Origin of the sequence: Chryseobacterium culicis (genome assembly GCF_002979755.1) — a bacterium.
Taxonomy (GTDB): Bacteria; Bacteroidota; Bacteroidia; order Flavobacteriales; family Weeksellaceae; genus Chryseobacterium; species Chryseobacterium culicis_A.
Genome location: NZ_PCPP01000001.1, coordinates 1 through 115,343, shown reverse-complemented (window position 1 = coordinate 115,343; position 115,343 = coordinate 1). Strand labels below are relative to the sequence as shown.

Annotated in this window: 114 protein-coding genes and 1 tRNA gene (1 of these 115 running past the window's edge); 77 read left to right on the top strand and 38 right to left on the bottom strand. The window is 35.7% G+C overall.

The window, feature by feature from the left end; all coding sequences use genetic code 11:
- From CQ022_RS00560 to CQ022_RS00550, 3 genes are all read right to left on the bottom strand, one after another.
- Positions 1-1,290, bottom strand: partial view of an SDR family NAD(P)-dependent oxidoreductase gene (locus CQ022_RS00560; protein ID WP_105684315.1) — the 5' portion only. 75 nt of this gene lie to the left of the window's left edge; the window shows 1,290 of its 1,365 coding nt (coding positions 1-1,290); it begins with the start codon at positions 1,288-1,290; its stop codon lies off the left edge, out of view.
- A gap of 191 nt (positions 1,291-1,481) precedes the next feature.
- Positions 1,482-2,132, bottom strand: a complete 651-nt coding sequence (locus tag CQ022_RS00555) for a hypothetical protein (protein ID WP_105684316.1) — start codon at positions 2,130-2,132, stop codon at positions 1,482-1,484.
- A 2-nt stretch (positions 2,133-2,134) separates the two neighbouring features.
- The gene (locus CQ022_RS00550; protein ID WP_165791710.1) at positions 2,135-2,848 is read right to left on the bottom strand and encodes a DUF434 domain-containing protein; all 714 of its coding nucleotides are present in this window, start codon (positions 2,846-2,848) and stop codon (positions 2,135-2,137) included.
- 275 nt (positions 2,849-3,123) lie between these two features.
- On the opposite strand from CQ022_RS00550, the gene CQ022_RS23115 reads away from it, so the two are divergent.
- Positions 3,124-3,963, top strand: a complete 840-nt coding sequence (locus CQ022_RS23115) for a DUF4822 domain-containing protein (RefSeq protein WP_228421833.1) — start codon at positions 3,124-3,126, stop codon at positions 3,961-3,963.
- Positions 3,964-4,044: 81 nt separating this feature from the next.
- Here the strand turns inward: CQ022_RS23115 and CQ022_RS00540 are convergent, their stop codons facing one another.
- The 4 genes from CQ022_RS00540 to CQ022_RS00525 form a co-directional block, all read right to left on the bottom strand.
- Complete coding sequence (locus CQ022_RS00540; RefSeq protein ID WP_105684318.1) at positions 4,045-5,094, bottom strand: MBL fold metallo-hydrolase; 1,050 nt, start codon at positions 5,092-5,094, stop codon at positions 4,045-4,047.
- A gap of 165 nt (positions 5,095-5,259) precedes the next feature.
- Positions 5,260-5,955: a hypothetical protein gene (locus CQ022_RS00535; RefSeq protein WP_105684319.1), complete on the bottom strand. Its 696-nt coding sequence runs from the start codon at positions 5,953-5,955 to the stop codon at positions 5,260-5,262.
- 97 nt (positions 5,956-6,052) lie between these two features.
- Complete coding sequence (locus CQ022_RS00530; RefSeq protein ID WP_105684320.1) at positions 6,053-7,804, bottom strand: alkaline phosphatase D family protein; 1,752 nt, start codon at positions 7,802-7,804, stop codon at positions 6,053-6,055.
- A gap of 175 nt (positions 7,805-7,979) precedes the next feature.
- Entirely contained in the window at positions 7,980-9,695 is a 1,716-nt protein-coding gene (locus CQ022_RS00525) for a helix-turn-helix domain-containing protein (RefSeq protein WP_105684321.1), read from the bottom strand.
- A 196-nt stretch (positions 9,696-9,891) separates the two neighbouring features.
- On the opposite strand from CQ022_RS00525, the gene CQ022_RS22800 reads away from it, so the two are divergent.
- From CQ022_RS22800 to CQ022_RS00470, 12 genes are all read left to right on the top strand, one after another.
- Positions 9,892-10,059 carry a hypothetical protein gene (locus tag CQ022_RS22800; RefSeq protein WP_165791711.1) on the top strand — a complete coding sequence of 56 codons (168 nt, stop codon included), beginning with the start codon at positions 9,892-9,894 and terminating at the stop codon, positions 10,057-10,059.
- Between the two features lie 6 nt (positions 10,060-10,065).
- Positions 10,066-12,246 carry a prolyl oligopeptidase family serine peptidase gene (locus tag CQ022_RS00520; protein ID WP_105684322.1) on the top strand — a complete coding sequence of 727 codons (2,181 nt, stop codon included), beginning with the start codon at positions 10,066-10,068 and terminating at the stop codon, positions 12,244-12,246.
- Positions 12,247-14,475 (top strand): lantibiotic dehydratase family protein, encoded by a 2,229-nt coding sequence (locus CQ022_RS00515; protein WP_105684323.1) that lies wholly within the window; start codon positions 12,247-12,249, stop codon positions 14,473-14,475.
- A gap of 9 nt (positions 14,476-14,484) precedes the next feature.
- Positions 14,485-15,330, top strand: a complete 846-nt coding sequence (locus CQ022_RS00510) for a thiopeptide-type bacteriocin biosynthesis protein (RefSeq protein WP_105684324.1) — start codon at positions 14,485-14,487, stop codon at positions 15,328-15,330.
- A 458-nt stretch (positions 15,331-15,788) separates the two neighbouring features.
- Positions 15,789-15,992: a hypothetical protein gene (locus CQ022_RS00505; RefSeq protein WP_123864365.1), complete on the top strand. Its 204-nt coding sequence runs from the start codon at positions 15,789-15,791 to the stop codon at positions 15,990-15,992.
- A gap of 51 nt (positions 15,993-16,043) precedes the next feature.
- Positions 16,044-16,682: a hypothetical protein gene (locus CQ022_RS00500; protein WP_123864364.1), complete on the top strand. Its 639-nt coding sequence runs from the start codon at positions 16,044-16,046 to the stop codon at positions 16,680-16,682.
- Between the two features lie 145 nt (positions 16,683-16,827).
- A complete protein-coding gene (locus CQ022_RS00495; RefSeq protein WP_123864363.1) occupies positions 16,828-17,577 on the top strand; it encodes a hypothetical protein in 750 nt (249 codons plus the stop codon).
- Positions 17,570-18,469, top strand: coding sequence for a hypothetical protein (locus CQ022_RS00490; protein WP_105684328.1), 900 nt, complete (start codon positions 17,570-17,572; stop codon positions 18,467-18,469). The genes CQ022_RS00495 and CQ022_RS00490 overlap by 8 nt, the downstream gene beginning before the upstream one ends.
- Positions 18,462-19,139, top strand: a complete 678-nt coding sequence (locus CQ022_RS00485) for an ATP-binding cassette domain-containing protein (RefSeq protein ID WP_105684329.1) — start codon at positions 18,462-18,464, stop codon at positions 19,137-19,139. The genes CQ022_RS00490 and CQ022_RS00485 overlap by 8 nt, the downstream gene beginning before the upstream one ends.
- Positions 19,140-19,157: 18 nt before the next feature.
- Complete coding sequence (locus tag CQ022_RS00480) at positions 19,158-19,694, top strand: hypothetical protein (RefSeq protein WP_105684330.1); 537 nt, start codon at positions 19,158-19,160, stop codon at positions 19,692-19,694.
- An 11-nt stretch (positions 19,695-19,705) separates the two neighbouring features.
- Positions 19,706-20,032: a thiol-disulfide oxidoreductase DCC family protein gene (locus CQ022_RS00475; protein ID WP_105684331.1), complete on the top strand. Its 327-nt coding sequence runs from the start codon at positions 19,706-19,708 to the stop codon at positions 20,030-20,032.
- 10 nt (positions 20,033-20,042) lie between these two features.
- A complete protein-coding gene (locus CQ022_RS00470) occupies positions 20,043-20,900 on the top strand; it encodes a GLPGLI family protein (protein WP_123864362.1) in 858 nt (285 codons plus the stop codon).
- A 269-nt stretch (positions 20,901-21,169) separates the two neighbouring features.
- Here the strand turns inward: CQ022_RS00470 and CQ022_RS00465 are convergent.
- Positions 21,170-21,243, bottom strand: a tRNA-Ile gene (locus CQ022_RS00465).
- A gap of 62 nt (positions 21,244-21,305) precedes the next feature.
- Positions 21,306-21,704, bottom strand: coding sequence for a methylmalonyl-CoA epimerase (gene mce / locus CQ022_RS00460; protein ID WP_105684333.1), 399 nt, complete (start codon positions 21,702-21,704; stop codon positions 21,306-21,308).
- 93 nt (positions 21,705-21,797) lie between these two features.
- Between mce and rbfA the strand changes: the two genes are divergently transcribed.
- From rbfA to CQ022_RS00420, 9 genes are all read left to right on the top strand, one after another.
- On the top strand, positions 21,798-22,157 hold the full coding sequence (gene rbfA, locus CQ022_RS00455) for a 30S ribosome-binding factor RbfA (RefSeq protein WP_027373534.1): 360 nt from the start codon (positions 21,798-21,800) through the stop codon (positions 22,155-22,157).
- A 3-nt stretch (positions 22,158-22,160) separates the two neighbouring features.
- The gene (locus tag CQ022_RS00450; RefSeq protein ID WP_105684334.1) at positions 22,161-23,366 is read left to right on the top strand and encodes an ABC transporter permease; all 1,206 of its coding nucleotides are present in this window, start codon (positions 22,161-22,163) and stop codon (positions 23,364-23,366) included.
- A gap of 80 nt (positions 23,367-23,446) precedes the next feature.
- On the top strand, positions 23,447-25,237 hold the full coding sequence (locus tag CQ022_RS00445; protein WP_105684335.1) for an endonuclease: 1,791 nt from the start codon (positions 23,447-23,449) through the stop codon (positions 25,235-25,237).
- A 63-nt stretch (positions 25,238-25,300) separates the two neighbouring features.
- Positions 25,301-26,038, top strand: coding sequence for a shikimate dehydrogenase family protein (locus tag CQ022_RS00440; RefSeq protein ID WP_105684336.1), 738 nt, complete (start codon positions 25,301-25,303; stop codon positions 26,036-26,038).
- 74 nt (positions 26,039-26,112) lie between these two features.
- The gene (locus CQ022_RS00435) at positions 26,113-27,915 is read left to right on the top strand and encodes a DUF349 domain-containing protein (RefSeq protein WP_105684337.1); all 1,803 of its coding nucleotides are present in this window, start codon (positions 26,113-26,115) and stop codon (positions 27,913-27,915) included.
- A 62-nt stretch (positions 27,916-27,977) separates the two neighbouring features.
- Positions 27,978-29,003: a bifunctional diaminohydroxyphosphoribosylaminopyrimidine deaminase/5-amino-6-(5-phosphoribosylamino)uracil reductase RibD gene (ribD, locus tag CQ022_RS00430; RefSeq protein WP_105684338.1), complete on the top strand. Its 1,026-nt coding sequence runs from the start codon at positions 27,978-27,980 to the stop codon at positions 29,001-29,003.
- A 61-nt stretch (positions 29,004-29,064) separates the two neighbouring features.
- Positions 29,065-29,229, top strand: a complete 165-nt coding sequence (locus tag CQ022_RS22795; protein ID WP_165791713.1) for a bacteriocin-like protein — start codon at positions 29,065-29,067, stop codon at positions 29,227-29,229.
- Positions 29,230-29,259: 30 nt separating this feature from the next.
- Positions 29,260-29,433, top strand: coding sequence for a hypothetical protein (locus tag CQ022_RS22790; RefSeq protein ID WP_165791714.1), 174 nt, complete (start codon positions 29,260-29,262; stop codon positions 29,431-29,433).
- A 120-nt stretch (positions 29,434-29,553) separates the two neighbouring features.
- Positions 29,554-30,159: an IMPACT family protein gene (locus tag CQ022_RS00420; protein WP_105684339.1), complete on the top strand. Its 606-nt coding sequence runs from the start codon at positions 29,554-29,556 to the stop codon at positions 30,157-30,159.
- On the opposite strand, the gene CQ022_RS00415 is transcribed toward CQ022_RS00420, so the two are convergent.
- Positions 30,156-30,866 (bottom strand): zinc metallopeptidase, encoded by a 711-nt coding sequence (locus tag CQ022_RS00415; protein ID WP_185126835.1) that lies wholly within the window; start codon positions 30,864-30,866, stop codon positions 30,156-30,158. The two genes, CQ022_RS00420 and CQ022_RS00415, sit on opposite strands and share 4 nt — an antisense overlap.
- Positions 30,867-30,970: 104 nt before the next feature.
- Between CQ022_RS00415 and CQ022_RS00410 the strand changes: the two genes are divergently transcribed.
- From CQ022_RS00410 to CQ022_RS00330, 18 genes are all read left to right on the top strand, one after another.
- A complete protein-coding gene (locus CQ022_RS00410; protein WP_105684340.1) occupies positions 30,971-32,101 on the top strand; it encodes a GTP cyclohydrolase in 1,131 nt (376 codons plus the stop codon).
- Positions 32,102-32,160: 59 nt separating this feature from the next.
- A complete protein-coding gene (locus CQ022_RS22785) occupies positions 32,161-32,337 on the top strand; it encodes a hypothetical protein (RefSeq protein WP_002983535.1) in 177 nt (58 codons plus the stop codon).
- A gap of 273 nt (positions 32,338-32,610) precedes the next feature.
- Entirely contained in the window at positions 32,611-32,982 is a 372-nt protein-coding gene (locus CQ022_RS00405; RefSeq protein ID WP_047096005.1) for an NADH-quinone oxidoreductase subunit A, read from the top strand.
- Between the two features lie 100 nt (positions 32,983-33,082).
- The gene (locus CQ022_RS00400) at positions 33,083-33,643 is read left to right on the top strand and encodes an NADH-quinone oxidoreductase subunit B (protein ID WP_002983540.1); all 561 of its coding nucleotides are present in this window, start codon (positions 33,083-33,085) and stop codon (positions 33,641-33,643) included.
- 6 nt (positions 33,644-33,649) lie between these two features.
- Entirely contained in the window at positions 33,650-34,144 is a 495-nt protein-coding gene (locus tag CQ022_RS00395; RefSeq protein WP_034693433.1) for an NADH-quinone oxidoreductase subunit C, read from the top strand.
- A gap of 77 nt (positions 34,145-34,221) precedes the next feature.
- Positions 34,222-35,445, top strand: a complete 1,224-nt coding sequence (nuoD, locus tag CQ022_RS00390; protein ID WP_105684341.1) for an NADH dehydrogenase (quinone) subunit D — start codon at positions 34,222-34,224, stop codon at positions 35,443-35,445.
- A 91-nt stretch (positions 35,446-35,536) separates the two neighbouring features.
- Positions 35,537-36,046 carry a complex I 24 kDa subunit family protein gene (nuoE, locus tag CQ022_RS00385; RefSeq protein ID WP_034693429.1) on the top strand — a complete coding sequence of 170 codons (510 nt, stop codon included), beginning with the start codon at positions 35,537-35,539 and terminating at the stop codon, positions 36,044-36,046.
- Positions 36,047-36,148: 102 nt separating this feature from the next.
- Positions 36,149-37,507, top strand: a complete 1,359-nt coding sequence (gene nuoF, locus CQ022_RS00380) for an NADH-quinone oxidoreductase subunit NuoF (protein ID WP_105684342.1) — start codon at positions 36,149-36,151, stop codon at positions 37,505-37,507.
- 5 nt (positions 37,508-37,512) lie between these two features.
- Entirely contained in the window at positions 37,513-38,424 is a 912-nt protein-coding gene (locus CQ022_RS00375) for a hypothetical protein (RefSeq protein ID WP_105684343.1), read from the top strand.
- 41 nt (positions 38,425-38,465) lie between these two features.
- Positions 38,466-39,464 (top strand): 2Fe-2S iron-sulfur cluster-binding protein, encoded by a 999-nt coding sequence (locus CQ022_RS00370; protein WP_105684344.1) that lies wholly within the window; start codon positions 38,466-38,468, stop codon positions 39,462-39,464.
- Positions 39,465-39,640: 176 nt separating this feature from the next.
- Positions 39,641-40,705, top strand: coding sequence for an NADH-quinone oxidoreductase subunit NuoH (nuoH, locus tag CQ022_RS00365; RefSeq protein ID WP_105684411.1), 1,065 nt, complete (start codon positions 39,641-39,643; stop codon positions 40,703-40,705).
- Between the two features lie 153 nt (positions 40,706-40,858).
- Positions 40,859-41,416, top strand: a complete 558-nt coding sequence (locus CQ022_RS00360) for a NuoI/complex I 23 kDa subunit family protein (RefSeq protein ID WP_034693420.1) — start codon at positions 40,859-40,861, stop codon at positions 41,414-41,416.
- Positions 41,416-41,913 (top strand): NADH-quinone oxidoreductase subunit J, encoded by a 498-nt coding sequence (locus CQ022_RS00355; protein WP_047382162.1) that lies wholly within the window; start codon positions 41,416-41,418, stop codon positions 41,911-41,913. The genes CQ022_RS00360 and CQ022_RS00355 overlap by 1 nt, the downstream gene beginning before the upstream one ends.
- 4 nt (positions 41,914-41,917) lie before the next feature.
- Positions 41,918-42,247 (top strand): NADH-quinone oxidoreductase subunit NuoK, encoded by a 330-nt coding sequence (gene nuoK / locus CQ022_RS00350; protein ID WP_002983557.1) that lies wholly within the window; start codon positions 41,918-41,920, stop codon positions 42,245-42,247.
- Between the two features lie 2 nt (positions 42,248-42,249).
- Positions 42,250-44,163, top strand: coding sequence for an NADH-quinone oxidoreductase subunit L (gene nuoL, locus CQ022_RS00345; protein WP_105684345.1), 1,914 nt, complete (start codon positions 42,250-42,252; stop codon positions 44,161-44,163).
- Between the two features lie 2 nt (positions 44,164-44,165).
- Positions 44,166-45,659 carry a NuoM family protein gene (locus CQ022_RS00340; RefSeq protein ID WP_105684346.1) on the top strand — a complete coding sequence of 498 codons (1,494 nt, stop codon included), beginning with the start codon at positions 44,166-44,168 and terminating at the stop codon, positions 45,657-45,659.
- A gap of 16 nt (positions 45,660-45,675) precedes the next feature.
- A complete protein-coding gene (locus CQ022_RS00335; protein WP_105684347.1) occupies positions 45,676-47,055 on the top strand; it encodes an NADH-quinone oxidoreductase subunit N in 1,380 nt (459 codons plus the stop codon).
- Positions 47,056-47,334: 279 nt separating this feature from the next.
- A complete protein-coding gene (locus tag CQ022_RS00330; protein ID WP_105684348.1) occupies positions 47,335-49,647 on the top strand; it encodes a GAF domain-containing protein in 2,313 nt (770 codons plus the stop codon).
- Between the two features lie 8 nt (positions 49,648-49,655).
- On the opposite strand, the gene CQ022_RS00325 is transcribed toward CQ022_RS00330, so the two are convergent.
- The gene (locus tag CQ022_RS00325; RefSeq protein ID WP_105684349.1) at positions 49,656-50,579 is read right to left on the bottom strand and encodes a bestrophin family protein; all 924 of its coding nucleotides are present in this window, start codon (positions 50,577-50,579) and stop codon (positions 49,656-49,658) included.
- Positions 50,580-50,596: 17 nt separating this feature from the next.
- Complete coding sequence (locus CQ022_RS00320) at positions 50,597-51,772, bottom strand: Pycsar system effector family protein (RefSeq protein WP_105684350.1); 1,176 nt, start codon at positions 51,770-51,772, stop codon at positions 50,597-50,599.
- Positions 51,773-51,798: 26 nt separating this feature from the next.
- On the opposite strand from CQ022_RS00320, the gene CQ022_RS00315 reads away from it, so the two are divergent.
- Both CQ022_RS00315 and CQ022_RS00310 read left to right on the top strand, forming a co-directional pair.
- The gene (locus CQ022_RS00315) at positions 51,799-55,515 is read left to right on the top strand and encodes a metallophosphoesterase (protein WP_105684351.1); all 3,717 of its coding nucleotides are present in this window, start codon (positions 51,799-51,801) and stop codon (positions 55,513-55,515) included.
- Positions 55,516-55,832: 317 nt separating this feature from the next.
- The gene (locus CQ022_RS00310) at positions 55,833-56,555 is read left to right on the top strand and encodes a hypothetical protein (protein ID WP_105720502.1); all 723 of its coding nucleotides are present in this window, start codon (positions 55,833-55,835) and stop codon (positions 56,553-56,555) included.
- An 81-nt stretch (positions 56,556-56,636) separates the two neighbouring features.
- Here the strand turns inward: CQ022_RS00310 and CQ022_RS00305 are convergent, their stop codons facing one another.
- From CQ022_RS00305 to ruvX, 6 genes are all read right to left on the bottom strand, one after another.
- Positions 56,637-57,452 carry a hypothetical protein gene (locus CQ022_RS00305; RefSeq protein WP_123864361.1) on the bottom strand — a complete coding sequence of 272 codons (816 nt, stop codon included), beginning with the start codon at positions 57,450-57,452 and terminating at the stop codon, positions 56,637-56,639.
- 52 nt (positions 57,453-57,504) lie between these two features.
- Positions 57,505-58,380: an SdiA-regulated domain-containing protein gene (locus tag CQ022_RS00300; RefSeq protein ID WP_105684354.1), complete on the bottom strand. Its 876-nt coding sequence runs from the start codon at positions 58,378-58,380 to the stop codon at positions 57,505-57,507.
- Between the two features lie 58 nt (positions 58,381-58,438).
- A complete protein-coding gene (gene mazG, locus CQ022_RS00295; protein WP_105684355.1) occupies positions 58,439-59,206 on the bottom strand; it encodes a nucleoside triphosphate pyrophosphohydrolase in 768 nt (255 codons plus the stop codon).
- 302 nt (positions 59,207-59,508) lie between these two features.
- Positions 59,509-60,066 carry a DUF5606 domain-containing protein gene (locus CQ022_RS00290; protein ID WP_105684356.1) on the bottom strand — a complete coding sequence of 186 codons (558 nt, stop codon included), beginning with the start codon at positions 60,064-60,066 and terminating at the stop codon, positions 59,509-59,511.
- A 75-nt stretch (positions 60,067-60,141) separates the two neighbouring features.
- A complete protein-coding gene (gene def / locus CQ022_RS00285) occupies positions 60,142-60,714 on the bottom strand; it encodes a peptide deformylase (protein ID WP_105684357.1) in 573 nt (190 codons plus the stop codon).
- Entirely contained in the window at positions 60,711-61,127 is a 417-nt protein-coding gene (ruvX, locus tag CQ022_RS00280; protein WP_105684358.1) for a Holliday junction resolvase RuvX, read from the bottom strand. Before ruvX ends, def begins: the two co-directional genes overlap by 4 nt.
- Positions 61,128-61,242: 115 nt before the next feature.
- Between ruvX and CQ022_RS00275 the strand changes: the two genes are divergently transcribed.
- Complete coding sequence (locus CQ022_RS00275; RefSeq protein ID WP_062675602.1) at positions 61,243-61,719, top strand: SixA phosphatase family protein; 477 nt, start codon at positions 61,243-61,245, stop codon at positions 61,717-61,719.
- A gap of 156 nt (positions 61,720-61,875) precedes the next feature.
- Here CQ022_RS00275 and CQ022_RS00265 read toward each other — a convergent pair whose 3' ends face one another.
- On the bottom strand, positions 61,876-63,420 hold the full coding sequence (locus CQ022_RS00265; protein WP_105684359.1) for a serine hydrolase: 1,545 nt from the start codon (positions 63,418-63,420) through the stop codon (positions 61,876-61,878).
- 88 nt (positions 63,421-63,508) lie between these two features.
- On the opposite strand from CQ022_RS00265, the gene CQ022_RS00260 reads away from it, so the two are divergent.
- The 6 genes from CQ022_RS00260 to rsmD all read left to right on the top strand — a co-directional run bounded on the left by CQ022_RS00260 (position 63,509) and on the right by rsmD (position 66,967).
- On the top strand, positions 63,509-63,973 hold the full coding sequence (locus CQ022_RS00260; RefSeq protein ID WP_105684360.1) for a hypothetical protein: 465 nt from the start codon (positions 63,509-63,511) through the stop codon (positions 63,971-63,973).
- 58 nt (positions 63,974-64,031) lie between these two features.
- Positions 64,032-64,481, top strand: a complete 450-nt coding sequence (locus CQ022_RS00255; RefSeq protein WP_105684361.1) for a hypothetical protein — start codon at positions 64,032-64,034, stop codon at positions 64,479-64,481.
- Positions 64,481-64,978 carry a metallophosphoesterase family protein gene (locus CQ022_RS00250; protein WP_105684362.1) on the top strand — a complete coding sequence of 166 codons (498 nt, stop codon included), beginning with the start codon at positions 64,481-64,483 and terminating at the stop codon, positions 64,976-64,978. The genes CQ022_RS00255 and CQ022_RS00250 overlap by 1 nt, the downstream gene beginning before the upstream one ends.
- Positions 64,979-65,080: 102 nt before the next feature.
- Complete coding sequence (locus CQ022_RS00245) at positions 65,081-65,575, top strand: Smr/MutS family protein (protein WP_105684363.1); 495 nt, start codon at positions 65,081-65,083, stop codon at positions 65,573-65,575.
- Between the two features lie 18 nt (positions 65,576-65,593).
- Positions 65,594-66,310 (top strand): DUF3822 family protein, encoded by a 717-nt coding sequence (locus CQ022_RS00240; RefSeq protein WP_105684364.1) that lies wholly within the window; start codon positions 65,594-65,596, stop codon positions 66,308-66,310.
- Between the two features lie 84 nt (positions 66,311-66,394).
- Positions 66,395-66,967 carry a 16S rRNA (guanine(966)-N(2))-methyltransferase RsmD gene (gene rsmD, locus CQ022_RS00235; protein ID WP_105684365.1) on the top strand — a complete coding sequence of 191 codons (573 nt, stop codon included), beginning with the start codon at positions 66,395-66,397 and terminating at the stop codon, positions 66,965-66,967.
- Here rsmD and CQ022_RS00230 read toward each other — a convergent pair.
- The gene (locus CQ022_RS00230) at positions 66,964-67,311 is read right to left on the bottom strand and encodes a winged helix-turn-helix transcriptional regulator (RefSeq protein WP_105684366.1); all 348 of its coding nucleotides are present in this window, start codon (positions 67,309-67,311) and stop codon (positions 66,964-66,966) included. The genes rsmD and CQ022_RS00230 overlap by 4 nt on opposite strands.
- 84 nt (positions 67,312-67,395) lie before the next feature.
- On the opposite strand from CQ022_RS00230, the gene CQ022_RS00225 reads away from it, so the two are divergent.
- Positions 67,396-67,995 carry a nitroreductase family protein gene (locus tag CQ022_RS00225; protein ID WP_105684367.1) on the top strand — a complete coding sequence of 200 codons (600 nt, stop codon included), beginning with the start codon at positions 67,396-67,398 and terminating at the stop codon, positions 67,993-67,995.
- A 268-nt stretch (positions 67,996-68,263) separates the two neighbouring features.
- Here the strand turns inward: CQ022_RS00225 and murI are convergent, their stop codons facing one another.
- The 5 genes from murI to CQ022_RS00200 form a co-directional block, all read right to left on the bottom strand.
- Positions 68,264-69,094, bottom strand: a complete 831-nt coding sequence (murI, locus tag CQ022_RS00220) for a glutamate racemase (protein ID WP_079240419.1) — start codon at positions 69,092-69,094, stop codon at positions 68,264-68,266.
- 61 nt (positions 69,095-69,155) lie between these two features.
- Positions 69,156-70,280 (bottom strand): radical SAM family heme chaperone HemW, encoded by a 1,125-nt coding sequence (gene hemW, locus CQ022_RS00215; RefSeq protein WP_105684368.1) that lies wholly within the window; start codon positions 70,278-70,280, stop codon positions 69,156-69,158.
- A 51-nt stretch (positions 70,281-70,331) separates the two neighbouring features.
- Positions 70,332-71,282 (bottom strand): PorP/SprF family type IX secretion system membrane protein, encoded by a 951-nt coding sequence (locus CQ022_RS00210; RefSeq protein WP_105684369.1) that lies wholly within the window; start codon positions 71,280-71,282, stop codon positions 70,332-70,334.
- Between the two features lie 51 nt (positions 71,283-71,333).
- Entirely contained in the window at positions 71,334-72,407 is a 1,074-nt protein-coding gene (locus tag CQ022_RS00205) for an RluA family pseudouridine synthase (protein ID WP_185126836.1), read from the bottom strand.
- A 73-nt stretch (positions 72,408-72,480) separates the two neighbouring features.
- The gene (locus CQ022_RS00200; RefSeq protein ID WP_079240417.1) at positions 72,481-73,572 is read right to left on the bottom strand and encodes a PASTA domain-containing protein; all 1,092 of its coding nucleotides are present in this window, start codon (positions 73,570-73,572) and stop codon (positions 72,481-72,483) included.
- A 156-nt stretch (positions 73,573-73,728) separates the two neighbouring features.
- On the opposite strand from CQ022_RS00200, the gene CQ022_RS00195 reads away from it, so the two are divergent.
- The 5 genes from CQ022_RS00195 (at position 73,729) to CQ022_RS00175 (ending at position 76,900) form a co-directional block, all read left to right on the top strand.
- Positions 73,729-74,712: a D-alanine--D-alanine ligase gene (locus tag CQ022_RS00195; protein ID WP_105684413.1), complete on the top strand. Its 984-nt coding sequence runs from the start codon at positions 73,729-73,731 to the stop codon at positions 74,710-74,712.
- Between the two features lie 96 nt (positions 74,713-74,808).
- On the top strand, positions 74,809-75,273 hold the full coding sequence (coaD, locus tag CQ022_RS00190; RefSeq protein WP_047098871.1) for a pantetheine-phosphate adenylyltransferase: 465 nt from the start codon (positions 74,809-74,811) through the stop codon (positions 75,271-75,273).
- A 23-nt stretch (positions 75,274-75,296) separates the two neighbouring features.
- Positions 75,297-75,668, top strand: a complete 372-nt coding sequence (locus tag CQ022_RS00185; RefSeq protein ID WP_185126837.1) for a four helix bundle protein — start codon at positions 75,297-75,299, stop codon at positions 75,666-75,668.
- A gap of 55 nt (positions 75,669-75,723) precedes the next feature.
- Positions 75,724-76,356 carry a trimeric intracellular cation channel family protein gene (locus CQ022_RS00180; protein WP_105684370.1) on the top strand — a complete coding sequence of 211 codons (633 nt, stop codon included), beginning with the start codon at positions 75,724-75,726 and terminating at the stop codon, positions 76,354-76,356.
- 4 nt (positions 76,357-76,360) lie between these two features.
- The gene (locus CQ022_RS00175; protein ID WP_123864360.1) at positions 76,361-76,900 is read left to right on the top strand and encodes a hypothetical protein; all 540 of its coding nucleotides are present in this window, start codon (positions 76,361-76,363) and stop codon (positions 76,898-76,900) included.
- Between the two features lie 35 nt (positions 76,901-76,935).
- Here the strand turns inward: CQ022_RS00175 and CQ022_RS00170 are convergent, their stop codons facing one another.
- Together CQ022_RS00170 and CQ022_RS00165 are read right to left on the bottom strand one after the other, a co-directional pair.
- Positions 76,936-77,505, bottom strand: coding sequence for a hypothetical protein (locus CQ022_RS00170; RefSeq protein WP_105684372.1), 570 nt, complete (start codon positions 77,503-77,505; stop codon positions 76,936-76,938).
- 147 nt (positions 77,506-77,652) lie between these two features.
- Positions 77,653-78,150 (bottom strand): dihydrofolate reductase, encoded by a 498-nt coding sequence (locus CQ022_RS00165; RefSeq protein WP_105684373.1) that lies wholly within the window; start codon positions 78,148-78,150, stop codon positions 77,653-77,655.
- A gap of 73 nt (positions 78,151-78,223) precedes the next feature.
- Here CQ022_RS00165 and CQ022_RS00160 point away from each other — a divergent pair, with 73 nt between their 5' ends.
- The 5 genes from CQ022_RS00160 (at position 78,224) to CQ022_RS00140 (ending at position 82,669) form a co-directional block, all read left to right on the top strand.
- Entirely contained in the window at positions 78,224-78,829 is a 606-nt protein-coding gene (locus CQ022_RS00160) for a LemA family protein (protein WP_034693337.1), read from the top strand.
- A gap of 2 nt (positions 78,830-78,831) precedes the next feature.
- Positions 78,832-79,260, top strand: a complete 429-nt coding sequence (locus tag CQ022_RS00155; protein ID WP_185126838.1) for a TPM domain-containing protein — start codon at positions 78,832-78,834, stop codon at positions 79,258-79,260.
- The gene (locus CQ022_RS00150; RefSeq protein ID WP_105684375.1) at positions 79,241-80,056 is read left to right on the top strand and encodes a TPM domain-containing protein; all 816 of its coding nucleotides are present in this window, start codon (positions 79,241-79,243) and stop codon (positions 80,054-80,056) included. Before CQ022_RS00155 ends, CQ022_RS00150 begins: the two co-directional genes overlap by 20 nt.
- Before the next feature lie 198 nt (positions 80,057-80,254).
- Complete coding sequence (locus tag CQ022_RS00145) at positions 80,255-80,776, top strand: NAD(P)H-dependent oxidoreductase (RefSeq protein WP_105684376.1); 522 nt, start codon at positions 80,255-80,257, stop codon at positions 80,774-80,776.
- Between the two features lie 3 nt (positions 80,777-80,779).
- Positions 80,780-82,669, top strand: a complete 1,890-nt coding sequence (locus CQ022_RS00140; protein ID WP_105684377.1) for a monovalent cation:proton antiporter-2 (CPA2) family protein — start codon at positions 80,780-80,782, stop codon at positions 82,667-82,669.
- A 1-nt stretch (position 82,670) separates the two neighbouring features.
- On the opposite strand, the gene CQ022_RS00135 is transcribed toward CQ022_RS00140, so the two are convergent.
- The gene (locus CQ022_RS00135) at positions 82,671-83,498 is read right to left on the bottom strand and encodes a GIN domain-containing protein (RefSeq protein ID WP_105684378.1); all 828 of its coding nucleotides are present in this window, start codon (positions 83,496-83,498) and stop codon (positions 82,671-82,673) included.
- A 255-nt stretch (positions 83,499-83,753) separates the two neighbouring features.
- Between CQ022_RS00135 and CQ022_RS00130 the strand changes: the two genes are divergently transcribed.
- Positions 83,754-85,895, top strand: a complete 2,142-nt coding sequence (locus CQ022_RS00130) for a M3 family metallopeptidase (RefSeq protein WP_105684379.1) — start codon at positions 83,754-83,756, stop codon at positions 85,893-85,895.
- Between the two features lie 148 nt (positions 85,896-86,043).
- Entirely contained in the window at positions 86,044-86,421 is a 378-nt protein-coding gene (locus CQ022_RS00125; RefSeq protein WP_105684380.1) for a YchJ family protein, read from the top strand.
- 120 nt (positions 86,422-86,541) lie between these two features.
- On the opposite strand, the gene CQ022_RS00120 is transcribed toward CQ022_RS00125, so the two are convergent.
- Together CQ022_RS00120 and CQ022_RS00115 are read right to left on the bottom strand one after the other, a co-directional pair.
- On the bottom strand, positions 86,542-87,042 hold the full coding sequence (locus CQ022_RS00120; protein WP_105684381.1) for a peptidylprolyl isomerase: 501 nt from the start codon (positions 87,040-87,042) through the stop codon (positions 86,542-86,544).
- 146 nt (positions 87,043-87,188) lie between these two features.
- Positions 87,189-87,437 (bottom strand): VF530 family DNA-binding protein, encoded by a 249-nt coding sequence (locus CQ022_RS00115; protein ID WP_105684382.1) that lies wholly within the window; start codon positions 87,435-87,437, stop codon positions 87,189-87,191.
- A 120-nt stretch (positions 87,438-87,557) separates the two neighbouring features.
- Here CQ022_RS00115 and CQ022_RS22780 point away from each other — a divergent pair, with 120 nt between their 5' ends.
- The 8 genes from CQ022_RS22780 to CQ022_RS00080 all read left to right on the top strand — a co-directional run bounded on the left by CQ022_RS22780 (position 87,558) and on the right by CQ022_RS00080 (position 96,415).
- Positions 87,558-87,710 carry a hypothetical protein gene (locus CQ022_RS22780; RefSeq protein ID WP_165791715.1) on the top strand — a complete coding sequence of 51 codons (153 nt, stop codon included), beginning with the start codon at positions 87,558-87,560 and terminating at the stop codon, positions 87,708-87,710.
- Between the two features lie 210 nt (positions 87,711-87,920).
- Positions 87,921-89,126 carry an exonuclease SbcCD subunit D gene (locus CQ022_RS00110; RefSeq protein ID WP_105684383.1) on the top strand — a complete coding sequence of 402 codons (1,206 nt, stop codon included), beginning with the start codon at positions 87,921-87,923 and terminating at the stop codon, positions 89,124-89,126.
- A 3-nt stretch (positions 89,127-89,129) separates the two neighbouring features.
- Positions 89,130-92,165, top strand: a complete 3,036-nt coding sequence (locus CQ022_RS00105; protein ID WP_105684384.1) for an AAA family ATPase — start codon at positions 89,130-89,132, stop codon at positions 92,163-92,165.
- 157 nt (positions 92,166-92,322) lie between these two features.
- The gene (locus CQ022_RS00100) at positions 92,323-93,411 is read left to right on the top strand and encodes a sensor histidine kinase (protein WP_105684385.1); all 1,089 of its coding nucleotides are present in this window, start codon (positions 92,323-92,325) and stop codon (positions 93,409-93,411) included.
- Between the two features lie 4 nt (positions 93,412-93,415).
- Positions 93,416-94,090, top strand: a complete 675-nt coding sequence (locus CQ022_RS00095; protein WP_105684386.1) for a LytR/AlgR family response regulator transcription factor — start codon at positions 93,416-93,418, stop codon at positions 94,088-94,090.
- Positions 94,091-94,374: 284 nt separating this feature from the next.
- The gene (locus CQ022_RS00090) at positions 94,375-95,109 is read left to right on the top strand and encodes an intradiol ring-cleavage dioxygenase (protein WP_228421837.1); all 735 of its coding nucleotides are present in this window, start codon (positions 94,375-94,377) and stop codon (positions 95,107-95,109) included.
- A 140-nt stretch (positions 95,110-95,249) separates the two neighbouring features.
- Entirely contained in the window at positions 95,250-95,897 is a 648-nt protein-coding gene (locus CQ022_RS00085; protein WP_105684387.1) for a hypothetical protein, read from the top strand.
- A gap of 20 nt (positions 95,898-95,917) precedes the next feature.
- Complete coding sequence (locus CQ022_RS00080) at positions 95,918-96,415, top strand: hypothetical protein (RefSeq protein ID WP_123864358.1); 498 nt, start codon at positions 95,918-95,920, stop codon at positions 96,413-96,415.
- Positions 96,416-96,466: 51 nt separating this feature from the next.
- On the opposite strand, the gene CQ022_RS00075 is transcribed toward CQ022_RS00080, so the two are convergent.
- On the bottom strand, positions 96,467-97,492 hold the full coding sequence (locus CQ022_RS00075) for an LLM class flavin-dependent oxidoreductase (RefSeq protein ID WP_105684389.1): 1,026 nt from the start codon (positions 97,490-97,492) through the stop codon (positions 96,467-96,469).
- A gap of 293 nt (positions 97,493-97,785) precedes the next feature.
- Between CQ022_RS00075 and CQ022_RS00070 the strand changes: the two genes are divergently transcribed.
- Positions 97,786-98,163: a hypothetical protein gene (locus tag CQ022_RS00070; RefSeq protein ID WP_105684390.1), complete on the top strand. Its 378-nt coding sequence runs from the start codon at positions 97,786-97,788 to the stop codon at positions 98,161-98,163.
- A 38-nt stretch (positions 98,164-98,201) separates the two neighbouring features.
- Here the strand turns inward: CQ022_RS00070 and CQ022_RS00065 are convergent, their stop codons facing one another.
- The gene (locus CQ022_RS00065) at positions 98,202-100,340 is read right to left on the bottom strand and encodes a S9 family peptidase (RefSeq protein ID WP_105684391.1); all 2,139 of its coding nucleotides are present in this window, start codon (positions 100,338-100,340) and stop codon (positions 98,202-98,204) included.
- Between the two features lie 725 nt (positions 100,341-101,065).
- Between CQ022_RS00065 and CQ022_RS00060 the strand changes: the two genes are divergently transcribed.
- Both CQ022_RS00060 and ygiD read left to right on the top strand, forming a co-directional pair.
- On the top strand, positions 101,066-101,578 hold the full coding sequence (locus CQ022_RS00060; RefSeq protein ID WP_034693303.1) for a YceI family protein: 513 nt from the start codon (positions 101,066-101,068) through the stop codon (positions 101,576-101,578).
- Between the two features lie 79 nt (positions 101,579-101,657).
- Complete coding sequence (gene ygiD / locus CQ022_RS00055) at positions 101,658-102,485, top strand: 4,5-DOPA dioxygenase extradiol (RefSeq protein WP_105684392.1); 828 nt, start codon at positions 101,658-101,660, stop codon at positions 102,483-102,485.
- A gap of 76 nt (positions 102,486-102,561) precedes the next feature.
- Here ygiD and CQ022_RS00050 read toward each other — a convergent pair whose 3' ends face one another.
- The 3 genes from CQ022_RS00050 to hutH form a co-directional block, all read right to left on the bottom strand.
- On the bottom strand, positions 102,562-104,043 hold the full coding sequence (locus CQ022_RS00050) for a S8 family peptidase (RefSeq protein ID WP_105684393.1): 1,482 nt from the start codon (positions 104,041-104,043) through the stop codon (positions 102,562-102,564).
- Positions 104,044-104,134: 91 nt separating this feature from the next.
- Positions 104,135-104,581 carry a GNAT family N-acetyltransferase gene (locus CQ022_RS00045; RefSeq protein WP_105684394.1) on the bottom strand — a complete coding sequence of 149 codons (447 nt, stop codon included), beginning with the start codon at positions 104,579-104,581 and terminating at the stop codon, positions 104,135-104,137.
- Between the two features lie 87 nt (positions 104,582-104,668).
- Positions 104,669-106,156 carry a histidine ammonia-lyase gene (hutH, locus tag CQ022_RS00040; protein WP_105684395.1) on the bottom strand — a complete coding sequence of 496 codons (1,488 nt, stop codon included), beginning with the start codon at positions 106,154-106,156 and terminating at the stop codon, positions 104,669-104,671.
- Between the two features lie 130 nt (positions 106,157-106,286).
- Between hutH and CQ022_RS00035 the strand changes: the two genes are divergently transcribed.
- Both CQ022_RS00035 and uvrC read left to right on the top strand, forming a co-directional pair.
- Positions 106,287-107,048: a hypothetical protein gene (locus CQ022_RS00035; protein ID WP_105684396.1), complete on the top strand. Its 762-nt coding sequence runs from the start codon at positions 106,287-106,289 to the stop codon at positions 107,046-107,048.
- Between the two features lie 86 nt (positions 107,049-107,134).
- Positions 107,135-108,928, top strand: a complete 1,794-nt coding sequence (gene uvrC, locus CQ022_RS00030; protein ID WP_105684397.1) for an excinuclease ABC subunit UvrC — start codon at positions 107,135-107,137, stop codon at positions 108,926-108,928.
- Between the two features lie 415 nt (positions 108,929-109,343).
- Here uvrC and CQ022_RS00025 read toward each other — a convergent pair whose 3' ends face one another.
- The 3 genes from CQ022_RS00025 to CQ022_RS00015 are packed head-to-tail and all read right to left on the bottom strand — an operon-like array spanning position 109,344 to position 112,072.
- On the bottom strand, positions 109,344-110,087 hold the full coding sequence (locus CQ022_RS00025; protein WP_105684398.1) for a hypothetical protein: 744 nt from the start codon (positions 110,085-110,087) through the stop codon (positions 109,344-109,346).
- A 10-nt stretch (positions 110,088-110,097) separates the two neighbouring features.
- Complete coding sequence (locus tag CQ022_RS00020) at positions 110,098-111,180, bottom strand: PorV/PorQ family protein (RefSeq protein WP_105684399.1); 1,083 nt, start codon at positions 111,178-111,180, stop codon at positions 110,098-110,100.
- A 13-nt stretch (positions 111,181-111,193) separates the two neighbouring features.
- Positions 111,194-112,072, bottom strand: coding sequence for a DMT family transporter (locus tag CQ022_RS00015; RefSeq protein WP_105684400.1), 879 nt, complete (start codon positions 112,070-112,072; stop codon positions 111,194-111,196).
- 170 nt (positions 112,073-112,242) lie between these two features.
- Between CQ022_RS00015 and CQ022_RS00010 the strand changes: the two genes are divergently transcribed.
- Together CQ022_RS00010 and CQ022_RS00005 are read left to right on the top strand one after the other, a co-directional pair.
- Entirely contained in the window at positions 112,243-112,764 is a 522-nt protein-coding gene (locus CQ022_RS00010) for a GNAT family N-acetyltransferase (RefSeq protein ID WP_105684401.1), read from the top strand.
- A 283-nt stretch (positions 112,765-113,047) separates the two neighbouring features.
- A complete protein-coding gene (locus tag CQ022_RS00005; protein ID WP_105684402.1) occupies positions 113,048-114,676 on the top strand; it encodes an acyl-CoA carboxylase subunit beta in 1,629 nt (542 codons plus the stop codon).
- Positions 114,677-115,343 lie beyond the last annotated feature (667 nt).

Here is a 115,343-nt window from a genome sequence, read left to right as displayed (position 1 = left end):
GTGCAGAATTCTGGCCGCTCCATCCACAGAATCTAGTGGCGGAATATATCCCATCTCAAACTGTTTCTTTCTAAGGCTTTCTTTGGCTCCTGTAGAAATCCATCCCACATCTACGGCACTCATATAAATCTGATCATTTTCAAATTCTCTTGCAGACGTCAGAGTCATCATATTCAAAGCCGCTTTTGTCATATTCGTATGCGGGTGAAAAACTGTTTTATTCTCGTAACTGAATATTCCTTCTGATGAAGTGACATTAATGATAAATTTCTCTTTAAATTCTGAGCTTTTCATCAATGGCTTCAGTTCTTTGATCAGGAAATATGGTGCTATATGATTGATGAGGTTTACCTCTACCAGTTCATACATAGAAACTTCTTCCAGCGTAGAATTCCAGCTTGTTTTTTCTCTATCATCTACCGGCTGACCAAAACGGGTAAGTGCAACCTGCGTTTCCTCATTTTGAGCATATTCCACTTTTGCTATTTCATTTGAGATTTCCGTCTGGTTCGGGATCAGAGTATGGACATCTTTAAATTCTATCAGTTTTTCTTTTTCACGTTTTATAATCGGAAGATAATATGCATCAGGATATTTTATCGTCTGTGCTGCATTGTTGATCAGAATATCCAGCGTATCAAAATTCAATTTATAAAAGTCTATAAAATCCTGGATCGCCTTCAGATTTCTAAGATCCAATCCATAGATCCAAAGTCTGTCTTTCCAGTTTTCATAATCTGCCTCCTGCTGCATAAGCTCCATCGCCAGTGCCGGAAAACGGGTTGTCAAAACCAAATTGGCCCCGTTTCTCAACACCTTCAATGCAGTAGCAAAACCTACCTTCACTCTTCCTCCTGTCAGGATTATATTTCTTCCTGTAAGATCAGCTGTTTCAAAACGTTTTTCATAGTTTTCTCCGGCACATACAGAACATAATCTGGAATAGAAAGAATGAGCATACTGATAACTTTGGTTACAGCAGTAGCAGTTTTTGGGAATCTGAAGTTTTGTAAGTTTTACTTCTTCTTTTTCATCATCATAAAAAGCAGAAACACCGGCCAATGCTTTCTGCATCAGTACCGCATTGGAATTTACCACCAGATCATGAGACTTCATTTCAGAGTAACTTTCATGACGACTTTGTTTTTTGGCGTTCTTATGAATCTTCGTAATCAGTCCTGAAAATATTTTGTTATCAGGGTTCAGGAAAGGGTCTTCCTTCAGGGCATTCAAAACCTTGAGACATATTTCCCATTCTTCGGTTGAAAATTTTTGTGCTGATTGATTCATAGCTTCTGTTTTATATCTGCAAAACTAGAAGTATGGTACGCAATGTTTTTACGCAGTTAAAAAGAAGGTAAAAAAAGACGAAAAACGAAAAGAGAAAATAGTTTTAAGGTTAAAAAATCTGATTAATCTATCTAATTTGCGGGCTTATGTATTTTCCCACAGATTTCACAAATGACACAGATCTTTGCATTTTATTCATTGATAAATCTTTCCAGAAAGCCAATCAGTTTTGTTCCTCCATGGCTCCATCGGATACCGTGGCCTTCTTTTTCCCGGACTTCAAAAACCAGTTCATGTTTGTAGTGGAAGAAAACATTCCACCAGGTTTTATTATCAAGAATATCATGGATTTTCGCCATTACTTTCTCCTGTTTCTGCTGATTATTTCCTTTGATCTCACCCCAGAAATCGTCATCCATTCTCCCGATGTGCTTCTCCCAGGCTCTCTGTGCAATGGTAATTTCATTATTAAATGGCTCCTGACAGGCATTGATCAACATTGTTTTCAAGGGAGGAATTCCATTTTCATCACGAATACTTGCAGAGGTTAATCTTTGACCTAAGATATTCAGCCAATGTTCAAATGGAATGGCTTCCAGAAATTTTGCTTTCACCTCATCGGAATGGTTACTTTCAAGAATGGTAATAAATTGTTCAAAACTTTCCTGTCTGTTGATCTTTATTTCTTCGTTAAAATAAGGGAAGTTCCATTCCAAGGCATTTTCCTTAAATCTGTATATATTTTTTTCCAGGTTTTCCAGATGTTCTTTTACTAAAACGGATTGATATTGATCTTTCCAGGCTTCGGAAAATAAGGAAATATAAGGTTCAAACAAATTCATACTTATTTTGTTTTGATGAGGTTAACAGCAATATTTTCTTCTGTAATCAAATATCCAATCAGATTAAACCATTCTTTACAGTGATCCAGAATCCAGGCATCCGAGGAAATGATGAGCTCCGAACTCTCCGCCAAAAATTTATCGGGATTGTATTGCAGGTCCGCTTCCCAATTGAGCTGGTGCTGCTCAGCAAACTCAAGAATACTCTGTTTGATTCTTCCGCTGTTGGAAACCGGTTTATCAAAGATCCATACCAATTTCTGAATCTGGTTTTTTTGATGAAAAGCAGCAACCAATTCCATTGCTTTCAAGGTCTGATTAACTCTTTTATAGGTACCATGAACTCCGGAAAGATCACGGATACAGCCATCCAATCCTTCAAAAATATAGGCTTCCGAAAGCAGACTTTCCAGCAAGATCAGAACATTAAAACCATCAAGATAAATTGTTTTTCCATTTAAATCAGATGCTTCTAAGTGCTTCAATTCTCTATTGTGAAGCTGTACAGCAGATGCGGATGCTCCACGCAGAGCCTGTATCTGGCGGGTTTTCAATCGATATCTGTTTCCCACAAGATCAGAAGCCGCTTTTTCCGGGTACTCTCTGGTCAGCAGATACTTCATATCTTCAACAGCCAGTTTCAGTTTATTGACCTGTTTCTCCGAACCGAAAAGGGTATCATCGCCGGTATTTTTTCCACGGTTTCTGTTATTCATACTCAAAAATAGAATTTTTGGTGAGTTTTATGGCAGAAAATTTATTTTATTGATGAAAGTCAGCAACCATAACCACCCCGTCACAAATTCTTTGAATTTTTGCCACCCCTCCAGAGGAGGGGAATTAAGTACCGCTTTTAGTGGCATTTGTTAACAATATCATTTTTCTCATGCTGAATCGGAATCTGTTATATTTTCTACAACAAAAGAGATATTTTATACAACGCATTGATATTTATTAGGAATAAGTTTGCAAAGACTTAAAAAATACCCTTATGAATACCCTGAAAAAATTATGTTATCTGTCTGCAGCCGTTTTGTTGTCAGCATCTTTCGTTTCATGCTCAAATGATGACGATGAAATTATTATTGAACAGCAGACTCCCTCACAGACATTGTCTTCTACTCCATGGGAAACAACAGGAGCTAAAGATAAAAATGGAAATAGTGTAGCCCTTACTGATGCCAGTGTTGCCGGATATGTAGGTTTTGCTTATTTCAAATCAGATGGGAAGTTTGCCATTTATAATCTTACGGATGTGCTGAGATCTATGGGAACATGGTCTGTAGATGCACAGGGAAAAACCAGAACTATTGCAGCATTGAATCCGGATGGAACTACTATTTTCACCCGTGATGTTGAAATCCTTGTTTTAAATAAAAATGAATTTACCTATAGAATTCGTCCCAACTCCAGTGATCCATCTGTTTATTATGATATCATCCATACGAAAACTGCTCACGCAGAACCAACCAACGGACAGCTTACTCTGGCTTCCACTCCATGGGAAACAACAGGGGCGAAAGATAAAAGTGGAAATAATGTAGCGTTAACTGATGCCAGTGTATCCGGATTTGTAGGCTATTCTTATTTCAAAGCTAATGGAACTTTTAAAATTTTTGGATTGAATGATGTGTTGAGATCTGAAGGAACGTGGTCTATTTCTCCGGACGGAAAAAAAAGAACCCTTACCACTCCTACATTTACGCGTGTTGTAGATATTCTGGTTCTGAACGAAACTACGTTTACTTATAGAATTACCCCTGATGCAGCCAACCCAGCAGTATTTTACGATATTATACATACTAAGGTAAACCATAAGGAACCTTTGTAGTGATTATTTTTTTGATAAGAAGGAAAAACCTGCTCAGTAATGGGCAGGTTTTTTTTATTTTAAAGTTGATTAAATCGTTCATTATACATATTCCTCCCACCACTTTTTCCAGATGATTGTTCCCAACTGGTCTAAGTTTACTTTTTCTCCGATCACAGGAAGTGTTATTGGAATATTGTTTTCTTCTGCATGTTTCGACGAAAGCTCCAAAGGTTCATACCAGGTATGCTGTGCCAGCTTGAATTTGGAGTTGTGTACCGGAATAAAGTTTTTGGCTTTCAGTTCTTTTATTTCCGGCATCAGCTGCTCCGGCAAAGTATGAATATAAGGCCATTTTTCATTGTATTGTCCGGTTTCCATGATGGCTAAATCAAATGGTCCATATTGTTCTCCAATTTGTGCAAAATGATTTCCATAACCGCTATCACCACCTAAAAACAGATTTTTCGTTGGAGTTTTTAAAACAAAGGAAGTCCAGAGTGAAATATTACGGTTCAGTAATCTTCCGGAAAAATGTCTTGCCGGAGTGAGCGTAACTCTGAAACCTTCTGCAATGTCTATACTTTCCCACCAGTTTTTTTCGATGATTCTGTCAAAATTCCAGCCCCAGTATTCAAAGTGCTGCCCGGTTCCCAAGCCGCAAATAACTTTACCTACCTTATCTTTTAATTCCTGAACGGTTTTATAATCCAGATGATCCCAATGGTCATGTGAAATAAGCAGGAAGTCTATATCCGGCATATGTTCCGGTTTATAATAATCGGCTCCCTGAAAAGCCTTTATAGAACCTGGCATAGGGGAAGCATTTCCACTGAAAACAGGATCTATCAGAAATTTCATTCCATCCACTTGTATGAAATAGGAACTATGCCCAAACCACACCAGTATATTTTCATCAGGCTGAAGATTGTTGAGATCAGTCACTACAAAAGGAAGAGCTTTCTTTGGTAATGTATTTTCTACCTTGCAAAGGCTTTGCAGAAGCAGTTTGGTCATACTTTCGCCTTCTAATAATGCAGGTGTTGTCAATATATTCTGAAATCTTCCGTTGAGATAATTGGGAAGTGTACTGAAATATTCTTTTCTTTTTTCATCGGGAAACTGTCCGAGCTGTTTTTTCAAATTCTTCATTCACTTAATTTTAAATCCGGCATTAGTTTCTAAAGAAATACTCTCTATCTTATTGGCTGGCAAACCTCAATATAAAATAAATATAAGCATAAGATTTTGAGATGAGAAAATAAAATTGAAAGGAGGTGGAAATTTTAATCCTCCATCATCTGATGAGATCTATTCTTAAAAAAGCCATTTAGCCAGTCCCAACATAATAATTCCTAATACTGTACAGCATACGATCAATATTGCAAAAGTTTGTACAAATGCTGTCCAATACTTTTTCTTATCAAATGTAAAATCAACAGGATTGATATAGTAGACCTCATAAACCATGGGATCAATGTGTAAGTCCGGTCTGAAGTACACAATTCCCTGAATATATTTTCTTCGTAAGGCTTTTAAATTTCCAATATAAGAACTGTAGCCTGCTTCTATTCCATCAAAATCAACTTCGGCTACTGAGCCACCATCATTTACCCACAATACATAGATTTTGTTTCTTGGGGTAATGCTTACATCATATTCATCTGAAAAGCTATATTTTTTCAGATTCTGATAAAGAATTTGATCTGTTGTTCCATCTGCTCTTTTATAATGAATTCCCTGATCATCAATCCTTATCTTTCTAACCACTCTTTTTCTGATTTTCTTCTGATAAATAAAGAAACGATATAAACCGAATGCAAGAGCCGGATAATATAGTATTGCTATGACAACAAATAGTACCACTTTATCGCTAATCACAACAGGCAATCCCAATATCAGCAGAAAGGCGGCCAACAATAAAAGCATCCCAAAAATCCTGGTAAGCCAGGTCATGAACCACCATGTTTTAGAAACTAATGGTAAAAAATCTTTTCTTATATCCTCTTGCATCTGTTCAAGATACGAAAAAAGGGAATAATATAAAAGAGTCACAGTGGCACACCATGACTCTTTCTACTTAATTGAAAATAAAATATGTTTATTGAAACTATGAAATTGTATAAGTTTTTTCCGTCGTCGTATTGTAAGTATCGGAGATCACATTATCTACAAATCTCCATTCTGCCACAGAACTGCCAGCAGTAAATTTCACATGCAGATATCCTCTTTTGTAGAGATTGGCATATTCCAGATCATCAATCAGCAATGAAAATGCCTGAGCCAGTTCTATTGCTTTTGTAGGATCTGAGCTGATTCCCAGATATCCTTCAAGACCAGGAGAAGAAACGGAACTGCAGGCTAATTCTGTTCCTATGAATTTACCCTGCGCATCAGTCAGTTTTCCTAACCATGCATTGTGAGTATCTCCAGCCAGTACCACTACATTTTTTCCGGCAAGAAGAGAATAAAGCTGTTCTCTTTCCATGAAATATCCGTCCCATGCATCTAAATTATAAGGCAGAGTTGTTGTAATTCTGGCAATTTCCTGGGGCGTTAATGTAGGATCCTGCTGTTTGTACCTTGTTTTAAGAATAATCAGTTGTGTGATGGTATTCTGAAGTGCCTGCATCGTAGCCGGCTGTGCACTTCCATGTTGTTTTATTTCTGCTAAAATCTGATTCAAAAGCATCAATAATTCAGCTGGAACCATCATTTTAGTCATTAAAATCTGCTGTCCAAGCACTTTCCACTTTGCCGTATCACCATTAATCTGCGAGCTCAGCCATGACATCTGCTCATTTCCGATCAGTTTTCTGCTTGTGCTTAAGAGATCGGTTTTAAACTGTAGCTGATTAAAATTTCCCGTGTTATCAAGATAATCTGAATATTCCATCTGTTTATCTCTTGCAATCACTCTCGTATCCATCATGTAAAGGGAAACGATATTTCCGAAGTTGAAACTTCTGTAAATTCTCATGTCCTTTCCTGTTTTAAGAGGAATATATTCACTGTATGCCTGAAAAGCAGCCATTTTTCTTGCCTGAAAATCCCCTTCATTAGGCTGATGGTTTTCTGCTCCGGATTTATAGGTATCATTGGCAAATTCATGGTCATCCCAAACACAGATGAATGGTTTTTTCTGGTGAAGAAGCTGAAGGTTTTTATCGCCTCTGTACTGTCTGTATCGTTCTCTGTAATCGCTGAGGTTAAGAATTTCTTTTGCTGGCTGATGGGCTCTTCCTAATGGGTTGGTGTAAGGATTCGTACCATATTGTCCCGGTGCATATTCATAGATATAATCCCCAAGATGTACGACAACATCAGCTTCCGATTTTGCAATCGCTCCATATACATTAAAAAGTCCTGCAGGAAAATTAGAACAAGACACTACCGCCATCTTCACTTCACTTACGGCATCTGATTTTGAAGGTAAAGTAAGAGTTTCCCCTGTTACACTCACTTCTTTGGTTTTGGTATTATAGAATCTGTAGTAATATTTTGTGTTGGAGGAGATATTCTGTACATCAACGGCTATTGTAAAATCATTCACTACAGTAGCATTGGTCTGCCCTCTTCTTACTACTTCTGAAAAGTTGCTGTTTTTACTTATTTCCCATGTAATCTCTGCATCAGTTCCTTTGGAATATCTGGTCCATATGATGATTCCTGTAGCGCTGGGATCAAAACTCGCTACACCGGATTCAAAACCTCCGTTTTTAAGATCATCGGGAGCATTCCCATTTTCGGTAAAATCATCGCTGCAGCTTTCAATTAAAGGAGCAATAAAAATTCCTCCGGCAGCCAATAATGAATTTTTAAGAAATCTTCTTCTGTTGAATTGGTTGTTGTTTTCCATCATTACTTTTTTTGCAAAGCAACGGTATCTCAGGAAGAAGGCTGTTAACTGAGTTTTAAATATCTTTTATGGTTTTTTAAACAAATGTTTAATGTTATACATAGGAAATTCAGCGGTATAAAATGTCTCTTTTAAAGAAAATAAGAATGGAAATTTGTGTAATTGATTTTCAATTGTTTTAACCCGAAATTGATTTTTCAATCTCTTTAATATAAATAGAAGGGGTAGTTCCCGTCCTTTTCTTAAATGCAATAGAAAATGCCTGTACATTATTATAGCCAATTTCTTCTGCAATAACAGGTAATTTATAAGAACGAAATTTTTTATCTTTTACAAGCTGATCTAAAACATAATCAATCCGTAAATCATTAAGGTAAGTTGTGAAATTTTTATCCTTGTGGGTATTAATAATTTCAGACAGATACGCAGTATTGGTTTTTATATTTTTTGCAAGACTTGTTAATGTAATACCATTTTTTAAAAAGTGGCGTTTGTTTTCGAAAGTGTCCAGATCCTTTAGGATAGATTGAGCCACATCTTCAGGAACAGTTTTAATGGTTTTACTTTCGCTTTCAGCTTTTACTGGCTCTTCAGCCTCTATCTGTTGATCATTTTTATTCTCAATGGTTTCAAGGTTTCTTTTTTCAATCAAATGAATGAGATCCTGAGCAATTTTTCGATGTCTTTTCTCAGCTTTCTTCGTTTTGAAATAAAAATATATAAACATCAATAGTATTAATATTAAAATACTAACAGAAGCATATAAAAATGTCTTCTTATTTTTTAATTCATTTATTATATCTTCTTTTTCTTGTAGAAGATTGGGGGTATCATACTTTTTGTGTAGTTCTGTTGATAAGTACCGAAACTGATCATCAAGCTTTTTGTCAACTTTTAGAAAACGGTCAATATAATAGAGCTGTTTTTCTTTATCTCCACTTTCCCTATAATAATCTATTAGAACAGTATATACGTCTCCTAATTCTGGAAAAGTAACCTCTGTTTCTTTTACGTGAGCATCTATTTGGGTAAAATATTTTATCGTCTCTTGTTTATTATGTAATTCTTCATAACATTTTCCCAGGCTATATAAGACAAAGTTTTGATTGTTATCATTAATGCTTGAAAAATAATTATATGCCTTGGTGAGCTCAGCAATAGCGGTTTGATAATTCTTGGTTTTAAGATTCAGTTGACCCGATAAATATAAATATTGATTCATATTATATTTATTCTTTTTTACGAAAGGAGAATTTAATCCTTCCTGAATGAAAAATCTGGCAGAATCAATTTTATTTATTTTAATATAGCAGTAAGCAAGACTTACCCGCATTTGATCATGCTGATATTCATCTGTTATATTTTGGGAGTTTAATAAATAATACCGAAATGTTTTTGCCGCTTCTTTATTGTTTCCCATATAACTATTTAAATAGGCAATATTCATATTGGCATAAGCGATCTGCTTTACGTTTTTTTGCCTTTTAGAATATTCTAAACCTAAAATATAATTATCAAGGGCCGCTTTTAAGTTGTCATATTTATAGTATAAATTTCCTTTTATGATAAATGTTCTGGCCGGATATATATCTCCTTTCACATTTTTTGTAATCATGGCCATACTATCAACATACTTTAAAGCCAATGGGAAATCTTCAGTTAAATGTATAAGGTTATAGCCTTCTGCAGTTTCAAGGATATTTTTTTCTTTTTTTGCTTTTGATAAATAATATTGAGAAATAGCTTTTGCTTCTAACTTTTTATTGGATTCATCATAAACATTAAACTTATTTTTTAGCTCCTCATAATTCAATAATCTTAAACTATCAATTTTGCTTTGAGTAAAAAAGAGACTACAAAAGAAGGTAAATAAAAGTAGGAATATCTGTTTCATTAATTTTTCTATACTGTACAAAAATATTCTTTTTTTCAAGAAAATACATTATCTGCATTTTGATTTTAACTGATTGACCATTATTATTTTATTAACATTTTATAAACGTGTATTTATAAATCTATAAATGTTTTATTGGTTAGGTCAAAGAAATATTACTTTCTTTGTGAACTAATAATTTTTAACAAGAACAATCATGAAAAAAGAAAACAAAGGGCAAAAGAAATTGTCTTTAAAAAAAGTACAGATTATGAGGATTAATGATTTAAGAACAATTAAGGGAGGTCTTGGTTATCAACTGGGTCTTGATGACAATGGTGATGTTGATCCAAATACTCCCATTAGACAGACAATCAAGCCTTAAATAAATATGAAAAAATTAATATTTGTCATTATTGCAATCTTATTTGTACTTCCTTTATATGCTCAAAAAAACAATGTAGCACCTTCAAAACCTATTACAGAAAATTATTTTGGAACTAAAATAATAGATGAATATAGAAATCTAGAGGATCTTCAAAACTCCTCGACTACAAATTGGATGCAATCCCAAACAAATTATACAAATTCTATATTAAATCAAATTCCCAAAAAAAACTATTATCTGGAAAAAAGGCTGGAATTTGACAGAAGGCAGGGCTATTCTATATCGGATTTGAAAATTACCAATAATGACAAATATTTTTATTTAAAGAAAAATGGCGATGAAAAAATCGCTAAACTATACTATCGGGAGGGGTTTTTAGGTAAAGAAATATTACTATATGATCCTGCCATATATAAAGAGAAAGAAGGAAATCATTCTTTTGTTATCAATTACATCAGTCCAAGTTGGGACGCTAGTAAAATAGCAGTTTCAATGTCTGAAAAGGGAAAAGAAGTATCAGAAGTAATCATTATGGATGTAAAAACCCAATACGTTCATCCTGAAATCATTACCAACTCCGCACCTGCCACTTTCGATGGAATAAAATGGACAGATGATAATACCGGATTTATCTATGTGGAATTTTCTACAACCGACCCAACATCTCAGAATTTTTATAAAAATACGAAAACGGTCTTCTATAAAATCGGAACTGATCCCAATACATCAATAGACGTTTTTTCAGCTAAGAATAATCCAGATTTACATATTACCGAAGATCAGTTTCCCATAATTTTAGACTATAACATCGAGGATCAATATTATATCGGGATGTTAGTTGATTTCCAATCTTACAGAAAAACATTTATCATCAGTAAACAGGATCTGTTATCAGGTAAAAAAAATTGGAAATTATTTTCCAGTCCGGACGATAAAGTAAAGAGTTTAGATTTTCAAAAAGATAAAATATTTTTTATATCAGGTTATAATACATCTCTTAATAAGTTATGTAAAACCAGTATTATCAATCCAGACTTTAAGAATGGTGAAGTTTTGATTCCTGAAAAAAAGGATGAAATTATTAAAAGTTACAGAATTACAAAAGATGGCATTTACTATACCACTACAAAAAACGGAGTGGAAGCTAAGCTATATTTATATAAAAACGGGCAAAATCATGCTATTGAGATTCCCTATCCTTCCGGAGACATTAATTTAAGATCTAAAAGTGAAAGTTATTCTGATATTTGGATCACTTGCTCTGGTTGGGCAAATGAGGAACAAACATTTAGATATGATCTAAAAACCAATACTTTTACACCAGAAAATCTTGCACCCGTTGCCAATTATCCTGAGTTCAAGGATATTGTTGTGAGTGAAATTGTTGTAAAATCAAGAGATGGGAAAGAAATCCCTGTATCCTTACTCTATAATAAAAATATAAAAAAAGATAGTAAGAATATGACCCTCATTGATAGTTACGGTTCTTATGGAATTTCTAACAATCCTTATTTTTCAAAGACTTATTTATTATGGGTTCTTCAGGGTGGAATGGTTGCCATAGCTCACGTCAGAGGCGGAGGAGAAAAAGGAGAAGAGTGGCGTTTAGGAGGATATAAAGAGACCAAACCTAATACATGGAGGGATTTGATAGACTGTACAGAATATCTGATAAAAGAAAAATACACTTCAAAGGAAAAAGTAGCGATTTGGGGTGCCAGTGCAGGAGGAATTACTGTAGGAAGAGCCATGACAGAGAGACCAGACCTTTTTAAAGTAGTTATTGCTGAAGTAGGAGTAATGAATCCGCTAAGAGATGAAATAACTCCTAATGGCCAGCCTAAAGAATTTGGAACGGTTAAGGATCCAAAAGAGTTTAAAAATTTACTGGAAATGGATGCTTATCATCATATTAAAAAAGGAGAAAAATATCCTGCTACCTTTATAACCGGAGGAATAAACGATCAACGAGTTATTGTCTGGGAGCCCGTAAAATATGCTGCTAAATTAATGTTTAATAATATTTCTTCAAATCCTCAATTATTAAAAATAGATTTTGAAGGAGGTCATGGAAATAATGTTGCAGTGGATCAACGATATACCAATATTGATGATATATTCACTTTTGCATTCTGGCAATTAGGACATCCTGACTACCAACCCAAAGAACATACAAGAAAATAAATGTCACGTTTCCCTTATGATTTTTTTAATGAGTATGTAGTACGTACCCCTTTATTCTCACGAAAGAGCTTTCAGGAACAGCTCAATCAAGATGAAATTTCAGATGCGAAATTAAAAGAGATTGTTAATAATCCTGTTTTTAAGGAGTCTATTTATCTTGCTTCCTCCAATTTATATGAGGAGTTTGATAAATGGCTGAACTCAGAAAAACAATTTTCACCTAAAGAACATCACAAGCTAAAAAATACCCTACTAAAATATTATAGCCGAATGAGTACACGTTGTACCCCATTCGGCTTATTTTCTGGAATAGGGTTAGGTAAATTTTCGGTAGAAACACCCCTCTTTTCCAACCACAAAACAGGATGTCAGCTACCAGCAGACCAATTATTACGGGATACCAAATTGGATATGCATTTACTTGTTTCTCTGGCACAATATTTTACACAGCTACCAATTGTAAAAAACAAGCTTTTATTTTCGCCTAATAACACGATCTATACAATAGGCCACAAAATCCGTTATATAGAATATCAGTATACAGGAGGAAAAAGAGAATACATTATTTCCTCTGCCCCAATATCCGCAGAATTACAGCAAATAATAAATTTTTCAAAACAAGGGAAAACCATAAGCGAGATTTCGCATATCCTTATTAATGAAGAGATAACAGAAAATGATGCAAGAGAATTTGTAGAAGAATTAATTGAAAATCAGGTTCTTGTAAGTGAACTGGAACCCAATGTATCAGGAACCGATTTTTTAAACGCTATCATTACTGTTCTCAACAGATTAGGAATAAAAAACGAAACTGAAATGTTGGTTTCCTTAAAAAATAAGCTGGAGAAACTGGATTTAAATATTGGGAATCCAACTCGATTATATGATGAAATCAGAGAGATAGTACAATCCCTTACAATGGATTATGAACAAAAATATCTCTTTCAAACGGATCTCTATAATAAATCTTGTTTTTACTTATCAACAAGTTGGAAAAAGGAAATAAAAAAAGGAATAAGTTTTCTGAATAAGATTACTTTAGCACAAAAAGAAAATCAATTTTCAAAATTTAAAAAAGCTTTTACCGAAAAGTTTGATACTCAGGAAATGCCCCTACTCTATGTCTTAGATACTGAAATAGGTATTGGATATAAGCAAAATGTATCTTCAAAGGGTATCCATCCTTATATAGAAGATTTGGCACTTCCTACCCTGCAGGAAAAACAAAACAAAAAAATTGAGTTTACTCCGGTTCAGATCATACTTAATAAGAAATTACAGGAAGCTTTATTAGACGGTCAATACAGTATCAAACTAACAGATGCGGATTTTGAAGGTTTTGAAGAAAACTGGGATAATATGCCTGATACAACATCTATCATGGCTGAAATCATTTCTGAAAATCATCAGGAAAAAATATTTTTAAATGCAAGTACAGGAAGTAGTGCAGGTACGCTGTTAGGACGATTTTGTTCCGAAAAATCGGAAGTACAGAATCTTCTCAAAAATATTGCTAAAAAAGAAGAAGAGCTCAGACCTGATGAAATCTTAGCCGAAATCATCCATTTACCAGAAGCAAGAATAGGAAATATAATACGGAGACCTACTTTGAGAGCGTATGAGATTCCTTATTTAGCTCAATCTCTATTGCCTGCAGAAAATCAGATTTCAACAGAAGATCTTTATATTTCTTTAAAGAATGATGAGATTATTTTACGTTCAAAAAAACTAAACAAGAGGGTTATCCCTTATCTGACAAACGCTCATAATTATTATACAAATACATTACCTGTTTATCATTTCCTATCCGACTTGCATGCACAGCATATCAGACCTGGGCTTTATTTTAACTGGGGTGATTTAGAATATATTTATACATTTTTGCCAAGGATAGAATACCATAATATCATTCTTTCAAAAGCACGATGGAAGATTACAGAAAAAGATATTTTTTTGTTAGATCAGGTAAAGGATAACAAAAAAGATTTTTTAGAAGAACTAAAAAGCTGGAGAAATAAAAGAAAAATTCCAAACTGGATTCAGTGGTCTAAATTCGATAATACTTTAACCATGACTCTCGAAAATTATGACATGGCAAAGCTTTTTATTCAAACCGTTAAAAGTGAAAAATCAATCATTATAGAAGAATTTTTATACGATGAAAATGATCATTTCAGACGAGAGTTTATTTTTCCAATGTATAAAGCGATTAAAGATAAAAATAAGTAAGATTTAACAATGCAACGAACTTTTATCCCTGGAAGCGATTGGTTATACCTGAAAATATACACAGGTATAAAAACTTCTGATAGTATCCTTGAAGAAGTGATACAGCCTTTAATAGAATTTTTTCAGACGAACGGCTATATCTCCGGGTGGTTTTTCATACGGTATTATGATCCCAGATCCCATTTGAGGATAAGATTAAAATTAAATGATCCCCAATATTACAATGAAATTCTTACTGCAGCCCACAGACTTTTTCAGCCTTATATAGACAGTGGAGAGATCTTTACCATTATGACCGATACCTATAACCGGGAAATGGAAAGGTACGGAAAAAATACAATGGAAGAAGTGGAAACACTCTTTCACAAAAACAGTGAGTTTACGCTGAAATGTCTGCATTACAGTGATGAAGAAAAGATCATGGTGAGCTTGTTTTACATTGATGAGATGTTGAATAAACTGAATCTTTCCATTCAAAAAAAACTGGAATGGATCAAACATTATAATACTACTTTTAAACAAGAATTTAATGCAGATAAAAGACTCAATAGCCAGCTAGACAAAAAATACCGAGAGTTCAAACCTACATTTGTAGACTTCATTAATTCCAAAGAGTTTTTGGAAGAAAGAAATGCTATTATTTATAATATTGAAGAAAAACATTCAGCGCTGCAGAGTATTCTTCATAAACAGAACAACCACTCTTTAGAAATACCTCTGCAAATTTTATTTCAGAGCATTTTTCATATGAATATCAATAGATTATTTGTTTCTCAACAGAGATTATTTGAAATGGTGATTTACGATTACCTATTGAGATATTATAAAACGATGGCCTATCAATCATTTTTATAAAAAATTTCTCAAAATCACCGCTTCCACTTCTGTTTTCTGATATTATTTCCCTTCCCCAAAGAAACTTTACATTAGTTTCTCATAAGTTTTTATACAGGATATTTTATTCAATATAAAAAACTAATAAACAACTACTTAAATTTTAAAAATTCCTTATCTAAATTTATAAATTCATAAGGATATTCACCCAAAATTTATAAATCCCGCTATCCTTTTCTTGTGTCCCCAAAAAAACACACGCATCTTTGCCTTGGTTAGAACAACAAATAATCTTAACCTTTTTATTTTAATATCTGCGCAATATAAAAATGAAATAATGCTGATCAGCAAAACACCCATGCCAGGGATTATATGGCAAAATTAATTATCAAAAAAAAACAAAATTTATCATGAACAAAAAAATCAGAAACTCAGTTTTCGCAGGTGGAATGGCATTCGTATTTGCATTAAATTTCTTAGTGCCTAATGTAGTTAAAGCACAAGGTATCGCTTATGGTGACCAAGTACAGTCTTCTAACACATCACGCCAGGCACTTCCTCCAGGTTCAAGTGTATCTGCTGTTGCCGGTACCGTTCTTCTTGCAGTAATGGTTGTTTCAGCTATAGTAGATGGTCTACATGCAACAGATGAGGTTTCAGCAAGCACTCAGAACTTAGACTAATAATGATTTAATGGCTCATTAGTATAATGGGCCATTTTTTTCCCAATAATTATGAAAAAAGCAATTAAAATACTTATAGTCACTTGTGTATCAATTTATTGGCTTTTTACATTTTTATATAATTCACCCAATAATTTTATAAAAATTGAGTATCAAAAAGAGATGAAAATATTTTCTACCTTTTTTGCTCAAAAGTGGAGTTTTTTTGCTCCTCCACCGCAATTTAACTACAAGCTTTATTTTACTTATCTGGATGAAAATAAAAATGCAATCGCCGCTTTCGAAGTTTATTCTTCAATTATAGAATCAAAACGAAATACAAGACCATTTAATGGTAGAGCCGAAATGGTAGATTATACAATTTATGGATCTATTGAAGGTATTGTGAATACAATCGTGAAAGAAAGAACTGAAATAAACACCGAACAGCCCGGATTAGATCTTCACAATGCAAATCTTCTTGCAGTAGAAAGACTCAACAAAGTCCCTGAACAGGTTCAAGGTTTTCTTTTATTGAAAGACTATGCAAAGATTGTTGGAAAAGATAAAATGTCCGTAGAGAAATTAAAGTCAGTAAAATATGTAACTATAAACATAAATTCTGAAGAAATTAAAAAGTTTGCCAATAGAGAAAGTAAAAAGCCCAATGTAGAATCTAAAGTAATTGCATTCAATCCATATCCTTTTTAAAATGAAAAAACTATTCCATTCAAATCACTATATATACCTTTCTGTTTTCAGGATATTGATATCAATACATGTGTTTAAAAAATACTTACAACTATTTTTTAATAAGGATTTAATCACTGATGCTACATTTTTGAAAGCAGCTCCGGTGAATCAGATATTTCAGCTATTTGGTATTCATCAGTCTACTATTTTTCAAAACATTAATATCATTCTTAGTGTCATATTGTTGCTAAGTATTTTATTTGCCTTTGGAATTTTCAGGTATATCACTCCATTATTGTTATATATCTCTGTGGAAATCGTTCAAAGAGCCTATCCTTTTATATTAAATGGTGGTGATAACTTGCTGAAGTTTCTTTTACTATACATGATTTTTACAGATTGTTACCGATATTTTACCTTGAATAACAGTACCGAGCAAAAAAAAGACAGTATCAGCTATTTTGTCAATCAAATATCAGTTTTATCTATAAAAATTCATTTATCTTTGATTTATTTCGTTTCTGCCATATTCAAATTCAATGCTAAAGTGTGGTTCAGTGGTGTGGCCACTTATTATACTTTGCAATTAGAAAGATTTAAAGGAACAGAAATGAATAATATCTTAGCAAAAAATGGAATTTTTGTAACGCTTTCCACCTATATTACTTTAATTTGGGAGTTAGCATTTCCTTTTCTTGCCTGGCATAAAACCGGGAAATACGTTGTATTCGCACTTGGAATACTGATCCATCTGGGAATTTATATTTTTATGATGATTCATGATTTTGAGATTCTATTTATGATGTGTTACGGTTTTTTCATAAGTGATGAGGAATGGAAAAAAGCGGGAGTCTATTTTCAAAAAATTGCATTGCTGTTCAAAAGAAAAATATTTAGTAAAGAATATGCTTAAAAGATATCTGAAACTGAGATTAAAATTATTACTTAAAGCTTCAAACCAAAGTATGGATATTGGTCTTTTAGTAAGTATAATACTTTTGTTTCTGGTCTTTTTTAAAACACATAACAATAGCTATTATGCATTAATTTCATCCACTGTTTTATTTATCATTCATTTTACGCGAAAGGATATTAATTTTTTAAAGAATATTTTAGGAAAGCAATTCTATATAAGCCTTGCATTAGAATATTGCATAATTTGGACATTCATAAATTTATTTTTCATTTTTAAAGAAAACAACTTTGTCTTTTTAGGAAATGTTTTTTTATGCTTCATTTTACCCTTATTAAAGTTTAAAAAATATGTTGCAAATCCAAAATTTATCAATAAAATCCCTAATGCCTTATTAGAATGGAAAGCTTACATCCGAAAGAATATTGTAATTTTCTTTTCTTTTGGATTATTATCTGCTTTCTTAGGATATCATCCGGCAACTTTAATAATATTAGGATTGTGTTGGCTACACATTCTCCTGCATGTATATTCATTTCAGGAAAATAAAGAAATTCTCATTCTGCAGTTTTCAAAATTGAGATTAGAAAAAAAAATCATGTCTTCTTTTTTGATTTGCTGGATGATTTCAATTCCGGCACTCATCACCTTTGCATTTTTAAATCCTTTACAAAGAGAATATATAATTTATTTCAGCCTCTATCTTTTACTTTCAAATTATATCATTGTTATTCATAAGTATATAAATTATAATGAAAAAATAAAGACGACCCATGTCAATGATGCAGACTTTTTCAAATTTGCCCTTATTATTGGGTTGATAATTCCAGCAATAATTTATATAATAAATAATAGAAAATCAGCCTTAAAGAAAATTGCTCAATATGTTTAGGATACAAAATATTACAGTGAAGTATAACGCCAAAGAAGTTATAGATAACCTTAATTTAGAAATAAATGAGGGGCGCATATTTGGTGTTCTGGGAAGCAATGGTGCAGGAAAAACAACTTTATTTGAATCTATTTTTCAAAATACAAAATACAATGGGCAGATATTACTACAAAATCAACCTATAAGTAAAAGAGATATTTCTTATCTGGAATCTGAAAATTATTTTTACCCTTACCTATCAGTTAGTGATATTTTAAGTCTGTTTATCAATGAAAACGAGGATGAAAAGATGAAGAAACTGACAAATTTCTTTAATATTCCAACAGATGCTATTGTTGAAAAGCTTTCATTAGGAACAAAAAAGAAACTTGCAATCCTTTGTAATATTTTAATTGACAGACCTGTATATTTATTTGACGAACCATTTAACGGCCTTGATTTTGACAGTGTCGAAAAATTCTATTTTATTATTGATGAATTAAAAAAAAGGAATAAAATCGTTTTAATAAGTTCTCACATCATGGAAACTCTTACCCATTGCTGTGATTATATCGGTCATTTACAAAATGGAAAATTCATTAAAATTTATCTTTCAGAAGAATACCATTTAATAAGGACGCATCTTACAGAAGATATTCAGAAAGATTGGGTCTCTTACACAAACATTTAGCATTTAAAACTAATTTCTATGGACAATAATCTTATTTCATTGGAGTATATTTTTATTACTTCAATAGTGATCGCTTTATCCTTTACAGGATGCATTTATGGCCTTGCATACGCTCTTTCTTATGATAATTTCAGTATGACGGCAGTTGCCTTTTTCCCTGTTTTTTCATTGCTTATTGCTTTTATAATAGCCGCCATTATTTTGTTTCTATCCTTAAAGAAATATAAGAGTGTAGAAGAAATAAATCATATCGCAAATTTTTATTATATCATTTGTACGTTTATCCTAAGCAGCATTATGATTTTTTTAATTGATGTTTTTGTCTATGCTTTGGTTGATAAAACGCTGTCTTTAAAATATGCGGAAACATTGCAGATTATATCCAGACAATATGCGGTAACCTCAAAAAATATTGATTACATGAAAAGAATTCCATTTATTCTCCAAAGTGGCGTGATGATATTTACAGGTCTGTTAGCAGGATCATTCTCTTCGTTATTCATTTTATCACAATATAAAAAGATAAAAAATCATTCGGACTTACAAACGACTTAAAATTTCACAAAATGAAAGTTATTATTTATGATTCTGAATGTAAGTTTTGCACCCGGTTTTCAAAATGGAGCCAATCAAACATTGAAACACTGGAAATCATATCCGTAAGAAGCAAAGAGGCCAGAAAAATTCTTCGTGATAAAGGAATAAAATTTATAGATCTTCAAACCATATATTATGTCAATAACAATGAAGTTTGGGTAAGATCAAAGGCTATATTTGAAATATTGGCCAACTTTACTTCTCCCTGGAGGTTTATTTCTTTTTTCTCTTTTTTGCCTACTTTTTTTACAGATTTTTGCTATAAAATTTTTGCAAAATACAGATACTATTTTTAAAAATTACCCTATGAAATACTTATTAATAATACCATTACTTTTCTTAATAACGATCAAAACCAAAGCCCAGGAAATAAATCGCTTTTTTTATGAAGTACAATATAAACCTAAAAAAGATTCTTTAAGAAATGAAACAGCAATGATGGTTTTGGATATTAAAAAAGATCAATCAATCTTTAAAGATTATCAGTTAATCGTTTCAGATTCGATCTCCAACGAAGTATTTAAAAAAATGCAAAAAACAGGTATCTATGAAAATCAAACAGCTCTTCCCAATGTTAGGTTTACCTATTCTGTAACCAAAAAACAGCCTGATATGGAAGTTCAATATACTGAAGATATTATGAACGGATTGACTCCTATTACATTTGGCTATCAGGAAAAATTAAATTTTGATTGGAAAATTCAGAAAGAAACACAAAAAATCGGCGAATATAATGCTCAAAAAGCAACATTAAATTTTGGCGGAAGAAAATGGATTGCCTGGTTTTGTCAGGATCTTCCCTTTAATGACGGCCCCTATAAATTTAATGGTTTACCCGGATTAATTGTAAAAATAGAAGACGATCAACAACATTATTCATTTACCTTAAAAGGAAATAGAAAAGCTAAGGATAACAGTGAAGATTCACTGGTTAAAAAATTTACCAGTGGTAATGTGAAGATCGTAGAAAAAGGAAGATTCACAAAAACATTCGAAAATTACAAACAAGACCCTTTAGCTGCCATGAGAAATGAGCTAACCCCTCAATTATTAGGTATGACAATGCCTGGAACAGACATGAAGGTAAAAGACTTTATTGAGAAACAAGGAAAAGAAATAAAAGAATCTTATAAGCTTAACAATAATCCTATTGAAAGAGAATAAAGTATTTAATTAAAAGTATAGGCAGGGCAGTATTGTCCTGTTTTTTTGTCTTATTATGTCGGAAACTATAAATTCAGAAAACACAATTACCATCTGTTTATCAGAAAGTTACAATCACACACACTATCAATGATTTACTTCTCTTTTCCAATAAGATTTTACCTTAATTAATCATTAAAGATTGCCCTGTTTACCCCAATTGTTCTACAAATTTCAAACTTGGAAAATAAAAAAAGCACTCACATTTCTGTAAGTGCTTGATTTTATTGTGGTCCCACCTGGGCTCGAACCAGGGACCACCTGATTATGAGTCAGGTGCTCTAACCAACTGAGCTATAGGACCTCAAAATTTGGTTAAATTTTGTGTTTGCAAAAATAGTAAAATTTCTTTCACTACAAAATTTTTTATTGCTTTTCTTGGCAAAGTTCTACCAGTACTCCGTTGGTAGACTTTGGATGAAGGAATACAACTAATTTGTTATCAGCACCTTCTTTCGGTTCTTCGGAGATAAACTGAAACCCTTCTTTTTTCAATCTTTTTACTTCTTCCAGTATATTTTCAACCCCAAATGCCAGATGATGGATGCCTTCCCCCTTTTTATCGATGAATTTTGAGATCGGACTTTCAGGATTGCTGGCTTCCAGCAATTCGATTTTGCTCTCCCCGGTTTCATAAAAAGAAGTCACCACACCTTCTCTCTCTACAGTTTCTTTTTTGTAGGATTCTTTTCCTAAGAGTTTCGTAAAAAGTTCATCAGAAATGCCTAAAGACTTTACAGCAATACCAATATGTTCTAGCTTCATAACTATTAATAAATATAATTAAATCGTAAATTTGATACTGCAGTTGAATTTCAAAGTATCAATTCAAACAAAAGTACTAAATTTGCAGAAATTATGGAAAGTAACAGACAAAGAAAAGTAGCACAGATCATTCAGGAAGACTTCGCAGAGCTTTTCCGCAAACAGGCTTCAGAAAGCAAACAGAGCATATTGGTATCTGTTTCAGATGTAAAAGTAACTGCCGACTTAGGAATTGCTAAGATTTATTTAAGCATTTTCCCGCAGGAATTCCGTACCGCTGTCATGAAGGAGATTGAAGAAAACAAACCTCAATACAGAAATTTCATTGGCCAAAAGATGGCAAAACAGGTACGTATCATTCCACAACTGAACTTTTACCTGGATACCGCTCTTGATGATGTTGAAAAACTGGAAAGAGAATTAAGAGGCGAAGGCGACAATCCTGTTTTATAGATCTTGAAGAATATTGCATTTTACATAGCATCCAGATACCTTTTAGCTAAAAAAGGAAGTACTGCCGTTACGTTCATTACGTGGCTGGCTGTAGGTGCCATGACGGTTGCTGTGACTGCAATGTTCGTCATCATTTCTGTTTTTTCAGGCCTCGAAGACCTGAACAAAGACCTTATTTCCAATCTTCATGCTGATCTTACTTTAAAAAGTACTTCCGGAAAAACCATCAAAAATCTGGATAACGTCAGTAAAGTTTTGGGTAACAATAAAGAAATCAAAAGCTTCTCCCGTGTTATTGAAGAGAAAGTGTACATCAGTTTCAATGGCAAGGGTGACATTGCTTATTTAAGAGGTGTTGATTCTGCTTATATCAAAGTAAACCCTATTAATAAAGAGGTGTTCTATGGAACTTACCCAAGTTTCAGATATTCGAATGAAGTATTGATGGAAAACAGTCTGGATAACAGACTTTCAATCCCTGTGGATTCTTCCAATCATTATGCGACCATCTTTATGCCCAAACCGGGAACAGGGATTATCAGTAAGGAAGAAGATATCTACAACAAAAGAGATATTTTGGTAACAGGCGTTTTCCCTGGAAAAGATCAACTGGATAACTATATCATCTCTCCTATTGAGCTTACAGAGGAATTACTTAGTCTTCCAAAAAAATCGGCTTACCAGATTGTTATTAAACTGAAAAATCCGGAAAATGCAGATGCAGTAAAACAAAGCCTGCTTTCTTCGCTTGGGAAAAATATTGAGATTAAAACCAAGGAAGAAGAAAATGCTGCTTTCTGGAAAATGATCAACACGGAAAAACTTTTTATTTACCTGATTTTTGCCCTTGTCATTTTTATTACCACTTTTAATCTTGCCGGAGCTATTATCATCCTTCAGCTTGATAAAAAAGAGCAGGCAAAATCATTGATATCACTTGGATTCCCTTTAAGCCATTTAAGAATGACTTATTTCTACACCGGAATCCTGATTGTTATTTCCGGAGTGATTACCGGCTTGATTCTTGGAACAGCACTTTGCTACTTCCAGCTCTACACAGAGTTTTTCAGAGCTAATGAAGTTCTTCCATTCCCTGTGAAAATTGTGGGCAAAAATTACCTTATCGTAGCACTTACAGCATCCTTATTTGGAATCACAATTTCATGGTTCTTTTCAAAAATCAGTAAAGAATATATTACTAAAAACTAATATTCTAAGTTTATATATTACATTAAGTTAATATACTTCGGTTTCATTTTTTCGTACCTTTACGCCCCAATTTTAAAGAAATGAAACGAATTTTATCTTTTTTTCTATTAAGTCTGACATTTATCAGCGCTTTAGCACAGGCTCCGGCTGGATATTACAATCAACCGGCTGGATTAACAGGTGCAGCTCTTAAAACAGCTCTTAAGAACATTATCACCAATGGACATATAGATAATGGCTATGGTGGCTTATGGACAGGTTATGCGACCACTGACCGCGACTATTTTTATGAGAATGACGGAACTATTCTGGATATTTATTCTGAAAATCCAAATGGACCGGACCAATATAATTTCACCCTGGGAACCAACCAATGTGGATCTAATGGCTACTCTAATGAAGGTGACTGCTACAACAGAGAACACGTTATTCCTCAGAGTTTATTCAACAGCGCTTCTCCCATGGTAGCTGATATTCATTTTATCCGTGCTACAGATGGAAAAGTAAACGGAATGAGATCCAACTACCCTTTCGGAATCGTTGGTAACACTTCTTTTACTTCGAAAAACGGATCAAAATTAGGCACCTCCGTATCAGCAGGATACTCTGGTACTGTATTTGAACCCATTGATGCTTTTAAAGGAGATATTGCCAGGATGTTCCTTTATTTTGTAACAAGATACGAAGACAAACTTTCCAATTTCACTTCCGGTGATATGCTTGGCAATACACCATTCCCGGGACTACAGCCTTGGGCACTCAATCAGTATTTAATATGGAATGCAATGGATCCTGTATCTGCGGAAGAGATTGCAAGAAACAATGCTTCTTATACTTATCAGGGAAACAGAAACCCTTTCATTGATCACCCTGAATATGTTTCCCAAATCTGGGGATCTCCGGTAATTGACAACCAGGCTCCTACAGCAGCAACCAACCTTGTAGCCAACAACCCTACTTCAAACTCTATCGCTGTAAGCTGGACAGCTGCTACGGATAATGTGGGAGTAACTACTTACCAGGTTTATGCAAACGGTACATTAAAAGCTACGGTTTCCGGTACAACAACATCTACGATTGTATCAGGATTAGCTCCACTTACTCAATATACGTTCTATGTAATTGCTAAAGATGCTTTCGGAAACTCTTCTCCACAAAGTACAACTGCTACAGCAACGACTCTTGACGTTCCTGCCGGAGGCGGAAGCTGTGGAACGGAGGATTTTGAAATGATCACCGGAGCAGCAAACACTTACATGACAGCAACCTGGACGAACAACGGAATTTCTTGGACCGCAACTGATGCAAGAGTTGACCAGACCATCAACAACAAAGCCATTACCATCAGAAATGGTAACTTAACAAGCTCAACCCTTTCAAGCGGAATTCAGAGTTTAACTTTAACCACACAGTTGAAATTCTCCGGAAGCGCTGGTAATATCAATGTTTTTGTAAACGATGTTAATGTAGGAACTATTCCTTACAGTAATGTGGCAACAACAACTACCCTTAACAATATAAACGTAAGTGGAAACGTTGTCATTAAGCTGACAAACTCTTCTACGACCAACAGAGTTGCTTTGGATGACCTTATCTGGACATGTTTCGGTACGTTAGCTACTGTTGAAAACCAAAAAGCTCAATCAGCATTTACTATCTACCCTAACCCGGTAAGAAATAATGAATTATTTGTAAAAGGTGACAACCTTGACAAAATTTCAAAAGCTGGTATCTATGATCTTTCAGGAAAATTAATTGAAACAATTGTTAATCCTTTCAGACATTCAAACAAAATCAGTCTTAAAGGCTTGGTAAAAGGAACTTACATTCTGAAAGCAGACCAATTCTCTACTAAATTTATCGTAGATTAATTATTAAAAAATATTTCAAATCAAAGGCCGGATTTATCCGGTCTTTTTTTTTATTTTTGATGTATGGATTCCAATAAAAAATTAGGATTGATAGGAAGAAATATTTCCTATTCTTTTTCTAAAAAATTCTTCGAAAACAAGTTCCAAAAGCTCATGCTGCAGAATTTCTCCTACGATATTTTTGATCTGAATGAAATCAATGAAGTGGAAAATCTTTTTGCGTCTCCGGAGCTGTTAGGATTTAATGTTACCATTCCTTACAAAGAAAAAATAATCGATTATCTTGATGAATTAAGTGATGAAGCTGAGAAAATAGGCGCTGTCAACTGTGTTCTTATTCAGGATGGTAAAAAGACAGGCTATAATACAGATGCTTTTGGGTTTGAAAAGACTCTTCTTTTACACAGAAAACCTTCCCAGGACAAAGCTTTGATCTTAGGCAACGGAGGTGCTGCAAAGGCTGTCAAATATGCATTAGACAAACATAATATTCCTTCTGTGACCATTTCCAGAAGTACGGAAATCAATTTTGAAAATCTTGATCAGGAAACTGTTGCAGAGCATAAAATTATCATTCAGTGTACACCGGTAGGTACTTTCCCGAATGTTAAAGACTGTCTGAACTTTCCTTTTGACGGGCTTTCTTCAGACCACCTGGTTATTGATCTGATTTACAACCCCAACTACACTCAATTCATCATCAATGCCTCTGAAAAAGGAGCAAAGACCGTGAATGGATATTATATGCTTGAACAGCAAGCAGAAAAAGCTTGGGAAATTTGGAATTTTCAAAAAAAATAACATAAATTAGTGCTTTAATTGGCCTTTCAGCTATATTTAAAGGATATTAACGCCACTCACATAAAAGATTTGCTATGACTACAGAAAACAATCTTTCTGAAAACGAAGAAAAGAAAAATCCTAACGAAGTATCTCAGGACACATCAGAAAACGCAGTTTCTCATGATGCAAACCAACATGAAGATGATGCAGCAGAACACCTGGAAGAACATGAAGAAGAAATTTCCCTTGCTGATGCTTTAAAGGAAATGGAAAAAATCATCAACACTCCCAATGCTGGTGAGAATTTCAAAAGATTCAACCAACTGAAGGAAAAAGCAAGTCATTACATCCATGATGAAGTGGAGGATAAAAAACATGAATATGTAGAAGCCGGAAATCCTGCTGAAAATTTCAGCTATGAACACCCTTCTCAGACTAAGTATTCTGCATTGGTCAATATCTTCAGAGAAAAACATGAAGACTTCCAGAAAGGACAGGAAGAAGAGCAAAAGAAAAATCTTGACCACCGCCAAAGTATTATCGAAAGACTTAAAAATCTTTATACCAACTCTGAACCCGGAATCAATCTTTTCAAATCCATCCGTGAGATTAAAGAAGACTGGTCAAAAGCCGGACAGGTTGCAAAATCTGAATTCAAAATTCTTAACAATAACTATTTCCACCACCTGAATCAGTTTTATCAGATGCTGGATTTGAACAAAGAGTTTTTGGAACAGGAATACAGCCACAACCTGGAAAAAAGAGAGCATATTATAGCCAGAGCTAAAGAACTGGAAAACGAACCGGTAATTCAAAAAGCTTTAAATGAGCTTCAGTACCTTCATAAATTATGGAAAGAAGAAGCTGAACCCGTAGCAGAGGAATTCCGTGAAAAAACATGGGAAGAATTCAAAGAAATTTCCAACAAAATTCACGAAAGAAAATCTGAACTTTCTGCTTCTATCGAAAAAGAACAGGCCGTTAACCTTGAAAGGAAGAACGAGATCATTGCTGAAATCAAGAAACTTTCTGAACCTTCAGAAACGCCTAACCACAACTACTGGCAGAATTCCATCAAAAGAGTGGAAGATCTTCGCTCTGACTTTTTAAAAACAGGAAGTGTTCCAAGAAAACTTTCCAACCAAAACTGGAATGATTTCAAAACGACTCTAAGAGGTTTTAACACAACGAAAAACAACTACTACAAATCGTTGAAAGGTTCTCAGCAAGCTAATCTTGAAGAAAAATTAAAACTGATCCAGACTGCACAGGATAATATGAATAATGAGGAATGGGATATTGCTGTTCCGTTATTCAAAAAGCTTCAGGAAGACTGGAAAAAAATAGGTCACGTTCCTAAGAGTATGACCAATAAAATCTGGGATGAGTTCCGTGATGCCTGTAATGCGTTCTTCAACAACTATAGAGAGAAAAGCAATACCTCTACTGACAACTGGAAGGAGAACTACAAGAACAAAAAAGCTCTTCTGGATGAACTTAAAGAAGTTTCCAATGAAGAAGGCAGCATCGAAAAAATTGAACAGATCAAAACTTCATGGAATAATATTGGAAAAGTTCCTAGAGATAAAATTTCAATCAACTCTGAATTCAACAAAACATTAAGAGAGAAATTGAAAATAAACAAAATCAACGAACTTGAACTGAAAGAAGAAGGCTTATCTGAAAATCAGCTTACCGACAAAGCAAGAAAGATCAAAAATCAAATCTCTGATCTTGAGGCAGAAATTGTAAAACTGGAAAACAACCTTTCTTTCTTCAACAAACCGTCAAGAGAAAATCCTCTATTAAAAGATACGTACAACACCATTGATGAGAAAAAAGCTCATCTTGAAACGTTAAAACAAAATCTCCACAGCATCATCAGCGGAGAATAACAGATAACAAAATAAATAAAGGCGGAGCAAAGCAATTTGTCTTCGCTTTTTCTTTTTATACTATGAACAACGACGAATTTTATATCAAAAGATGCATCGAGCTGGCTCAGAAGGCACTTGGCAACACGTATCCTAATCCACTTGTGGGAAGTGTGATTGTACATAACGGGGAAATCATTGGCGAGGGTTACCATCATAAAGCCGGAGAAAACCATGCTGAAATCAATGCTATCAATTCGGTCAGAAATAAAGATCTTATTCCGGAATCAACGATCTATGTATCTCTGGAGCCTTGTGCTCATTATGGAAAAACGCCTCCTTGTGCTTTAAAGATTAAAGAATTAGGATTTAAAAAGGTAGTCATTGGAGCAATGGATTCCCATGATAAAGTGAATGGTAAAGGAAAAAAAATCATTCAGGATGCAGGAATTGAAGCCGTTTCCGGAATCCTGGAAAAAGAGTGCATTGAACTTAACAAAAGATTTTTCACTTATCACGAAAAGGAAAGACCTTATATCATTCTAAAATGGGCAGAATCCGGTGATGGATTTTTGGATAAAGATTTTAAACCAACTGCTGTTTCCAATACGTTGGTGAATCAGTTTGTTCATCAGTTGAGAGCTGACGAGCATGCCATTCTGGTAGGAACTCAAACCGCTTTGCATGACAACCCAAGTCTCACTGTAAGAAATACAGAAGGCGTAAATCCTGTCAGAATTCTGATTGATTTTGATTTAAAAGTTCCGGCCAATTTCAATATTTACAGCAATGAAGCAAGAACATTGGTTTTAAATTCTACAAAAGAATCTACTGAAGGACATATTCAATTCATAAAAATCAATAAGGATAATTTTCTTCCGGAATTGATGGAAGCCTTATACAAAGAACAGATACAATCTGTCATTATTGAAGGCGGCCGTTTTACGCTGCAGCAGTTTATTAATGCTGATCTTTGGGACGAAGCCATTGTTATTAAGAATGAAAATCTGAAACTGGAAAACGGAACAAAAGCCCCGGAATTCAATCATTCAAACGCTAAAACTGAAAGCTTCAGAGACAATACAATCTCTTTTTTCAAAGCAAAATAAAACTTTTTTATCACCGTGAAATGAAATAATTTATTTACATTAGTTACACAAAAAAATTACTATGAAAAATGTAAAGAAAGTTTCACGACAGAATCTAAAAAAAGTAAACGGTGGAAATGCTCCTGAATGCTGTTCATTTTATCCACCTTCATTGCAGCATTGCTGTGCTACTCCATCCAGTATGAGTTGCCCACCCCCTTGGGCAGACGGAACATTCTCATGCTAATCCCAATAGTATTCAATAAAAAATGATACTATGAAAGATTTGAAAAAAATATCAAGATCCGGCTTAAAAGTAATCCAGGGAGGAGTTTTTGTAAACTGTACTCTACCTGATGGACAGCCTACGAGATGCAGAGATAAATGCCCTACGGATTTTTGTGGTCCTACAAGCTATTTATGCTTGATTCCTGAGGATTTATGTACTTAAAAAGTTTAAAAATCTTAGATAACAAAAATATAAGCCGTCAAAATTGACGGCTTAATTTATGATAATGATGGAAGTTACTACAGCATTTAATACTTTTGCATAAACAAAGCAGGAACTCTAATGACGTTTGAATACAAAACCATAGAAAAACCCATAGAAAATACTCTTTTAAAAGAAAAAGGAAGCAAATTTATCGGATTTGCTTATCCGGTGACCAATGAAAAGGAATTAAAAGGTGCACTGGAAAAAATAAGGGAAGAACATCCGAAAGCTACCCATCACTGTTATGCTTTCAGAATGGGATTAAACGGTGAGAACTATCGTGCCAATGATGATGGTGAACCTTCCGGAAGTGCCGGGTTACCTATTTACAACCAGCTATTAGCGAATGAAATCACCAACATACTGGTGATTGTAGTCCGTTATTACGGAGGAACCAAGCTGGGAGTTTCAGGACTGGTAAAAGCCTATAAAGAATCTGCGAAGATTACGTTGGAAGAAGCTCATATCATTACCAGAGAACTGGAAACAGAAGTTGAAATCCAGTTTAATTTCAATCAGCAGAATACAATTTTCACGTTGCTTTCTAGATTTGATGCTAAAGTTTTGAATTTCGATGCTAATGAAAACTGTATTCTTACCGCATCATTAAAACTGGCACAAAAAGAAAGCATCTCTGAAAAACTTTCCGAGATGCAATATGTTTCATTTGAATTTAATGATTAATCCCTTCTTCCACCAAGAAGCAAAGATGCCCAGTAAAGAAGCTGTGCCAGAGAACCTAAGGCAGCTACCACGTAAGTTCTTGCAGCCCATTTCAAACTGTCCTGTACCCCGACAAATTCTTCTGCAGTTACAGTGCCTGTATCTTTAAGCCATTTCATAGCTCTGTTACTTGCGTCATATTCCACTGGAAGTGTTACAAAAGCAAAAAGCGTTGTCATTGCAAACATAGCGACTCCAATCGCAAGAACAGTTGTATTTCCATTCGGATTTTCAATCGTTCTTGATGCAGCCATTACTGCGATACCCGCAATAAGAACAAACTGCATAAGATTGGAACTTATATTCACAATAGGAACCAGTTTTGAACGTAAATTCAACATAGAATATCCTACTGCATGTTGTACTGCATGTCCGCATTCGTGGGCTGCGACTGCCGCCGATGCTGCGTTTCTCTGCATATAAACTCCTTCTGAAAGGTTAACTGTTTTATCTGCCGGATTATAGTGGTCCGTCAACTGCCCGGGTACTGATATGACCTGAACATCATTTATTCCGTTATCTCTCAACATTTTTTCCGCTACTTCTTTCCCCGAAAGTCCATTTCGAAGGTGTACATTGGAATAATATTCAAATTTCGATTTCAATCTGGACGAAACCCACCAGCTCACCAACATTGAAATACCAATAATGATATAATAACCCACCATTTTATATAAATTTTGTGTTTAATTTTACCCATAATCATATAAAAACTGTGCCAAAGTATAAGATATTATTATTTATATTTGTTCTCTAATTCATCTCCAAAAACATGTCTACAATTTCAATTATTGAAGTAAAAACAGCTGACCAGCTCAAACAATTCGTAAGGTTTCCTATGGATCTGTACAAAAATAATCCGTACTATGTTCCATCCTTTATTAAAGACGAAATGAAAATCTGGGATACAAAAGAGAATCCAGCCCTACAATATTCAGAATCCAGACAATTTTTGGCCTTAAAAGATAACAAAGTTGTAGGAAGAATTGCCGTGATTATTAATCATAAAGAGGAAAAGGAATTAGGTATTAAAAAGGTACGATTCGGATGGATAGATTTTATTGATGATGCTGAAGTTTCAAAAGCTTTGATACAAACCGCTACCGACTACGCCAGGGAAAATAATATCAACATGATAGAAGGTCCAATGGGATTTACCAATCTTGACAAAGCAGGGATGCTAACCATGGGATTTGATAAACTGGCGACAATGATTGGAATTTATAATCATGCATACTATCCAAAACACCTGGAAAATCTTGGATTAACCAAAGAAAAAGAATGGGTGGAGTATGAAATGAATTTCCCAAAAGTACTTCCCGAAAAAGTAGAAAAATTCAGTGGATTAATTGCTCAGAAATATAAACTGAAGGTTCTTAATTTCAAGTCAAAGGAAGAAATTCTTCCTTATGTAGAGCCTATGTTTAAGCTTTTAGATGAGACTTATAAACATCTTTCCACTTACACTCCTATTTCGGATGAACAAATTAAAACATACAGAGAAAAATATTTCCCTTTCATCAATAAAAATTATGTAATCTGCGTGGTAGATGAAAATCAGCAGCTGGTTTCATTTGCTATCACAATGCCTTCATATTCCAAGGCACTGCAAAAATCAAAAGGAAAATTATTTCCCTTCGGATGGTGGCATTTTTTACAAGCCGGAAAAAAGAATGATCGTGCCAATTTCTATCTTATCGGAATTCATCCGGAATACCAGAGACGTGGGGTAACTGCTATTATTTTCAAGGAAATTTTTGTACGATTTACAAGCATGGGAATTGATTTTGCTGAAACCAATCCTGAATTGGAAGAAAATAAAAGTGTGCAGGTTCTTTGGCAGGATTACAACCCTGTCAACCATAAACGAAGAAGAACCTATTCCATGGAAGTGAATAAGTAGTGTACATTTCTACAATGTAGAAGCAGTCTCACAACCTTAAACTTTAAACTCTGAGCTTTATGAAACCACAACTCATTATTTTCGCTATTTTAATTGTAGGATTTATCAGTTACAACTTCTTTTTCCAATCACCGGATGATAAAACAAATACGGTGATTAATATTCTTTTTGCCAGTATTCTTTTTGGATACATCTCCTTTATGGCCTATACTCTTTTGAAAAAAATGAAAAAATAAGATCTAGAATCAACATCAATAAGTCCTTTACCACCTTATTTTCATCCTGAATTACATACATTCAAAATATCCAAACTGCATATGGTGAATGCAATTTTTCCAGAGTCAGTACAAAAAAAGGGGAAAAACACAACAAAAAAATAATCCCAAAAAGCTAATTTTTATTGATTCTAAATTACCGATTTAACTCATTTTCATCCGACTTTTAAGCTGATAAATTTCATGCTTTCTTGTTTATTCGCTAAATTTGCAAATTGAGATAATAATGCAAAAATGAATTTACCTGAAAGTTATATTCCAATCCTTATCCAGGCTGGTGTAGCAGTAGGATTTGTAGCTGTTTCTTTGCTTGGGGCACATTTCTTGGGCCCACAGCAGAAAAAAGGAGACTCTGTAAAAAACCAAAGCTGGGAATGTGGAGTTCCTGTAGAAGGAAATGCGAGAACGCCGTTTTCTATCAAGTACTTCCTGACCGCGGTATTGTTCGTACTATTCGATATCGAAATCGTATTCTTTTATCCTTACGCTGTAAACTTCAGAGAATTCGGTATGGAAGGATTCCTTGCTGTACTTACATTCGTTGCCATCTTCTTCATGGCGTTTTTCTATGTTTGGAAACGCGGTGCACTGGATTGGGATAAATAAATTTTAACATTAAAAGATTGATTTTATTTAAGTAATTTAAAGATTGTAAAGGTCTTGTTTTTAATCTTTAAATATTTTAATCTTTAAATATTTACTAAAAATGTCAGATAAAAAACCAGTAATAAGAACAGATGCACCTGCTCCCGAAGGATATGAAGGAGAAGGGTTTTTCGCAACAAAACTGAGCAGTGTAATCGGGATGGCAAGAAAGTTTTCACTTTGGCCGTTACCATTTGCTACCTCTTGTTGTGGTATTGAGTTTATGGCTACCCTGAACCCCACATATGATGCTTCAAGATTTGGTATGGAAAGAAACTCTTTCTCTCCAAGACAAGCAGATATGCTGATGGTTTGCGGAACTATATCAAAGAAATTAGGACCAGTCCTGAAAGAAGTTTACACTCAGATGGCTGAGCCGAAATGGGTGGTAGCAGTGGGAGCTTGTGCTTCCAGCGGTGGTATTTTTGATACCTATTCTGTACTTCAGGGAATTGATAAAATTATTCCGGTAGACGTATACGTTCCTGGATGTCCTCCAAGACCTGAGCAGATCATTGAAGGAGTAATGCAGGTACAGGCTCTTGCGGAAAGCGAAAGCATCAGAAGAAGGGACATGCCTGAATATCAGAAATTATTAGATTCTTACAACATAAGCAACTAAACGGAAATGACAAACGAATTTGTATTAGAAGCAATCACAAGAGAATTTCCGGAATCTGTTATTTCAAGCTCAGAACCTTACGGAATGCTGACGATTGAAGTGAAGAAAGAAGATATCAAGAAGATCATTCACTATCTTAAAGATTCATCATTGGAATTTAATTTCCTAACGGATATTTGTGGTATTCATTATCCTGAATTCCCTGAGAAGGAAATTGGTGTTGTATACCATTTGCATAATATGATGGCCAATTTCAGATTACGTCTGAAAATCTTTATGTCCAGAGAAAATATTGAAGTAGACTCTCTTGTAGAGTTGTATGCAGGAGCCAACTGGATGGAAAGAGAAACGTATGATTTCTATGGGATTAAATTTAAAGGACATCCGGATCTGAGACCTATTTTGAATATGGAAGATCTTGGATATCACCCAATGTTGAAAGAATATCGCCTTGAAGACGGTACAAGAACCGACAAGAACGATAGCATGTTCGGAAGATAAAAATAAAATATAAATGATAAATGATGATAGATAAATGATTATCGATTATCAACTATCAATTATCAATTATAATACTTATGAAAGATAACTCATTATCTAATATACTAAACCAGTACGAAAGTAAGGAACAGATTGACGGACAATTATACACCCTGAATCTAGGACCTACCCACCCTGCTACTCACGGGATTTTCCAGAATATCTTAACGATGGACGGAGAAAGAATCCTTCACGCAGAGCAAACCGTAGGATACATCCACAGAGCATTTGAGAAAATTTCTGAAAGAAGAAACTATTCTCAGATCACTACCCTTACAGACCGTATGAATTACTGTTCTGCACCTATCAATAACTTAGGTTGGCACATGACAGTAGAAAAACTGATTGGCGTTAAAGTTCCAAAACGTGTAGACTATATGCGTGTTATCTTGATGGAGCTTGCTAGAATCGGTGATCACCTGATCTGTAACGGGGTAACCGGAATGGACTCAGGAGCTATTACAGGTCTTACGTATATGTTCATCGAAAGAGAACGTATTTATGATATGTATGAGCAGATCTGCGGAGCCAGAATGACAACCAATATGGGAAGAATCGGAGGATTTGAAAGAGATTTCACCCCTAAATTTCATGAGTTACTGAAAGATTTCTTAAAAACCTTCCCGGCAAGATTCAAAGAATTCGGTACTTTATTAGAAAGAAACAGAATTTTCATGGATAGAACCATTGGTACAGGAGCTATTTCTGCTGAAAGAGCATTAAGCTATGGTTTCACAGGTCCCAACTTACGTGCAGCAGGAGTAGATTATGATGTAAGAGTTGCACAGCCTTATTCTTCCTACGAAGATTTCGACTTCATTATTCCAGTAGGAACTTCTGGTGACACTTACGACCGTTTCATGGTTCGTCAACAGGAAATCTGGGAATCTCTAAAAATTATCAATCAAGCATACGACAATCTTCCGGAAGGACCATTCCACGCGGATGTTCCTGATTTCTATCTTCCAGAAAAGGCAGATGTTTATCAGAAAATGGAAGCATTAATTTACCATTTCAAAATCGTAATGGGAGAAACGGATGTTCCTAAAGGAGAAGTTTATCATGCTGTAGAAGGTGGAAACGGAGAATTAGGATTCTATCTTGTGAGTGACGGAGGAAGAAGCCCTTACAGACTTCACTTCAGAAGACCATGCTTCATCTACTATCAGGCATACCCTGAAATGATTACAGGTTCTGTAATTTCAGATGCCATTGTAACGATGTGTAGTATGAATATTATTGCGGGAGAATTAGACGCATAACTGGAATTATAAATTTTGAATTATAAATTATAAATTGATTTTAGACCGTTATTCATTTAGAATTTAAAATCTAAAATCTAAAATTTCAAAAATGAGCGAAACAATAGCTTTTAAACCGGAAAGTTTAGCACAGGTACACAAAATTATCGCAAGATACCCTGAAGGAAGACAGAAATCTGCTCTTCTTCCTGTACTTCACCTGGCACAGAAAGAATTCGGAGGATGGTTAGATGTTCCTGTGATGGATTATGTTGCCGGACTATTAAGTATCCAACCGATCGAAGTATATGAAGTGGCTACTTTCTATACCATGTTTAATATGAAGCCGGTTGGTAAATATGTTTTGGAAGTTTGCAGAACAGGACCTTGTATGGTTTGTGGAAGCGAAAAAATCCTTGACCATATCAGAACCAAACTGAACATTAAGGATGGAGAAACTACTGAAGACGGTATGTTCACATTAAAGCCAGCTGAATGTCTTGGAGCATGTGGATATGCACCAATGCTACAGTTAGGAAAATTCTTTCATGAAAATTTAACGATAGAAAAAGTAGATGAAATCCTTGATCTTTGCAGACAGGGACAAGTTGCTTTAGACTAATAGAAATTTTAAATTCTAAATTTTAGATTTTAAATTATTCACTTAACGTTTAATCATAATTAATGCAAGAAGCCAAAAGCCTATTGCAATAAGCAAATAACAATGAGTAAAAAACTTTTACTTAAAGACGCACATATAGAAGGTATTCGCTACTTTGAAACATACCGTAAACAGGGAGGTTACACAGCAGCTGAAAAAGCCTTGAAGATGACTCCTGACGAAATTCTTGAAGAAGTAAAAGCTTCAGGACTAAGAGGTCGTGGTGGAGCTGGATTCCCAACAGGAATGAAATGGAGCTTTTTGGCAAAGCCGGAAGGCGTTCCAAGACACCTTGTTGTGAATGCGGATGAATCTGAACCTGGAACATTCAAGGACAGATATCTGATGGAGTTCCTTCCTCATTTATTGATTGAAGGAATGCTAATTTCTTCTTACTGTTTAGGTTCCAATACTTCTTATATCTACATCCGTGGAGAATATTCATGGATTCCGGATATCCTTGAAGAAGCTATTGAAGAAGCCAAAGCAGCAGGATTTTTAGGTAAAAATATTTTAGGAACAGGTTTCGACTGTGAAATCTATGTACAGAGAGGTGGTGGAGCATACATCTGCGGTGAAGAAACTGCATTGCTTGAATCCCTTGAAGGAAAAAGAGGTAACCCAAGATTAAAACCGCCATTCCCGGCAGTAAAAGGTCTTTGGGAAAGACCAACGGTAGTAAACAACGTTGAGTCTATTGCTGCAATTGTTCCGATCATTGATATTACAGGTGCTGAGTATGCTAAAATAGGAGTTGGAAGATCTACAGGAACGAAGTTGATTTCTGCTTGTGGAAATATCAACAAACCGGGAGTATACGAAATCGATATGACCATCACGGTAGAAGAATTCATCTACTCTGATGAATATTGCGGTGGTATTAAAGACGGTAAAAAATTAAAGGCTTGTATTCCCGGAGGAAGTTCTGTTCCGATTGTTCCCGCTAACTTATTGCTGAGAACAGTGAACGGAGAGCCAAGATATATGAACTATGAATCATTGGCAGATGGTGGTTTTGCTACCGGTACCATGATGGGTTCAGGAGGTTTCATCGTTTTGGATGAAGACCAGTGTATTGTAGATCACACGATGACTTTAGCGAGATTCTACAATCACGAAAGCTGTGGACAATGTACTCCTTGCCGTGAAGGAACGGGATGGATGTACAAGATTTTAAAGAAAATCGAGAAAGGAGAAGGGAAAATGGAAGATATCGATCTGCTTTGGGATATCCAGAGAAAAATCGAAGGAAACACGATTTGTCCGTTGGGTGATGCAGCAGCTTGGCCGGTTGCAGCAGCGATCCGTCACTTCAGAGATGAATTTGAGTGGCACGTGAAAAACCCTGAATTGTCTCAGACACAAAACTATGGATTGGCACATTATGCAGATCCTATCCCGGCTGTTGAAAAGAATGCGTAGGTAAGATGAAAAAATTATTGGTTGTCGGCTTAATGATGTCGAATCTTGTATTTGCACAGAACAAGAAGAGTGATACTGCAAATTATAACAGATCCGTTGAAGAGGATTTGTCATATGTAGTGAGTGAGAAAGAGCAGATTAAAGCTGAGAAAAAGGAAAAACCTTTACCATTAAGCAAAAAAGGTCAGGTTTTCGTATTTTATGGATGGAACAGAGCCGCTTATAGCAATTCTGATATCCATTTTACCGGAAACGGATACGATTTTCAATTGAATAACGTAACCGCACAAGACAGACCTACGAAATTCGGAATTGTTTATTTTGATCCAAGCTGGTTTACTGTAACACAGTATAATTTCAGAATAGGATATTTCATTAAAGACAATTTAGCATTGGTATTAGGGATAGACCATATGAAATATGTAATGGATCAGAACCAGACTGTTGGTTTCAAAGGACATATTTCAGATCCTGAATATGCAGCGATGGTTCAAAACGGACAAGTGAATCTTGCAGATGAGAAGTTCCTTACTTTCGAACATACTGATGGACTTAATTATGAAAACTTAGGTCTTGAGAAATACAAAAATCTTGTTCATAAGAAAAATATAGATTTAGTATGGTCTTATGGAGCCGGAATCGGATTTATGTTTCCGAAAAGTAATGTAAAGCTTTTTGGTAATGAAAGAAGTGACCGTTTTCACGTGGCAGGTATGGGAACTGATATCAGATCTAGTCTTAACTTGGTATTCTGGAAAAACTGGATGCTGAGATTAGAAGGAAAAGCCGGTTATATTAATATGTGGGATATTAAAACTACATTGAATAATAAACCAGACAAAGCACGTCAGGATTTTGTTTTCGGACAAATTCTGGGAGGAATTGGATATACATTTAATACAAAGAAATATAAATAACAAAGCCTATTGCTTAACGCATAAAGCTTAAAGCATATCATATGAGCGAAGAAGTTAAAAAATTCAAAATAACTATAGACGGACAAACTACCGAAGTGATGCCTGGTACTTCTATTCTGGAAGCTGCAAGACAAATCGGTGGTAAATCTGTACCTCCTGCAATGTGCTACTACAGCAAGTTGGAAACCAGTGGAGGAAGATGTAGAACTTGTCTGGTAGAAGTTTCTAAAGGATCTGAAGCAGACCCACGCCCTATGCCAAAATTAGTAGCAAGCTGCAGAACTAATGTAATGGACGGTATGGAAGTAAAAAATCTTACTTCTGAGAAAGCTCAGGAAGGAAGAAAAGCGGTTACCGAATTCCTATTGGTAAACCACCCGCTGGACTGCCCTATCTGCGACCAGGCAGGAGAATGTCATCTTCAGGACTTAGGATATGAGCATGGTGTGGAAAACACAAGAACAGAATTCGAAAGAAATACTTACGAAGCTGATGATCTTGGTCCGAACATCAAATTGAATATGAACCGTTGTATTCTTTGTGCAAGATGCGTATTAACAGCCAATCAGCTTACAGAAACAAGAGAACACGGTATTCTTTTCAGAGGAGATCACGCTGAAATTTCAACCTATTTAAATAAAGCGTTAGACAATGACTTCATCGGAAACGTTATCGACGTTTGCCCGGTAGGAGCATTAACAGACAGAACAGCTCGTTTTGCCAGCAGAGTATGGTTCACAAAACCTATGAATGCTACTTGTAAATGTGATAAATGTTCTGGAAAAGCTTTAGTATGGTTTAAAGGTGACGAAATTGTAAGAGTAACTGCAAGAAAAGACCAGTGGGGTGAAGTTGAAGAATTCATCTGTGATACATGTCGTTTCGAAAGAAAAGCATTATCAGACTGGAACATTGAAGGTCCTAGACATATCGACAGACATTCTGTAATTTCATTGAACCACTACGAAAAGCCTAAAGATGAGCTAAGAGTTTTAGACAATCCGATGGCTAAAGAAATCAGTGAAAAAGACGAAAAATAGAATAGTTCGAAGTTAGGAAGCTGGAAGCTGGGAGTTTAATAAATACCCTAAATTTCAGTTTTAACTTTAGCTGTTTTAAAATATATAAAAAAATTTGGTAATGTGATGAAGAGTTGATGCCAAGACGTGATACACTTCCAGCTTCCAGCTCCCATCTTCAAACATTTAAAATAAAAATGGATTTACTTACATTTAAACTTATACTTGTACTAGCACTTTTCCTGCTATCATTAACGATTGCAGCCTACTCTACCTGGGCAGAAAGAAAAGTAGCCTCTATCATGCAGGATAGAATTGGTCCCAACAGAGCCGGACCTTTCGGATTGCTGCAGCCTCTTGCTGATGGTGGAAAATTCTTCTTTAAAGAGGACTTTACACCAGCCAATGCAGAAAGATTCCTTTTTGTATTAGGCCCAGCTTTGGTAATGTTTATTTCATTGATTACAGGAGCTGTTATTCCTTGGGGTAAAAGTTTAAATATTGCAGGTACTTCTTTTGATCTTCAGGTAGCGAACATTGATGTTGGTGTACTTTTCATCATAGGAATGGCTTCCATCGGGGTTTACGGAATTATGATCGGAGGTTGGGCTTCGAACAACAAATATTCATTACTAGGTGCTATCCGTGCTTCTTCTCAGATGATTTCTTACGAATTGGCAATGGGACTAGCCCTTCTTTCTATCATTATGATGACGGGAAGTTTAGATTTAAAAGAAATTACTGAAAGTCAGACTACCGGAAAATTATGGGGTGTTATTCCTTGGGGTTCCGGAATGAACTGGAATATTTTCTACCAGCCGATTGCTTTCCTTGTTTTCTTTGTAGCTGCATTGGCAGAAACCAACAGACACCCTTTCGATTTACCTGAGTGTGAATCTGAATTGGTAACTGGATACTCTACAGAATACTCTTCCATGAAGTTAGGTTTATATATGTTCGGAGAATATGTGAACATGTTTATTTCCAATGCTTTCATGGTAGTTCTTTTCTTCGGAGGATACAACTATCCTGGTATTGAATGGGTAACTCAGAACTGGGGTGAGAATACTGCAGGAATCTTAAGTATCGTAGCATTCTTAACGAAGACTGTAATCGGAATTTTAATCTTTATGTGGATCAGATGGACGCTTCCAAGATTCAGATACGACCAGTTAATGCACTTAGGATGGAAAACATTAATCCCAATGGCATTGGTAAACCTATTAATTACAGGAGCTGTAATTTTAGCATTTGCAAACTAAGAAAATTTGAAAATGAGCTGATTTGAAAATTTGATAATGAAATCAAAGTTTTATCTTTAGCATGTCATATTTCAATCGTCAATATTAAATAATTAAGATAGCAGACAAGATTAGTCTAAAATCTGGTGTCTAACATCTAATATCTATAATTAAATGAAACTTACAAACAGATCAAAAGTTGTTTCCAATAAAGAAATGACCCTTGCTGAAAAAATCTACCTTCCTGCCATCTTTACAGGAATGGGGATTACATTTAAGCATGCTGTAAGAACCGTGATAAAGGGTGCTCCCGCAGTATATTCGTATCCGGAAGTACAGAAACCAAGAACTACCATCTGGAGAGGTCAGCACGTCTTGAAAAGAGACGAGGAAGGCAGAGAAAGATGTACTGCTTGCGGACTTTGTGCGGTAGCTTGTCCTGCAGAAGCCATTACAATGACGGCTGCTGAAAGAACTAAAGAGGAAAGAGGTCTTTACAGAGAAGAAAAATATGCTTCAGTATATGAAATCAATATGCTAAGATGTATTTTCTGTGGTATGTGTGAAGAAGCTTGTCCTAAATCTGCCATCTATCTTACGGATAGATTAGTAGATGTAGAAACGAATAGAGGTTCTTTCATTTACGGAAAAGATAAACTAGTTGAAAAAATAAATGAAAGGATTGATATCACGACAAGACAATCCGAGAAACAAAAAAATGCGGTAAAATAATGGATCAGTTTTTATTTTTCTTGGTGGCGTTTTTAGCAGTGGCAAGTGCAGTTTACTTTGTATTTGCAAGAAATCCTCTCTATGCTATTTTGTCATTAATTGTTACGATGTTTTCAATTGCAGGAATGTACATTCTTTTAAATGCACAGTTCCTGGCAATTATCCAGATTATAGTGTACGCAGGTGCTATTATGGTACTTTTCCTTTACATCCTGATGATGCTTAACCTTAATAAAGGAGACGAAAGTAAGAAGAACAATACTTTAAAGTTTGTTGGAGTTTTTACAGCAGGTATTCTTTTAGTAGGCGTACTTGGAGTTTTCAGAGGAGTACAAGACAAACACATTGTTGTTGAAAATGTAGACAGAGGTATTGGTCTTACGAAAAATCTGGGTAGACTTTTGTTTAATGAATATGTTTTACCGTTTGAGCTTGCTTCCATCCTAATTCTGGCAGGTATTGTAGGCGCGGTATTAATCGGTAAAAAAGATTTATAAAATTATGGGAGAAGTAAATACATTTATACAAAGCATCCCTTTGGACTACTTTATCATTCTTTCATCAGTATTGTTCTGTTTGGGAGTAATGGGAGTATTGCTTAGAAAAAATGCTATTGTGATTCTGGGCTGTGTAGAGCTTATGCTGAATTCTGTAAACCTTTTATTGGCAGCTTTTTCAGCATATAAAGGCAACGGCGACGGACAACTTTTAGTTTTCTTTATTATGGTGGTAGCTGCTGCTGAAGTAGCAGTAGGTTTGGCAATTATTGCTATGCTATATAGAAACACCCGTTCTGTAGATGTGAGTATATTTAATAAATTAAGAGGATAAGAATGGAGAATCTAGTATATGCAATAGTACTTTTACCACTTTTAGGGTTTCTTATTAACGGGTTATTCGGAAAAAATCTTCCAAAAATATTGGTAGGATCTTTGGCTACTTTGATGGTTTTTGGATCTTTCTGTATTGCGGTAAGTATTTTCATGAATTTCAATTCTGAAAGCCAGCCTGTTATTGTAAAAGCTTTTGAATGGTTTAGAGTAAATGGAGTTCAAATCAATTTTGGATTCCAGATTGATCAGCTTTCTTTAATGATGGTAATGATCATTACGGGTATCGGTTCACTGATCCACTTATACTCTATCGGATATATGAGTCATGATAAAGGGTTCTACAAGTTCTTTACTTATCTGAATCTTTTCATCTTCTCCATGTTACTTTTGGTAATGGGAAGCAACTACCTGATCCTATTCATCGGATGGGAAGGTGTAGGTCTTTGTTCTTACCTGTTGATCGGATTCTGGTACACTAACGAAGAATACGGTAAAGCAGCAAGAAAAGCTTTCATCATGAACAGAATTGGTGACCTTGCGTTATTGATCGGTATCTTCATGATTGCTTCTCAGACCAATGCTGTAGATTATCTTTCTGTAGCAGAAAACGCTTCAAAATTTGAATTAGACGGAACAGTGATTATCTTTATCACAGCGAGTTTATTTATTGGTGCTACCGGTAAATCTGCTCAGGTTCCATTATATACATGGTTACCGGATGCGATGGCCGGACCTACTCCTGTATCAGCGTTGATCCACGCGGCAACGATGGTAACAGCAGGGATCTATTTGGTAGTAAGATCAAACTTCTTATTTACTTTGGCACCTACTGTACAGGGAGGAATTTTATTCATCGGATTCTTAACAGCTGCTTTGGCAGGATTCTATGCACTACGTCAGAACGACATCAAAAAAGTATTGGCATACTCTACCGTTTCACAGCTTGGATTTATGTTCATCGCTTTAGGTCTTGGAGCCTATACAACAGCAATGTTCCACGTAATGACGCACGCTTTCTTTAAGGCTTTATTATTCTTAGGTGCAGGTTCTGTAATCCACGCAATGAGCAACGAACAGGATATGCGTTTCATGGGAGGTCTTAAAAAATATATTCCTCTTACGCACGCTACATTCCTGATCGGAACATTAGCCATCTCAGGTTTCCCTTTATTATCAGGGATGATCTCTAAAGACGAAATTTTAGTAGCCGCTTTCGCTAAAAATCCAATCTATTGGGTAATCTTATTTGTTTTAGCGGCAATGACTGCAACCTATATGTTCAGACTGTACTATTTGACATTCCACGGAGAATTCAGAGGTACTGAAGAACAAAAACACCACTTACATGAAAGCCCGTCAAATATGACATTACCATTGATCGTATTGGCTATTCTTTCTGTAATCGGAGGTTTCATCAACCTGCCACACTTCATCGGTCACGGGCACTATGCTAAACTGATGGAATGGTTAAAGCCAGTTCTTACAGAACAAAGCTACAGCCAGATGGAAGCTACTCTTTCAGGAGTACCTTTCAATACTGAAATGATCTTATTAGCAGCTACAGTGCTTATGTTCTTCTCTGTATGGTTCATCGTTAGAAATACTTATGTAAGTAAGAAAAAGATGGCTGTTGCAGAAGAAAACTACACCGGATGGGAAAAGCTTTCTGCTAAGAAATTATACGTTGACGAACTTTACAACGCATTGATTGTAAAAACTGTTGAAGGATTAGGACGCGGAGGAAAAATGTTTGATAAGGGTATCTTAGACCGTTTTGTAAACTTTGTAGGTGATGGTGCTGAAGACAGCGGAAAAGCTATGAAGCGCGTACAGAACGGAAATGTAGAGACATATATCCTTATCATGTCTTTAGCTGTGGGAATTATATTAATTGTTAACTTTTTATTACAATAATAATGTCTTGTTTATTATTAACATTATTACTTTTACCTCTAGTAGGTTCGGGATTAGTTTTTGCCTGGAAGAATAATTCCAGCAAATATTTGGCGCTTGGAATTGCATTGGTACAAATGCTCCTTACGTTTTACATACTTTCGGATTTTGATTTTACTCCGACAGTAGACAGCGTATTGCAGCATGAGATCAATTATCCATGGTCACAATTTATGAAGAGCTCTCTTCACTTCGGTATCGATGGAATGAGCATGCTTCTTTTATTATTGACCAACATTCTGGCTCCAATCATTATTTTATCATCTTTCAACGAAAGTGTAAACTACAGAAATACATTCTACGGATTGATTCTGTTAATGCAGTTCGGTCTTGTAGGAGTGTTTACTTCTTTAGACGGATTGTTATTCTACATTTTCTGGGAAGTAACTTTGATTCCAATTTGGTTCATTGCCGGACTTTGGGGACAAGAGAATAAAAGGTTTGAATTCACTACGAAATTCTTCGTATATACATTCGTTGGATCGTTATTTATGTTAGCCGGATTGATCTATGTGTACAACCACTCAGCATCATTCGCTTTAACAGATTTATACAATGCACAACTGAATGAAGTACAGCAGACGGTGGTATTCTGGTTTATTTTCTTTGCATTTGCAGTGAAATTACCGGTATTCCCTTTCCATACATGGCAGCCTGATACCTATACCTACTCTCCTACTCAGGGATCGATGTTGTTATCAGGGATCATGTTGAAGATGGCAGTATATGGGGTAATGCGTTACTTACTTCCAATCACTCCGCTTCCGATAGCAGGGATTTCAGGACAGATCGTAATTATTCTTGCTATTGTAGGAATTGTTCATGGTGCGCTGATCGCTATTATCCAGACGGATATGAAGAGAATCATTGCGTATTCATCTTTCTCTCACGTAGGATTAATGGTGGCAGGGATCTTTGCATCTGCAGTAGTAACTCTTAGAGGAACTTTCAATGTGGAAGGAGCTGAAGGAGCATTGGTACAGACATTTGCCCATGGTATCAACGTAGTAGGATTATTCTACTGTTGTGATATTTTATACAAGAGATTTAAATCAAGAGACATCAGACAAATGGGTGGTTTAGCTAAAGTAGCTCCTAAGTTTGCTGTATTGTTCTTGATCATTATATTAGGTTCAATGGGAGTTCCATTAACGAATGGATTCATCGGGGAATTTATTTTGTTGAAATCAGTATATGATTTTAACGGAACAGCAGCAGTAATTGCTGGTCTTACGGTAATTCTTTGTGCGGTGTATTTATTGAGATTCTACGGAAAAGCAATGTTTGGAGAAGGAGATGAAGCAGTTTTAAGTACAGCAAAAGATTTATCAGGTGTAGAATTTTCTGTATTGGCAAGTTTAGCGGTTTTTGTGATTTTACTAGGTATTTTCCCACAACCGGTAATCGACATGGTGAGTAGTTCGGTGAAGTTTATCTACCAATCAATGGTAAGTTAATTTGATATTTTAAGAAATGAGTGTTTTAATTATTGTTTTCCTAACGGCAGTTATTGCGTTATTTTCAGGAGTTTTTGAACAAGGAAAATTCGCAAGATACATTGGGATTTTGGGATTAATCATCGCATTGTACGTAAGTTTTATGCCGGAATGTTCGTTTTTCGATCATTACAAGCATATGTATGAGTACAGTGACAATACTGCATTATTCACTAAAATATCAATCGTAACAACTTTATTGTTATTCTTTCTGGGAGGTTTTGCTTTCAGCAATCACAGAAGCCACCAGTCAGAATTATATGCATTGATGCTATTTGCATTATGTGGAGGGATCATCCTTTTCGGATATCAGAACTTAGTGACGATGTTCTTAGGTGTTGAAATCCTTTCTATTCCATTATATGTAATGGCAGGAGCTAACAAAACGGATCTTAGATCAAACGAAGCTTCTATTAAATATTTCCTTATGGGTGCATTCGCAACAGGTTTCTTACTGTTCGGGATTGCATTCATCTATGGAAGTGCAGGAAGTTTTGATTTGTACAAGATTCATGACTTCGGAGTAGCAAATGCCGGGAATGTAATGTTCATCTTAGGAGTATTACTAATCCTTTGTGCATTGGCCTTCAAAGTAGCGTTGGCACCTTTCCATATGTGGAGCCCTGATGTATATGCAGGTTCTCCTTCATTAATCACAGCTTTCATGGCGAGTGTGGTAAAGATCTCAGGATTCTTTGCGCTGTTCAGATTGATGACTCTTGGTTTTGCCGGAGTTACTCACGAATGGATCAATGTTTTAGGAGTATTCTTGATCATTACTTTATTATTGGCAAACGTTATGGGTCTTGCTCAGACGAATGCAAAAAGAATGCTGGCATACTCTTCAGTTTCTCACGCAGGATATATCGGATTGGTATTCTTTGGAATGACAAGCCTTTCTACTTATAACCTTGCCTTTTATTTATTTGCATATTCTTTATCTACAGTAGGAGTTTTCATGTGTCTGATCTGGGTAGAGAAATTAAAAAGAGAAACCTCTTTTGGAGCATTCAAAGGATTGGCAAAAACTGAACCTTTATTAGCTACAGCAGCTACGATCTCTATGCTTTCAATGGCAGGGGTTCCGTTAACAGCTGGATTTATGGGGAAATTTGCTTTATTCTCCCAGGCTATGAACGGTGCTGCTTTCTTAGTATTGGTAGCAGTATTGGGTTCTGCCCTATCTATCGCTTACTATTTAAGACTGATTATCGCCATGTTCTTCTTCAAAGAATCAACATTCAAGTCATCAGAAAAAGTAACACTTACCTACAACATCATTGCAGTAGTTGTTATTGCTTTGATTATCATCCTTGGGGTTTTCCCGGATCTGTTTGCAAGAATGTTCGGATTATAAAATCTGAATTTTAAAATATAAAAAGCACAACTTTTCAGTTGTGCTTTTTTGTGATCATAGCTGAATAATGAATATCCTAAAAAACACTATTTCTTATTCAAAAAATCATAAAATATATTAATCAGTATCCTTGTTATCCTTCTTTCCAAAAAACAGCAAAGAATTACAAAATACATTGTAAAATTTCCGAAAGCACTCGTAAATTATGTACAATAAAATAAAACATACTCTTATTAATATTCTGCTTTTTTCATAACTTTACTCTAAATTTTTCACCTCTTGGCTAATCTCTATAAAAAAGACTCTCCCTTTCAGGTTTATATATCATTCAAAAAATATTTGGATGTTCTGGAGCATATCCGATATAATGACAGATTGGAATACAGAGTGAACTATGCAGAGTCTTTGATTGAGAGTACCAGAAATTTTAAAGAGCTAAGAGAAGGGTTTCAGGATACTGCTCTTCTTGATAAATATGAGGACCTCATCAGACTGCTTCTTGCCGATCTTTTCCCCACAGGTCTCACCAGAAATGAAATAAAAGCAGCAAGTATTCCTCTTTCCAATATCACCTTCAACTATACCGAAAGGTTTAAAGATATTCTGAAAGATGCAGGGAAAGACTTCGAAATAGAACTCAGAAATATTTCAGATAATGAATTTTATGTTTTCTGCTGCTGTCTGATTCTTCAGAGCTACTTCAAAAAAGATATTAAAAGTACACTTCCCTTTTATTATGATATCCCCAACAAGCAGGGAATCATGAAGCATTACAAAATTACAGTCAATTCAGATTTCACGGAAATTACGCCTACAGAAGATGCCAAAATTCCATCTGATGATATTCTGGATATGCTTCTGGAAAATCTGGATGATTTTAAACTGTGGAAAAAATATTTCCCTTCGCAATCTTGGATACTGAAAGGATTTACCATTATTTCACTGGTAGACTGTACCTCTGAGGTAGCCCTTTCCGATCTGAAATCAAGTATGATTGAGATTGATCCGGAAAATATGAATCCCAATGAAAATTTGACGGAAATTTTTAAATCCTATTTTGATGTTTCAGAGCTCAGTTTTGGACTGATGACTTTTAACAAAAAGGAACAGAAACTGGATAAACTCCCAATTTATGAGAGTCTTCTCACCAATCATATCCTGGATTTCTGGATCAATGCTTTTGACGAAGATACCCGTAAGACGACTTTTAATAATTTAAATCATAATTCAAAACCTGTCGTTGTTTCCAATGTAAACAATCTGGATGAAAATGTAAAACTGCTTCCCTCCTTTAGTATATTGAAGGATAATAATGTCAACAGCTTCATGGTAATTCCGATTATGAAAGACGGTGATCTCCTTGCCATCATGGAGTTTACTTCTCCTATTGCAGGAAGTTTCAATGGTTTAAAGCTTAAAAAACTGGAGTTTTTCACCGATATGGTTCTTTTCTCTCTGAACAGATTCTACTTTGAAAAAAACTATCAGATAGAAGCCATTATCCAGCGTGAATATACAACCATCCACGACAGTGTGGTATGGAAGTTCAGAAATGAAGCAGAAAAATATTTTACGGCATCACTCGGAAAGAAAATATATACTTTAAAGCAGATTGCCTTTAAAAATCTTACTCCTTTGTTTGGCGTTTCAGATATCCGTTCTTCTTCGGAAAAACGTTTTAATCTGATGCTGCAGGATCTCAATCAGCAGATTGAATGGCTGAATGAAATTTTGGTGCTGACCAATTCAGATTCAGAGAAATTTGTACTGGCACTGGATGTTTTTGAAAATGAAATCAACAATGAGATCAAAGCAGATACAGAACAACGTTTTCAGAGATTATTAAGAGAAGAAATTCATCCTTTTTTACAGGGTAAGCTGGAAGTAAGAACTTCCAGGGAAATAAAGGCGAGGATTAAAGACTATTTTTCACACATCTTCACCTCTACGGACCTGTTTTATCACCACAGAAAAAATCTTGATGACTCTATCACTCTGGTCAACCGAAAACTGGCAGATATGCTGGACGAAAGCCAGGTGAAAGCACAGGAAATATTCCCACATTACTATGAAAGATTTAAATCTGATGGTGTAGAGCATAATCTTTACATTGGTACAACCATTGCTCCAGAGCTTCATTATACCTCAAAAGTAGTTCATAAACTGAGATACTGGCAGCTGAAGACCATCTGTAAAATGGAACTTGAATTTCAGTCGTTCAAAAAATATCTTCCTGTACAGCTGGATATCGCATCACTGATCTTTGTATACAATGAAAAAATAGACATCCGTTTCAGAATGGATGAAAAACGCTTTGATGTAGACGGCGCTTACAATTCATACTACGAAATTATCAAAAAACGTCTGGATAAAGCCCATGTGAAAGATTCTTCAGAACGCATCACTGCACCCGGAAAAATCACCATCGTCTATTTCGGAATGGAAAATCAGAAGGAATATCTTGACTACATTTCCAAACTCCAGAAAAAAGGAGTCTTACAACATGACATCGAATTTTTAAGAGTAGAGGATCTTCAGGGAATTACGGGATTGTTGGCGCTGAGGGTTTCTTTTACCCTACCGCAGGAATAGAAATTATTCTAATCTATAAAATAAGTATCCGGTTTCTTAAGTTCACCCTGAGGAATTCCGGCCTGTTCAAAAATAGAAAATTCAATCGTACGGCAGATACTGTTCAGGGCAAGATCATTCTCTTCTTCACCAAAAGGTTCACCAATCTCCTGGATAATAGCATCAAGAGCAATAAAAGTATAGCTGATCAACAAAACGATCATAGGCATCATCCATCCCAAAGAATCTACCAGCCCGAAAGGAAGCCAGAAACAATAAAGATACACCGTGCGATGCAGTAAAACACTATAAGCAAATGGTAATGGAGTATTGTAAATTCTCTCGCAGCCTCCGGAAATATTAGAAAACTGATTGAGCTGATGATCCATAGAAGTCATCACAATGGTATCTATATTTCCTTTTTTATTCTGCTCATTAAGCCAGTCTGCAATAAACCCAAGAATAATACTGGGAATAAATTTCTTATTCTTTACCTGTTCCAGTTGTTCAGGAGAAAGAAGCCTTTCAAGGTGTTCCGTCCCTGAATTATCTCTCAGCTGAAAGTTCAGTGCCCAGGAAAACGCAGAGATCAGCTTAATAATTTTCTCTTTTTCTACTTTAACTTCAGGTGAAGAATCGTTTACTAAGGATAAAATCTGTCTCGTCAAAGACCTGGTTTCAATTACAAGTAATCCCCAAAGCTTACGTCCTTCCCAGAAACGGTCATAGCTTGCAGAATTACAGAAACCCATAAAAATAGCCAATGCCAATCCTATCAATGTAAAAATGGTAGGATTGAGATGCACTTTATAATCAAAAATTTTTCCTTTGAAAAAATAGATAGCCAAGGAAAACAGCGTGATAATGCTAAGCTGAACAACAATTTTCTTTAATACGGAACCTCTCCATATAAATAACATTTTCAGCCAATTCGTACGCTGTCTGACGATCATTCGTGTGTGTTTATTAATTAAAGACTAAGAAAAGCCATTCCGAAAGATAAAACGGAAATAATAATCCCTGCCATAAAAATCTTATAGGTAATGGATAAAAGTTTATATTTCCTATCCAGCACTTTTCCAAGATAATACAGATCCTTCACCATAGAATCATAGATATAATCCCTGTCTTTAATAAGGTCTTTCATAGCATTGTTATAATCATCAAATAACATCTGCTGAAAGTTTCCGAAGAACAGCAGATTTACTTTTCTGTTGGCAATATCCTGTGGAGTAAACGTTGTTTTCGTCACATTGGGTTTTGTAGACAGAATGGCAAATATGATCGTAAATACACTGGATAGCAATAGTATAAAACTCGGAAGAATCAGATGTGAATTTTTAGGGGCATCCAGCTTTGGAACCAATACAGAAAGACAAACTGAAATGATAATGGCATTTACAGATAAAAGAATATTGGCTTTACTGTCTGCAATATCACTCAGCCTTGTATGGTTGTTCAGGGTTACCCTGAATAAAGTATCCACACTTCTGTCTGATTTTTCTTTTTCCTTTTTACCCTCTGCGCTATCCTTTTTATTATCTTTTTTCTCTTCTTCTTTTTCCAATTTCTTTTCTATCTTTTTGATGTTTTTCTTTTTCAGGGGCTCCCAGTTTTCTTTGGCATAATCCGTATAAAAAGTATGCTTGTTTTTCAGCATATCAAGATTTCCGGCATTCCATTCTTCATTGGAAAAACATCTTACATTGGTCAGTTCCCATTCTTTTCTCAAAGCATCGGAAATATCGCTGTAATCATGACCGGCAAAATGACTGAAATCAGCATCCTTTACAATTTTCTCAAGCAAATTCTGAGGTTCATAATGTATTTTCGTAGCCAGAATCAGTTTTTCAACATCTGTAATATAGTTTTCCGGATAGTTTTCCTGGTGTAAAAAGGCTTTCATCACCTCCACGCTCCTTTCCTCATGGTTCAGAGCACACTCTATATACCCTGTATCATGAAACCATAACGCAACAAGTACCTTCTCCTGATCCTCTTCAGAAACAGGAGTATTTTTCATGATTTCCTCCGCCTTATTGACAGTATAGGCAGTATGGATAAAATTATGATAAAAATATACTGAAGATAACTTATCTTTGAATAAGATTTCAACATAATTTTTAGCTTTGTGTAGAATGCTCATCCCTGAAATTTTGTTAATGTAAATTTATGAATTTATCCTTTAAAACTCATCTAAAAAATACTTCTATTGTTCTTAGAACAGTAATGTCCGCAGGAGTCCTTTATTCCTGTGCTACCTATAACGTACAAAAGGGCAAAAACTTATTTGAAGTAAAAGATTCCGAAATAAAATCCGAAAATGATTTTAAACTTTTTCTGATTGGAGATGCAGGAAACTCAGATGAACCTCAGGCTCAAAAAACTCTGAATTTACTGAAAAGTAAGCTGGACTCTGCCAACAGTAATTCTATGCTGATCTTTCTGGGAGATAATATCTATCCCAATGGAATGCCCAAAGAAACAGATAAAGACTATGCCCTGGCAAAACAAAAACTGGAAAACCAGCTTGCCATTACCAAAAATTTCAAAGGAAAAACACTCGTAATTCCCGGAAATCATGACTGGTACAATGGAATTGAGGGATTGAATACCCAGGAAGGACTGGTTAAAAAATATCTTGATGATAAAAAAGCTTTTCTTCCTAAAAACGGCTGTCCTATTGATGACATTAACGTTTCTAAAGATATCAAGCTTATCGCAATCGATACGGAATGGGTAATTGCCAACTGGGATAATTATCCGGGAATCAATAAAAACTGTAATATCAAAACCCGTGAAGATTTTTTTACAGAGTTTAAAGACCTCATCATTAAAAATCAGGGTAAAAGAATAATTGTTGCTTTACACCATCCCATTATCAGCAGTGGAACCCATGCAGGTTTTAATTCTGCAAAATCTCATCTCTTTCCTTTAAAGAGTAAAGTTCCCGTTCCTGTGGTGGCAAGTGTAATCAATATTTTAAGAAGTTCCTCAGGAGCCAGTCCTGAAGATATCAATAACCAACATTATGCAGATCTGGCCAACAGGCTGAAAAGCATTGTTCAGGATAAAGAAAATATTATTTTCGTTTCCGGACATGATCATAACCTGCAATATCACGAAGATGGAAACCTGAGACAGATCGTCAGTGGTGCAGGTTCTAAAACAGATCCCGCGACCATTGTAGAAAAGACAGACTTTTCCTATGGAGGCAGCGGTTTTGCTGTTTTAAATTTCAGAAAAGATGAAAGTACAGATGTTGAGTATTTTTCAACCAAAGATGCCCAGCTTCAAAAACTGACTCATATTTCCGTGATTTCCAAACCAGATGTATTTGTCAATAATTTCCCTAATTCTTTTCCTGCAACGTTCTCTTCAACCATTTATCCGGTTCAGCTTACTGAAAAAAGAAAGTTTTACCGTTGGCTTTGGGGAGATCATTACAGAAGATATTATGGAATTCCCATTGAAGCTCCCACGGCCAACCTTTCAGAATTGAACGGAGGGTATATTCCTTTTAGAGAAGGTGGAGGAAACCAATCTAACAGTTTGCGGCTGAAGTCTGCAGACGGACAGGAGTTTGTAATGCGAGGGGTGAAAAAAAGCGCAATTCGATTCTTAAACAATATGGCTTTCCAGAAAAGTACATTAGGAGAAGAACTTGCAGATTCATATCCTGAAAAATTCCTGCTGGATTTCTATACCACCAATCATCCGTTTACTCCGTTTACTATTGGAAATATGTCGGAAAAGCTCAATATTTTCCATAGTAATCCAAAACTATACTATATCCCCAAACAACAAGCTTTGGGAAGATACAATGAGAATTACGGAGATGAAATGTATATGATTGAAGAACGTTTTTCTTCTGATCCTAAAACATTGGCTTCCCTTGATCATGCAAATGATATCGTTTCTACGGATGATGTATTAAAGAACCTCAACAAAAGCAATAAATATTCTGTCGACAGGGAATCTTACATCAGAGCAAGATTATTTGATATGCTTATCGGTGATTGGGACAGACACTCGGACCAGTGGAAATGGGCACAATATGAAGAGGGCGACAAAGTGATTTACAAACCTATCCCTAAAGACAGAGATCAGGCATTCAGTAAATATGACGGTGCAGCCTTTAGGATTATTATGAATGTTCCTGCCATCCGTCACATGAAAACCTTTACAGAAGATATCAGCAGTGTGAAATGGCTTGCTATGGAACCTTATCCTATGGATCTTGTATTTTTAAAAGGGGCTGATCAGAGTGAATGGGAAACTCAGGCAAAATACATACAGGAACATCTGACTGATGCAGATATTGATGATGCTTTCCATAATCTTCCGAAAGAAGTACAGGATGATACCATTGCCGAAATCCAGAGAAAACTGAAAATCAGAAAAACAAAACTTCAGAGCTACGCTGCACAGTATTATGATGTATTGCAGAAAAAAGTTCCTCTGGCAGGAACGGTAAATCCTGATAAGTTTGTGATCACCAAAAACGGACACTCCGTACTTGTACAGCAATATAAGCTGGGTAAAAATAAAGACCAGAATGAATTGGTTTTTGAAAAGACTTACCATGATTCAAAAACTAAAGAATTATGGATCTACGGACTGGAAGATGATGATACCTACGTAGTGACAGGGAGTGGAAATCCTAAAATGACCATCAGACTGATTGGGGGATATAACCATGATACCTATAACGTTGCGGATGGAAGAAAAGTGAAGATTTATGATTTTAAATCTCAGAAGAACACCTATAATGCAGGAAATGCAACCAAGAATATAACTGATGATTATGATATCAACAGTTATAATTATAAACACCCGAAATATAATTCCGTTGCCGGATATCCAAACCTGGATTACAACCCGGACGATGGAGTCATTGTGGGGGTTCTGGCCAATTATACTGTGAATAATTTTATTCGTGATCCTTTTACCCAAAGACACAGCTTAAAAGCTAATTTTTATACCGCTACTGCAGGGTTTAGTCTTACCTACAAAGGTGTATTTAAAAAAGCCATCTCAGGTTGGGATATCAACCTTGATGCATTTTATACAACTCCAAGATTCTCTCAAAACTTCTTCGGGCTTTCCAATGAAAGTGAGTATGACAAGGAAGATACAGAAAGAGAATACAACAGAGCCAGAATTTCCAAGTTCAACTTTGCTCCTTCTATTTCTCAAAAGAGCTGGATGAACCTCAGCCACCAGTTTCAACTGACTTTTGAAGATAATAAAGTACAGAGAAAAGCAGACCGTTTCATCAACCAGTCACCGGATGTGAGGCCAGGCGTATTTAACAGTCAGCAATTTGTGGGAGCAAATTATACATTCGGATATAAAAATGCAGACAATGTGGCCTTCCCTACTCTTGGTTTGGAATTTATGTTGAATGCAGACTGGAAAGCAACACTTTCTGATTTCAACAAAAACTTTGTGACCGTAAAAGGAAAGCTCGCTGTTGACCACAGAATTGATAAAAAAGGAAAATTTGTATTTGCCAACTCCAGTAATGTCATGTGGATCAATAATAATAATTTTGAATTCTATCAGGCTGCAGCTATCGGAGGGAATAACGGTATGAGAGCCTTCAGAAATGAACGATTCGCAGGAAGATCATATTTTACCAATAACTCAGAAATCCGCTGGGATTTTGGAAGGGTCAGAAATAATATTGTTCCGGCAAACATGGGGATTCTCATCGGATATGATATCGGCCGTGTATGGAATGACAATGAAAATTCCAGAAAATGGCATCAATCTGCCGGCGCAGGAGTATGGCTGAGTATTGTGGAAATGATGTCTGCAAGATTGAATTATTTCTATGGTTCAGACGGTGGAAGGGTTTCTGCCGGAGTAGGAATGAAGTTTTAAACTTCTTCTATTAAAAACGAAATAAATGCTGTGTTTGCCATTAACATTGAAATTCCAATACAATACAAAACACTGTTTAACAGCATATTAAATTACTTACAAATTGAATATTCAAAAAATATCAATTTTAATGAAATTTAATATTTAAAATTTTCAACTCACATTTTTTACGGATAACATAAATATGGCTTTTAAATAAAAGCCATATTTTCAGCTATATAAGTCAAACTTACACATAGTTCAATATGTTTATTAATTCTTTAAAAAATAGACATTTTAAAAACATTTTATCTTTGCGGCAATTAAAAAATCAACAAATGATGAAAAAGAAGCTATTGTATATGGCATTATTTGTCATGTTCATTCACTTAAATGCACAGATAGGGATTAAAACTCCAACACCTCAAAATACATTACATGTCAACGGCTCGCTTCAGGTAGTTAAAGATCTGAATGTAGGCGGAGATGACAGAACAAAAGGAAATTCCGGAAACAGAGGTGAATTCTTAATGTCAAACGGAGCTGGAAATACTCCGGTATGGAAAACCATTGAATCTGAAAATTTTTTAAAGGTAGTCTATGTTGGAAGCAAAACAGATATCAGTCCGGCAAGCGGCAGTTATACAGGTACCCATTCTACTCCGGTCAGTACGCATGAAAATTATTCACAAACCTATATTTTCAATGTGAGTAATAAAATTGATACGGCTTATTTAACTTATAATTCAACAACAGGTCTTTTCACAGTTGTGAAACCGGGATTTTATAATATTGTTCCTTATGCCACCTATGATCTCAATTTAAATCCATCAGGACAAACGGCAGGAACAGCCAATTCTTATATCCAAAAAGTTTCCCCGACACTTACAACCCTTGCAGGAATATCAACAGGTCATGGAGAGCGTACTACGGGATTGAATCATAATCTTTCATCCATTAATTTTTTTAATACGGGAGAAACCTTCAGAATACGCTGCCGTTATACCCAGGATTTCCGTTTATCAAGTGGTAATATCCACATCTCTTATCTTACTCCGTAACGAGCAAAACGTCAATCACTTCATTAACATTCATATATTCAAAAACCCCACAGAGAAATCTGTGGGGTTTTATTTATTCATTTATGGTACTGGGAAGTATAATAGGACTTGTCCGTTGGTATCATATTTATAGGTCCAAGTTTTTTTCGATATTTTTGGAGGAACATTGCTATTAGGATTTAATCTTTCAACAACAGATTCTTTTGTTCTGAAATTATTAGCAGATAAGCTTTTCTCATAGAAAACATCATTAATGAGATAAAGTTTTTTGAATGGATTTGCAGCATTATCAAAATCAGAATAGGTAGTAGTGGTTCGTTGATAAGTTACCCCATTTCCTGTTTCAAGCATCACAGATTTGGTAAGGTTATTTTTGTCGTCATAATAATATGTTGTAGCATATTCAGTATTAGCTGCATTATTAAATTTTATAGACGTCTTTTCTACTCTATCCTGCTCATAGGTGTAAGTTTTTGTATATACTATGGGAGAATTCCCTGTGTCTTTATTAACATAATAATATTCAACTTTTTGGGGTCTGCTGTTTTCCATATAATACAGATATTCATCATGTTTGGAAATACCGGCAAATTCTAAAACACTTACCTTTATTTTGTTACCATTATAAGATAATTGAGTCGTTAATTCGGAGAAAAACATGTTAAACATTTGAAAGAATACAGGTAAAAATCTTCCTTTAACATTGACTAAATTTCCATTTTCATAAGTAAACTCATAGTATTCTTTAGGGTTAGGTACTGTTCCTACACCATCCGTACTATATACATAAGCTTTTTCTGTATGCACAATTGGAGGTGGAGTGTCTGTCGTAGTGTCATCATTGTTGCTGCAGGAAAACAAACTCAGCACAAGTGAAATGTAAAACAATTTTTTCATGGTTAGTTAGTTAGTTAGTTAGTTAGTTAGTTAGTTAGTTAGTTTAAAAAATTTAGTTTAAAGAAAAAGTATACACATTTCCACCTTCATTCTTCCCTTTCTCATCGGCGATCATTACTGTTTTATCATCAAAGAAAACAAGCGCTTCCTTCTGGGAATTATGATTCAACGAGACTTTCTGAATTTTTGCAGCACTGAAATCGTTAGCTGTAAAACCTGTAAGAACATGTACATTTTTATGGGTAAGCAGTACAATTTTATCTTTGGTACTGTTGATGGTAGCAGAGGTAATAGCAGCATCGTTATACCCTCCATCAAGCTTTAATCTTCCTATTAACTTCGCTTCAAAATCCCCTTCTTTATTAGGCACCTGGAATACAAGGAAAGTTCCGTCAAAACCTTTGCTTCTGTTTTTGGTGAATAAGTAGAAGTTACCATCCATTTCTACAAAAGCCTCACAATCATACAACAGATTTGATTTTTTCGGAGGAAATTCCGTCTGTCCTTGATAATGGAATTTCGTAGTCTGAACAACCTTGGTAGTAATTTGTTTGCTGTCTTTCAAATCTGTTTTTAAGATCGCAAGATCCTGTCTGTTATTATCATTATTACCAAAATCTCCAATATAAATATTTCCCTGAGTATCTGATATGATGTCTTCCCAGTCTGTATTTTCAGCACTTTCCACAGCTATCTTTGCCAGCATATCACCTTTGTCACTCAGCCCGTATATTGCATTTTTATTTCCTCTGTCTTCTATTACCCAGATCGTTTTCTTATCTTTCGACAAAGTAATTCCGGAAACTTCCTTCAACTTTTTAGGTAAGGAAAACTGAACTTTTAATTCATCTTCATTAGCAGGAGAATTCTGAGCTTTCGGATTGCAGCTCAATAAAAGCAAAGCAGGTAAAATAAGAAAACGTAACATAGGTATATTTTTATTTTTTTAATCGAATGTAAGAAGCATTAATTGTTCCAATCAAAAGTTATGAAAGTTTTTTTGCCTTTTCCCAAAGAACATCCATTTCTTCCAGAGACATATCTACCAATTTTAAATCCTGCTCTTCAGCAAGCCTTTCCATCTTTTGAAATCTTGAAATAAACTTAAGATTGGTCCTCTCCAGCGCAGAATCCGGATTGATTCCTGAAATTCTGGCATAATTGATCAGTGAGAAAAATACATCGCCAAGTTCCTGTTCTTTTTTATCCAGATCAGTCTCAGCATGAAACTCCTGGATCTCCTCATCTACTTTCTTCCATGCATCTTCTGCATCATGAAACTCAAAACCGATCCCTTTCACCTTATCCTGAATTCTATAGGCTTTCACCAGACTCGGAAGGCTTTTCGGTACTCCACCCAAAATAGATTTGTTTCCTTCTTTTAATTTTAATTTTTCCCAGTTCTGTTTCACTTCTTCTTCATCTTTCACCTCAACATCTCCATAAATATGAGGATGACGGAAAATCAGCTTTTCATTAAGGGAATTGATAACATCTGCAATATCAAAACTCTCTTTTTCAGAACCTATTTTAGCATAAAAAACCAAGTGAAGCAAAACATCACCCAGTTCTTTTTTTATTTCCTGTAAATCATCCTGTAAAATGGCATCTGAAAGCTCATAGGTTTCTTCAAGGGTAAGATGACGAAGCGACTGTAATGTCTGCTTCTGATCCCATGGACATTTTTCACGCAAATCATCCATAATATCCAGTAATCTTCCGAAGGCCTCTAGTTTCTCCTGTTTCGTATTCATAAGTAGTGGAAATTCAATCTTACAAATGTAAGGGATATTTTGGGTCTGTGGTAGAGGTTGAGTGTGAAACTTTGGACGTTTATGGTTAATAGGATACGAGATACAGGGTCCAAGGTTCAAGGTTCAAGGTTCAAGGTTTAAAGATAATGGCGAAGCTTGAACTCTGCAGAAAATTTCACTAATCCCTGCTTCCTGCTTCCTAACATCTGCTACCCAACATCTGCGTCCTGCTCCCTAATAAAAAAACAAAAAGCCTTGTCCGGATATTCCAGACAAGGCTTTGTATTTTTAATTCAAATGAATTATCCTTGTTTTCTGTGTGTACTCTTCGGAGCTGATTTTGCAGCTGAAGTAGCTTTTACTTTTGGAGCAGCTGGTTTCTCTGCCTTTGGAGCTTTCTTAGCTTCTTTTTCAATGCTTACTTCTTCTGTTGCTGGCTCTCCGTCCAAAGTTTCAGGCTCTGCTTTTACAAAGCTATCCGGAGTGATATATCCTGCTTTATGAAGGATGTTATACCACTGAGCCAATTTCTTGATATCAGAAGAGTATACTCTTTCTGTATCATAGTTAGGAAGAGATTCAAGCATAAAATCTTTCAAATCTGCATCAGAAGATTTGTGAGAGATCGTTTCCTTATAGTCGTTGTTTTTAGCAATATTTTCAAATACTTCAAACAAAGGAACTTCTTTCTCAAATGTAAACATGGCAATATTGTCCAATAAACTTACTTGGCTTGAGTTTCCAATGCTTACTTTTTTCTTGTTGGTAACATCTTCAATGATGAATCCGTTTCTTAATTGAGAAACTAATTTGAAAAGTCCTGGTTTTCCAGAAATTGAAATTATTTTTTCTAACAGCATAATTTTATTTTTTGTAAATTCTGCAATCAGCACTAGCTTTTTGCTTTTTATTATTTCTTTTAATCCTTATTTAAATTACTTTGGAAATCTCATTTTGTAACCGATGTTTACATCACCCTGAGAGATTTTAGTCAGCTTACCTTTTACCAGTTTCTTCTTCAGAGCACTTAGGTGGTCAGTAAATAGAACTCCTTCAATGTGGTCATATTCATGCTGAATTACGCGGGCTCTAATATCGGAAAAAGTTTCTGTATGTTTCACAAAATTTTCGTCATAATATTCAATAACGATTGTGCCCTTTCTTTTCACGTCTTCTCTTACATCCGGGATAGAAAGACAACCTTCATTAAACTTCCATTCTTCGCCAGATTCTTCAAGAATTTGAGCATTAATGAATACCTTTTTGAAGTCTGCCAATTCATCTTTAATATCTTCATAATCCTCATCTTCTGCAAGAGGCGTCACATCTATTACAAACAGACGGATATCCAAACCAATCTGTGGCGCTGCAAGACCTATGCCATTTGCGCTGTACATGGTTTCGAACATGTTATCTATCAATTCCTGTAATTCGGGATAATTTTTGTCTATATCTTTTCCCACTTTTCTCAAAACAGGATCCCCAAAAGCTCTTATCGGTAATATCATCTTAATCTTTGTTCTAAAAAATTCTGCAATATGATTGTTGCACTTACTTTATCTATTAATCCTTTTTCCTGCCTCTTTTTCTTATTTTTTCCGCTCTGAGAAATAAAGAATGAAGCCATTTTGGAAGTAAATCTTTCATCAAAACGGTGAACTGCAATATCCGAAAATTCTTTTTTAAATTCTTCAATGAATTTTAAAATATCGGTTTCCACCTCTGAAACATTTCCTTTCAAATCTATGGGAAGCCCAATTACTACGTCATTTACCTTGTTTTCGCTGAAATATTTTTTCAAAAACTCCATTAAAGAACGGTTCTCTACAGTGTCCAGGCCACTGGCTATAATCTGCATATCATCAGTCGCAGCGATGCCACAACGAGCTTTTCCGTAGTCTATTGCAAGGATTTGTCCCATAAGTCTGCAAATTTAGTAAAATTTACTGATTTTATTCATAACGCAGTTTTTTTATATAAATCATGTTTTATTCCATTATTTTTTTTATAATTTTAATCTTCCAAAAAACAATTATATGAAGAAACTCATCCTCGTAAGACATGCAAAAAGCGATTGGCCGGAGGAAACGGAGGACTTTGACAGACCTTTGGCAGACAAAGGTCTTGAGGATGCTATGCACATGTCCAGATTCCTGAAAAACAATAATATTTCCATCGATCATTTTGTGTCCAGCCCTGCGGTACGCGCGCTGAATACCTGTAAAATTTTTAATCAGGCATATCAGCTGAACTGTTCCACTGATGAAAAATTATATAACCCTTCGGAAAGAAGTTTTGAATCTGTAATTTATGACCTGGATGACAACCTGAATTCGGTTGCTTTCTTTTCCCACAATAATGGAATTTCCAACTTTGCCAATTCTATTTCTGAGGATATTTTCCATTTCCCCACTTGCGGAGTTGCAGGTTTTGAAGTAGACTGTGAATCATGGTCCGAATTTGATGGTGCTAAAAAGAAACTTCTCTTCTTTTATGAGCCCGGGAAAATATAACTTCACTTCCTTATTTTTTTATGTCACAATAGTAATCCTTCTTTTCTCTTGCCAGAAACAGAAGAAGACTTATTATGAATCAAAAATTTCTTTGAAAGGCAACAAAAAAACGGGCTAAAGCCCGTTTCTATTGAATATCTTTTGCGATTTCATTTTTTATTTTCTCTTCAAATCCAGATCATCAAAATCAAAACTGAAATCTGTAACATCAGAAATTGCTTTCAATCTAGCGGATTCTGCTTTTCCGTTTTCATCATAATTGAAAATAATATAAGCATCTGCATCATAGCTTCTGTCATCCCATTTGATAATGAAAGAATTGTTGGAATAAGGAAGTAACTCGCCTTTTAATCTTGGAGAGTTTTTGCATGAGATTCTGTAGGTATTTCCCTGTTGTGCAATTTCCACATCACCAAACCAGGCATCATTGTATGTTCCTGTGAACTGTTCTGCTTTTGGCTGAAGTGATTTTTCTTTTTTGAATACTTCAGATTTTGCAAAGGCATCTTTTTTCTGTTTGTTGAATTCAGCCTCCATTTTAGACATTCTGTCGCCGTATGTTTTCAGCCAGTTTCTGTCTGCTACCCCAAGGTAAGAATCTTTCACCGTATTGGTAATCGTATTGAAAGCCGCTCCTGACTGTTGATTAGTCAATACTACGATTCCCAGCTTCATATCCGGAATTAAGGTAAACTGGGTAACAGTTCCGATCAATCCTCCTGTATGCTGTACCTGCTTATGTCCTTTAACATCACTCAGAAACCATCCTAAACCATATCCGTAAAAACTTGTATCATATGGATTTTTTGCAGCTACTCTGTCTGGAATCTGCAGGCTCCAAAGCTGTTGAGCATCCTTATCAGAAACCAGTTTTTTTCCATCTTTAGTCGTAAAGTTATTTAACAGACATTCTGCCCAGGTTGTCATATCTTTAATATTACTCATAATTCCTCCGGCAGCATTGGCCGTTTCATTCCAGTCGTGAGGAACAGCAATTGCTTTTCCGTCTACAGGTGCATGCGCATCAATTTTGTTGGCCGTAGCTTTTGCTCTGTTGTAGCTTCCAAAACTTGAAGTCATTCCTACAGGTTTCATAATTCTTTGCTCAATAAATTCTGCCCAACTTAATCCTGAAACTCTGTGGATTACTTCTCCGGCAACAACAAACATGATGTTATTATAATCTAATTTTGTTCTGAAAGGATTCTCCGGTTTCAGGTATCTCACATTATGAACAATATCATTCACGGTTAAATTTCCTCCTTCCGGAAAAAACATAAGATCTCCCTGTCCCAGCCCTAATCCGGCTCTGTGCGTAATAAGATCTTTAATTGTTACATTTTGAGAAACGTAAGGATCGTACATTTGAAACTCAGGAATATATTTTGAAACTTTATCATCCCAGTTAAGTTTTCCTTCATCTGCTAAAATAGCTAGTGCCACACACGTAAATCCTTTAGAATTGGAAGCGATTCCTACCAATGTGTTATCATCCATTGGCTGCTTAGAAGTAAGTGAACGTACACCAAACCCTTTGGAATAGATCATTTTTCCATCTTTTACAATTCCAACGGACATTCCCGGTACATCAAAGGTTTTCAGGGTATTCTGGATCAGTTCATCCAGTTTTTTTTCTTCAACCTGCGCATTGGCCAATCCTACGGTCAAAAGAAAAATGAAAAAAGAAAGTTTCTGTTTCATTGTTTATTTTAATTTTCCCAAATTTACTAATTATTAAGGGATGCTAATTTCAGCATTGCTAAAACTTTACGATAAATCAGTTGTATTCATGAAAAAGCCTATTTGTATCTGTATTTTTTCTCTTTTCATTATCAGTGGCCTCAAAGCTCAGGACAGAACCGCCAATCCTTTGCTTTTACAAACCTGGAATCTAAATAAAATGGATACCTATATTTATACCTATGAAAAACAGGATGGTTTTGAAGCAAGAAGAGAAGGGATCAGATTTCAAAAAAATGGAAAAATCACAGGAAATCTGATTAAATCTACATTAAGATATGATACTTTGGAAGAACCTGTGACTAAAAATGAAAAGCCCGACCGTTATATAGGAAGCTGGAAAAAAGCTTCAGATTCTACCGTAACTATTATATTTCCTTCCAATACCAATATGACCGGAACTTTTGTTATTTCAAAACTTACAGAAAACGGATTGAAACTAAAAAAGGTTTTCAGTGCGGATATTGAAAAGAAACTGGATTCTATCCGCAGAACAAAAAATATTACGGATTAAGATCTCCGATCCGTTTTATTAAAGCTTCTTTATATTTGCAATCTTAAAAAATAGTAAAATGGCAGTAAACAGGTTATTCGCTTTCTTCTTACTGATGATAAGCTGTAATTTATATTTTTCCCAGGATGTAACCATTAAAGATGATAAAGTTTTATTGGATGGGAAACAAATCCTGAAAGCAGAAAAGATCAATATAGCCCAATATTCATTTTTCTCCATGAAAGATGATGAAGAGATTCTTCTTTACCGATATATGGATAATGAAACGCCAAGGTATGTAAATGATGATTATTTTATCCTGAATTTTCTGACAGAAAAAACAAAAGTGGAATCTACCGATTTGGGTAAAATCTCCAATTTTATGAATTCTAAAAAAGGAATGGAAAAACTGGTAAAATGGTTATTAAAAGAAAGAGTGATCAATCATGACGGAGAGCTAAATCCTGATCGTGTAGCGGTATTCAAAGATAAATACAACGAAAATATTACTGAAAGAACAATTAGATAATGACCAAAGTCCTTCTCCTTTCCGACTCTCATTCTTATATTGATGACAGAATTCTGGAATATGCTTCTCAGGCTGATGAAGTATGGCATTGTGGTGATTTTGGAAATCTGGATGTCATAGAACAGCTGGAAAAAATAAAACTTCTGAAAGGTGTTTACGGAAACATTGATGATGCTAAAATCCAGGCTGAATTTCCGGAAGTGAACCGATTTTTTTGCGAAAAACTGGAAGTTTTGATGATCCATATCGGAGGTTATCCCGGAAAATACACGCCACTTACGAAGAAAGAAATTGCAGAAAAAGCTCCGAAATTATTTATTTCAGGGCATTCGCATATTTTGAAAGCGATGTATGATGAGAAAAACAGTCTGCTCCATCTGAATCCCGGTGCCTGTGGAAAACAGGGCTGGCATAAAGTAAGAACAATGATGCGCTTTGTAGTGGATGGTGAAGAAATCAAAGACCTGGAAGTTATAGAACTGGGCCCGAGAGTCTGATGAGAAAGAAGGTTTGAGGGTGAGAGGGTTTGAGAGTTTGTGTTCATCCATTTTACTTTCTACCTTTGCAGAAATATTGGGTTCAGACAAGTCTTAAAAATTATGAAGATCGGCGATAAGGTTTCGGTAGTAGATGAAGATTTAAGCGGAGTAATTACTTCCGTGAAGGGAAATATTGCCGTTTTTAAAGATGAATATGGCTTTACCCATCAATATCCTAAAGAAAAACTGGTTCCTAAAGATGCTGATCTGTATGAAAACATCAGGGTTGTGAGAAAACCAGAACCTAAAAAAGTAATTTCCAAGAAACATCAGAAAAATCATTTGGTTTTAGACCTGCATTTTCATAATTTGGTAAAGAATCCCAATGACTATGACAGCTTTGAAAGACTCTTTATACAAAAGGAAAAACTGATTGAGGTGATTGAGTTTTGCAGAAAGAACAATCTGAAAAGACTGGAAATTGTTCATGGTATTGGGGACGGGACTTTGCAGAGGATGGTTCGGGATGTATTGGAAAGCCAGGTTAATATTGATTTTTATAATAAGGAAATACTTCACCATCAATCGGGTGCGGTAATGGTAGAATTTCACTAAATTTGCAGGAATTGAAATATGAACGTACTTAATTTACTTTTTACCAAAGACGGATTGATCTGCCAGATTGTTAAAAACAAAAACATTCTGGAGGAAAAGTCTTATTTCGTTACTGAAGAGACACCAGCCAATCTTATTGAGCAAAAGCTGGACGAAGTTCTTATTAAGCAGCGCTATGAGGAAATCCATGTGATTTCAGCATTTAATCATTTTACCCTGATGCCGGAAGGTTTTTCTGAACATGATGCAGGATTTGATCTGATTGCCTTCAACGCTCCTACTGACCGAGAAAAGGAAGAGCTGATGCTTTCTATCAACAAAAAATTCAACATTCAGTTTTATTATACTTTCCCGAAAAATTATTATAAAAAGATAAAAGAACTAGCAATACCGGCTCATTTTAATTTCTCCGGTGAAAAGTTTCTAAGTTCAGTCAATAATAAAACAGGTAAGGAAATTCACATCAATCTTTATCACAATCAGTGTGAATTTTTTGCGATTGACAATAAAAAAATCATTCTTTATAATAACCTGGATGTCAATTCAGAGGTAGATTTTCTTTACTTCATTATGTTTACATTAAGCAAAATAGGTTTCGGAATTAATGAAACCAGCTTTTATGCTTATGGAGAGACTACGGAGAATGAAACATTTATTTCAGAGCTCCAGAAATTTGTTAAAAACCTAAAAATTGTTTTTGACAATATTCCCAATAAAAATTTTATACTTAATTAGGTTGCAGGCTGCAGGTAATGAGGATTAGCCTCCCAAAATAGTCACCTGCCCCCTATAATCTATTACCTAAACCCTAACAAAAATATGTTCAGAATAATATCAGGCAAATGGAAAGCCAAAAAAATTGCCGCTCCTAAAAACTTTGATGTAAGGCCTACCACCGATTTTGCGAAAGAGGCTTTATTCAGTATTCTGGAAAATAAATATGATATGCAGTCTATTGCTGTTCTTGATCTTTTTGCAGGAATTGGCTCTATCACCTTTGAATTTGCTTCCAGAGGATGCCAGAGTGTAACTTCTGTAGAAATGAACCCGAAGCACACTGCATTTATCAACTCTACTGCTTCCGAACTGGATATGGCACTTCAGATCAATGTACAGCGAGGAGATGTCTTCGACTGGCTTAAAAAATTCAGAAATAATAAGTCATTTGAGATTGTTTTCTCTGATGCTCCTTTCGAAATGGAAGAGAAGAAGTATTATGAATTGATTTCTCTGGTTTTAAACAATAAATACCTGAAAGAAAACGGAGTTCTTATTGTAGAGCACCAAAGCCGCATGAAGCTGGAACATCCTAACCTAATAGATACACGAAAATACGGAAACGTGAGTTTCAGTTTTTTTGAACCAAATAAAGAAGATAATCAGGAACTTTAATTCCTGATTATTTTTTTTGATCTTTCCGGAGCTGTTTTCCCCCAATCTGTAATGGCTTCCAATACGGGAAGAAGGGTTTTTCCAAATTCCGTTAAAGTATATTCCACCATGAGTGGAGGTTTTGCTGTAAATACTTTTCTGTCAATAATATCATCTTCCTCCAGCTGCTTTAGCTGAAGACTGAGTGTTCTTTCCGTAATGGTAGGGATTATTTTTCTCAGTTCATTGTATCTTTTCGCACCATCTATCAGGTGAAATAAAATCACAGCCTTCCATTTCCCCCCGATAAACCTCATGGTAACACTGGTGCAGCATGGGTATGTTTTATCATCTATTGTATACATTTTTATACTATCCTTTTTTACCGTTATTGCAAAGTTAATAAACTTAAATTAATTTTGTAACTATAAAAATGATAGTATAAAATTATGAACTTTTTAGACCAAATGAAAAACAGGTATACGGTAAAAAAGTATAACCCTCAAGGAAAAATCAGCGAAAAACAGATTGAAGAACTTCAGGAGATTCTGAATCTGAGTCCTTCATCCATTAACAGCCAGCCATGGAATTTTATTTTTGTAAATGATCCGGAACTGAAAAAACAATTGGGTGATACCTCTTACTTTAATAAAGAAAAAGTATTGGACAGCAGCCACATCATTGTTTTTCAGGTAATCAAAAATATAGAAAACTTTGAAAAGCAAATTGAAGAAAATCTTCCGGAAGGGTCTGTCAGCTATTATCGTACCATGGTAAAACCAAAGGGAGAAGATGCTATAAAATCATGGCTTGGACACCAGGTTTATTTATCATTAGGAGTGCTTTTATCTGCCTGTGCTACCATGGGAATAGATTCTACTCCAATGGAAGGCATTGAACCTGAAGGCTATGATGCAATTCTTAAGAATGAAAAGTATGAGACATTATTTGCCGTAGCCATCGGGCAGAAAGATGATGCAGATGCCAATCAGCCTAAATTTAATCCAAAGAAAAGACTGAATGCTGAAAAAGTAATTGTGGAAGCGTAATTTTAAACACAAATTCACGATCTCTTTCACAACAAACACCAATTAAATTGCACATTATTTCCCCACAGATTTCACAGAGGACACAGATTTTTAGTTACCCTTTAATTCTAAAAGCGTTATCATCTGTGGGATTTGTGAAATCCGTGGGAATTAAATGAAGCATAAAGCTTTATCAAAAATAAATCTTTGTCCCTTAAAAACATGATTTTGTAATGACAACATGTAACAAATAAAAAAGTCTGCTTCCATACGAGGCAGACTTTTTTGTTTATAATACTTTTAATTCTAAATCAATTGTTTTTCCGAAGAACTTCTTAGAGATCTTTTCAAAATTTTTGGTAAGGTCTGAAAGATAGAAGTGATAATTCGGCTTGGGATTGTTATCATTCAAAAGATTGTACTTATCCAGAATAATCTTCAGATGATTGGCTACAATATTCGGAGAGTCAATCACACGAACCCGATTTCCATAATACTGCTTGATCTCATCAATTAAAAGAGGATAATGAGTACATCCCAGAATCAGTGTTTCAATATTTTTTAATTTACTGTTACTTAAATAATTATAAATAATAGCATGGGTAATCGGATGGTTTTTAAATCCTTCTTCAATAGCAGGAACCAGCAATGGAGTTGCCAATTCATCCACTTTGATCCATTTATTATGCTTTCGGATACTCTTTTTATATAATCCTGAATTCACAGTAGCTTTGGTCGCAATAACCCCTACATTATTATGGATTTCATAAGATACTTTTTCTGCCACAGGATTAATAACGTCAATTACAGGAACTTTTCCCGCAACAGACTGCATGACTTCATTTAAAGCATTAGCCGTTGCTGTATTACAGGCAATCACAATAGCTTTACAGTTCTGCTCCAACAGAAAATTGGTGATCTTTGTAGAATATTCAATAATGGCTTCCTTAGATTTTTCTCCGTAAGGAAGGTGCTTTGTATCTCCAAAGTAAATCAAATCTTCATTAGGCAGAAGTCTTTTGATTTCTTTGGCAACAGTAAGACCTCCCACTCCGCTGTCGAAAATTCCGATAGGCTGGCTTGGTGAAAGATGTGAATAATCTTGTTTCTTCGTTTTCAAATGAAATGAAATTTTATACAAAAATAGTGAATTTTATGGCATGTCTGCATATATACAAACATTATACAATAAACAAATCTGAAGCAATTCCGTCTGCCATAAACCAATGTTTTTCAGGAATTTTTAAATGACTATTTTCGATGATTAAAATACCGTCTTCAATTTTGGACTTAATTTCTGCCTGGAAGTGCTCCAGCATTCTATCTGAGAATTTGTTCTTCAGACTTTCAAGATCTACTCCCCAGATGGTGCGCAGACCAATCATAATCATTTCATTAAACTGATCTTCCTGGGAAAGAATCTCTTCCTCTTTGGCAAGAAGTTTATCATTCAGTTTTTTAATGTACTGCTGATTATTGGCTACGTTCCAGCTTCTGATATCAAATCCGTTATAAGAATGTGCCGAAGGTCCTATTCCAAGGTATTCCTGATATTTCCAATAGGCAGAATTATGACGTGAATAGAAACCGGGTTTGGCAAAATTGGATACTTCATAATGCTCAAAACCATTGTCTTTTAAAAAGTCAGACAGGTAATAGAATTCTTTATTTTGCTCTTCTTCTTTAGGACTTTTTATTTTCCCTTTTGAAATCCAGTTTTCCAGAGCTGTTTTAGGCTCTACCGTTAATGCATAGGACGAAATGTGAGGAACTTCAAGAGCTATGGTTTTATTCAGATTTTCTTTCCAGATCTCAAGATTGGAAGTAGGCGAACCATAAATCAAGTCAATACTCAGGTTTTCAAAACCAAAATCCTGTGCTCTTTTAATGGAACTTTCTGCCTCGGAAGCAGAGTGAGCCCTGTTCATCAGTTTTAAATCTTCTTCAAAAAAACTTTGGGTACCAATGGAAAGTCTGTTCACAGGGGTTCCGGAAAGTTGTTTTAAAAAGTTTTTATCTAAATCATCAGGATTGGCTTCCAACGTAACTTCAATATCCTTTTCAAAACTGAAATAACGTAATACTTCATCTATTAAAGAACTGATTTCATCTACAGAAAGAATAGAGGGAGTTCCTCCTCCAAAATACAGGGACTTCAGGGTTCTGTTCTGCAGCTCATCCTTTCTTAGGGCAATTTCAGTTTTCATGGCATGAAGCATTTCATCCTTGAAATTCAGGGATGTTGAAAAATGAAAATTACAATAACTGCATTTTTGTTTACAGAACGGAATGTGAATATATATCATAAAAAAAGCTCTGAAAAATTTCAGAGCTCAAATTTATTTAAATTAAATTAATTAGTATCTAAATCCTCTAGCATTAATGAAGTTGTCGAAGTTATAACCCAGACCAATCATGAAGCTGTTTCCACCATAGCTCTGGATATCAGATAATCCAAGGTTATAAGTAGCTCCAATCATGAATTTGTTGAATCTTACTTTTACAATGGGAGAGATACTCAGGTTCTGATTATCAAATCTGTTCTGAACCGTTCTGTAGCTTACTCCGAAAGAGAATGCGTTGATATCATTAGAGAATGTTGCCATCAAATTCCAGTCGATCATTCTCGTTGAGTTGGTATTAAGGTTGATCAATGCTGACGGTGCTAATGTAATGTTATCAGCAATGTTCCAGTTATATCCTAAATTTAAGAAGAATTTAATTGGAGAAGGTTCGTAGTTGTTTACGATAGAAGCATCATTACTTAATGCGATATCATTTACGGAAACACCCCCGAATAAACCTCTGTAGGTAGCTGCCAAACCAAAGTTTGCATACACCATAAAGATGTTACTTTCTTCACCTCTCAATAATGGGTCACCACCTTCTTCAGTATTAATTTTTGAATAATCAAAATTCATGTTATAGAAGTTAACACTTGTACCGAAAGAGAACTGGTCTTTTCTGTCTCCTTCACTACTTAGCGGAATAAAATATGAAGCACCAGCCGTGATACCACCCGCAGAGATCGGTCCATTACTGTCTCTGAACACGGAAATACCAGCACCCACTCTATCAAAGATATTCGCATTCATCCCGATTGACTGAACATTCGGAGAATTACTGAATTTTGAAAATTGTTGTTGATAATTGGCGTTGAGCTGTACGTAATCTGTTTTTCCGTATTGAGCTGGGTTGAACAGGAACTCACCATCCAAAAGATATTGCTGATAGTATGGTAGTGATTCTTGTGCTTTGTATGCATTTGACAAAAGAGCTAAACATACGATAGCATATAGTTTTCTCATAACAAATCTTGATTTCAATTCAACAAATATAAAAAAAATCTCAATATATTTTTAGTTTTCCAAATAATTTCTCCATTTTTTTACAGCATCCGCCATATCTTTGGGCATTGGGCTCTCAAAATATAATTCCTTTTTTGTCGTTGGGTGTATAAATCCGAGGGTATGTGCATGAAGAGCATGTCTTGGCAAAATTTCAAAAACATTTTTAATAAATTGCTTGTATTTGGGAAGATTTATCCCTCTTAAAGGAGTATGACCCTCATATCTTTCATCATTAAACAAAGTATGCCCTATATGCCTGAAATGCGCTCTGATCTGGTGGGTTCTTCCCGTCTCCAGTTTACACTCTACCCATGTCATGTATTTAAACCTCTCCAACACCTTATAATGAGTCACTGCATGTTTTCCCTGGCTGCCATCTTCATAAACAGACATCTGCATTCTGTTTTTAGGATGCCTTCCGATATGACCTCTGATTGTACCCTCTTCATCCTGCATATTTCCCCACACAAAAGCCCAATACAGCCTTTTCGTAGTTCGGTTAAAGAATTGTTTTGCCAGGAAGCTTAATGCATATTCATTCTTAGCAATCACCAATAGTCCTGATGTATCTTTATCAATTCGGTGAACAAGCCCTACTCTGTCAAGATCAGATTTCTGACCGTTCTTTTCGAAATGGAACGCCAGCGCATTTACTAATGTACCATCCCAGTTACCGAATCCAGGATGCACCACCATTCCTGGTTCTTTATCCACAACAACGAGGTCATCATCTTCATAAACGATATTCACAGGGATATCCTGAGGAATAATGACATTCTCTCTCGGAGGATGCGTAAGCAGTACAGAAATCTGATCTCCTGGTTTTACACGATAGTTCTGCTTTACCGCAGTTCCGTTCACTATAACATTTCCGGCTCTGCAGGTCTGTGAAATTTTATTCCTTGAAGAATTCTGTCGGTATATTAACAGGAACTTATCAATTCTTAACGGTTCCTGCTTGCTGTCAACAGTGATATTAAGATGTTCATATAAACCTTTATTTTCCTCATCAATATCGATGTTTTCAATACTGTTGGAATCTAATAATTCTTCATCTAAAAAATCGTCGTTATCTTCTGACATTGTTTTATATTTTTTACACAAAAGGCCTCAACATTTTGCAGTTGAAGCCTGTATTTTTGATATTAATCTGATTTTATTCTACGACAACCTTCTTAGCTTTTGGCTTTTGCGCAGGCTGTTGTGTTGTTGCAGCCGGTTTGGCTGTACTTCCTGTAGCATGAGTACCGTTTCCTGCAGACGTTTTAGGTTTTTCAACAGTGGTAGCAACTGGTTTAGCTGCTGTAGTCTGAGTTTTAGGAGTTTCAGTTTTCGGAACTTCCGGCTTTGGAGTTTCTCTTTTAGGCGCAGGAGCAGGCACTACGGGAGCTTCATAACTTGGCTCACTGTGTACTTCTTCATATCGAACCGGAGGAAGTGATGTATCCACTTTCATACGGTAGATAGAATTCAGCTGTTCTACTTTAGCTCTTAGTTCTGCCGGAGTTTTCTTACTCGCCCAAAGGTCGATCTGCATTCCCTGATCACGAACATCTCCGGAAGCAGGATCCTGATAATAGATAATATCAGACTCATCTTTACTTCCATCTTCATGTTCTACCAATCCTACTTCAAACATACTTTTGGCAATGACAGCTCTCGCTTCTTTTACCGTAAGTCCTACTACATTAGGAATAGAAATATTTCTCATAGGCCCGGATCCTACCACTACATCAATCGTAGAGAATCTTGGCAAACGAGTTCCCGGGTTTACAGCATTTCCTTTATATAATATTCTTAAAAGAGCATCTTTCTGAATACTCGGCTCATAAATGGTATCACCGATTTTAAGACCTACCTGATCCAATCTCTGGAATGCCAGTCCTGAATATTTGTTGATAACATTTGGCACTGCAATAGGAGCCCATGTTCTCGGATTTACTTTAAGCGTTACCGTTCTTCCGTCTTTCACACGGGAACCTGGTGCAGGATATACCTGCAACACCTGGAATGGTCTGTATTTCGGGTCGTAATTGGCACTGTCTACTTCATATTCCAGTCCTGTATCATCTAATATTTTAACGGCATCATGTACCGATTTATTTACAATATTGGGAACAGGAATTTCCTGACCGTGGTTAGTATGGTATTCCAACCAGCGAAATGTAAGCCATACAAGCCCCACGAAAACACCGATGGCTACTACTAAATTCAGTAAAACTTTCCAATTGAAAAGTGATTTAAGCATACTTAAAAATACTTTAATTATAACCGCAAATATAGCTAATAATTTTAGAATGGACTTTTTATTTAACACAATTCATTTTTGATTTTAAAATTTGCCGATTTCCCATATTGCATTGTATAAAATGATTAAATTTGCCTTAATTGATACTATATGGTTATGAATAAAAAAAGTGTTGCCGTAGTAATGGGAGGCTATTCTGATGAATATGTTGTTTCTTTAAAAAGCGGACAATTGATTTATGATTCTCTGGACAGAAATCTCTATGACGTATATAAAGTAGTAGTCCTTAAAGATGAATGGTATTTTTTAGGAGAAAATGATAAAAAATATGCCATCAACAGAGGAGATTTTTCTGTGACTTTAGATCATGGAGAAGTCTTAAAATTTGATGTTTGTTTCAATATTATCCACGGAACTCCGGGGGAAAATGGAATTCTTCAGGCATACTGGGATGCCATTGGTCAAAAATATACAGGTTGTGATTTTTACCAGAGTGCCCTTACTTTCAATAAAAAAGACACTCTTGCCGTATTATCTAAATATGGAATTCCTTCTGCAAAAAGTATTTATTTAAGAAAAGGGGAAAACATCAATGTGGATGAGATTGTATCAGAACTCAATCTTCCTCTGTTTGTAAAACCTAATCAGTCCGGATCTTCGCTGGGAATTTCCAAAGTAAAAGAAAAATCAGAACTGATTGCGGCTACTGAAATTGCATTCAAAGAAGATAATGAAATCCTGATTGAAAGTTTCCTTGATGGTATGGAAGTTTCTGTAGGCGTTATTGATTTTAAAGGAGAAACTATTGTGTTAGGAATTACAGAAATTGTTCCTACTAATGAGTTTTTCGATTATGAAGCAAAATACGAAGGAGCTTCTGAAGAAATTACACCGGCAAGAATTGACGAAGAAACCACAAAGAGAGTGGAAGAAATTGCTAAAAGAGCATACAATTCATTAGGGATGAGCGGTTTTTCAAGAAGTGAATTTATTCTGATGAACGGGATTCCTTATATGCTTGAAATGAATACCAACCCAGGATTCTCTCCTGCAAGTATCCTTCCTCAGCAGGCAAGACATTATGGAATTTCCATCATGGATCTTTGCGGAAATGAAGTTGAAAAAGCACTTAATAAATAAAATAGAAGTTAGAAATTAGAGGTTAGAAGCCAGAAACAATATACACTCACAGCTTATAACAGATAATTCACGATTCAAAATTATAACTCGTACAACATGAAAATTGCTGTTTTCCCAGGGTCTTTTGACCCGATTACACTAGGACATTACGACATTATAGAAAGAGCGGCACCGCTATTTGATAAATTAATCATCGCTATCGGCCAGAATTCTCAGAAAAAATATATGTTCCCTCTTGAGAAAAGAATGGAATTTATCCAGAATTCTGTAGCAGAGTTTCCCAACGTGGAAGTAGACTCATTTGAAGGCTTAACAGTGGATTACTGTTTTGAGAAAAATGCTCAGTACATTATCCGAGGACTGAGAAACCCTGCCGATTTTGAATTTGAAAAAGCAATTGCTCACACCAACAGAACATTAGCTCACAAAAAACTGGAAACCGTATTTTTACTGACTTCTTCTGGAAAATCTTTCATCAGCAGCAGCATTGTAAGGGAAATCATTACCCACGGCGGTGAATACGAACTGATGGTTCCGGACTCAGTAAGAGTGGAAAGATAAATATAAGTAATGAGCAATAAGTAATGAGTAATTTTGATAGGATAGATTTTAACCAAATTTTCAGGGAAAGAACCAAAAGCTTTTCCATTACTATCATTAGAACGCTTTCTTCATTACCTTTTTCGGATGATATTTCAATAATAAGAAAACAAATTATCAGATCTGCAACTTCTGTGGCAGCCAATTACAGAGCTGTATCCAGAGCGAGATCGGAGAAAGAAAAATTTGCTAAAATGTGCATAGTAGTCGAAGAAATTGATGAAACTCAACTTTGGCTTGAAATTATTGAAGAATTAGAATATGTAAGTCCGGAAAAAATTTTACATTTAAAAACAGAATGTGAAGAACTTGTAAAAGTTATGACTACATATAAGTTTAAATTATCGCAAATTTAAATGGCATAATTTTTATTACTCATTGCTCATTACTTATCATTCATACTCATCATATATGCACGAACAGTTCAATTTTGCCATAGAAGTCCTGGGGACCATTGCCTTTTCCATGTCAGGAAGTTTTGCAGCAATGCAGAAACGGCTTGATCCGTTCGGAGTGCTTATTATTGCATTTGTAACTTCTGTGGGAGGAGGAACTGTAAGAGATTTATTGCTTGATATCCCCGTGTTCTGGATGCATGATCTTCTGATGTGTGCTTTGATTCTCGTGACCAGCATTTTTTCAATGGTCTTCAAATCTCTTGAAAAGAACTTCAAAGTCACTTTATTTATCTTCGACAGCTTTGGTCTTGGATTATTTACCATTATCGGAGTTCAGAAAGGCTTAAATGCAGGAATCCATCCTATGATTTGTATTGCTTTAGGAACCATAACAGGTTGTTTCGGAGGGATTATCCGGGATATATTGCTCAACAGAATTCCCTTGATTTTCAGAAAGGAAATTTATGCTACCGCATGTATATTGGGAGGTTCTGCATTTTTATTAATGACCAGATATACCATGCTTTCTTATACTTTTATACAAATCTTCACTATTTTACTGATTGTTGCTATAAGAACCTTCGCCGTAAAATACCATTGGCAGATGCCTAAGTTCTATGGCTACGACCAGAATTCAGAAATGTAACTTTGTGAAAAAATTACCTCTTATCATTCTTTCATTTTCTTTATTCTCCTGCAAACACGAGAGTCAATTTGATCTGAATAAAGATCTTTATCATTTTTCCGAAAGAATGGAAAACGGAGATACGGTTAAGATCATGGCTGATCTTTCAGCCTGCACATTCCTTGCATTTGAAACCTATACTTTTACCAAGCAGTATGATACTCTGTTTCTGGAGAAATACTCTGAAACAGCATCATATGGTAAAACGAGCCAAACATTACCTAAAAGAATCTATAAAGTAAAAGCTAGCGATCCTCTGTCTTTTGAAAATTATCTTAAATTCCTGAACAAAGAAGATAAACCGCACGAGAAAGGAGATTTTCCTTTGGTTACGGTAACCTATAAAAAACAAAGCCGGAAATTTTATGATGACGGACTCCAAGATAAGTTTATGAAGCATGATAGTTTGTTTGCCGTTAAGGAAAACATTTACCCAAAAGATACATTTTTTAAACAGGAGGCACCTCCACCGCCGCCTCCAATCATAAAAAGCAAAAAGTCCTGAAAAATCAGGACTTTTATATTATATTTTTTTATTGACTAGAAGAATTTTCCTCTGTTTCTCATATTCGGGTTATGCATGTGCTTTTGCATAGTCGGCATTTTCAACTGATCTTTCATCATTTTGATCTGATCCGTCATCATTCCTGCGCTGTCTAATCTTTTTGCCTCTTCCAGCAACTTCTGCCCTTCCTGTTTTCTTCCTTTGGAAATAGCTGCTGCCGCAAGATTCAACGTAGCCATTGCTCTGTCGTGCTTCATATTTAAACCATACTCCAACGCTTTCTTCATGAAAGGTTCTACTTTAGCAGGATGATCCTGAGCTTGTGTCAATCCTGATAAATAGTGAAAATATCCATACTGAGTTTTATGAAGCTGTCCTTTATAATCTGTTATTTTTGATAACCATTCACCCGCTTTCTCCATATTTTGTTTTCTCAATTGCCAGAATGCCAATAGGATATATTCATTTTTAAAGAATAGTAAGATTGGGAATGCAGCTAAAAGAAAAACAACAATACCCCATCCCAGATTTCTTGTGAAAAACATCATATAAAGTCCTAACAGGATAAGAAGTGCTGCTACTGCAATTTTTATGTATTTATTCATTATTAAATTTTAGAAGTGCAAAGATAATAAATTTAGAGCTTAAAGTTCAAAAAGTCAATTGTGAATGGTCAATTCGTTGCGGTTGTTAATTTTGTAACGGCGAGAAATTCACAATTCACTTTGCAAAGCAAAAATTGACTATTGATTTTATGCTTTACTCTTAATTTTTTCAAACGTCTGGAAACAGAAATCATAGCCATTCTTTTCATCTTTCTCATGGCAGATTTCGTTGGTCTTTTTCCAGATTTTCGGATCTATTTTCGGAAAGAATGTATCCGCCTGAAGATCTGCTTTAACTAAAGTCACTTCAAGCCTATCCACGATATCCATAGTTTGTTCGTAGATATTTCCGCCACCGATAACGAAAACTTCCTCATCAATCTTTTTAGCAAATTTCAAAGCTTCTTTGATGCTTCCCACGATAAGAATTCCTTCTTCAAACCAGTCTTTTTTTCTTGACACAACAATGTTAGTACGGTTCGGAAGAGGCTTGCCAATACTTTCGTATGTTTTTCTTCCCATTATAATCGGATGTCCTGAAGTAATATCTTTAAAATGTTTTAGATCTTTGGGAAGATGCCAAAGCAACTGGTTTTCAAAACCAATTTCGTTTTTCTCTCCCATTGCCACCACTATTGTTGTCATTCAAATAATTTTTTACAAAATTAGCACATAATTTGTATATTTGGTTAGCACAAAAAATTTAAAAAAATAAACTATGAAAAATAAAGGATGTCTGGGTGCCGGAACCATTGGTATTGCCCTTCTTATTATTGTTGCTATTCTATTCTTCTGGGGAAAAAGCGGATATAACAGCTTTGTCAACAAAGAACAGACTGTAAACGCAAAATGGTCTAATGTAGAGACCGTATATCAGAAAAGAGCGAACCTTATTCCTAACCTGGAAAGAACGGTAAAATCGTATTCAAAATTTGAGCAGGAAACTTTAACTCAAGTTGTGGAAGCCCGTTCCAAAGCGACTTCTATCAATATTGATCCTACGAATATGACGGAAGCTGATCTTGCCAAATTCCAGGCTGCACAAGGAGAATTATCGGGTGCATTAAGCCGATTGATGGCCGTAGTAGAATCTTATCCTAACTTAAAAGCAGACCAGCAGTATATCAACTTCCAGAGAGAATATACCGCTATCGAAAACAGTATCAGAACAGAAACTGTTTATTATAACGATGCTGCAAAGGATTACAATACTTCCATCAAGACTTTCCCGAATAATATTCTGGCGAATTTCACCAACTTTAAAGAAAAACCTTATTTCAAAGCTGATGCAGGAGCTCAGAAAGCCCCTGAAGTATTCAAATAATAATGGGTAATTTCCTAACAAATCAACAGATCGCTTCCCTCGTGGAAGCGATTCAGTCTGCAGAAGATCATTCTACGGGAGAGATCAGGGTACATATTGATTCCAATACAGAAAACCGTGATGCTAAAACGGCATTTGATGTTTTCAAAAAACTCGATATGGATAAAACCGCTGACCGAAATGCGGTGCTTTTCCATGTCAATTTCGAACAAAAATATCTTACCATTATTGGAGATATCGGAATTCATGAAAAGGTAAGACAGTCTTACTGGGATCATCTTCACGATTATATCACTGCTGAATTTGCCAAAGGAAATTATTATCAGGCTCTGAAAAGTGCCATCCTGGAAACAGGACTTGAACTCAAAAAATATTTTCCTGTAGAAGGAGAAAATCCAAACCAACTCTCAAATGAAATTACATTCTCTTAAAATAGTATTTTCATTTTTACTACTCTGCTTTTACACTTTTGTATCAGCACAATACACCATTCCTGAAAAACCAGCAGTCCTCTATCCTGTTTTTGATGAAGCAGGATTGCTTTCTCAGCAGGAAAAAGATGCCCTGAATAATAAACTGATTAAGTTTGCAGATTCTACCTCAACGGAAATTGAAGTAGTCATCATCCGCTCCACCAAAGGAGAAGATGTGAATTTTCTGGCAACCATGTTCGGAGAGAAATGGAAAATCGGAAAAAAAGGGGTGGATAACGGAGTGGTTTTCCTTGTTGCCACAGAAGACAGAACAATGTCTATCCAGCAGGGACGTGCCGTGGAACAATATCTTACGGCATCCGTAGCAGGACAGATCTTAGATTATATTGTCACCCCAAATTTCAGAAAAGGCCTTTGGTATGAAGGAATCAACGGTGGAACCTCAGCCATTATGGAGGCTGTTGAGGGAAAATTCAAACCTGTAGCAACCACAGCTCCTTCCGGCAACGGAAGTGCTTTTAAAGTCCTTATCATTGCTTTTGTTATTTTCATCATTATTGCTATCCTTTTTGGTAACAGAGGGGGCGGACGTGGCGGAAATAATGACGACGATGATGATGTGATTATCACAAGGAAAGGACGCCGAAATTATCCTGGTGGCTTCTTCCCATTCCCTGGCAGTTTCGGAGGCGGTGACTTTGGCGGAGGAAGTTCCGGCGGTGGTGGCGGTGGCTTTGGAGGCTTCGGCGGTGGCGGAAGTTTTGGCGGCGGCGGTGCATCCGGAGGATGGTAAATCAGTCAATCATTTTCAGAATATATAAACAGATCAGGTCATCACGACCTGATTTTTTATTTAAAAATCGAAAATAGCATCAATTCTTTACCTTTTCTTAATGTTAAATTGATTTTTTCATATTAAAAAATTAATAAAACCGCATAAAAACCATCTTTTATTCAATATTTTTTTCTTATATTTACTGAAAACAGGATTATGAAGAAGACGCTGGTAGTATTTGCACACCCTTATCTGGAGCACTCCAATTCGAATGTAGAGCTCATCAATTTCTACGTTCGCCACCAGCATTATACCCTAAGAGATCTTTACGAAGAATATCCTGACTTCCATATTGCCGCTTTCCGGGAAAGAAAACGTCTTAAAAACTATGAACGTTTTGTTTTTCAGTTTCCTCTGATATGGTTTGGAATGCCTCCACTTCTCAGATTATGGATTGATGAAGTTTTCGACAGAGACTGGCTTAAAGAAGGTGAACATAATCCTCTGGAAGGAAAAGAAGTATATATTCTGGTCACCACAGGCGGAAAAGAAAGATCTTTCAGCAAAACCGGAACCTATCAATATACCATAGATGAGCTCATCAGCGGACTGATTGTTTCATTAAAGGTTTTCAAAGCAGATATCAGGCACATCAAAATCGTATACGAAGCTAACAAGCTTTCTAAAAAAGAAATTATTTTACATAAAAAGGAATTTACAGAACTACTCAATCAATAGCATATGGAATCCAGCTTAGCGATGAACACATTAATTTTCCTGGGTGTAGCCATTATTATGGTTCCATTGGCCAGGAAATTAGGGTTGAGTTCTGTAATCGGTTATATTTTAGGAGGAATCATTATAGGTCCTTATGCCCTTAAACTTACAGGAAATAATGTCAATGACATTATGCATGCCAGCGAGTTTGGAGTCATCATGCTTTTATTTTTGGTAGGCTTAGAGCTGGAACCCCGCAAATTCTGGGAAATGCGAAAAAAAATAATGGGTCTGGGACTTTCTCAAATGGTACTCACCATTCTTTTGCTTTTCTTAGTATTTACAAGTGTAGGCTGGAGAGTAGACAAAGCAATAGCTATTGCGATGTGTTTTGCTTTATCGTCTACCGCAATTGTCCTCCAGACCTTGCAGGAAAAGAATAACCTTAAGACTACAGCAGGAGAAGCTTCATTCTCTACCTTGCTGTTTCAGGATATTTCAGTGATTCCTATTTTAGCAATACTTCCTATTCTGGCCAATTATAAAGCCAAGCATCATGATAATGAAATTCAGATTCTGATTCAAAAACTACCGGAATGGCTCCAGGCCGGAACCGTAATTTTCGGAGTAGCTTTGCTTATTTTACTGGGCAGATATGTCTTTGTTCCTTTTCTGCGCTATGTTTCAAAATCTGGAATGGCAGAATTATTGACGGCTTCTTCCCTATTCCTCGTTATTGGAGTTTCTGAACTGATGGTTGTTATCGGGCTTTCTCCGGCACTGGGAGCTTTCCTTGCAGGAGTCATGCTTGCCAACAGTGAATTCCGTCATGAACTGGAAGCCCAGATTGATCCTTTTAAAGGACTGCTGCTAGCTGTTTTCTTTGTCAGTGTAGGATCAACGATCAATTTTAATATTATTCAGAAAGATCCGTTATTTATCTTCAGTACTGTTTTTGCTGTACTGGCTGTAAAATTTGTTGTTTTATATACGATTGGAAAGTTTTTCAGGATAGATACTCCTCAGAGTCTTTTTTATGCTTTTGCGCTTTCTCAGGTAGGAGAATTTGCATTTGTACTGCTCAATTATGCGTCGGATCTCTATCTTTTAGGCCCTGAAATGAATGCACAAATGATGGCTGTTACGGCAATCACCATGTGCATTACTCCCATTCTTCTTATTATCAATGATAAGTTGATTACCCCGAAATTCATTAAAGAAATTCCAGAGGAAGAACATGATTATAATATTCTCGACAGTGATGTTACTCAAAAGAAAATTATCATTGTAGGTTTTGGGCATTTTGGAAGTACAGTGGGACGTCTTTTAAAAGCCAATAAAATACCCGCTACCATTTTGGACCGTGATTCTGATCGTGTGAAATTGCTCAGAAGCTATGGTTTTAAAGTCTATTATGGTGATGCCACCCGAATACCTATTTTAAGAGCCGCAGGAATTGAAGATGCTGAAATTCTGGTTTTATGTCTGGATGATTCAGATGATAACAAATTCATTGCAGAACTTGTGCGTGAACATTATCCCAATGTGAAAATTTTTGTAAGAGCGAAAAACAGGATTGATGCTTATGATTATCTAAACAGCGGTGTTAATCATATCTACCGTGAAACATTAGGAACAGCGGTTGATATGGCTGTGGATGTACTTCATGAAACAGGAATGAGGAAATATGCCGCAAGACGTCTTGGACAAAGATTTATGGCTATTGATAAAGCTTCAGTCAGGAAACTTGCAAAAATGAAGGAAAATGATGATGACATTACGCTATTTACCACAAAAGAAATCCTCCAACGGGAGGAGGAATTATTAGCTTATGACAATCTTAATTTTGATAATAAAAACTGGGAAGGTTCCTCATCCACTGATGAAGAAGATGAGGAGGAATCCCAGGATTAATTTATTGGATGTTTACGCTTCCACCGCTGCTTTCATCTTTGATGACACTCTTAAGCTCTCCTTTTTTCGAAATGTCTACACTTCCACCGGATGAAGCGCCTGCATTCACACTGGAAACAGCACTGATCTGAATACTTGCTCCACTGGAAGCATCAGCATCTACATTATCAGCAACAACTCCTTTAGCAGAAACACTGCTTCCTGAAGAGGCACTTACCTCTACTTTTTTTGCTTTTCCGGAAAGATCAAGTGTGGATCCAGATGAAGATTCAATATCAAGGTTTACAGCCCAGATTTTACCATCGAAACTGCTGCTGCTGCTTACATTGATATCCATATCGTTAGCCTCCAGATCACCAGAAATACTTCCTGCACTAGATGCTTCGATCTCTGTTTTTTCCTGGGTAAATTTATCTTTTATAATAATTCTTGCAGCTGAGTCAGCAAGAAGTTTCTTAAAATCTTTTGTATAAATTTTTGCCGTCACTTTACTGATATTCATCACTCTGATCCCCGGCTTATAATGAATATGCAGTTTTCCGCCATCATTATCTACAAGAATTTCATTGATGATACTCTGAGGTGCTGAGATTTCTACTTTTTCTGTTTCAGATTTTATAATTTCAGCTTCTATAGCCTGTGAAACCTGGATTTCATCAAAATCTCCGTTAAATTCTTTATGCTGTATCGGGCCACTTTCTTTCGTTACTACTTTCTCTACCCAGTTGCTTCTTTCTCCCTCTCTGTCTCTGTTTCTGTTCTCATGTTTATCATTACATGAGGCTAATGCCACTAAGGCAGAAAAAATAAATAAAGTCCTTGTTTTCATGCTTATTTCTTTTGTTGATTATTTTTTTTGATTCCTTTATTAAATAACAACTAATTTATAAAAAATATTACATTACATTTAAAAATACTGCAATTGTCTGCAACACAGATTTTTCAGAAGCCCTTTTCTTTACTTACTATATCTAACTCATTCATTTAAAAACACTCCCGGAACAGTTTCAATAAATACGTACGCCAAAATAGATTCTATGATGCAAGTTTTTAATATCTTTATCATTTAATAACAACTATATTTATGAAGAATATTTCATCGGTATTATTAATTTCTGCCTTGGCGTTCAATCAATCTTGTACTACAATGAAACAGACCGATATTCAACAGGAGCTTCCTGCCCCTGATCCCTCTTTATCTTCAAATCCTTTTATGAAGAAAAGCAAGCTTCAGTATGAAGCTCCGGAGTTTGACAAAATCAAAAATGAACACTTCAAACCTGCTTTTAACTATGGTTTAAAGCAGCATGAAACTGAAATTGTAAAGATTGCCAACAATCCTGCTGCTCCTACTTTTGAAAATACCATCGTGGCATTGGAAAAAAGTGGTGAAGTATTAAGAAGAGCACAAATTGTATTCTCCAATCTGACAAGTGCCAATACAAATCCTACCTTACAGGCTTTGGATGAAGAATATGCACCTATTTTTGCGGCACATTCTGATAAATTGTACCTGAATGAAAATCTTTATAAAAGAATACAATCCATCAAAGAAGACGGTCTTGATTCTGAAAGCAAAAGACTTGTACAATATTATAAGCAGAATTTTGAAATCGCAGGAGCCAACCTTTCTGCAGCTGATAAAGAAAAACTAAAACAAATCAACCAGGAGCTGGCTTCCCTTTCTACTCAATATTCCAATAAATTATTGGAGGCAAGAAAGCAAGGTGGAGTTTTCTTCTCTGATGCTAAAGAACTTGACGGCCTTTCTGCTGATGAAATTGCAGCAGCAGCATCTGATGCTAAAACAGCAGGACAACCTGGAAAATATCTTCTGGCGTTACAAAATACAACACAGCAACCTCTTTTACAAAACTTGAAAAACAGAGCTACCAGAGAAAAGCTGTTCAAAGCTTCATGGACAAGAGCTGAAAAAGGGGATGCTAATGATACGAGATCTACAATTGAGCAACTGGCTAAACTGAGATTGAAAAAAGCTCAGATTTTAGGCAAGAAAAACTTTGCTGAATGGAAACTTCAGGATCAGATGGCCAAAACACCTGAAGCAGCTACTCAACTGATGAATCAGATTGCGACTCCTGCAGTGGAGACAGCAAGACGTGAAGCAAAAGACATTCAGGATCTGATTGATCAGCAGAAAGGAGGTTTCAAAGTAGAACCTTGGGACTGGAATTTTTATGCTGAACAGGTAAGAAAAGCTAAGTTTGATCTTGATGAAAGCCAAATAAAACCCTATTTTGAAATTACAACGGTTCTTGAAAAAGGAGTTTTCTTTGCCGCTGAAAAATTCTATGGACTGACTTTCAAAAAGAGAACAGATCTTCCGGTGTACCACCCTGATGTAGTAACATACGAGGTGTTCGATCATGATGGAAAATCTATCGCCATTTACTACCTGGATTTCTATACAAGAGATTCTAAAAACGGTGGAGCATGGATGAGCAATTTTGTTGAGCAGTCTTATTTATTAGGAACAAAACCTGTAATCGTTAACTGCTACAATTATCAGAAACCAGCTCCAGGAAAGCCTTCATTAATCAGCTATGATGATGTTTCAACTATTTTCCATGAATTTGGACACTCCATTCACGGAATGTTTGCCAGCCAGAAATATCCTTCTCTTTCAGGAACAAATGTACCAAGAGACTTCGTAGAATTCCCGTCTCAGATCAATGAGCACTGGGCTTTGGATCCTATTGTTCTGAAGAATTATGCCGTTCATTATGAAACGAAACAGCCTATTCCACAGGCTTTGGTAGAAAAAATTAAAAAAGCAGCTACTTTCAATCAGGGATATATGACTACTGAATTGGTTTCTGCTGCCGAGCTTGATATGGATTGGCATACCGTAAGCAATGACAGCCAGTTTATTCCTGTTTTAGATTTTGAAAAACAATCTTTAGCCAGCCATGGATTCAACTTAGCAACAGTTCCTCCGAGATACCATACTCCTTATTTTGCACACATCTGGGGAGGTGGATATTCAGCAGGATACTATGCTTATTTATGGTCTGAAACATTGGATAACGATGCATGGGAATGGATCAGTAAAAACGGAGGTCTGACCAGAGAAAACGGTGACCGTTTCAGAAAATACATTCTTTCTGTAGGAAATTCTGTAGATCTGAATCAGGCGTTCAGAGACTTTACAGGACACGATCCGGATATTAAACCTTTATTAAGAAACAGAGGTTTTATTAAATAAATCAACGAGAAGCATTCTTTAATTAGAGTGCTTCTTTTTTATGTTTCGGCTAAAGCCAATGGATTTTTATTTGTTTATTTTTTAACGGGCTAAAGCCCGTTTCTATTGATATTGATTATTTTTGCATCTAAAATTTAAAATACAATATATGGACTGTCCCTGCTGTTCAGGAAAATCCTACGAAGAATGCTGCAAGCCTTATCATACCGGAGAAAAACATGCTCCAACGGCTGAAGCTCTGATGCGTTCAAGGTTCTCCGCGTTTGCTATTCCCAATGGTGAATATCTGATGGAAACCACTCTTCCCGGAAAAAGAAAATATCACAATAAGAAAGACCTTCAGGAATGGGGAGAAATCAACCAGTGGACAAAGCTGGAAATCATCCGGACTCCCACTTTAAATCATGTAGAGTTTAAAGCCTATTATACAGATCAGGATGGCCATCCTCAACTTCATCATGAGTTTTCTCTTTTTCAGAAAATGCATGAACGCTGGTATTATGTTTCAGGAGAATTTTTGGATTAACAATATACATTACCATAAAAATACCCCGCAGAAATTCTGTGGGGTATTTTTGTCTTTTATCCAAAACCATAATGGATTGGTATACAAATATCCGGAAAAACCAGACATTAAGAGTATTTTTTAGTGAGCGTCAGTACCGTCAATTCCGTGAGCATGACCATGTGCCAATTCTTCTTCAGTTGCCGGACGTGTGTTCAAAACTTCTACTTCAAAGTCTAACACTTTACCTGCCATTGGGTGGTTAAGATCTGCAACTACAACTTCTGGTGTTACTTCTACCACAAATGCCTGGAAATTATTCCCTTGGTTATCAGATAAAGGTAAAATAGCTCCAATAGGTGGAGTTCCTGATTCTTTGAACATCTCAATTGGCAATTGAGCGATAGCATCAGGCTGTCTTTCACCATAAGCTTCTTCAGGCTGAATAACAAAAGCAGCTTTATCACCAGCTTTTAAACCTAAGATATTTTGTTCAAACTTTGGAATCATCATTCCTACACCATACAAAAATGTAAGTGGATTTTCTGCTGTTGTTTCTTCTACAAGAACTTTAGTTCCGTCCGCTTCGATAGTGTGAAGGATGTAACGTACAGCTACAACGTGATTGTTTTCAATTGTCATATTTTTTCTTTTTTTCGTGATTTTGTTTCACGATTAATAATACAAATATACTATTTTTGAAATGATTCAATGAGCTTGGAAGCCAGGAGATAGAAGAAGGATGTTATGAAAGGCATAAAGAAAAATAGATCTTCTTTTTACCGCCTTTATTTTCTTCTACCTTCTTCTCTTTTTTTCTGTCTCAGGACAAAGAGATACAGACTTTCAACTTTTGTTCTTGCCCAGGGTGTTTTTCTTAAAAACTTCAAGGAAGAGCTTATACTTGGGTTATCTGTAAAACATTTTATATTGATCTGTTCGCCAAGCTTTTCAAAACCTTCATAGTATTCTACGAGTTCTTCAAGGATAGCATCCAGCCTTTTTCCATGTAAAGGATCTTTGGACTGTTGTTCCATCTTTTTTTCACAAAATTAATTTATTATAAGTTTATACGGAAATCCACAACACTCTTCCTTTTTGTTTCTTATTTTTGAAGAAGTTATTCTCACCCATAAAAATTATTCGTTACAAAAAATATGAGCAAAAACAACGAAGCGAACAGGCAAAAAAATAAAAAGAAAATTGATCAGAAAAAACGCAAAATACAAAATGCAGAAGCAGAAAGGAAAGCCAAGTTAAAGAAAATTCGAGAAGATTTCAAAGCAAGGGAGGGTGATAATACACTGTAAAATAATCCTTTGCCAAACCCTGCTCAGTTTTTGAAACAGCTGAATTTAAAGTACTAAAATGATAGCTGGCAACAGGCAAAATTGTCTGAAATTTTTATCTGAATTAAGGGAAACCTTATTTTTTAAAATTAAGTATTTTCTATATTTACATTTTAATATTTGCAAAATAATTCTCTGCATATACTCTTTTTTAATTCTCAAACTTAGATTATGAAAATCCTCCACACTGCCGACTGGCATTTGGGTAAACGCCTCGACCGTTTTTCAAGACTAGAAGAACAGGTTTTGGTGATGAATGAAATTGTTCAGATTGCCGACGAGCAAAACGTTGATTTAGTTTTAATTGCCGGAGATTTATTCGATAATTTCAATCCAGGTGTAGAGGCCGTTGAACTTTTTTATAAAACTTTAAAACGGTTATCACTAAACGGTAAACGTCCGGTAATTGCTATTTCCGGTAATCATGATTCTCCCAGTTTAATCAATGCTCCTGATGCTCTGGCCAGGGAATGCGGAATCATTTTAATAGGCCATCCTAAAGCAGAGATCAGCCCTTTTGGTACAGAATATTTCAACATTACCCATTCAAAAGAAGGCTTTATCGAACTGAAAATAGAAGGAATAGATTTCCCGGTAAGAATTCTTCACACTCCTTATGCCAATGAAATCCGGTTAAAGGAATATTTTGGTGAAAATAAAGAGGAAGAAATCAACAAAGTTCTTTCACAGACATGGAAAAATCTTGCCGATCAGTTTTGTGATGATTCCGGAGTTAATCTTCTGACCGCCCATTTATATATGAATAAAAGAGGTTCGGAAGTTCTGGAAGAGCCGGAAGGAGAAAAACCTATTAAAATCGGAAATGCAGATCTTATTTTTTCGGATAGCATTCCTGAACAGATTCAGTATACAGCCTTGGGCCACCTGCATGGGTTTCAGAATATCGGAACGAAGGAAAAACCTGTTATTTATTCTTCTTCTCCTCTGTGCTACAGTTTCAGTGAAGCGGGACAGACAAAATATGTTTCCATTATTGATGCAGAGCCGGGAAAACCTGTTTCTTACGAGAAGAAAACACTGACAAAAGGAAGAGCTTTAGTCAGAAAAACATTTACCTCCATTGATGATACAGTCAGCTGGTTAGGTGAAAATCCATATACATTTATAGAACTTACACTGGAAAGTGAGACTTTTTTAACAGCTGATGAACGAAGATTAATCTATCAGTCGCACAACGGAATTGTTCACCTTATTCCCAAAGTAAAAAACCTGGAATTATCAGAAGATCAAAACCATGAAATCAATTTAAGTCAGGATATTGATATATTATTTAAAGACTATTTTAAATCCAAAAACGGCGGGCAGGAAGCCAATGAAGAACTGATGAATTTGTTTAACGAAATTTTAAATGCATAAGCCATGATCCCTGTTCAATTAACAATCGAAGGACTTTACTCCTATCAGGAACACCAGACTATTGATTTCAGAAATCTTACTGAAGCGGGATTATTTGGTATTTTCGGTGCTGTGGGTTCCGGAAAATCATCCGTTTTAGAAGCGATTTCGTTTGCTCTTTATGGGGAAACGGAGCGTCTGAACATGCGTGATAAAAGGGCTTACAACATGATGAATCTGAAATCAAACAGTTCTTATATAGAATTTGATTTTGTGAATTATGAGAATAAGCTTTTCCGTGCTACCCGTGATTTTAAAAGAAATTCAAAAAAATTCGAAGAAGTAAAGCCTAATGCCATTACTTTTTATGAGCATATTAATGGCAAATGGATTCCTTTAGATCATTCGAATGCAGAAATAATTATTGGTTTAAGCTATTCCAATTTTAAAAGAACCATCATTATTCCGCAGGGGCAGTTCAAAGAATTCCTTGAATTGGGTGCTGCAGAAAGAACGAATATGATGAAGGAGATTTTTAATCTTCAGAAATTTGATCTTCAGAACAATGTTTCTGCACTCCATGTAAAAAACAGATCTGAACTGGATCAGCTGGAAGGACAGCTAAAAGGTTTTGAAGAAATCAATGAGGAAAAAATCAAGATTCAGAAAGAACAGCTGGCAAAGGAACAGAAACTCCTTTCGGAATCCAATGAAAAGCTGGAAAAGATTTCCCAAACTTATCAACAGCTGAAAAACTTAAAAAGTGACTTCGATAGTTTACAGCAGAATAAGGAAAAATTCACTAAACTTTCTGAAGAAAAGCCTCAAATAGATGCTCTGGAAGCACAAATGGAATTATACGACCGTGTTTTCAGGATTTTCAACCCGTTGATTATTGAGAAAAATAAGCTTTCAAAAGAAATTGCTGATAAACGAAACGATAAAGAACAACAAATCAAAAGCTGGCAGGAAACTGAAAAAGCTTTTACCATCATAAAAGAGCAGCTCACAGCTCTTGAACCAAAGTTTAAGGCCTTGGAGCAATCCAGAATCCAGGAAAACGACCTGAACCTCATCATTCAGATCCTGAAATTTTCTGAAGAAATCAAAGTTCTGAATGAAAGAACACAGAAAGGTTCCGAAAAGGTAAAAGAAGTTGATATCAACAAAGAAAAGATTCAAAAGACCATTGATGAGCTTTCTGCCCTGGTTAAAAACTTAAAAGAACAGAAACTTAATTCTGCCTTACTTTCAGAAGTCGGAAACTGGTTTATTCAACAAAAAAATTTAAAAAAATCCCTGCAGGAACAAACCGAAAAGGTTGAGAAACATCAAAAACAAATCGGAGAAATTGCAGAAGAATTACAACCTTTTGCCTATCATGAAAATTATAAAGATGATTTCAAAAACAGGAGAGAAACCTTAGAAACAAAGAAAAAAGAGCTTTCTCAGAAACTGGATCACCTTAAAATACAAAAAGAACTTTCCCGTTTTGCCAGTGAACTTCATGACGGTGAAAACTGCCCTCTTTGCGGGTCTAAGGAACATCCGCATATTGTGGAATTTCACGATGTGAATGCTGAGCTGCAGGAAGTTCAGGAGAAAATAACATCGGTTGAGCAGGAAGTAATCGGTCTTCAAAAGCAGGAAGCAGAAATTGATAAGATTCTCGACCGCAAAAAAATCTTTGAAGAACAGCTTCTTTCGGAGCAGAAAACTGTTCTTCACATTCAACAAAATATTGAAACCCATCTTCAGAATTTCATCTGGAAACCATTCTCTCCGGATCAGGAAGAGGATTTTGAAAAAAAACGCTCAGACTCTTTTACGCTGGAAAAAAAGATTGAAGAAACAGAACGAAATGTAACACTGGAAAGAGAAGCACTGGAAAAAGAGGCTAAAACGCTGGAAAAGTATAAAAGTGCTCTGGAAGGTTTCCGCATGGAAGAGGTTTCAAAACAGGAACAGATTAATATCAGCCGTTCCGGTCTTAAGATCCTGAACTGGAATCTGTATGCTCAAAAGGAAATAACAGAGATTGAAGAAGCTTATCAAAAACTTGTACAATCCAATAAAGAAACTGAAGAAAATTATCAGAAGGCATTGCAGCAGGAAAAAATTCTTTCTCCAAAACTGGCGGAGCAAAGAGCAATTGTCAATCAATCTGAAAAACAGATTACCGAGCTTGAAAAAGAAATTTCCGGAAATGAAGAAGCTATTGGTAAGGCTTTGGCAGATCAAAATTTCACTCAATTCAGAGAAGTTGAAAATATCTTGCTTCAGGACATCAATGTTCAGCTTGTAAGAGTCAAAATCCAGAATTTCAAGGTTGAATTTGAAGCTCTAAAGAAATTCATCATCGAACTGGAATTAAAACTGAAGGGACTTTCATTCGATAACGAACAGTTTTCTTTGGCTGAACAGCAGTTCCAGGAGGCGCAAAGTGAGCAGAAAAAAATCAGTGATTCCGTAGTTACCAAAACTGCAGAAATAGACCGACTGGAAAAAGAATTCGTAAAAAAAGAAACTCTTTTAAAGGAACTGGCAAAACTCCAGAAACGTGCTGAAAATCTAAAAATCATGATGAATCTGTTTAAAGGAGCAGGTTTTGTACAATATGTTTCGTCTATTTATCTGAGACAGCTTTGTGATCATGCGAATGTGCGTTTCCACCGGATGACAAGAAATCAGCTAAGCCTTCAGCTTAATGAAAATAACGATTTTGAAATCATTGATTACCTCAACGAAGGAAAAAGCAGAAGTGTAAAAACACTTTCGGGAGGACAGGCCTTTCAGGTTTCTTTAAGCCTTGCGCTGGCATTGGCAGAAAGTGTTCAGGCCAACGCGCAGGCAGATAAGAACTTCTTTTTTATTGATGAAGGATTCGGAACTCAGGATACAGAATCAGTAAATATTGTTTTTGAAACCCTCACTAATCTGATGAAAGAAAACAGGATTGTGGGAATCATTTCTCACGTTGAAGAACTGAAAGAGAAAATCCCTACAGCGCTCAATATCATTAAAGATGAGGAAAGAGGAAGCTTGATTGAGATCGTATAAATTTAAGATTACATTCCGTTCATTTTTAAAGCTATCAGCTTACCTGTATTGAAGTACACCTAAGTTATGAAAATCTCTTATTTTCTGCTTAGGTGTATTTTTTTATATGTCATTTCATTACATTTGAAGATCATAATATTTAATATTCATTGACGGCGTGAAAAAAATCGGGCAACATATTATCCTTATTTTGTTACTCTTAACAATCCCGATTGTTTCTTCTCCGGATTTTGACGGAACGTTGTCCGTTTTTAAAGTGTCTCCATTCCAGCGAGAGTTTATCCGTTTTGTATTGGTAGTTCTCTTTTTTTATCTCAACCTCAATCTGTTTCTTCCAAAGTTCTACAGCAAAAAAAGATACGTTCTGTTTATCATCTGTCTTTTGATCTGTTTTGGAATGATGGTTTTTGTACCTAATTATCTTACTGCAGAAAACAGGATTACTGCACAACATTTCCCTATGCAGATGCAGCCACCTCCTGTAAACCCCAATGGAAATATACCTCCGCCACCCATGGAGCAGGGATTTTCTCAGAGAAATTTTCAATCTGGAAATAATAGTTTTTATGCACAGATGATCTTTTCATCACTCCTTCCCTTTCTGTTTTCATTTTTATCTTCCCTTTTTATTTTTAAAAATATTGAGAAAAAGGAACTGGAACGTTCCAAAGCCAAAGCAGAATTATTAAGTTTAAAATACCAATTGCAGCCTCATTTCTTATTTAATATTTTAAACTCGATTTATTCACTCGCTTTACTCAAATCTGATGATACTCCCAACGGAATTCTGAAGCTTTCCAATGTCATGCGCTATGTGGTACAGGAAAGCAGTAAAGATCTGGTAAAACTCAGCAAAGAAATTGAATATGTAAAAGATTATATTGCTCTTCAGCTGATCAGAACAGACAGCAGCTTGGATTTTTCTTATACTGAAACTGGCGAAACAAAGAATTTACAGATAGCACCTTTTATTTTGGTTAATTTTATTGAAAATGCCTTCAAATATGGCTTTAATGCAGAAGAAAATTCTAAAATAACCGTTACAATAATGATCCGGGAAGAACAGCTTCATTTTCAAGTTTTTAATAATATTGTGAACCGGAATATTACAGATGAAGAAAGTTTAAAAGTGGGATTAAAAAATACTCTTGAACATTTACAACAGGTTTATCCGGGAAAACATTCATTGAGCATGATCAATGACGGGAAGACTTTTGAAGTTGATTTAAAAATTAAATTACTATAGGCCTATGATAAAAGCCATCGCTCTTGACGATGAAATTCTCGCCTTGAAAATCATTGAGAATTACGCCGGAAAAATTGAAAACCTTTCTCTTGAAAAGGTCTTCAATACGCAAAGTGATGCGCAAAAATATCTTAACAAATTTCCTGTAGACCTCATCTTCCTCGATATAGAAATGCCTTCCAAAAACGGAATGGATTTTTATAAAAACATCTCCCAGCATACCAAAGTAATCTTTACAACGGCTTATTCAGAATATGCTGTAGATGCATTCAGCATTAATGCAGTTGATTATCTTTTAAAACCATTTTCTTTCGAAAGATTCAAGGCCGCAGTGGAGAAAGTAAAAAACAGTGCTGACGCTGATGAAATAAGATACCTTTCCATACGCGCTGATTACAAACTTCATAAAATCAATTTCAACGATATTGTACTGATTGAAGGATTAGATGATTATATCCAGATCCATTTAAACGACCATTCTACCATCACCGCACGCTCTTCTATGAAAAATATCCTGGAAAAGCTCCCTGAAAAGGATTTTGTGAGAGTACACCGATCTTATATTGTTCCCGTACAAAATATTAAAACCATTGTCAACCGCAACATCTACATTGGAGATTTCATTATTCCTATCGGGGAAACTTACAAAGATCTGGTGATGAAGATTGTGAATAAATAATCAGATGGAAGTAATGAATGTCTTGAAAATATTGCTCACCACTTCCAGTTTCCTTCTTCCAATTCCCATCCGTTCTCTTAACAATTCTTAAAAAACACTTATTTACCGACACATTTTATTCGTTTACCTCATAAATTTTCCTGCACCATTTTTTGAAAATACTTTTGGAGTAAGAAAAAGGCTGAAAGCTGTGAGCGGGGTTCTGGATGATCTTACGCATTCAAAAACTTCCCTCTCCCATCTTCATACTTCCAGCCTAAAGTATAATCTTAAACCCCTGTATTATGAAAACAATGAATAGAAAAGGCTTTCTGAAAAGTCTTGGATTAGCCGGAGTAACAGCTGTTGCCGCTCCTCTTTTGATCCATTGCGGAAATGATGATGATATTACAGATTCATCTTCTGGTACCTCAACAGGCTCAGGTTCTACAGGATGTTCGGTTACCAATACAGAAACTGAAGGGCCGTTTCCTACAAAATCTCCATCCAGTCTCGTTCAAAGTAATATTGTCAGTGACAGAACAGGAGTTCCTTTTACGATTACCATCACGGTACAGAATGTAAATACAAGTTGTGCTATTTTACAGGGCGCTTTTGTAGACATCTGGCATTGCGATAAAGATGGAAACTACTCTGAATATGGAGGAACTGGGATGCAGCCCACCAACTATACTACGGTTCATTTTTTAAGAGGAAGACAGACCACAGATAGTAATGGCCAGGTAAAATTCACATCTATTTTTCCGGGTTGGTATAATGGAAGGGCTACTCATATTCATGTCCACATTTACAATTCTGCGGGCCAGTCTTTACTGGTGACTCAGATTGCATTTCCGGAAGGAAGCGACAGTGCAGTGGTACAGGTTGCTGCAAGTACAGGATACAAAGGAATGACCGGATATACATACAATGCCAATGATAATGTATTCAGTGACGGAACAGCTAATGAAATGTCAACTATTTCCGGAAGCGTAAGCGGTGGTTTTACCCTTACTCATACTATAAAAGTATCGGCATAAATTCTGAAAAGTTCTTTAAATATTAGTTATTATCCTATTTCCACAAAGCACAGGTCTGATATAGATATCAATCGTTTGTTTCTCATCCCCAAAAGCAATGTATAGATCTGTGTCTCGTGGAAATATTAAATTGTACACATATGTTAGTTCAAGCGCCTTCTAAAATTTTCAAAAATGATTTCAGAATCTGGCAGGAAAATGAAAAAAATACCGTTACTGAGATTCTTAACGATAAAGATAGAACTTATACTCTGTATAACGTCAAAGAGATAGTTCTGGATATTGAAGGAGAATTAAGACTCAGTTTTGAGGAAGAAAGAACTCTTCTCATACTGCCCCTGTACGGGGAAATTATCATCACCGACTTTTACGAAACGATTTCAGCAGGAATGTCTCTTACGCTGAATACTCAGGCAGGAAAAGATATTGTCATCAAAAATATGGTGTATCATGACCGGACAGATGTTCTAATTTTTGAATTTAAAAAAGAAGAAAACATTCAGAACTACACCAAAAATGTATTGGATTTCACCCTAAAAAACAATGCTTTTAATATTTCTAAGGTATTACAGCAGCCTAATTTTATCGGACTTTATAATGGCCGCGCTGAAGGATATTATGCATTGAAAGATGCTGATAAATCTATTTTCGGAATGGTTATCAACGGTGCATTTGAGTTTCAAAACAGACTGATGGAAAATCGGGATGCTATCCTGCTTTGGGAACTTGAAGAATTGGAATTTGAGGCGTTGAGTGAAAATGCCTTGATTCTTTTTATGGAAGTGTAAATGATAAAATGGATGAAACGATGAAAAAGATAAAACTCGCTTTTCGCATTGTCATTGATCAAAGTTCTGATATGGTTTGGGATCGTTATATATTTGATGATACCTATTTCGAATATAAAATTCAGCATCAGGTTTTTGATGAAAAAGAAAATCCTGTAAAGAATTATTGGGAGCTTGTTCAGAAAAATCCAGGAGCCAAACAAATCCCTTTTTTGTTAAGTAGTGCTGCTAGTAACTATGTTTCACAATTAGGCGGAGTGATCCGAAGCTTACCTGATGTCTTGGGGAATACATTTTTTCCTTTTGACAATTTTAAACTGGATCTGATTTCTTCTCATCTGGAAGATCCTTCAAAACATAAAATAGGACTTACTTTTTTCTCTCCGGAACTTTTACTGATTGATATGATAGACAACAAATATCTGCTCAGTAAAGAAACAGATCAGGAAAACGGCTGGGAAACCTTTATGCTTCCATTTCATTCCCAGGTGTCCATTGTCTATTATCAGAAAATATAATTTTTGTGACTCCATAAGAAACCGCTGTTGAATATCAACAGCGGTTTTATTTTATAAATCTTTTAAAACAGGTTTCACTTCTTTACCGAATAATTCGATAGATTTCATCATCACATCATGAGCAGGATCTCCCACATCCATGTGTCCGATAAATCTTGTAATTCCGAAAATCTCCTTCATATAAGCAATTTTATCTGCTACCTCTGCCGGACTTCCGATAAATAAGGCTCCGTCTTTGCTTCTTCCTCCGTCATACTGCATTTTTGTGTAGGGAGCCCATCCTCTGGACGACCCTATTCTATCCATCTGAGATTTATAATTATGAAAATACCCATCCACCACTTTTTGATCATCACTCACAAAAGTATGGGAATGAACAGCGATCTGCATTTTCGAAACATCATGTCCTGCTTTTTGGTATTCCTGTTTATAGAATTCGATCAGATTTCTAAACTGGATCGGCATTCCTCCAATAATAGCTACCACCAGAGGCATTCCTAGCTGTGCTGCACTCAACACAGACTGCGGAGTTCCTCCTACAGCTCTCCAGATAGAAAGTTTTCCGTCATTTTTTGCTCGTGGATAGACGGTTTGGTTTTGCATTGGAGCACGAAGTTTCCCTGACCAGCTTACGTTTTCCTCAGAATTGATTTTCAGTAATAATTCTAATTTTTCGTCAAATAGCTGCTCATAATCATTCAATGAGTATCCGTACAACGGAAATGATTCAATGAAACTTCCGCGTCCCACAAAGATCTCTGCTCTTCCATCTGAAATCAAATCCAGTGTTGAAAAATCCTCATATACTTTTACCGGCTCCGAAGAACTCAAAACAGTAACGCCACTGGCTAGTTTTATATTTTTGGTAATACTTGCTGCCGCCGCCAATACTATTTCCGGAGAGGAAACAGCATAATCCGGACGGTGATGTTCTCCCATGGCGAACACATCAAGCCCTACCTCATCCATGAATTTTACCTGATCTAATATTTCACGAATCTTAATCCCTGCATCTCTATATTTTCCGGTAGATTGGTCAAAAGCCAAATCCCCGAACATTCCTATTCCTAATTCCATATTGTTGATTTTAGTAATACAAAATTACAGCTCTGAAAAATCAAAAACATTGATGTTTGTTAAGATCCGCTCATGAGACGCTGTAATCAGAATTAAAGTGACCTTCAGGACAACAATGTAATTAATCAATAAAATACGATTTGATAAAAAAAATAATTCTACCATTTAATCTATATTCAATAACAATTCATACTAATCAATTTTAATCATTTAAATTATTCATTTTCAATGATTTACATATCCAACTTATGGGATTTAATTGTATATTTGTCTTGTAATTAAAAATTCAAATAATGAAAAAGTACATTGTAATGGTATGCCTTTCTTTAGCCGGCATATTTAAAGCTCAAACAGCAAAAGAATTAGTAGGAAAATGGCAGCTTGTAGAGACTGTGGTGAATAACCAGCCACAAGATATCAAATCTCTTTTTGGCAGCGATAAAGTATTTCAGAACTTCAACCCAGATTTCAGTTTTGAAGCCACAATTGGAAACGACGTTAATAAAGGAAAGTGGGAATTAACGAAAGACAATGATGGGCAGATTCTGAATTTAACCATTGGAAAAAATACAACTCACTTTAAAGTTGATTATTTTGATGAAAATAAAAGAACCATCTCATTTGTTAACAACGGAAATAATATGTCTCTGACCTATAAGAAAAATAAATAACAAAAAAAGTCCAGTCTACATGTAGACTGGACTTTTTTTTATTTTTTAAGGTTCTGATCAAAATAATCTGTGATTTTTTGCATCAGGTGAACTCTGTCTTTCCCGATCACATTATGCGGGTGTCCCGGATACGTAAAGTAATCTAACTGAACTCCATTATCAACAGCTGACTTGATGAATTTTATAGAATGCTGCCATACTACTACATCATCCTGTGCTCCATGAATCATCAGTAATTTTCCTTTAAGGTTTTGTACTTTATCTAAAAGATTGGCTGCAGCATACCCTTGTGGATTTTCCTGTGGAGTATCCATATATCTTTCTCCGTACATAATTTCATACATACTCCAGTCGATTACAGGTCCGCCTGCTACTCCTACTTTGAATACATCCGGCTTACGAAGCATAAAACTTGTCGTCATAAATCCTCCGAAGCTCCATCCATGGATTCCCATTTTGTCACCATCTACATAAGAAAGAGATTTTAAATACTCTACTCCTTTCATCTGGTCATTCATTTCTGTAGTTCCCAGATTTCTGAATACTGCCTGCTCAAACTTCAATCCACGGTTAGAAGAACCTCTTCCGTCCATGGTGAAAATAATATATCCATTTTGAGCCATGTATTCATACCAAAGGTTTCCTGAAGCCGGGAAGCTGTTTGTGATCAGCTGTAAGTGTGGTCCGTTGTACAGATACACAATGGTAGGATATTTTTTATTCGGATCAAAATTCGTTGGAAGAATGATTTTTCCATACAAAGGAGTTCCGTCATCTGCTTTTAATTCTACATTTTTAATTTCCGGTCTCTGGTAATTCTTTAATGGATTTTCAGAAGTAAGGATATTAGTAGTCTTTAAATTAGCCGTATTAATAATATTGGCAATTCTTGGTGAATTTGCATTGCTGTAAGCATCGTACAGATAATTTCCATCACTGCTCAGTGTTCCAATATGCATACCTTCTGCATTATCCAGTTTTTGCATCTTGAAGTTCGTCCAGTTGATTCTATACAAATGTCTTTCTAAAGGAGTTTCTTTTGTAGAAGTAAAATAGATCTCCTTTTTCTTTTCATTGAATCCTAAAATATCCGTTACCAGCCAGTCTCCTTTTGTGATCTGTGATACCAAACCTTTTTCCAGACTGTAGTGAAACAGATGATTGTATCCTGTTCTCTGGCTTTGCCAGATAAAGTCTGTATTAGAATTCGGGAAGAAAGTAAGCGGATGCTGTGGTTCAACATATTTACTGTCTGTTTCTTCGAATAAAGTTTTCACCAATTCTCCTGTTGCAGCATCATATTGATTCATTTTCATATGATTCTGACCTCTGTTCAGAACTCCTACAAAAATGTATTTTGAATCCGGACTCCAGGTAATTGCGGTCAGATACTGATCTTTTTCGCCTTCAACTTTCAGGAAAGTTGTGGATTGAGTTTTGATATTGAAAACACCTAAAGTCACCTGGTGAGAAGTCTTACCAGCCATTGGGTATTTAATATTATGGTTAACGGCTGGAGTTACAGCCCAATCGATGATCGGGTAATCTGCTACCATGCTCTGATCCATTTTATAGAATGCTACGCTCTCAGAATTTGGGGCAGGAAAAATTCCGGTATCAATTCCGAATTCATTTCTGTGAACAGCCTGTCCACTGATGATATTTTCATTGGTCTCATTGGTTACAGCAATGGTTTTTCCATTCCTGTTTACAAATAAATTATTCTTTGCTGTGAAAGCAAAAGTCTGACCATCACCAAACATCTTTACATTTGCTGCATCCTGATCAATAGCAGCTGCACTTTTTATTTTCCAATCATTTCCGGCTTTCTCAATCCATGACATTTTGCCACCTGTCGTAAAATAGCCATTGGTGTTTCCTGTAAATTTGATTGCCGGAACAGCCTTCAGCTTATCATTGGAAAGATTCCTGTTCAGTTGGCTCAGGGAGATCAGAGTATCCTGTTTGTTGGTTTTCAAATCCGTAATCAGATAACCGCCTTTTACGGCCTGGATGTAAGATTTTCCGTCCGCAGCCCATGAAAATTGAGAAATATTTTTCACAGCAAGGTTGGTTCTCATCCCATTTACAGCCTCAGCCATGGTAAACTTCTGGGTCTGGGCAAATGCTGAACTGCCTAAAACCAGCATTAATAAAGAAAACTTATGTAATTTCATTGTATAAAATTGAATCCTCCAAAAATAAGAAATAAAAACCAACCGTTAAGAAATGTTAAATTAAAACATTCATAAAATGGAATTTATGCACTCATAAGAAATTATTTCTTAACTTAATAGTAGAATTTAAAGGTAATCGATTAGGTCAATGGTAAATTGTCAATCCGCTGCGCTGGTCAATTTGATGTGGGAATAAATTCACCATTCACTTGCAAAGCAAAATTGACGATTGATGTTAAATAAGTCAATGGTGAATTGTCAATCCGCTACGCTGGTCAATTTGATGTGGGAATAAATTCACCATTCACTTGCAAAGCAAAATTGACGATTGATGTTAAATAAGTCAATAGTGAATTGTCAATCCGCTACGCTGGTCAATTTGATATGGGAATAAATTCACCATTCACTTGCAAAGCAAAATTGACGATTGATGTTAAATAAGTCAATAGTGAATTGTCAATCCGCTACGCTGGTCAATTTGATGTGGGAATAAATTCACCATTCACTTGCAAAGCAAAATTGACGATTAATGTTAAATAAGTCAATAGTGAATTGTCAATCCGCTGCGCTGGTCGATTTGATGTTGGAATAAATTCACCATTCACTTGCAAAGCAAAATTGACGATTGATGTTAAAAGCTCATTTCTTATCCTATATCAATGACTTGTATAGGTACTCTATCCTAAATTTGCATCATTAATAACAAACAAAAAATACAAAATACAATGGCAACAAAATGGATTTTAGACCCTACGCATAGTGAAATTACTTTCAAAGTAAAACACATGATGATCTCTAACGTAAAAGGAAGCTTCAGAACTTTCACTGCAGAAATTGAGTCTGAAGATGAATTCTTTGCAAATGCAAAAACTACCGCTACTATCCAAACGGATTCTGTATTCACAAACAATACAGACAGAGATAACCACTTAAAATCTGCAGAGTTCTTCAATGCTGAAGTACACCCTACAATCACTTTTGAATCTCAGGCATTAAACAATTCTATCGTTGGAAATCTTACCATCAATGGAATTACAAAACCTGTAACTCTTGATGTAGACTTCGGAGGAATCAATGTAGACCCATGGGGAAATACAAAAGCAGGTTTCTCTTTTGAAGGGAAAATCAGCAGAAAAGATTTTGGATTAAACTGGAATGCAGCTCTTGAAGCAGGAGGTGTAATGGTAAGTGATGATGTAAAAGTAGCTGGTGAATTACAGTTTGTAAAGCAAGCATAGTAAATAACATATATTTAAAAGGGTTCAGGGATTTGTCTAAAAGCCTTGAACCTTTTATTTTTTTATAATCTTCAATATTATGAACCTGAACGATCTTCAAAACATAAGCGACGGTTTTAAACGCACACAGAGAATGCCTGTTTTATTTCTTGGACATGGTTCACCGATGAATGCCATTGAAGAGAATCAATTTGTGCAGGGTTTCCGAAAAGCAGCGTTAGAAATTCCTAAGCCTAATGCAATTCTTTGTATTTCTGCCCATTGGTATACAGACGGAACTTTTGTAACCGCTATGGATATGCCTAAAACCATCCATGATTTTTATGGGTTTCCAAAAGCTCTTTTTGATGTGCAGTATCCTGCGCCGGGAAGTCCGGAATTAGCAAAAGAAACAGCAGAGCTTCTTTTTCCGGTTGATGTAGAAGAGGATCATAGCTGGGGGCTGGATCATGGGGCATGGTCAGTCATTAAGCATATGTATCCTGATGCAGATATTCCTGTGATTCAACTGAGTATTGATCATACAAAACCTCCGCAATATCATTATGATCTGGCCAAAAGGCTGAACAAGCTTCGTGAAAAAGGTATTCTGATTATAGGAAGCGGAAATATTGTTCATAATCTCCGCCTTATCGACTGGAAAAATATAAATACGGTAGGAGCTGGCTGGGACTGGGCAGTAGAAGCCAGAGAGAAAACCAACAACTGGCTTCTTGATGGTAATTTTCAGAATATCATTGATTATCAGAAACAGGGAACTTTCTTACAGTATGCCGTTCCTACACCTGATCATTATCTCCCTTTATTGTATACTTTAGGTCTGAAAGATCAGTCTGAAGAACTTGCCTTATTCAATGATGAACTTATTGGGGGTTCATTGAGTATGACAAGTGTAAGGATTGGATAATCATAACCGGATATTAAAAATAAAAAAGGAAATACCTCAGATGAGATATTTCCTTTTCTTTTTATGGAATTATTAATTATTGTACCGCTTTCAGAACATTGATATTTCCGTAACCGTAGCTTGAATTCACATTGGGATAGTACGTAGCAGCCTGTCTCATTTTATTAAGCACCTGATCTCTCGTCCATGATGGATTTTTAGCCCAAACCAAAGCTGCAATTCCTGCTGTAGCAGCCGTAGCCACAGAAGAACCACCCACATAATCAGCCTGTCCATTGTAATAACTCAATACAGGAACGGTATTTCCTGAAGATCTTTCCATCTGGAAGGTAAAATCAATCTGACTTCCCGAGTGGCAAATATCACATTTCTGATTGGATGTATTTTCTTTTACTCCTGTTATCGCCTGAGTTTCAGACATTGATGCAGGGAAAATCACCCCAACAAAATTGGTAAAGCTGGTAGAAGTACCTCCGGCACAGAAAATTAGTTTTCCTTTAGAATAAGCATATTTAACACCATCTTCAATTTTTCCGACAGAAAAGATATGTCCCATTGACATTGAGATGATCTTTACATTTGTGTTGTTACCCAATTCCGTAAATGCTGTTTTTACAGCGGTCTGCTCACTGGAAGTTTCCAAAACAACATTCTCTGCTGCTCTGTAGGCAATCAGATTGGCATTATAAGCAACTCCCACTGGTAATCCTGCATTATTTCTCGGAGCAGCCATTACGGATGCCATTTTTGTTCCGTGCCCACACTGATCTCCTGATCCGTCTGAATTATACACTCCAAGTTTACTGATTGTTCTTCCTGAAGAAGCACCATTATTAAAACTTCCTCCTAACAATGTCTGCTCTGGGGAAACTCCAGTGTCAATAAGCCCGATGGTAACGCCTGCTCCCGTACTGTAGTTCCATGCATCAGGAATACTGTGTTTGGTGAAAGCCCATGGAATTTTTGCACTTGGCGTAGTTGAAGTATAGTCTGCTGTGCTTAATGTAGATGATGAAAATCCGCATCCTGATGAGCCACTTCCTGAAGATTTTGCAGCAGCATTATATTGAGCTTCAAACTCAAAATAATGATAGTCCGCCGGTTCTACATATCGGATGTTCTTCATTTGCCGAAGAGCAGTAATGGTTTCTTCATTTTCAATCACCACATCCATCTGATTAAGATATTGATCTGAAAGAAGAAGGAAATTTCTTTCGTCTTTTCCTTCATATTTTTTGATAACAGAAAGAACTTCTTTTTCCATATCGCTGCTGTTTGGAGATTTACTTCTGTCAAAATCATCTTTAGAAGCTCCAAAACCAATAGATACCATTTTATTTCCGCGGAAAATAGCACTCCATACAAAATGATCGGATTCATTCTTCCAATTGAAAGTACCATCCGTTTTAATAGCCTGGTTAATCCTTTCGTTGATCTGTTTTGCGGTCAACGGATCTTTCTGAGCCATTTCTGTTTTTACATTTTCGTTCTGAAGTTCTTCTCTGGAACACGAGTTTAGGGCAAAAAATATTGCCAATAGGAATACAGTTTTTTTCATATGTTATAATTTTGGTTGGATCCACAATATAACACTTTAACGGGAATTAAGAACTGAAAAAAAATGAATTTACCATTACACGAATATTAAATTACCATCCTTTTTCGTAGCAGACACTTTGCTCTATTCCAGCGTATTGTCCATAGTTGGGTATCCTGTAAAAACCACTTTTTTCGTACACAGAGATTGCACTTTTAAGGTCTTGAGAAGTCTCCAATACGGCTTTTTTAAAATTCAATTCGGATGCCCAGTTTTCGAGTTCTTTTACAATTGCTGAACCCAATCCTTTTTTTCTGAATTCCGGATGGGTAAACATTCTTTTAATTTCTACCGTATCTTCAGAAAATGGTTTGAATGCACCACAGGCAGCCGGAATGGTATCAATATAAATGACAATACAGTTTTTGATGGTATCGATTGTATTATACTGGCTGAAGAAATCATCATTTTCTCCGTTATGCTCTGCTAAAGTGGCATCCAGGGATTTTACGAGATTTTGAAAATCTGTATTGGTGGAATCTGTTCTGAGTATGTACATTTAATTTAAAGATTAAAAAATTGAAGCATTTAAAGATTTGGGAAAACAAAAAAAGCTCCCTTTCGGAAGCCTTTGTTCTATTTTCGATTAGTTGACAACAAATTTTCTTTCGTTAATCAATTCTGCAATGGCCAGCATATCTTTACCGATCAGTCTGTCGTCTTCCAGTTTGGCAACTTTGGAACGAAGAATCGTAAAGTTTTCTTCAATTACTTTAGAGCATTTCGCGGGTCTTCTGAATTCAAGTCCCTGAGCGGCAAACATCAGCTCAACAGACAAAATGTTCACAAGATTTCCAAGAACCTGATTGAATTTTCTTCCTGAAATACTTCCCATAGAAACATGATCCTCCTGACCTAAACTTGTAGGAATAGAGTCTGCTGATGCAGGGAAACATAATGTTTTATTCTCTGTAACCAAAGCTGCAGAAGTATACTGAGGAATCATAAATCCGGAATTTAATCCTGAGCTTTCCGTCAATAATCTTGGAAGACCGTATTTCCCTTCTAACAATAAGTAACTTCTTCTGTCCGAAATATTCCCTAATTCTGCTGCGGCTAGTGTAGCGTAATCTAAAGGCAATGCCATCAGCTGTCCGTGGAAGTTTCCGCCTGAAATAGATTCTTCGGCACTTAATACAATCGGATTATCTGTTACAGAATTCAATTCTGTTTCTGCCATCCCTCTAAGGTGTTCAAAAGCGTTTCTGCTGGCTCCGTGAACCTGTGGCACACATCTCATAGAGTAAGGATCCTGAACTCTCTCACAATCTTCGTGAGCCTTCATATTTTGTGATCCTTTCAGGAATTTAACCATTCTTGCCGCCACTTTTTTACTGCCTTCAAAAGGTCTGATCTCATGAAGTTCTTTTTTGAAAGGGCTTTCTGAACCTCTGTAAGCTTCAATACTCATAGCAGCCGTCATATCAGCAAGGTCTAGTAAATACTCAAATTTTTCAAGTCCTTTGATGGCATGAGCAAGGATAAACTGTGTACCGTTGATTAATCCCAACCCTTCTTTTGGGCCTAATGCTAATGGTTCAAGGTCATGTTTTTTCAGCACTTCCATTGTTTCGGAAACCTGATCTGCTTCCCAAACCTGTCCTAACCCCAATAAAGGCAGTACAAGATGTGCTAACGGAGCAAGATCTCCTGAAGCTCCTACAGACCCCTGTTCAGGAACCACCGGGATGATATCTTTTTCAAGCATCAGGATCATTCTTTCAATAACTTCCAGGGAAACTCCTGAAAATCCTTTTGAAAGAGCATGTACTTTAGCAATCATCATGATCTTGGAAAGTTCTTTATCAATAGGCTTTCCTACTCCCACCGCATGGGAAATAATCAGGTTATATTGTAACTGAGCGGTTTCGTCAGCTGAAATTTTAGTATCACATAATGGTCCGAATCCTGTATTGATTCCATATACACATCTGTCTGACTCTACTATTTTCTGTACGTTTTTCTGAGATTTTAAGATTTGTTCTTTTGCTGCTTTGTTCAGCTTGGCTTTATTAGGTTTTTTACATATTTCCAGAACATCATGGAAAGTAAAAACATCTACTCCGTATATCATTTCTAAAAAATTTCTTTAAAATTACGCATTTAACAATAATTGGAAAAGCTAAATTTCAATCTTCTATATTTTTATAAAACAAGCGAATTAATTTACTATTTTTAGCCCCGAAAATTAAAAACAATAATACATGAGACTGAAAACTCTATTCCTTGCCGTATGTGTAGCAAGCACAACTGCTTTCGCCCAGAAAGTAAAATATTCTAAAGAGGATATAAAAAAAATGGAAACTTATCTTTTTAATGAAGGTTTTAATAGTCCATCTCCTAAGAAAACGTCTACTATTCTCCTGAAAGACGGAACTACCTATAAAGGATTCTGTAACAAGATCGAAACCAAAAAAGGACAGATTTACGAAGTAGCTATCAAAGATAGTGTTACCAAGAAGAATGCGACATTCAATGCTGATCAGATCAACGAGATGTATGTATATCCAAGCAATGCTGAAAAAATTGCAAAAGTGGCAAAATACATGGGGAACATCAGAAATTTTGGAACTAAGAAGCTGACTAAAAACACCAATAATGACAGAATTTATTTTGTGAACCAGACGGTTTCTCTAAAGAATAAAAAAGATGATAAGGAATTCCTGATGCAGGTTATCAATCCAGGTTTTGATGATATTATTTCAGTATACCACGATCCCAGAGCTAAAGAAACAACAGGTTTTTCTGTAATGGGTTCTCCACAGCTTGGAGGCGGGGTTATCAAATCTTATTATGTAAAAAAGGGCAACAAAGTAATGTGGCTTCATAAAGATGATTTTGAAGATAATTATGATTTCCTTTTTGGAGATAATCAGGATTTCATGAAAAAATATCCTAAAAACTCTGTGGAATGGGATTACTTCAGTTTTCTTGTTAATGAGTACACTACAATGACTAACGGATAAAATCCTTTGAACCATACAATAAAGCCTGTAGATTCATCTGCAGGTTTTTCTTTTTTAAATAGGGAAAGTTTCCTTAATTTTGTTATATGAATCCTTCTTTAGAACTACAGCTCAAAACCTTACCATCCGAACCCGGCGTTTATCGTTATTATGATAAGAATGAACAGCTTTTGTATGTTGGGAAAGCTAAAAATCTTAAAAAAAGGGTTCTTTCCTACTTCAATAAAAATCTTTCCGGATACAGAATCAAAATAATGGTCAGCAAGATCCAGCGACTGGAAACAACCATTGTAAACAGTGAATATGATGCGCTTTTATTGGAAAACAACCTGATTAAGGAGCATCAGCCGTTTTATAATGTCATGCTGAAGGATGATAAAACTTATCCATGGATTTGCATTAAAAATGAAGACTTTCCAAGAATTTTCCTGACAAGAAATGTAATTAAAGACGGATCGGAATATTACGGTCCCTATGCAAAGGTGCGCCCTGCAAAGATTTTATTAGACACTATCAAACATATTTACAAACTCAGAACCTGTAACCTGAATCTTTCCCCAGCCAAGATTACAGAAGGAAAATACAAGGTCTGCCTGGAGTATCATATTAAAAACTGTGAAGGACCATGCGAAGATCTGGAAAGTAAGGAAGAGTATGATGAAAAAATAGATGCCATCCGCGGGATTATCAAAGGAGATTTCCGGAAAGCAAAAGATTATCTGGTGAATCAGATGATGAAACTGGCTTCCAATCTTCAGTTTGAAGAAGCTCAGATTATTAAGGAAAGACTGGACATTCTTGAGGATTATCAGGCTAAAAATACGGTAGTGAATCCGAATATTGATGATGTGGATGTTTTTGGGATGACCAGTGATGAAACGGCTGCTTATGTCAATTTCTTTAAAATCAGAAATGGAAATATTATCCAGAGTTTTACTACTGAGATCAAAAAGATTCTTGAAGAAACGGATGAAGATATTCTGGAAGAAGCATTAATAGAAATCCGTCAGAAGTTTTCTTCTGATTCTAAAGAAGTCCTTTTACCCTTCCATTTGTCTGTAGAAATCCCGAATGTAAAATTGATTGTTCCTAAAGTAGGAGATAAGAAAAGAATTGTAGAGCTTTCTGAAAAGAATGCTAAAGAATATCGTCTGGAAAAGCTGAAACAGGTTCAGATTATAGATCCTGAAAGGCATACCAACAGAATCATGGCCGAGATGCAGAAACTGCTGAGAATGCCTGTAGAGCCAAGACATATTGAAGGTTTTGATAACTCAAACATTCAGGGAACCAATCCTGTGTCAGCTTGTGTTGTTTTCAAAGATGGAAGACCTAGCAAGGCAGATTACAGAATTTTCCATCCGAAAACAGTGGAAGGACCGAACGATTTTGCAACTATGGAAGAAGTTATTTACCGTCGTTATAAGAGAATGCTTGATGAAGGGGAAAGTCTTCCGCAGCTGATTCTGATTGATGGAGGAAAGGGGCAACTGTCTTCTGCTGTAAAGAGCCTGAGATTATTGGGACTTTATGGCAAGATTACCATTGTAGGTATTGCCAAAAGACTGGAAGAAATTTTCTTTCCTGAAGATTCTATTCCTTTATATCTTGATAAAAAATCTGAAACATTGAAAATCCTTCAGCGTGTCCGTGACGAAGCTCACCGATTCGGGGTAAAACATCACAGAACAAGAAGGAAAAATTCTACTATAAAATCTGAATTGGAAGAAATTCCTGGTGTGGGAGAAAAAACTATTGAATTGCTTCTGTCTAAGCTAAAGTCTGTAAAACGTATCAAGGAAGCCAATCTGGAAACTCTGGAGGAAATTTTAGGGAAAAGTAAAGCTAAAGTAATTTGGGAGTTTTTTAATGCCCCTTAATGATCTTTGTAATTCGACAGTTAAATTTTCAAAAATAAAACCTACTATTTTTACAACATTATATATTCATTTCCCATTTTCTCATTCAGGGACAAAAACCAACAATCTCTTTAATACAAAGAAAATACAATAATAAAAAACGTTAAAAAAATAAATATTTTATTAACAAATAGTATTATATATATTTTTTTCATAAATTAGTAATATCAACTAATAACAATAACACTGTGAAAATTTTTCTCTTTTTGTAAATCTTTTTCACATTATCATTTAGCATTTGGATACTCAGGTTACCTCCCTTATTTGTAGGAAACTATGTTCAAGTTTTCAAAAAATGAAAAACACATCAACATATATATTATAAAAGGCTCTTTTTCAAGAGCCTTTTATACTTTATTCTTATTATTTTTATTCACTATTTTGCGGTAAAAACTTCTTTGGAATATCTTCCATCTGTCTGTGGAATATCGATCACAATATTTCCATTTTCAAAATATCCAACAGTTGTATTTCCATCAGCCAGTTTTACAATAAAAACAGAATTCTTAGAAGTTGTTTTAAAAACAGCAAATGGAACAGAGCTTCCGGATTTTGCCAAAATAAACTGATTGGAATCAATCTGTATTTTCTGAAGATCCATTTTCCCGTTTGAGTAATTATTGGCTTCAGGGATTACTGTAGATGCTACAGACCCGACAGGTTCAGGAGATGTATGCTGAGCAGTATTATTAGATGCTGGTAATAGCGCAACCGGATTGGAAACCGGTACTTTAATCACAGCTTCTCTTAAAGCATCCTGCAATCCTTCTTCAAATTCTTTAATTCTTGACCCTCCTTTAGATTCCAGAATCATATTATTATTACAATCCTTAAACTGGAGTATTACTTTATTTTTAAATAGATTTTTATCATTAAGGAGATCAGCAGTAACCACATTACAGAAATTACCTTTAGCTTCTGAAGGCCAGTTATCTTTAATGATAGGAAGGACTATATACTTTTTCCCGGTCAAAGCTTTGGTCAAAAAACCTTTCAAACCATAATCTTCCCCAAATGTTTCGAATTTTTCAGGAACTGCAACATATTTGTAATCTGAAATCTTTTGTGCGAAAGCAATTGTTGAGCATACTGCCAACATCAGCATTGATAACTTTTTCATTTTTTAAATTTTAATCGTTTCTGAATGCTCCCATATCCAGTTTTAATGAGAAGAAGTTGGAATAGAAATTAGATCCGCCTATCCCAGAATTCGTAATCGCATAATCCAGTGTAAGCCCTCTGTATCTGATTCCAATACCTGCACTTGGCTGGAAAGAAACTTTTCTTTTAAGATCTTCTATATCTGTAATAGACTGGAACCTGTTAATCCCTAATCTTACAAAAATCATTTTCTGATACCCTAGTTCAGCTCCGGCATACGGGCTGATACTTGCAAAATCTGTGGAAATCAATGATGCTGTCTTTGCAAAATCCACATTCAAACCTGCCTCAGGTAATACATACACGCTGCTATTGATTTCGAATAATTTGCTGGCACCCACATTAAGTTTAGGCATGGTAAGTTCCAGTTTATCTTTGGGAGCAGGGTTGAACTCTTCTCCATTTACCACAGTAGAAAGTTCTTTCTGGTTAATCGTCCAGAAGTTTACCGTAGTAGTAATATCTCTCACCATTCCCCCGAACTTCCATCCGTTATCAGCTCTATAAGTAGCTCCCACATCAAAACCGAATCCATAGCCATTTGCAAATTTACCCACATTTCTGTAGACAATCTTTGCATTTACTCCCACATCCAGTTTAGGGTTTCCACCAGGTCGGAATGCATAAGAAAGAATGGCTGCATAATCAGATTGAGAGAATTTTGTGATTTTATCATAATCAATATTCCCTTCAGAATCGATCATTTGGGTTGTATTCAAAATATTGTCTACTCCAAGCCTTACCACAGAAACACCAAAGACACCTTCTTCAAGCACTTTTGCGTATGCCAGATAATCATATTTTGCGATAGACTCAAAGTACTCAGCGTGCATTGCTGCTCCTTGCCAGTCTCTTTCAATAGACATTAAACCTGCAGGGTTCCACATGGGAGAATATACATCATCCTGATTGGTGATTACTGCCCCTCCCATTGCAAGTCCCCTTGCTCCGGCTCCGATATTTAAAAATTCATTGGAATATTTCCTGATAATCTGAGATTGAGAAAGCCCAAACAGCAGTGAAAATGCAAGTAAAAAATATTTTTTCATCATATAAATTTGATGCTTAGTTTAAGTTTTTAGTTTTTCTGGCTTTAATTAATCCGTTTACAATGATTGCCAGTATCATAACACCTGAAGCGACATAAAATATAGGGCTCATATGTTCTGATTCCCCAAAGATAAAAAAAGCTAGTATAATTCCGTAAACAGGTTCTAAATTAACTGTTAAAATTAAAGTAAAGGGTGATATATATTTCATTAAATTCACCGATTCCAGCATTGGAAAAGCAGTAAAAACACTGGCTAACAAGCATATTAACGCCAGATCTCGGTAGTTTATTTCATTCATCTGAAAAATTTGCCCGGAAAGCAGATAAAATATCATTAAAATGAACCAACCACAGAATATTTCATAAAAAATAATGTTTCCAGAACTTGTTTTACCAAACATCTTACCATTAAAAACTGAAAAAATAGTTCCAAATACAGCACAAAGAATTCCATAAATAATACCTTCTTTGAAATGAAACTCTGTTTTGAAGATTAAAAGTATACAGGCAACGATAACCGTTCCCATCACCACTTCCGATATATCAATTTTTCTTTTGAAAATAATAGGTTCCAGAATGGAGGCAAAAAGTGTGGATAATGAAAGACAGCTTAATGCAATAGAAACATTAGAGACTTTAATAGAGTAAAAGAAACAATACCAATGGAGCGCCATAGCCAAACCTATTGCTGCCAGTTGAAAAAATATCTTTTTTGAAACCTTTATACTATCCTTCTTAAAAACCCGGATAAATACAAAAAGAAAAATAGAAGCAAACAACATTCTGTAAAACACAAGAATCTGTGCATTGGCATGAATCAATTTTCCTAAAATTGCGGTGAACCCCCACAAAAATACAATTAAGTGTAACCTGAAAAGTGCCAATTTATGCATAACCTATCTCCTTAGAATTTTTAACGTGCAAATTTACAAATACGCTTTTATAAATCTTACAAAAAATATAAATTTACATTAATAAAAAGATGATAAATAAAGTTTTTAATAGTTTTTCACCTAATACAGACCCTTTTCTATTCATTTAATAAAAACATCAGAATTACAATATGATATTAAGTCCAAGTATTGAAATCAAAACAAAACGTCTGGTCTTACAGCCTGTCAAAGACTTATACATAGATGATATTTTAGAACATTTTACCAATGAGGTTACCAGATACATACCTTTTGACCCGAAAGGTAGCAGACAGGATATAATCACTTTTGTTAATGAATCAAAAAGAACTTTATTACAAAACACAGATCTGGTAATGGTTGCACTGGACTCTGATGGTGATTTTGCAGGATGTTGTGGTATCCATAATATAACAAAAGAATCTGTTGAGCTTGGTCTATGGCTAAAAAAGAGTTCTCAAGGAAAAGGACTAGGAACTGAAATCATAAAAACCCTCATAGAATTTCTGGAAAAGAATTTTACTTTTAAGTATATTTTATATCCTGTAGATGAAGAAAATATAGCCAGCAGAAAAATTCCGGAAAAATTAGGTTTTATTCCTGCTAAAAAATATAAAAAAAACAAGAATCATCTTATCGACCTGAATATTGTACAATATAGAAAGTATTACTAGCGTTTACAGTTTGATCATAAAAAACCCTGAAAATTTGTTAAACTTTCAGGGCCTTCAAATAATAAACTATTAAAAAAATAAACTAGGAACTTAGAGTATTTTGCAGAGAATATCACCTCTGTTACTCTAATGTAAAGTTAGAAAAAATATAAATTATTTAAAAATATTTTTTAGTTAAAAAATTCACAATTTACTAGAAACCAAATAATTAAACATCTGTTTTACTTCCAATTCATATTCCTCATAAAAATAGTATCTTTAAGCGTAAAAAATTGAAAATTTTATGGACATCGAATTCAATAAACGAGAAGATCAGAACAGATTAAAATTATCTGAAATAAATCGCTTACTCACTGAGATCAAAAAAGGAGGTGGTGAGAAGAGGCTTCAAAAGCTTCGTGATGAAGGAAAAATGACAGCAAGAGAAAGAGTAGATTATCTTCTCGATAAAGATTCAGATTCCATAGAAGTAGGTGCATTTGCAGGCTTTGAGATGTATAAAGAACATGGAGGATGTCCTAGCGGAGGAGTTGTAGTAGTGATAGGTTATGTTTCTGGAAGACAATGTATCATTGTTGCCAATGATGCTTCTGTAAAAGCCGGAGCATGGTTTCCTATCACAGGAAAGAAAAATCTGAGAGCACAGGAAATTGCTATGGAAAACAAACTTCCTATCATTTACTTGGTAGACTCAGCTGGTGTTTACCTTCCTATGCAGGATGAGATTTTCCCGGATAAAGAGCATTTCGGAAGAATTTTCAGAAATAATGCCAAAATGAGTTCTATGGGAATCATTCAGATTTCTGCCGTTATGGGCAGCTGTGTGGCTGGAGGAGCTTATCTTCCCATTATGAGTGATGAAGCAATGATTGTGGATAAAACAGGTTCTATTTTCCTTGCCGGAAGTTATCTTGTAAAAGCAGCCATTGGAGAAAGCATCGATAATGAAACATTGGGTGGTGCTACTACTCACTGTTCTATTTCAGGAGTAACAGATTATAAAGCGAAAGATGATAAAGATGCTTTGAATAGAATCAAAAACATCATGAAATCTCTCGGAACAACTGAAAAAGCAGGTTTTGACAGAATAGAAAGTTTCCCTCCCAAAGAAAACACTGAAAACATTTTCGGAATTATGCCGGTTTCCAGAGCTGAGCAATATGATACCTACGAAATTATCAAATGCATTGTGGATAACTCTGAATATGAAGAATACAAACCAGACTACGGTAAAAGTATTATCTGTGCAACGGCAAGAGTTGACGGGTGGTCTGTAGGGATTGTAGCCAACCAGAGAAAATTGGTTAAAAGTGGAAAAGGAGAAATGCAGTTTGGAGGTGTAATCTACTCAGATTCTGCAGATAAAGCAACACGTTTCATTGCCAACTGCAATCAAAGAAAGATCCCTTTAATTTTCTTACAGGATGTTACCGGATTCATGGTAGGTTCCAAATCAGAACATGGCGGAATCATTAAAGACGGAGCAAAAATGGTAAACGCAGTTTCCAATTCTGTAGTTCCTAAATTCACCATCATTACAGGAAATTCTTACGGAGCAGGAAACTATGCTATGTGTGGTAAAGCTTATGATCCTAGATTAATTGTAGCATGGCCTTGGGCTGATTTAGCTGTAATGGGAGGTGCGCAAGCCGCAAAAGTACTTGCTCAGATCCAGGAATCAACATTGAAAAAACAAGGAAAGGAAATTTCTGAAGAAGAACACAATGAGATTCTGGATACGATTTCTAAGAAATATCAGAAACAAACTGAATCTACCTATGCAGCAGCAAGATTATGGACAGATGCAATTATCAACCCTGTGGATACAAGAAAATGGATCTCTATGGGTATTGAAGCTGCCAACAATTCTCCTATCACTGAGAAATTCAACTTAGGAGTAATTCAAGTCTGATAAAATCTACACATAACAAAATAAATAGGGCTATTTCAGTTTGAGATAGCCCTATTTATTTTCCTTTATTTAAAGGATGATAGGAAATAGTTTAGTAAATAACAACTATATATTTCAGGAGCTGTATCCCGCTATTCATTCATACTCCTCGCGCCTGCACGCTCCCACGCTCAGCCCCACCCACTCACCAATCCAACCTGCGGGGTAACCATTGCTATCGGGGCTAGGAGAAAATCAATTATGAATTATAAGTTATGAATGATGAGCTTCGGGATCCGATTTAAGAATGGTCAGTTTTATATCGTGAGATTAATAGTTCCGATTATGTCATTCCGCAGGAATCTAGCCACATTTATTAGACTCTAAAGAATTCAAAGGATAAACTACAGAATTTTAAATGGATTGTTTAGACTCCTACGGAGTGACAACAGTATTGGGGTAAAGATGAGTAATGAGTAATGGGTAATAAGTAATGATAGCATACGTTGGATATTACTCATTATTGATGAGTCTGGGTGTTTAGGTTTGGTAGCTGGTAGCTATGGGTATAGTATAAAGCAAAAAAAATCCTTTATCATCAGATAAAGGATTTTTTAAAAATAAAATAAAAACTGGCGGCGGCCTACTCTCCCGCGTTAGCAGTACCATCGGCGCTGGTGGGCTTAAC

Excerpts from the sequence above, each read along its gene's own strand:
- CQ022_RS00225 (WP_105684367.1), top strand. The coding sequence starts at position 67,396 with ATGAACTTTTTAGACCAAATGAAAAACAGGTATACGGTAAAAAAGTAT.
- CQ022_RS00090 (WP_228421837.1), top strand. The coding sequence starts at position 94,375 with ATGAAAACAATGAATAGAAAAGGCTTTCTGAAAAGTCTTGGATTAGCC.
- CQ022_RS00060 (WP_034693303.1), top strand. The coding sequence starts at position 101,066 with ATGGCAACAAAATGGATTTTAGACCCTACGCATAGTGAAATTACTTTC.
- CQ022_RS00445 (WP_105684335.1), top strand. The coding sequence starts at position 23,447 with ATGAAACGAATTTTATCTTTTTTTCTATTAAGTCTGACATTTATCAGC.
- CQ022_RS00500 (WP_123864364.1), top strand. The coding sequence starts at position 16,044 with ATGAAAAAAGCAATTAAAATACTTATAGTCACTTGTGTATCAATTTAT.
- ribD (WP_105684338.1), top strand. The coding sequence starts at position 27,978 with ATGAACAACGACGAATTTTATATCAAAAGATGCATCGAGCTGGCTCAG.
- CQ022_RS00130 (WP_105684379.1), top strand. The coding sequence starts at position 83,754 with ATGAAGAATATTTCATCGGTATTATTAATTTCTGCCTTGGCGTTCAAT.
- CQ022_RS00305 (WP_123864361.1), bottom strand. The coding sequence starts at position 57,452 with ATGAAAAAATTGTTTTACATTTCACTTGTGCTGAGTTTGTTTTCCTGC.
- mce (WP_105684333.1), bottom strand. The coding sequence starts at position 21,704 with ATGAAGCTAGAACATATTGGTATTGCTGTAAAGTCTTTAGGCATTTCT.
- CQ022_RS22785 (WP_002983535.1), top strand. The coding sequence starts at position 32,161 with ATGAAACCACAACTCATTATTTTCGCTATTTTAATTGTAGGATTTATC.
- CQ022_RS00045 (WP_105684394.1), bottom strand. The coding sequence starts at position 104,581 with ATGTACATACTCAGAACAGATTCCACCAATACAGATTTTCAAAATCTC.
- CQ022_RS00240 (WP_105684364.1), top strand. The coding sequence starts at position 65,594 with ATGAACGTACTTAATTTACTTTTTACCAAAGACGGATTGATCTGCCAG.
- CQ022_RS00155 (WP_185126838.1), top strand. The coding sequence starts at position 78,832 with ATGGGTAATTTCCTAACAAATCAACAGATCGCTTCCCTCGTGGAAGCG.
- CQ022_RS00540 (WP_105684318.1), bottom strand. The coding sequence starts at position 5,094 with ATGAAGAATTTGAAAAAACAGCTCGGACAGTTTCCCGATGAAAAAAGA.
- ruvX (WP_105684358.1), bottom strand. The coding sequence starts at position 61,127 with ATGGGACAAATCCTTGCAATAGACTACGGAAAAGCTCGTTGTGGCATC.
- CQ022_RS00025 (WP_105684398.1), bottom strand. The coding sequence starts at position 110,087 with ATGAAAAAGTTATCAATGCTGATGTTGGCAGTATGCTCAACAATTGCT.
- CQ022_RS00475 (WP_105684331.1), top strand. The coding sequence starts at position 19,706 with ATGAAAGTTATTATTTATGATTCTGAATGTAAGTTTTGCACCCGGTTT.
- CQ022_RS00250 (WP_105684362.1), top strand. The coding sequence starts at position 64,481 with ATGACCAAAGTCCTTCTCCTTTCCGACTCTCATTCTTATATTGATGAC.
- nuoD (WP_105684341.1), top strand. The coding sequence starts at position 34,222 with ATGAAAGATAACTCATTATCTAATATACTAAACCAGTACGAAAGTAAG.
- CQ022_RS00160 (WP_034693337.1), top strand. The coding sequence starts at position 78,224 with ATGAAAAATAAAGGATGTCTGGGTGCCGGAACCATTGGTATTGCCCTT.
- CQ022_RS00105 (WP_105684384.1), top strand. The coding sequence starts at position 89,130 with ATGATCCCTGTTCAATTAACAATCGAAGGACTTTACTCCTATCAGGAA.
- CQ022_RS00165 (WP_105684373.1), bottom strand. The coding sequence starts at position 78,150 with ATGACAACAATAGTGGTGGCAATGGGAGAGAAAAACGAAATTGGTTTT.
- nuoE (WP_034693429.1), top strand. The coding sequence starts at position 35,537 with ATGAGCGAAACAATAGCTTTTAAACCGGAAAGTTTAGCACAGGTACAC.
- CQ022_RS00180 (WP_105684370.1), top strand. The coding sequence starts at position 75,724 with ATGCACGAACAGTTCAATTTTGCCATAGAAGTCCTGGGGACCATTGCC.
- CQ022_RS00440 (WP_105684336.1), top strand. The coding sequence starts at position 25,301 with ATGGATTCCAATAAAAAATTAGGATTGATAGGAAGAAATATTTCCTAT.
- CQ022_RS00510 (WP_105684324.1), top strand. The coding sequence starts at position 14,485 with ATGCAACGAACTTTTATCCCTGGAAGCGATTGGTTATACCTGAAAATA.
- CQ022_RS00205 (WP_185126836.1), bottom strand. The coding sequence starts at position 72,407 with ATGTCAGAAGATAACGACGATTTTTTAGATGAAGAATTATTAGATTCC.
- def (WP_105684357.1), bottom strand. The coding sequence starts at position 60,714 with ATGATATTACCGATAAGAGCTTTTGGGGATCCTGTTTTGAGAAAAGTG.
- CQ022_RS00415 (WP_185126835.1), bottom strand. The coding sequence starts at position 30,866 with ATGGTGGGTTATTATATCATTATTGGTATTTCAATGTTGGTGAGCTGG.
- CQ022_RS00170 (WP_105684372.1), bottom strand. The coding sequence starts at position 77,505 with ATGAATAAATACATAAAAATTGCAGTAGCAGCACTTCTTATCCTGTTA.
- CQ022_RS00435 (WP_105684337.1), top strand. The coding sequence starts at position 26,113 with ATGACTACAGAAAACAATCTTTCTGAAAACGAAGAAAAGAAAAATCCT.
- CQ022_RS00355 (WP_047382162.1), top strand. The coding sequence starts at position 41,416 with ATGGATCAGTTTTTATTTTTCTTGGTGGCGTTTTTAGCAGTGGCAAGT.
- CQ022_RS00340 (WP_105684346.1), top strand. The coding sequence starts at position 44,166 with ATGTCTTGTTTATTATTAACATTATTACTTTTACCTCTAGTAGGTTCG.
- CQ022_RS00375 (WP_105684343.1), top strand. The coding sequence starts at position 37,513 with ATGAAAAAATTATTGGTTGTCGGCTTAATGATGTCGAATCTTGTATTT.
- CQ022_RS00400 (WP_002983540.1), top strand. The coding sequence starts at position 33,083 with ATGTCAGATAAAAAACCAGTAATAAGAACAGATGCACCTGCTCCCGAA.
- CQ022_RS00150 (WP_105684375.1), top strand. The coding sequence starts at position 79,241 with ATGAAATTACATTCTCTTAAAATAGTATTTTCATTTTTACTACTCTGC.
- nuoL (WP_105684345.1), top strand. The coding sequence starts at position 42,250 with ATGGAGAATCTAGTATATGCAATAGTACTTTTACCACTTTTAGGGTTT.
- CQ022_RS00520 (WP_105684322.1), top strand. The coding sequence starts at position 10,066 with ATGAAAAAATTAATATTTGTCATTATTGCAATCTTATTTGTACTTCCT.
- nuoK (WP_002983557.1), top strand. The coding sequence starts at position 41,918 with ATGGGAGAAGTAAATACATTTATACAAAGCATCCCTTTGGACTACTTT.
- CQ022_RS00125 (WP_105684380.1), top strand. The coding sequence starts at position 86,044 with ATGGACTGTCCCTGCTGTTCAGGAAAATCCTACGAAGAATGCTGCAAG.
- CQ022_RS00210 (WP_105684369.1), bottom strand. The coding sequence starts at position 71,282 with ATGAGAAAACTATATGCTATCGTATGTTTAGCTCTTTTGTCAAATGCA.
- CQ022_RS00405 (WP_047096005.1), top strand. The coding sequence starts at position 32,611 with ATGAATTTACCTGAAAGTTATATTCCAATCCTTATCCAGGCTGGTGTA.
- CQ022_RS00515 (WP_105684323.1), top strand. The coding sequence starts at position 12,247 with ATGTCACGTTTCCCTTATGATTTTTTTAATGAGTATGTAGTACGTACC.
- CQ022_RS00145 (WP_105684376.1), top strand. The coding sequence starts at position 80,255 with ATGAAGAAGACGCTGGTAGTATTTGCACACCCTTATCTGGAGCACTCC.
- CQ022_RS00490 (WP_105684328.1), top strand. The coding sequence starts at position 17,570 with ATGCTTAAAAGATATCTGAAACTGAGATTAAAATTATTACTTAAAGCT.
- CQ022_RS00320 (WP_105684350.1), bottom strand. The coding sequence starts at position 51,772 with ATGAGCATTCTACACAAAGCTAAAAATTATGTTGAAATCTTATTCAAA.
- CQ022_RS22795 (WP_165791713.1), top strand. The coding sequence starts at position 29,065 with ATGAAAAATGTAAAGAAAGTTTCACGACAGAATCTAAAAAAAGTAAAC.
- CQ022_RS00310 (WP_105720502.1), top strand. The coding sequence starts at position 55,833 with ATGATGAAAAAGAAGCTATTGTATATGGCATTATTTGTCATGTTCATT.
- CQ022_RS00085 (WP_105684387.1), top strand. The coding sequence starts at position 95,250 with ATGTTAGTTCAAGCGCCTTCTAAAATTTTCAAAAATGATTTCAGAATC.
- CQ022_RS00035 (WP_105684396.1), top strand. The coding sequence starts at position 106,287 with ATGAGACTGAAAACTCTATTCCTTGCCGTATGTGTAGCAAGCACAACT.
- CQ022_RS00200 (WP_079240417.1), bottom strand. The coding sequence starts at position 73,572 with ATGCTTAAATCACTTTTCAATTGGAAAGTTTTACTGAATTTAGTAGTA.
- CQ022_RS00115 (WP_105684382.1), bottom strand. The coding sequence starts at position 87,437 with ATGGAACAACAGTCCAAAGATCCTTTACATGGAAAAAGGCTGGATGCT.
- CQ022_RS22780 (WP_165791715.1), top strand. The coding sequence starts at position 87,558 with ATGAGCAAAAACAACGAAGCGAACAGGCAAAAAAATAAAAAGAAAATT.
- ygiD (WP_105684392.1), top strand. The coding sequence starts at position 101,658 with ATGAACCTGAACGATCTTCAAAACATAAGCGACGGTTTTAAACGCACA.
- CQ022_RS00050 (WP_105684393.1), bottom strand. The coding sequence starts at position 104,043 with ATGAAAAAAACTGTATTCCTATTGGCAATATTTTTTGCCCTAAACTCG.
- rsmD (WP_105684365.1), top strand. The coding sequence starts at position 66,395 with ATGTTCAGAATAATATCAGGCAAATGGAAAGCCAAAAAAATTGCCGCT.
- CQ022_RS00010 (WP_105684401.1), top strand. The coding sequence starts at position 112,243 with ATGATATTAAGTCCAAGTATTGAAATCAAAACAAAACGTCTGGTCTTA.
- CQ022_RS23115 (WP_228421833.1), top strand. The coding sequence starts at position 3,124 with ATGAATACCCTGAAAAAATTATGTTATCTGTCTGCAGCCGTTTTGTTG.
- CQ022_RS00290 (WP_105684356.1), bottom strand. The coding sequence starts at position 60,066 with ATGCTGTTAGAAAAAATAATTTCAATTTCTGGAAAACCAGGACTTTTC.
- CQ022_RS00075 (WP_105684389.1), bottom strand. The coding sequence starts at position 97,492 with ATGGAATTAGGAATAGGAATGTTCGGGGATTTGGCTTTTGACCAATCT.
- CQ022_RS00480 (WP_105684330.1), top strand. The coding sequence starts at position 19,158 with ATGGACAATAATCTTATTTCATTGGAGTATATTTTTATTACTTCAATA.
- CQ022_RS00070 (WP_105684390.1), top strand. The coding sequence starts at position 97,786 with ATGAAAAAGTACATTGTAATGGTATGCCTTTCTTTAGCCGGCATATTT.
- CQ022_RS00195 (WP_105684413.1), top strand. The coding sequence starts at position 73,729 with ATGAATAAAAAAAGTGTTGCCGTAGTAATGGGAGGCTATTCTGATGAA.
- CQ022_RS00485 (WP_105684329.1), top strand. The coding sequence starts at position 18,462 with ATGTTTAGGATACAAAATATTACAGTGAAGTATAACGCCAAAGAAGTT.
- CQ022_RS00120 (WP_105684381.1), bottom strand. The coding sequence starts at position 87,042 with ATGACAATTGAAAACAATCACGTTGTAGCTGTACGTTACATCCTTCAC.
- CQ022_RS00265 (WP_105684359.1), bottom strand. The coding sequence starts at position 63,420 with ATGAAACAGAAACTTTCTTTTTTCATTTTTCTTTTGACCGTAGGATTG.
- hemW (WP_105684368.1), bottom strand. The coding sequence starts at position 70,280 with ATGATATATATTCACATTCCGTTCTGTAAACAAAAATGCAGTTATTGT.
- CQ022_RS00525 (WP_105684321.1), bottom strand. The coding sequence starts at position 9,695 with ATGAAACAGATATTCCTACTTTTATTTACCTTCTTTTGTAGTCTCTTT.
- CQ022_RS00360 (WP_034693420.1), top strand. The coding sequence starts at position 40,859 with ATGAAACTTACAAACAGATCAAAAGTTGTTTCCAATAAAGAAATGACC.
- CQ022_RS22800 (WP_165791711.1), top strand. The coding sequence starts at position 9,892 with ATGAAAAAAGAAAACAAAGGGCAAAAGAAATTGTCTTTAAAAAAAGTA.
- CQ022_RS00335 (WP_105684347.1), top strand. The coding sequence starts at position 45,676 with ATGAGTGTTTTAATTATTGTTTTCCTAACGGCAGTTATTGCGTTATTT.
- CQ022_RS00275 (WP_062675602.1), top strand. The coding sequence starts at position 61,243 with ATGAAGAAACTCATCCTCGTAAGACATGCAAAAAGCGATTGGCCGGAG.
- CQ022_RS00530 (WP_105684320.1), bottom strand. The coding sequence starts at position 7,804 with ATGATGGAAAACAACAACCAATTCAACAGAAGAAGATTTCTTAAAAAT.
- CQ022_RS00420 (WP_105684339.1), top strand. The coding sequence starts at position 29,554 with ATGACGTTTGAATACAAAACCATAGAAAAACCCATAGAAAATACTCTT.
- CQ022_RS00185 (WP_185126837.1), top strand. The coding sequence starts at position 75,297 with ATGAGTAATTTTGATAGGATAGATTTTAACCAAATTTTCAGGGAAAGA.
- CQ022_RS22790 (WP_165791714.1), top strand. The coding sequence starts at position 29,260 with ATGAAAGATTTGAAAAAAATATCAAGATCCGGCTTAAAAGTAATCCAG.
- CQ022_RS00065 (WP_105684391.1), bottom strand. The coding sequence starts at position 100,340 with ATGAAATTACATAAGTTTTCTTTATTAATGCTGGTTTTAGGCAGTTCA.
- CQ022_RS00015 (WP_105684400.1), bottom strand. The coding sequence starts at position 112,072 with ATGCATAAATTGGCACTTTTCAGGTTACACTTAATTGTATTTTTGTGG.
- CQ022_RS00370 (WP_105684344.1), top strand. The coding sequence starts at position 38,466 with ATGAGCGAAGAAGTTAAAAAATTCAAAATAACTATAGACGGACAAACT.
- coaD (WP_047098871.1), top strand. The coding sequence starts at position 74,809 with ATGAAAATTGCTGTTTTCCCAGGGTCTTTTGACCCGATTACACTAGGA.
- hutH (WP_105684395.1), bottom strand. The coding sequence starts at position 106,156 with ATGATATACGGAGTAGATGTTTTTACTTTCCATGATGTTCTGGAAATA.
- CQ022_RS00550 (WP_165791710.1), bottom strand. The coding sequence starts at position 2,848 with ATGAATAACAGAAACCGTGGAAAAAATACCGGCGATGATACCCTTTTC.
- CQ022_RS00255 (WP_105684361.1), top strand. The coding sequence starts at position 64,032 with ATGGCAGTAAACAGGTTATTCGCTTTCTTCTTACTGATGATAAGCTGT.
- rbfA (WP_027373534.1), top strand. The coding sequence starts at position 21,798 with ATGGAAAGTAACAGACAAAGAAAAGTAGCACAGATCATTCAGGAAGAC.
- CQ022_RS00080 (WP_123864358.1), top strand. The coding sequence starts at position 95,918 with ATGAAAAAGATAAAACTCGCTTTTCGCATTGTCATTGATCAAAGTTCT.
- CQ022_RS00395 (WP_034693433.1), top strand. The coding sequence starts at position 33,650 with ATGACAAACGAATTTGTATTAGAAGCAATCACAAGAGAATTTCCGGAA.
- CQ022_RS00260 (WP_105684360.1), top strand. The coding sequence starts at position 63,509 with ATGAAAAAGCCTATTTGTATCTGTATTTTTTCTCTTTTCATTATCAGT.
- CQ022_RS00325 (WP_105684349.1), bottom strand. The coding sequence starts at position 50,579 with ATGATCGTCAGACAGCGTACGAATTGGCTGAAAATGTTATTTATATGG.
- CQ022_RS00245 (WP_105684363.1), top strand. The coding sequence starts at position 65,081 with ATGAAGATCGGCGATAAGGTTTCGGTAGTAGATGAAGATTTAAGCGGA.
- CQ022_RS00230 (WP_105684366.1), bottom strand. The coding sequence starts at position 67,311 with ATGTATACAATAGATGATAAAACATACCCATGCTGCACCAGTGTTACC.
- CQ022_RS00095 (WP_105684386.1), top strand. The coding sequence starts at position 93,416 with ATGATAAAAGCCATCGCTCTTGACGATGAAATTCTCGCCTTGAAAATC.
- uvrC (WP_105684397.1), top strand. The coding sequence starts at position 107,135 with ATGAATCCTTCTTTAGAACTACAGCTCAAAACCTTACCATCCGAACCC.
- CQ022_RS00535 (WP_105684319.1), bottom strand. The coding sequence starts at position 5,955 with ATGCAAGAGGATATAAGAAAAGATTTTTTACCATTAGTTTCTAAAACA.
- mazG (WP_105684355.1), bottom strand. The coding sequence starts at position 59,206 with ATGAATACGAAACAGGAGAAACTAGAGGCCTTCGGAAGATTACTGGAT.
- nuoF (WP_105684342.1), top strand. The coding sequence starts at position 36,149 with ATGAGTAAAAAACTTTTACTTAAAGACGCACATATAGAAGGTATTCGC.
- CQ022_RS00135 (WP_105684378.1), bottom strand. The coding sequence starts at position 83,498 with ATGAAAACAAGGACTTTATTTATTTTTTCTGCCTTAGTGGCATTAGCC.
- CQ022_RS00020 (WP_105684399.1), bottom strand. The coding sequence starts at position 111,180 with ATGATGAAAAAATATTTTTTACTTGCATTTTCACTGCTGTTTGGGCTT.
- CQ022_RS00140 (WP_105684377.1), top strand. The coding sequence starts at position 80,780 with ATGGAATCCAGCTTAGCGATGAACACATTAATTTTCCTGGGTGTAGCC.
- CQ022_RS00110 (WP_105684383.1), top strand. The coding sequence starts at position 87,921 with ATGAAAATCCTCCACACTGCCGACTGGCATTTGGGTAAACGCCTCGAC.
- CQ022_RS00315 (WP_105684351.1), top strand. The coding sequence starts at position 51,799 with ATGAATTTATCCTTTAAAACTCATCTAAAAAATACTTCTATTGTTCTT.
- CQ022_RS00005 (WP_105684402.1), top strand. The coding sequence starts at position 113,048 with ATGGACATCGAATTCAATAAACGAGAAGATCAGAACAGATTAAAATTA.
- nuoH (WP_105684411.1), top strand. The coding sequence starts at position 39,641 with ATGGATTTACTTACATTTAAACTTATACTTGTACTAGCACTTTTCCTG.
- CQ022_RS00555 (WP_105684316.1), bottom strand. The coding sequence starts at position 2,132 with ATGAATTTGTTTGAACCTTATATTTCCTTATTTTCCGAAGCCTGGAAA.
- CQ022_RS00300 (WP_105684354.1), bottom strand. The coding sequence starts at position 58,380 with ATGTTACGTTTTCTTATTTTACCTGCTTTGCTTTTATTGAGCTGCAAT.
- CQ022_RS00470 (WP_123864362.1), top strand. The coding sequence starts at position 20,043 with ATGAAATACTTATTAATAATACCATTACTTTTCTTAATAACGATCAAA.
- CQ022_RS00410 (WP_105684340.1), top strand. The coding sequence starts at position 30,971 with ATGTCTACAATTTCAATTATTGAAGTAAAAACAGCTGACCAGCTCAAA.